The organism is Escherichia sp. WS1450 (genome assembly GCF_046487395.1).
GTDB lineage: Bacteria > Pseudomonadota > Gammaproteobacteria > Enterobacterales > Enterobacteriaceae > Escherichia > Escherichia coli.
Genome location: NZ_JBJQJO010000021.1, coordinates 1 through 94663 on the forward strand (window position 1 = coordinate 1; position 94663 = coordinate 94663).

87 protein-coding genes and 6 tRNA genes are annotated in these 94663 nt (G+C 52.3%); 29 read left to right on the top strand and 64 right to left on the bottom strand.

Annotated elements, in window-relative coordinates; all coding sequences use genetic code 11:
- Positions 1 to 122: 122 nt before the first annotated feature.
- Genes hemG through pepQ form a run of 4 tightly spaced genes read right to left on the bottom strand, consistent with a single transcriptional unit; the run spans position 123 to position 4115 of the window.
- The gene (gene hemG, locus ACJHYR_RS20240) at positions 123 to 668 is read right to left on the bottom strand and encodes a menaquinone-dependent protoporphyrinogen IX dehydrogenase (RefSeq protein ID WP_000853963.1); all 546 of its coding nucleotides are present in this window, start codon (positions 666 to 668) and stop codon (positions 123 to 125) included.
- 11 nt (positions 669 to 679) lie between these two features.
- Complete coding sequence (gene trkH / locus ACJHYR_RS20245; RefSeq protein ID WP_000545677.1) at positions 680 to 2131, bottom strand: Trk system potassium transporter TrkH; 1452 nt, start codon at positions 2129 to 2131, stop codon at positions 680 to 682.
- Between the two features lie 38 nt (positions 2132 to 2169).
- Positions 2170 to 2784 carry an IMPACT family protein gene (locus tag ACJHYR_RS20250; protein WP_001296979.1) on the bottom strand — a complete coding sequence of 205 codons (615 nt, stop codon included), beginning with the start codon at positions 2782 to 2784 and terminating at the stop codon, positions 2170 to 2172.
- Positions 2784 to 4115, bottom strand: coding sequence for a Xaa-Pro dipeptidase (gene pepQ / locus ACJHYR_RS20255; protein ID WP_000444560.1), 1332 nt, complete (start codon positions 4113 to 4115; stop codon positions 2784 to 2786). The genes ACJHYR_RS20250 and pepQ overlap by 1 nt, the downstream gene beginning before the upstream one ends.
- Before the next feature lie 189 nt (positions 4116 to 4304).
- Here pepQ and fadB point away from each other — a divergent pair, with 189 nt between their 5' ends.
- Both fadB and fadA read left to right on the top strand, forming a co-directional pair.
- A complete protein-coding gene (gene fadB, locus ACJHYR_RS20260; protein ID WP_410233136.1) occupies positions 4305 to 6494 on the top strand; it encodes a fatty acid oxidation complex subunit alpha FadB in 2190 nt (729 codons plus the stop codon).
- Between the two features lie 9 nt (positions 6495 to 6503).
- On the top strand, positions 6504 to 7667 hold the full coding sequence (gene fadA / locus ACJHYR_RS20265; protein WP_059327922.1) for an acetyl-CoA C-acyltransferase FadA: 1164 nt from the start codon (positions 6504 to 6506) through the stop codon (positions 7665 to 7667).
- 190 nt (positions 7668 to 7857) lie between these two features.
- Here fadA and fre read toward each other — a convergent pair whose 3' ends face one another.
- Positions 7858 to 8559, bottom strand: a complete 702-nt coding sequence (gene fre / locus ACJHYR_RS20270; RefSeq protein WP_001306785.1) for an NAD(P)H-flavin reductase — start codon at positions 8557 to 8559, stop codon at positions 7858 to 7860.
- A 45-nt stretch (positions 8560 to 8604) separates the two neighbouring features.
- The gene (gene ubiD, locus ACJHYR_RS20275; RefSeq protein WP_000339784.1) at positions 8605 to 10098 is read right to left on the bottom strand and encodes a 4-hydroxy-3-polyprenylbenzoate decarboxylase; all 1494 of its coding nucleotides are present in this window, start codon (positions 10096 to 10098) and stop codon (positions 8605 to 8607) included.
- 166 nt (positions 10099 to 10264) lie between these two features.
- On the opposite strand from ubiD, the gene rfaH reads away from it, so the two are divergent.
- Positions 10265 to 10753, top strand: a complete 489-nt coding sequence (gene rfaH / locus ACJHYR_RS20280; protein WP_001192406.1) for a transcription/translation regulatory transformer protein RfaH — start codon at positions 10265 to 10267, stop codon at positions 10751 to 10753.
- Here rfaH and tatD read toward each other — a convergent pair.
- The 9 genes from tatD to udp form a co-directional block, all read right to left on the bottom strand.
- Entirely contained in the window at positions 10750 to 11532 is a 783-nt protein-coding gene (tatD, locus tag ACJHYR_RS20285) for a 3'-5' ssDNA/RNA exonuclease TatD (protein WP_001586492.1), read from the bottom strand. The genes rfaH and tatD overlap by 4 nt on opposite strands.
- 41 nt (positions 11533 to 11573) lie before the next feature.
- Entirely contained in the window at positions 11574 to 12350 is a 777-nt protein-coding gene (tatC, locus tag ACJHYR_RS20290) for a Sec-independent protein translocase subunit TatC (RefSeq protein ID WP_000109944.1), read from the bottom strand.
- Positions 12351 to 12352: 2 nt separating this feature from the next.
- Positions 12353 to 12868 (bottom strand): Sec-independent protein translocase protein TatB, encoded by a 516-nt coding sequence (gene tatB / locus ACJHYR_RS20295; RefSeq protein ID WP_000459594.1) that lies wholly within the window; start codon positions 12866 to 12868, stop codon positions 12353 to 12355.
- Between the two features lie 3 nt (positions 12869 to 12871).
- Complete coding sequence (tatA, locus tag ACJHYR_RS20300; protein WP_001295260.1) at positions 12872 to 13141, bottom strand: Sec-independent protein translocase subunit TatA; 270 nt, start codon at positions 13139 to 13141, stop codon at positions 12872 to 12874.
- Between the two features lie 78 nt (positions 13142 to 13219).
- A complete protein-coding gene (gene ubiB / locus ACJHYR_RS20305) occupies positions 13220 to 14860 on the bottom strand; it encodes a ubiquinone biosynthesis regulatory protein kinase UbiB (RefSeq protein WP_000187543.1) in 1641 nt (546 codons plus the stop codon).
- Positions 14857 to 15462, bottom strand: coding sequence for a ubiquinone biosynthesis protein UbiJ (gene ubiJ, locus ACJHYR_RS20310; RefSeq protein ID WP_001309097.1), 606 nt, complete (start codon positions 15460 to 15462; stop codon positions 14857 to 14859). The genes ubiB and ubiJ overlap by 4 nt, the downstream gene beginning before the upstream one ends.
- 13 nt (positions 15463 to 15475) lie before the next feature.
- A complete protein-coding gene (gene ubiE / locus ACJHYR_RS20315) occupies positions 15476 to 16231 on the bottom strand; it encodes a bifunctional demethylmenaquinone methyltransferase/2-methoxy-6-polyprenyl-1,4-benzoquinol methylase UbiE (protein ID WP_000227958.1) in 756 nt (251 codons plus the stop codon).
- Between the two features lie 94 nt (positions 16232 to 16325).
- Positions 16326 to 17753 (bottom strand): DNA recombination protein RmuC, encoded by a 1428-nt coding sequence (gene rmuC / locus ACJHYR_RS20320; protein WP_077248699.1) that lies wholly within the window; start codon positions 17751 to 17753, stop codon positions 16326 to 16328.
- A gap of 140 nt (positions 17754 to 17893) precedes the next feature.
- On the bottom strand, positions 17894 to 18655 hold the full coding sequence (gene udp / locus ACJHYR_RS20325; RefSeq protein WP_000045180.1) for a uridine phosphorylase: 762 nt from the start codon (positions 18653 to 18655) through the stop codon (positions 17894 to 17896).
- A gap of 261 nt (positions 18656 to 18916) precedes the next feature.
- Here udp and ACJHYR_RS20330 point away from each other — a divergent pair, with 261 nt between their 5' ends.
- Positions 18917 to 19732, top strand: coding sequence for a dienelactone hydrolase family protein (locus ACJHYR_RS20330; protein WP_014639362.1), 816 nt, complete (start codon positions 18917 to 18919; stop codon positions 19730 to 19732).
- Positions 19733 to 19771: 39 nt separating this feature from the next.
- Here the strand turns inward: ACJHYR_RS20330 and metE are convergent, their stop codons facing one another.
- Entirely contained in the window at positions 19772 to 22033 is a 2262-nt protein-coding gene (metE, locus tag ACJHYR_RS20335; protein ID WP_001586488.1) for a 5-methyltetrahydropteroyltriglutamate--homocysteine S-methyltransferase, read from the bottom strand.
- Positions 22034 to 22268: 235 nt separating this feature from the next.
- Between metE and metR the strand changes: the two genes are divergently transcribed.
- A complete protein-coding gene (gene metR / locus ACJHYR_RS20340; RefSeq protein WP_000573618.1) occupies positions 22269 to 23222 on the top strand; it encodes an HTH-type transcriptional regulator MetR in 954 nt (317 codons plus the stop codon).
- Here the strand turns inward: metR and bioP are convergent.
- The 3 genes from bioP to pldB form a co-directional block, all read right to left on the bottom strand.
- Complete coding sequence (gene bioP / locus ACJHYR_RS20345; RefSeq protein WP_001196244.1) at positions 23110 to 24009, bottom strand: biotin transporter; 900 nt, start codon at positions 24007 to 24009, stop codon at positions 23110 to 23112. The genes metR and bioP overlap by 113 nt on opposite strands.
- Before the next feature lie 75 nt (positions 24010 to 24084).
- Positions 24085 to 24885, bottom strand: a complete 801-nt coding sequence (yigL, locus tag ACJHYR_RS20350; protein WP_000285355.1) for a sugar/pyridoxal phosphate phosphatase YigL — start codon at positions 24883 to 24885, stop codon at positions 24085 to 24087.
- A gap of 7 nt (positions 24886 to 24892) precedes the next feature.
- Complete coding sequence (gene pldB / locus ACJHYR_RS20355) at positions 24893 to 25915, bottom strand: lysophospholipase L2 (protein WP_000487664.1); 1023 nt, start codon at positions 25913 to 25915, stop codon at positions 24893 to 24895.
- Positions 25916 to 26025: 110 nt separating this feature from the next.
- On the opposite strand from pldB, the gene rhtB reads away from it, so the two are divergent.
- A complete protein-coding gene (gene rhtB / locus ACJHYR_RS20360; protein ID WP_000171710.1) occupies positions 26026 to 26646 on the top strand; it encodes a homoserine/homoserine lactone efflux protein in 621 nt (206 codons plus the stop codon).
- Positions 26647 to 26707: 61 nt separating this feature from the next.
- Here the strand turns inward: rhtB and rhtC are convergent, their stop codons facing one another.
- The 3 genes from rhtC to pldA all read right to left on the bottom strand — a co-directional run bounded on the left by rhtC (position 26708) and on the right by pldA (position 30223).
- A complete protein-coding gene (gene rhtC / locus ACJHYR_RS20365) occupies positions 26708 to 27328 on the bottom strand; it encodes a threonine export protein RhtC (protein ID WP_000928828.1) in 621 nt (206 codons plus the stop codon).
- 63 nt (positions 27329 to 27391) lie between these two features.
- Positions 27392 to 29221, bottom strand: a complete 1830-nt coding sequence (recQ, locus tag ACJHYR_RS20370) for an ATP-dependent DNA helicase RecQ (protein WP_000035581.1) — start codon at positions 29219 to 29221, stop codon at positions 27392 to 27394.
- A gap of 132 nt (positions 29222 to 29353) precedes the next feature.
- Positions 29354 to 30223, bottom strand: coding sequence for a phospholipase A (pldA, locus tag ACJHYR_RS20375; RefSeq protein ID WP_001259694.1), 870 nt, complete (start codon positions 30221 to 30223; stop codon positions 29354 to 29356).
- 164 nt (positions 30224 to 30387) lie between these two features.
- On the opposite strand from pldA, the gene yigI reads away from it, so the two are divergent.
- The 4 genes from yigI (at position 30388) to ACJHYR_RS20395 (ending at position 32666) form a co-directional block, all read left to right on the top strand.
- The gene (gene yigI / locus ACJHYR_RS20380) at positions 30388 to 30855 is read left to right on the top strand and encodes an acyl-CoA thioesterase YigI (protein ID WP_001277142.1); all 468 of its coding nucleotides are present in this window, start codon (positions 30388 to 30390) and stop codon (positions 30853 to 30855) included.
- A gap of 51 nt (positions 30856 to 30906) precedes the next feature.
- Entirely contained in the window at positions 30907 to 31797 is an 891-nt protein-coding gene (gene rarD / locus ACJHYR_RS20385) for an EamA family transporter RarD (protein ID WP_000339094.1), read from the top strand.
- A gap of 94 nt (positions 31798 to 31891) precedes the next feature.
- Positions 31892 to 32272 (top strand): protein YigG, encoded by a 381-nt coding sequence (yigG, locus tag ACJHYR_RS20390; protein WP_001309870.1) that lies wholly within the window; start codon positions 31892 to 31894, stop codon positions 32270 to 32272.
- Positions 32273 to 32285: 13 nt separating this feature from the next.
- Positions 32286 to 32666 (top strand): DUF2628 domain-containing protein, encoded by a 381-nt coding sequence (locus ACJHYR_RS20395; RefSeq protein WP_000032587.1) that lies wholly within the window; start codon positions 32286 to 32288, stop codon positions 32664 to 32666.
- Between the two features lie 42 nt (positions 32667 to 32708).
- Here ACJHYR_RS20395 and corA read toward each other — a convergent pair whose 3' ends face one another.
- Together corA and ysgD are read right to left on the bottom strand one after the other, a co-directional pair.
- The gene (corA, locus tag ACJHYR_RS20400; protein ID WP_000947159.1) at positions 32709 to 33659 is read right to left on the bottom strand and encodes a magnesium/cobalt transporter CorA; all 951 of its coding nucleotides are present in this window, start codon (positions 33657 to 33659) and stop codon (positions 32709 to 32711) included.
- 151 nt (positions 33660 to 33810) lie between these two features.
- On the bottom strand, positions 33811 to 33867 hold the full coding sequence (gene ysgD / locus ACJHYR_RS20405) for a protein YsgD (protein ID WP_211180520.1): 57 nt from the start codon (positions 33865 to 33867) through the stop codon (positions 33811 to 33813).
- 161 nt (positions 33868 to 34028) lie between these two features.
- Here ysgD and ACJHYR_RS20410 point away from each other — a divergent pair, with 161 nt between their 5' ends.
- Positions 34029 to 34793, top strand: coding sequence for a phosphodiester glycosidase family protein (locus ACJHYR_RS20410; protein ID WP_000951197.1), 765 nt, complete (start codon positions 34029 to 34031; stop codon positions 34791 to 34793).
- 82 nt (positions 34794 to 34875) lie between these two features.
- On the top strand, positions 34876 to 35778 hold the full coding sequence (locus ACJHYR_RS20415; protein ID WP_000751630.1) for an S-adenosyl-l-methionine hydroxide adenosyltransferase family protein: 903 nt from the start codon (positions 34876 to 34878) through the stop codon (positions 35776 to 35778).
- A 44-nt stretch (positions 35779 to 35822) separates the two neighbouring features.
- Here the strand turns inward: ACJHYR_RS20415 and uvrD are convergent, their stop codons facing one another.
- From uvrD to lptM, 6 genes are all read right to left on the bottom strand, one after another.
- Complete coding sequence (uvrD, locus tag ACJHYR_RS20420; RefSeq protein ID WP_000383420.1) at positions 35823 to 37985, bottom strand: DNA helicase II; 2163 nt, start codon at positions 37983 to 37985, stop codon at positions 35823 to 35825.
- Between the two features lie 83 nt (positions 37986 to 38068).
- Entirely contained in the window at positions 38069 to 38785 is a 717-nt protein-coding gene (yigB, locus tag ACJHYR_RS20425) for a 5-amino-6-(5-phospho-D-ribitylamino)uracil phosphatase YigB (RefSeq protein ID WP_001213584.1), read from the bottom strand.
- On the bottom strand, positions 38785 to 39681 hold the full coding sequence (gene xerC / locus ACJHYR_RS20430) for a tyrosine recombinase XerC (RefSeq protein ID WP_000130699.1): 897 nt from the start codon (positions 39679 to 39681) through the stop codon (positions 38785 to 38787). Before xerC ends, yigB begins: the two co-directional genes overlap by 1 nt.
- The gene (locus ACJHYR_RS20435; protein ID WP_000812796.1) at positions 39678 to 40385 is read right to left on the bottom strand and encodes a DUF484 domain-containing protein; all 708 of its coding nucleotides are present in this window, start codon (positions 40383 to 40385) and stop codon (positions 39678 to 39680) included. The genes xerC and ACJHYR_RS20435 overlap by 4 nt, the downstream gene beginning before the upstream one ends.
- Positions 40382 to 41206, bottom strand: coding sequence for a diaminopimelate epimerase (dapF, locus tag ACJHYR_RS20440; protein ID WP_001160654.1), 825 nt, complete (start codon positions 41204 to 41206; stop codon positions 40382 to 40384). Before dapF ends, ACJHYR_RS20435 begins: the two co-directional genes overlap by 4 nt.
- Positions 41207 to 41242: 36 nt before the next feature.
- Positions 41243 to 41446: an LPS translocon maturation chaperone LptM gene (gene lptM, locus ACJHYR_RS20445; RefSeq protein ID WP_000799889.1), complete on the bottom strand. Its 204-nt coding sequence runs from the start codon at positions 41444 to 41446 to the stop codon at positions 41243 to 41245.
- Positions 41447 to 41794: 348 nt separating this feature from the next.
- Between lptM and ACJHYR_RS20450 the strand changes: the two genes are divergently transcribed.
- The 5 genes from ACJHYR_RS20450 (at position 41795) to cyaY (ending at position 47926) form a co-directional block, all read left to right on the top strand.
- On the top strand, positions 41795 to 42349 hold the full coding sequence (locus tag ACJHYR_RS20450) for a DUF3304 domain-containing protein (RefSeq protein WP_000522548.1): 555 nt from the start codon (positions 41795 to 41797) through the stop codon (positions 42347 to 42349).
- Positions 42350 to 42720: 371 nt separating this feature from the next.
- Positions 42721 to 44163, top strand: coding sequence for a hypothetical protein (locus tag ACJHYR_RS20455; protein WP_001586485.1), 1443 nt, complete (start codon positions 42721 to 42723; stop codon positions 44161 to 44163).
- Positions 44160 to 45470 (top strand): DKNYY domain-containing protein, encoded by a 1311-nt coding sequence (locus tag ACJHYR_RS20460; RefSeq protein ID WP_000867004.1) that lies wholly within the window; start codon positions 44160 to 44162, stop codon positions 45468 to 45470. The genes ACJHYR_RS20455 and ACJHYR_RS20460 overlap by 4 nt, the downstream gene beginning before the upstream one ends.
- 60 nt (positions 45471 to 45530) lie before the next feature.
- Complete coding sequence (locus tag ACJHYR_RS20465; protein WP_410233138.1) at positions 45531 to 47558, top strand: hypothetical protein; 2028 nt, start codon at positions 45531 to 45533, stop codon at positions 47556 to 47558.
- A 47-nt stretch (positions 47559 to 47605) separates the two neighbouring features.
- Positions 47606 to 47926, top strand: coding sequence for an iron donor protein CyaY (gene cyaY, locus ACJHYR_RS20470; protein WP_000999950.1), 321 nt, complete (start codon positions 47606 to 47608; stop codon positions 47924 to 47926).
- A gap of 39 nt (positions 47927 to 47965) precedes the next feature.
- Here the strand turns inward: cyaY and cyaA are convergent, their stop codons facing one another.
- Positions 47966 to 50512 carry a class I adenylate cyclase gene (cyaA, locus tag ACJHYR_RS20475; RefSeq protein ID WP_000281696.1) on the bottom strand — a complete coding sequence of 849 codons (2547 nt, stop codon included), beginning with the start codon at positions 50510 to 50512 and terminating at the stop codon, positions 47966 to 47968.
- 386 nt (positions 50513 to 50898) lie between these two features.
- Here cyaA and hemC point away from each other — a divergent pair, with 386 nt between their 5' ends.
- The 5 genes from hemC (at position 50899) to aslA (ending at position 57361) form a co-directional block, all read left to right on the top strand.
- Positions 50899 to 51840 carry a hydroxymethylbilane synthase gene (gene hemC, locus ACJHYR_RS20480; RefSeq protein ID WP_001303155.1) on the top strand — a complete coding sequence of 314 codons (942 nt, stop codon included), beginning with the start codon at positions 50899 to 50901 and terminating at the stop codon, positions 51838 to 51840.
- Positions 51837 to 52577, top strand: a complete 741-nt coding sequence (hemD, locus tag ACJHYR_RS20485; protein ID WP_000026054.1) for a uroporphyrinogen-III synthase — start codon at positions 51837 to 51839, stop codon at positions 52575 to 52577. The genes hemC and hemD overlap by 4 nt, the downstream gene beginning before the upstream one ends.
- 21 nt (positions 52578 to 52598) lie before the next feature.
- A complete protein-coding gene (hemX, locus tag ACJHYR_RS20490; protein WP_000139072.1) occupies positions 52599 to 53828 on the top strand; it encodes a uroporphyrinogen-III C-methyltransferase in 1230 nt (409 codons plus the stop codon).
- 2 nt (positions 53829 to 53830) lie between these two features.
- Positions 53831 to 55027 carry a protoheme IX biogenesis protein HemY gene (gene hemY, locus ACJHYR_RS20495; protein ID WP_059328036.1) on the top strand — a complete coding sequence of 399 codons (1197 nt, stop codon included), beginning with the start codon at positions 53831 to 53833 and terminating at the stop codon, positions 55025 to 55027.
- A gap of 678 nt (positions 55028 to 55705) precedes the next feature.
- On the top strand, positions 55706 to 57361 hold the full coding sequence (aslA, locus tag ACJHYR_RS20500; protein WP_000395858.1) for an arylsulfatase AslA: 1656 nt from the start codon (positions 55706 to 55708) through the stop codon (positions 57359 to 57361).
- Positions 57362 to 57451: 90 nt separating this feature from the next.
- On the opposite strand, the gene ACJHYR_RS20505 is transcribed toward aslA, so the two are convergent.
- From ACJHYR_RS20505 to trxA, 21 genes are all read right to left on the bottom strand, one after another.
- Positions 57452 to 58687: an anaerobic sulfatase maturase gene (locus ACJHYR_RS20505; RefSeq protein ID WP_000941553.1), complete on the bottom strand. Its 1236-nt coding sequence runs from the start codon at positions 58685 to 58687 to the stop codon at positions 57452 to 57454.
- Positions 58688 to 58833: 146 nt separating this feature from the next.
- Positions 58834 to 58910: transfer RNA gene (locus ACJHYR_RS20510), tRNA-Pro, on the bottom strand.
- A gap of 42 nt (positions 58911 to 58952) precedes the next feature.
- Positions 58953 to 59039: transfer RNA gene (locus tag ACJHYR_RS20515), tRNA-Leu, on the bottom strand.
- Positions 59040 to 59059: 20 nt separating this feature from the next.
- Positions 59060 to 59135: transfer RNA gene (locus ACJHYR_RS20520), tRNA-His, on the bottom strand.
- A gap of 58 nt (positions 59136 to 59193) precedes the next feature.
- A tRNA-Arg gene (locus ACJHYR_RS20525) sits at positions 59194 to 59270 on the bottom strand.
- Positions 59271 to 59372: 102 nt separating this feature from the next.
- The gene (thrP, locus tag ACJHYR_RS20530) at positions 59373 to 60758 is read right to left on the bottom strand and encodes a bifunctional threonine/serine APC transporter ThrP (protein WP_000774739.1); all 1386 of its coding nucleotides are present in this window, start codon (positions 60756 to 60758) and stop codon (positions 59373 to 59375) included.
- 190 nt (positions 60759 to 60948) lie between these two features.
- Complete coding sequence (gene wecG, locus ACJHYR_RS20535; RefSeq protein ID WP_001064038.1) at positions 60949 to 61689, bottom strand: lipopolysaccharide N-acetylmannosaminouronosyltransferase; 741 nt, start codon at positions 61687 to 61689, stop codon at positions 60949 to 60951.
- Between the two features lie 2 nt (positions 61690 to 61691).
- Entirely contained in the window at positions 61692 to 63044 is a 1353-nt protein-coding gene (gene wzyE, locus ACJHYR_RS20540) for an ECA oligosaccharide polymerase (RefSeq protein WP_000055143.1), read from the bottom strand.
- A complete protein-coding gene (rffT, locus tag ACJHYR_RS20545; protein ID WP_000217257.1) occupies positions 63041 to 64120 on the bottom strand; it encodes a TDP-N-acetylfucosamine:lipid II N-acetylfucosaminyltransferase in 1080 nt (359 codons plus the stop codon). Before rffT ends, wzyE begins: the two co-directional genes overlap by 4 nt.
- On the bottom strand, positions 64117 to 65367 hold the full coding sequence (gene wzxE / locus ACJHYR_RS20550) for a lipid III flippase WzxE (RefSeq protein WP_000050247.1): 1251 nt from the start codon (positions 65365 to 65367) through the stop codon (positions 64117 to 64119). Before wzxE ends, rffT begins: the two co-directional genes overlap by 4 nt.
- A gap of 1 nt (position 65368) precedes the next feature.
- Positions 65369 to 66499: a dTDP-4-amino-4,6-dideoxygalactose transaminase gene (rffA, locus tag ACJHYR_RS20555; protein WP_059328035.1), complete on the bottom strand. Its 1131-nt coding sequence runs from the start codon at positions 66497 to 66499 to the stop codon at positions 65369 to 65371.
- Positions 66500 to 66503: 4 nt separating this feature from the next.
- On the bottom strand, positions 66504 to 67178 hold the full coding sequence (gene rffC, locus ACJHYR_RS20560) for a dTDP-4-amino-4,6-dideoxy-D-galactose acyltransferase (RefSeq protein WP_001145170.1): 675 nt from the start codon (positions 67176 to 67178) through the stop codon (positions 66504 to 66506).
- Complete coding sequence (rfbA, locus tag ACJHYR_RS20565) at positions 67156 to 68037, bottom strand: glucose-1-phosphate thymidylyltransferase RfbA (protein WP_000676063.1); 882 nt, start codon at positions 68035 to 68037, stop codon at positions 67156 to 67158. The genes rffC and rfbA overlap by 23 nt, the downstream gene beginning before the upstream one ends.
- A gap of 18 nt (positions 68038 to 68055) precedes the next feature.
- Positions 68056 to 69123, bottom strand: coding sequence for a dTDP-glucose 4,6-dehydratase (gene rffG, locus ACJHYR_RS20570; RefSeq protein ID WP_001226594.1), 1068 nt, complete (start codon positions 69121 to 69123; stop codon positions 68056 to 68058).
- Positions 69123 to 70385, bottom strand: coding sequence for a UDP-N-acetyl-D-mannosamine dehydrogenase (gene wecC / locus ACJHYR_RS20575; RefSeq protein WP_000006621.1), 1263 nt, complete (start codon positions 70383 to 70385; stop codon positions 69123 to 69125). Before wecC ends, rffG begins: the two co-directional genes overlap by 1 nt.
- Entirely contained in the window at positions 70382 to 71512 is a 1131-nt protein-coding gene (gene wecB, locus ACJHYR_RS20580) for a non-hydrolyzing UDP-N-acetylglucosamine 2-epimerase (RefSeq protein ID WP_072837558.1), read from the bottom strand. The genes wecC and wecB overlap by 4 nt, the downstream gene beginning before the upstream one ends.
- A gap of 55 nt (positions 71513 to 71567) precedes the next feature.
- A complete protein-coding gene (gene wzzE, locus ACJHYR_RS20585; RefSeq protein ID WP_001295256.1) occupies positions 71568 to 72614 on the bottom strand; it encodes an ECA polysaccharide chain length modulation protein in 1047 nt (348 codons plus the stop codon).
- A gap of 11 nt (positions 72615 to 72625) precedes the next feature.
- Entirely contained in the window at positions 72626 to 73729 is a 1104-nt protein-coding gene (gene wecA / locus ACJHYR_RS20590; RefSeq protein ID WP_001050971.1) for a UDP-N-acetylglucosamine--undecaprenyl-phosphate N-acetylglucosaminephosphotransferase, read from the bottom strand.
- Between the two features lie 239 nt (positions 73730 to 73968).
- Positions 73969 to 75228 (bottom strand): transcription termination factor Rho, encoded by a 1260-nt coding sequence (gene rho, locus ACJHYR_RS20595; protein ID WP_001054527.1) that lies wholly within the window; start codon positions 75226 to 75228, stop codon positions 73969 to 73971.
- An 84-nt stretch (positions 75229 to 75312) separates the two neighbouring features.
- Positions 75313 to 75414, bottom strand: a complete 102-nt coding sequence (rhoL, locus tag ACJHYR_RS20600; RefSeq protein WP_001295255.1) for a rho operon leader peptide RhoL — start codon at positions 75412 to 75414, stop codon at positions 75313 to 75315.
- A 140-nt stretch (positions 75415 to 75554) separates the two neighbouring features.
- Positions 75555 to 75884 (bottom strand): thioredoxin TrxA, encoded by a 330-nt coding sequence (gene trxA / locus ACJHYR_RS20605; RefSeq protein WP_001280776.1) that lies wholly within the window; start codon positions 75882 to 75884, stop codon positions 75555 to 75557.
- Between the two features lie 130 nt (positions 75885 to 76014).
- On the opposite strand from trxA, the gene rhlB reads away from it, so the two are divergent.
- Together rhlB and gppA are read left to right on the top strand one after the other, a co-directional pair.
- Positions 76015 to 77280: an ATP-dependent RNA helicase RhlB gene (rhlB, locus tag ACJHYR_RS20610; protein WP_000047499.1), complete on the top strand. Its 1266-nt coding sequence runs from the start codon at positions 76015 to 76017 to the stop codon at positions 77278 to 77280.
- A 135-nt stretch (positions 77281 to 77415) separates the two neighbouring features.
- The gene (gene gppA, locus ACJHYR_RS20615; protein ID WP_001315098.1) at positions 77416 to 78900 is read left to right on the top strand and encodes a guanosine-5'-triphosphate,3'-diphosphate diphosphatase; all 1485 of its coding nucleotides are present in this window, start codon (positions 77416 to 77418) and stop codon (positions 78898 to 78900) included.
- Between the two features lie 45 nt (positions 78901 to 78945).
- On the opposite strand, the gene rep is transcribed toward gppA, so the two are convergent.
- Positions 78946 to 80967 carry a DNA helicase Rep gene (gene rep / locus ACJHYR_RS20620; protein WP_072837557.1) on the bottom strand — a complete coding sequence of 674 codons (2022 nt, stop codon included), beginning with the start codon at positions 80965 to 80967 and terminating at the stop codon, positions 78946 to 78948.
- A 217-nt stretch (positions 80968 to 81184) separates the two neighbouring features.
- On the opposite strand from rep, the gene ACJHYR_RS20625 reads away from it, so the two are divergent.
- On the top strand, positions 81185 to 81634 hold the full coding sequence (locus tag ACJHYR_RS20625) for a type II toxin-antitoxin system PemK/MazF family toxin (RefSeq protein ID WP_000996698.1): 450 nt from the start codon (positions 81185 to 81187) through the stop codon (positions 81632 to 81634).
- Positions 81635 to 81785: 151 nt separating this feature from the next.
- The gene (gene ppiC, locus ACJHYR_RS20630; RefSeq protein ID WP_001140258.1) at positions 81786 to 82067 is read left to right on the top strand and encodes a peptidylprolyl isomerase PpiC; all 282 of its coding nucleotides are present in this window, start codon (positions 81786 to 81788) and stop codon (positions 82065 to 82067) included.
- Between the two features lie 45 nt (positions 82068 to 82112).
- Here the strand turns inward: ppiC and ilvC are convergent, their stop codons facing one another.
- A complete protein-coding gene (ilvC, locus tag ACJHYR_RS20635) occupies positions 82113 to 83588 on the bottom strand; it encodes a ketol-acid reductoisomerase (protein ID WP_000024951.1) in 1476 nt (491 codons plus the stop codon).
- Between the two features lie 149 nt (positions 83589 to 83737).
- Between ilvC and ilvY the strand changes: the two genes are divergently transcribed.
- A complete protein-coding gene (gene ilvY / locus ACJHYR_RS20640; protein WP_000365784.1) occupies positions 83738 to 84628 on the top strand; it encodes an HTH-type transcriptional activator IlvY in 891 nt (296 codons plus the stop codon).
- Here the strand turns inward: ilvY and ilvA are convergent.
- The 7 genes from ilvA to ilvL all read right to left on the bottom strand — a co-directional run bounded on the left by ilvA (position 84625) and on the right by ilvL (position 91180).
- Positions 84625 to 86169, bottom strand: coding sequence for a threonine ammonia-lyase, biosynthetic (gene ilvA / locus ACJHYR_RS20645; RefSeq protein WP_000785613.1), 1545 nt, complete (start codon positions 86167 to 86169; stop codon positions 84625 to 84627). The two genes, ilvY and ilvA, sit on opposite strands and share 4 nt — an antisense overlap.
- A gap of 2 nt (positions 86170 to 86171) precedes the next feature.
- Positions 86172 to 88022 carry a dihydroxy-acid dehydratase gene (ilvD, locus tag ACJHYR_RS20650; RefSeq protein WP_001127396.1) on the bottom strand — a complete coding sequence of 617 codons (1851 nt, stop codon included), beginning with the start codon at positions 88020 to 88022 and terminating at the stop codon, positions 86172 to 86174.
- Between the two features lie 64 nt (positions 88023 to 88086).
- Entirely contained in the window at positions 88087 to 89016 is a 930-nt protein-coding gene (ilvE, locus tag ACJHYR_RS20655) for a branched-chain-amino-acid transaminase (RefSeq protein ID WP_000208520.1), read from the bottom strand.
- Positions 89017 to 89035: 19 nt separating this feature from the next.
- A complete protein-coding gene (gene ilvM / locus ACJHYR_RS20660) occupies positions 89036 to 89299 on the bottom strand; it encodes an acetolactate synthase 2 small subunit (RefSeq protein WP_000983255.1) in 264 nt (87 codons plus the stop codon).
- Positions 89296 to 90942, bottom strand: coding sequence for an acetolactate synthase 2 catalytic subunit (gene ilvG, locus ACJHYR_RS20665; RefSeq protein ID WP_001012585.1), 1647 nt, complete (start codon positions 90940 to 90942; stop codon positions 89296 to 89298). Before ilvG ends, ilvM begins: the two co-directional genes overlap by 4 nt.
- A 2-nt stretch (positions 90943 to 90944) precedes the next feature.
- On the bottom strand, positions 90945 to 90995 hold the full coding sequence (ilvX, locus tag ACJHYR_RS20670; RefSeq protein WP_001387183.1) for a peptide IlvX: 51 nt from the start codon (positions 90993 to 90995) through the stop codon (positions 90945 to 90947).
- Between the two features lie 86 nt (positions 90996 to 91081).
- A complete protein-coding gene (ilvL, locus tag ACJHYR_RS20675) occupies positions 91082 to 91180 on the bottom strand; it encodes an ilv operon leader peptide (protein ID WP_001311244.1) in 99 nt (32 codons plus the stop codon).
- 352 nt (positions 91181 to 91532) lie between these two features.
- Between ilvL and ACJHYR_RS20680 the strand changes: the two genes are divergently transcribed.
- Positions 91533 to 93053 carry a YifB family Mg chelatase-like AAA ATPase gene (locus ACJHYR_RS20680; RefSeq protein WP_000058978.1) on the top strand — a complete coding sequence of 507 codons (1521 nt, stop codon included), beginning with the start codon at positions 91533 to 91535 and terminating at the stop codon, positions 93051 to 93053.
- A gap of 25 nt (positions 93054 to 93078) precedes the next feature.
- On the opposite strand, the gene maoP is transcribed toward ACJHYR_RS20680, so the two are convergent.
- Entirely contained in the window at positions 93079 to 93417 is a 339-nt protein-coding gene (maoP, locus tag ACJHYR_RS20685) for a macrodomain Ori organization protein MaoP (protein ID WP_000841001.1), read from the bottom strand.
- 118 nt (positions 93418 to 93535) lie between these two features.
- Between maoP and hdfR the strand changes: the two genes are divergently transcribed.
- Positions 93536 to 94375: an HTH-type transcriptional regulator HdfR gene (gene hdfR, locus ACJHYR_RS20690; RefSeq protein WP_000379230.1), complete on the top strand. Its 840-nt coding sequence runs from the start codon at positions 93536 to 93538 to the stop codon at positions 94373 to 94375.
- A 94-nt stretch (positions 94376 to 94469) separates the two neighbouring features.
- On the opposite strand, the gene ACJHYR_RS20695 is transcribed toward hdfR, so the two are convergent.
- Positions 94470 to 94545 (bottom strand) — tRNA-Trp (locus ACJHYR_RS20695).
- An 8-nt stretch (positions 94546 to 94553) separates the two neighbouring features.
- Positions 94554 to 94630, bottom strand: a tRNA-Asp gene (locus ACJHYR_RS20700).
- Between the last annotated feature and the right edge of the window lie 33 nt (positions 94631 to 94663).

The window sequence follows — 94663 nt, forward strand, 5'->3', positions numbered from 1 at the left end:
TGACCCGGCGGCGTGTTTGCCGTTGTTCCGTGTCAGTGGTGGCGCATTATAGGGAGTTATTCCGGCCTGACAAGAGGAAATTTAAAATAATTTTCTGACCGCGCATTTTTTATTCTTTATGCTTATTTCAGCGTCGGTTTGTCGGTTAAATGGGCGATTTCTCGGGCGAAATTCGCCACCTGCTCCCAATCGGTATAGACAACTTCTTTACGCGTATCCGTTTCACCGCCTGACATCTTCATAATTAGCTTGATCATAAAACGGTCGTACCAGCGGTAACGTGGATAACGCAGCGCCCCGGCAATGACGGCACAGCGATCGGGACGCCATTGTGAACTCATCAGAAACTTCCGCGCGTAGCTGTTGGTCTGTGGAGTACGCTTCTCCGGTTTACGCGCCACCAGGTTTACGGAGTAAAAGGCGCTCGGCATCGAATTCAGCCGCGTCGCATGCTTTTTAACAAATTCCTGGAACGCAGAGTGGTAGTGACCATAGCGAATAGAAGCACCAATGACCACACGGTCATAGTTTTCCCATTGTGGTTCTTCAATGCGGTGCACATTGGCGACATCCGCCTGGATCCCCAGTTCTTTCAGTTCCGAAGCCAGGTAGGAGGCAATCTCGCGCGTTTGTCCGTCCCTTGTTGAGAAAAGAATTAATGTTTTCACGTATTACTCCATCATTCACGCCAGAAAGTCGGGGTAAAGAGCACCAGCAATGTAAAGACCTCAAGACGACCAAACAGCATGTTGGCAATCAGGATCCATTTAGCCACCGGGTTCATACTGGTAAAGTTATCAGCAACCACGCCAAGCCCTGGCCCCAGGTTATTCAATGTCGCAACAACTGAGGCAAAGGCAGAAAAGTCATCCACGCCCGTGGCGATAATCGCCAGCATACTGACAATAAACACCAATGCATAGGCGGAGAAAAATCCCCAAACGGCTTCGAGGATACGTTCCGGCAGTGCGCGATTCCCCAGCTTAATGCTATAGACGGCGTTCGGATGCACCAGTCGTTTCAGCTCACGGTTCCCCTGCTTAAACAGCAGCAGGATGCGGATCACTTTCAGGCCACCGCCCGTTGACCCGGCGCAACCGCCGATAAAAGCTGAACATAAAAGCAGTACCGGCAAAAAGAGCGGCCAGCGGGCAATGCTGTCAGTCGTAAACCCGGCGGTTGTCGCCATCGATACCACCTGGAAAAACGCCTGGTTAATTGTCATCAGCGCCGAACTGTAGACATTATGAAACCACAGTACGAGGGTACAAATAACCACCAGCGTAAACTGTACGCCGATAAACATTCGAAATTCCGGATCGCGCCAATAAACCTTCAGACTACGCCCACTTAACAGTGAAAAGTGCAGACCGTAGTTACAGCCGGAGATCAGCAGGAAGATAGCAATGATAGTGTTAATAGTCGGGCTATCGAAATAACCGATACTGGCATCATGTGTCGAGAAGCCGCCAATAGCGATAGTCGCAAAGCTATGGCCGATGGCATCAAAGGCATCCATTCCGGCAAACCACAACGCCAGCGCACAGGCGACGGTCAGCAAGACATAAATCAACCACAGGGTTTTCGCCGTTTCCGCAATTCGCGGGCGCATTTTGTTATCTTTCAGCGGGCCGGGCATTTCTGCGCGATAGAGCTGCATCCCACCCACGCCGAGGATAGGCAGTATCGCAACCGCCAACACGATGATCCCCATCCCGCCAAACCATTGCAGCATCTGGCGATAAAAGAGGATGGCGTGAGGGAGCGAATCCAGCCCCACCAGCGTAGTGGCCCCGGTGGTGGTCAGGCCAGAGAAAGATTCAAAAAACGCATCGGTAATCGTGAGGTTCGGGCTTTCCGAGAAGATAAAAGGGAGCGCACCGACGCTACCCAGCACGGTCCAGAACAGCACCACTATCAGAAACCCCTCACGGGATTTCAGTTCGCCCTTCTCTTTGCGGTTCGGCCACCACAGCATAGAGCCAATGGCGAGGGCGACAAAAAAGGTCTGGGTAAAAGCGCGGCCCGCTCCATCCCGGTAGATGAGTGCTACCAGCCCAGGGATAATCATGGTCCCTGAAAATAAGATGACCAGTAGTCCAACGATTCGGGTAATGGCGCGAAAATGCATCTCTGCCGCTTCCTTAGTTCTGCAAAACGAAGTGGGGATTATTCTTCAATCGCTAACAATTGCAATGAACCACGGCTAAAATCCGCCAGCTTTGCGGAAAATTCAGCCACTTTCGCCGCCGGAAGCGCCACCCGCAGCAGAACGAATGCCTGATAATCACTGTTGATAATTTTGCCGTCACACTGCCCCAGCAACGCTTCAATGCCGGTTAACTGACTATATTCACATTGCAAAGTATATTCGGTTAATGGCGTCTTGCGTTGGGTCGTTAGCTGGCGCAGCGCCTGATTCACGCCGCCACCATACGCTTTCACTAACCCACCGGTGCCAAGCAATATGCCGCCGTAGTAGCGCACTACCACAGCGGTAATTTCCCCGACGCCGCTGCCCATTAGCTGGGCGAGCATCGGTTTACCTGCCGTTCCCGCCGGCTCCCCATCGTCAGAGAAACCCAGCTGTTGAGAATCATCCGGCGCACCCGCCACCCACGCCACGCAATGGTGGCGGGCATCGGGGTGTTCTGCTCGCACCGATTCAACAAACGCTTTCGCCGCCTCAACGCCATCGGTATGCGCCAACATCGTTATGAAGCGGCTCTTTTTGATCTCTTCAACGACCGTGACCGGTGCCGCAGGAATTAACCAGCTTTCCATCACGCCAGTTTCAGATCCCGGGTCATGTTTTCCACGTTGTTTTCGTGGATCACCACGTTGTCTTCGATACGAATGCCGCCGAACGGTTTCAGTGCTTCAATTTTCTGCCAGTTGAAGTGTTTGCTGAACTGCCCGTCACGCCACGGTGCCAGCAGCGATTCGATGAAGTAGATACCCGGTTCGATGGTTAACACCATGCCCGGCTGGAGAATACGGGTGCAGCGCAGGTACGGATATTTTGCCGGTGCCGCGAGGTGCGTACCGCTATCATCCTGCATAAAACCGGCTACGTCATGCACCTGCAGGCCCAGCGGATGGCCGATACCGTGCGGCATAAACGGTCCGGTGAGATCGTTTTCGACCATCGCTTCTTCACTCATATCGGTGATGATTTGATGTTTACGCAGCAATTTAGCGATGCGCTGATGGAACTGAATGTGGTAATCCACATAGCTGACGCCTGCTTTCATGGTGGCGATCAGCGCAAGTTGTTCATCATTTACGTCTTTCACCAGCTGTGCGTAGTCGTTGTCGCTTTTTGCCGACCAGGTACGGGTCAGGTCAGCCGCATAGCCGTTATATTCGGCCCCGGCATCCAGCAGGAAGCTGCGCATCTCTTCCGGTGCCTGGTGGTCCAGTTTGGTGTAATGCAACACCGCAGCGTGTTCGTTAAGCGCCACAATGTTGCTGTAAGGTACGTCGGTATCACGATGACCGGTCGCGGTCAGATAGGCAATATTGATATCGAACTCGCTCATGCCAGAACGGAACGCTTCTTCTGCCGCGCGATGACCGTTGACCGCCATTTTCTGCGCTTCACGCATACAGGCCAGTTCGTACTCGGTTTTGAAGGAGCGGTAGTAATGCAGGTAGTCGATCACCCCTTTCGGGTTGATATTGCTGGCCTCAATACCCAGTTGCAGCGCACGCTCCGGCACCGGACCGATATAACCGATATTCCCGCGCGCAGCAGGCAGCAGGCTACCAATGCCATCGGCTTTCGGCAGCGCGATCACTTCTACATCTTCAGTCCAGAAGGAGGTCGGCAGCGGTTCGACGTTGTGCCAGTAATCAACCGGCAGATAAAACCACAGTTTCGGCTTGTTCACGCCATCCACCAGCAGCCAGCAGTTTGGCACCTGAGTTACCGGCACCCACGCTTTGAATTGCGGGTTCACTTTAAACGGATAGGGATGATCGTCGAGAAAAACGTTGAACAGTTCGCCGGAGTGAATAAGTAACGCATCCAGTTTGAAGCGCGCCAGCGCATCGCGAGTCCGTTCTTGTAAGGTAGCTATATGATTTTTATAGAGCGAGGCCAGTGATTCCATTTTTTACCCTTCTGTTTTTTTGACCTTAAGTCTCCGCATCTTAGCACATCGTTCATCCAGAGCGTGATTTCTGCCGAGCGTGATCAGATCGGCATTTCTTTAATCTTTTATTTGCATATTTTTAACACAAAATACACACTTCGATGCATCTGGTACGACCAGATCACCTTGCGGATTCAGGAGACTGACATGCTTTACAAAGGCGACACCCTGTACCTTGACTGGCTGGAAGATGGCATTGCCGAACTGGTATTTGATGCCCCAGGTTCAGTTAATAAACTCGACACTGCGACCGTCGCCAGCCTCGGCGAGGCCATCGGCGTGCTGGAACAGCAATCAGATCTAAAAGGGCTGCTGCTGCGTTCGAACAAAGCAGCCTTTATCGTCGGTGCTGATATCACCGAATTTTTGTCCCTGTTCCTCGTTCCTGAAGAACAGTTAAGTCAGTGGCTGCACTTTGCCAATAGCGTGTTTAATCGCCTGGAAGATCTCCCGGTGCCGACCATTGCTGCCGTCAACGGCTATGCGCTGGGCGGTGGCTGCGAATGCGTGCTGGCGACCGATTATCGTCTGGCGACGCCGGATCTGCGCATCGGTCTGCCGGAAACCAAACTGGGCATCATGCCGGGCTTTGGCGGTTCTGTACGTATGCCACGTATGCTGGGCGCTGACAGTGCGCTGGAAATCATTGCCGCCGGTAAAGATGTCGGCGCGGATCAGGCGCTGAAAATCGGTCTGGTGGATGGTGTAGTCAAAGCAGAAAAACTGGTTGAAGGGGCGATGGCGATTTTACGCCAGGCCATTAACGGCGACCTCGACTGGAAAGCGAAACGTCAGCCGAAGCTGGAACCGCTAAAACTGAGCAAGATTGAAGCCACCATGAGTTTCACCATCGCTAAAGGGATGGTCGCACAAACGGCGGGGAAACATTATCCGGCCCCCATCACCGCAGTAAAAACCATTGAAGCGGCGGCCCGTTTTGGTCGTGAAGAAGCCTTAAATCTGGAAAACAAAAGTTTTGTCCCGCTGGCGCATACCAACGAAGCTCGCGCACTGGTCGGCATTTTCCTTAACGATCAATATGTAAAAGGCAAAGCGAAGAAACTCACCAAAGACGTTGAAACCCCGAAACAGGCCGCTGTGCTGGGCGCAGGCATTATGGGTGGCGGCATCGCTTACCAGTCTGCGTGGAAAGGCGTACCGGTTGTCATGAAAGATATCAACGACAAGTCGTTAACCCTCGGCATGACCGAAGCCGCGAAACTGCTGAACAAGCAGCTTGAGCGCGGCAAGATCGATGGTCTGAAACTGGCTGGCGTGATCTCCACGATCCACCCAACGCTCGACTACGCCGGATTTGACCGCGTGGATGTTGTGGTAGAAGCGGTTGTCGAAAACCCGAAAGTGAAAAAAGCCGTGCTGGCAGAAACCGAGCAAAAAGTACGCCCGGATACCGTGCTGGCGTCTAACACTTCAACCATTCCTATCAGCGAGCTGGCCAACGCGCTGGAACGTCCGGAAAACTTCTGCGGAATGCACTTTTTTAACCCGGTACACCGGATGCCGTTGGTAGAAATTATTCGCGGCGAGAAAAGCTCCGACGAAACCATCGCGAAAGTCGTCGCCTGGGCGAGCAAGATGGGCAAAACGCCGATTGTGGTTAACGACTGCCCCGGATTCTTCGTTAACCGCGTGCTGTTCCCCTACTTCGCGGGTTTCAGCCAGCTGCTGCGCGACGGCGCGGATTTCCGCAAGATCGACAAAGTGATGGAAAAACAGTTTGGCTGGCCTATGGGTCCGGCATATCTGCTGGACGTTGTGGGCATTGACACCGCGCATCATGCCCAGGCTGTCATGGCAGCAGGCTTCCCGCAGCGGATGCAGAAAGATTATCGCGATGCCATCGACGCGCTGTTTGATGCCAACCGCTTTGGTCAGAAGAACGGCCTCGGTTTCTGGCGTTATAAAGAAGACAGTAAAGGTAAGCCGAAGAAAGAAGAAGACGCCGCTGTTGACGACCTGCTGGCAGAAGTGAGCCAGCCGAAGCGCGATTTCAGCGAAGAAGAGATTATCGCCCGCATGATGATCCCGATGGTCAACGAAGTGGTGCGCTGTCTGGAAGAAGGCATTATCGCCACTCCGGCAGAAGCGGATATGACGCTGGTCTACGGCCTGGGCTTCCCTCCGTTCCACGGTGGTGCGTTCCGCTGGCTGGACACCCTCGGTAGCGCAAAATACCTCGATATGGCACAGCAATATCAGCACCTCGGCCCGCTGTATGAAGTGCCGGAAGGTCTGCGTAATAAAGCGCGTCATAACGAACCGTACTATCCCCCGGTTGAGCCAGCCCGTCCGGTTGGCGACCTGAAAACGGCTTAAGGAGTCACAATGGAACAGGTTGTCATTGTCGATGCAATTCGCACCCCGATGGGCCGTTCGAAGGGCGGTGCTTTTCGTCACGTGCGTGCAGAAGATCTCTCCGCTCATTTAATGCGTAGCCTGCTGGCGCGTAACCCGGCGCTGGAAGCGGCGGCCCTCGACGATATTTACTGGGGTTGTGTGCAGCAGACACTGGAGCAGGGTTTTAATATCGCCCGTAACGCGGCGCTGCTGGCAGAAGTACCACACTCTGTCCCGGCGGTTACCGTCAATCGCTTGTGTGGTTCATCCATGCAGGCACTGCATGATGCAGCACGAATGATCATGACCGGCGATGCGCAGGCATGTCTGGTTGGCGGCGTGGAGCATATGGGCCATGTGCCGATGAGTCACGGCGTCGATTTTCACCCCGGCCTGAGCCGCAATGTCGCCAAAGCGGCGGGCATGATGGGCTTAACGGCAGAAATGCTGGCGCGTATGCACGGTATCAACCGTGAAATGCAGGATGCCTTTGCCGCGCGGTCACACGCCCGCGCCTGGGCTGCCACGCAGTCGGGTGCATTTAAAAATGAAATTATCCCGACCGGTGGTCACGATGCCGACGGCGTCCTGAAGCAGTTTAATTACGACGAAGTGATTCGCCCGGAAACCACCGTGGAAGCCCTCGCCACGCTGCGTCCGGCGTTTGATCCCGTCAGCGGTACGGTAACGGCGGGTACATCTTCTGCGCTTTCCGATGGCGCAGCTGCCATGCTGGTGATGAGTGAAAGCCGCGCCCATGAATTAGGTCTTAAGCCGCGCGCCCGCGTGCGTTCGATGGCGGTCGTTGGTTGTGACCCATCGATTATGGGTTACGGCCCGGTTCCGGCCTCGAAGCTGGCGCTGAAAAAAGCGGGGCTTTCTGCCAGTGATATCGGCGTGTTTGAAATGAATGAAGCTTTTGCCGCGCAGATCCTGCCATGTATTAAAGATCTGGGGCTAATGGAGCAGATTGACGAGAAGATCAACCTCAACGGTGGCGCGATCGCGCTGGGTCATCCGCTGGGTTGTTCCGGTGCGCGTATCAGCACCACGCTGCTGAATCTGATGGAACACAAAGACGTTCAGTTTGGTCTGGCGACGATGTGTATCGGTCTGGGTCAGGGTATTGCAACGGTGTTTGAGCGGGTTTAACCACTTGCCGGATGCGGCGTGAACGCCTTATCCGGTCTACCGATCCTGCACCAATGTAGGCCTGATAAGACGCGCCAGCGTCGCATCAGGCATCGTGTGCCGAATGCCGGATGCGACATAGATCTAAATGCCACTGTATAAAGTTTTAGTTGCCGTTCTTCCCGCCTGTCAGGGGCGGGTTTTTTATATCTCAGATAAATGCAAACGCATCGCCAAACAGGCGATCTTCCCGCGCATTACGCTCACTGCAAAACAGGTCACGGGCAATTTTCGCCATCTCAAAACGTCCGGCAATATAGATATCATGCTCTGCCAGCGTACCGTGATCCTGCAATACCGCCGTTAACACGGTGCCAGTACGCCCACGCCAGCCCGCTTCCGGTTGTTCAACCACCGGCACCACTTGCAAACCTGGATGCTTAAGCGAAAGCGCCTCAAGCTCGGAGAGATCATAAAGATGCTGCTCTTCACGCCCGCCCCAGTAAATGGTGATATCACGGTTTGGGTTACGCGCCAGCGCCGTCAGCAAAATCGAGCGCGCATAAGAGAACCCGGTGCCACCCGCAATCAAAATCATCGGACGTTCTTCATCATCACGCAGCCACGCTTCTCCGTGGGGAATATCGACCACGATTTGATGATCTTTAAGAATGCGGTCCATGACTGCTTTCGCGTAAAGGTTGATTTCAGAAGCGCCAATATGCAGCTCGATGAAACCTTTTTCATCCGGCGTCGAAGCCATTGAGAACGGACGTTTGTCGCGCTCATCCATCACTACCATCAAATACTGACCAGCACGAAAAGAAAAGGCCGCGTCTGGTACGATTCGGACACGATATACGGTATCCGTGATAGCTTCTACCGAGGTCACTTTACAGCTTAAGGTTGTCATGCGCTTTCTCTGTCGGATCGATAAATAGGGCAAAACAAACGCGCATCAGGCGCTTTTACCGTTGTTAAAAATAGCCAGTTCATCCCAGATGGCGTCAATATGCGCGACAACATCCGGATCTTTTTTGATGGGACGTCCCCATTCACGCTGGGTTTCCCCTGGCCATTTATTCGTGGCATCCAGCCCCATTTTTGAACCCAGCCCGGACACAGGCGAGGCAAAATCCAGATAATCAATAGGCGTATTTTCGACCAACACCGTGTCCCGCACCGGGTCCATACGGGTGGTAATCGCCCAAATCACATCGTTCCAGTCGCGTGCGTTGACGTCATCATCGCAAACGATCACAAATTTAGTGTACATAAACTGGCGTAAGAACGACCAGACGCCCATCATGACGCGCTTCGCGTGTCCGGCGTACTGTTTTTTGATCGTCACTACCGCCAGGCGATAAGAGCAGCCTTCCGGCGGCAGGTAAAAATCGACAATTTCCGGGAACTGTTTTTGCAGAATCGGCACAAACACTTCGTTCAACGCCACGCCCAGTACCGCAGGCTCATCAGGCGGACGCCCGGTATAGGTGGAATGGTAAATCGCATCTTCACGCTGGGTAATATGCGTCACGGTGAATACCGGGAAACTATCAACTTCGTTATAGTAACCGGTGTGGTCGCCATACGGCCCTTCCGGCGCAGTTTCGCCTTGTTCGATATACCCTTCCAGCACAATCTCCGCACTGGCGGGCACTTCAAGGTCATTGGAGATACACTTCACCACTTCGGTCTTGGTGCCGCGCAGCAATCCGGCAAACGCATACTCTGAAAGCGTATCTGGAACGGGGGTGACTGCACCGAGAATTGTGGCGGGATCAGCACCCAGTGCCACAGAAACCGGGAAACGTTCGCCCGGATGCGCCGCACACCACTCCTGGAAATCCAGCGCGCCGCCGCGATGCGACAGCCAGCGCATAATCAATTTGTTTTTACCAATTAGCTGCTGGCGATAAATGCCCAGATTCTGCCGCTCTTTATGCGGGCCGCGCGTTACGGTCAGCCCCCAGGTAATCAGCGGCGCGGCATCTTCCGGCCAGCAGGTCATAATGGGGATACGGTGAAGATCGACGTCATCGCCGGAGATAATTTTTTGCTGACACGGCGCACCACGCAGTCGCTTTGTCGGCATGTTCAATACTTGCTTAAACTGCGGCAGTTTATCAAACAGGTCGCGGAAACCTTTTGGCGGCTCCGGCTCTTTCAGAAACGCCAATAATTTACCAACTTCACGCAGCGCCGAAACATCTTCCTGCCCCATGCCCATCGCCACGCGCTTTGGCGTACCGAACAGGTTGCACAGCACCGGCATTGAGTAGCCTTTAGGGTTTTCGAACAACAGCGCAGGCCCACCGGCACGCAAAGTACGGTCAGCAATTTCAGTGATTTCCAAATGCGGATCCACCGGGAGCGTGATACGTTTTAGCTCACCCTGCTGTTCAAGCAGCGTCAAGAAGTCGCGTAAATCGTTATATTTCATGGCGTCCATTGTAGCCTCTTAATCTGCGCCCATTATACGGCGTTCATCTTTGCGATGCTGTAAATTTGTTAAATTAGCGTGAACTCTGACGGTATAACGCAAACCGGGGAATATAATTAACTTAGCGTAAAGCTTTTGCTATCCTTGCGCCCCGATTAAACGGATAAGAGTCATTATGCAATCCTGGTATTTACTGTACTGCAAGCGCGGGCAACTTCAACGTGCCCAGGAACACCTCGAAAGACAGGCTGTGAATTGCCTGGCACCGATGATCACCCTGGAAAAAATGGTGCGTGGCAAACGTACTGCAGTCAGTGAGCCATTGTTCCCCAACTACCTGTTTGTGGAATTTGATCCAGAAGTGATTCATACCACGACTATCAACGCGACCCGCGGTGTCAGCCACTTCGTGCGCTTTGGCGCATCGCCAGCGATAGTCCCATCGGCGGTGATTCATCAGCTATCGGTATATAAACCGAAAGACATTGTCGATCCGGCAACCCCTTATCCGGGTGATAAGGTGATTATTACCGAAGGCGCGTTCGAAGGTTTTCAGGCCATTTTCACCGAACCCGACGGCGAGGCTCGCTCCATGCTGTTACTTAATCTTATCAATAAAGAGATTAAGCACAGTGTGAAGAACACCGAGTTCCGCAAACTCTAAAACGCAATCCCAAACAGTGTTTTAACATTGGCATCCGTGGTGGCAGCCAGCCATGCGGCATCTTCTCCACGCCAGTGCGCAATTCGTTGCAAAATATGGGGCAGATGGGCTGGCTCGTTGCGCCGGGATGATGGTTTCGGCGTGAGATCGCGCGGGAGCAGATACGGCGCATCAGTTTCGATCAGCAATTTCTCCGCCGGAATCAACGGCAACAGTTCCCGCAGCTCCAGTCCGCGTCGTTCATCGCAAACCCAACCAGTGATGCCGATATAAATTCCACGCGCCACGCACGCCTGCATCTCTTCGCGTGTGCCGGTAAAGCAATGAAGAACCGCACCAGGCACTTTATCCAGCCACGGCTCCAGCAATGTCATAAACCGCTCGTGAGCATCGCGACAGTGCATAAATACCGGCATGTTTAATTCTGCGGCAATGCGTAGCTGGGCAACAAAAGCGCGTTCCTGCTCTTCCGGCGTCGAAAAGTTGCGGTTAAAGTCGAGACCACATTCACCAATCGCCACCACTTCTGGCTGCGCGGCCAGCTCAATAATCGCTTCTTCAGTCGCAGCTTGCCACTGGCTGCTGTCGTGAGGATGTACGCCCGCCGTTGACCAACAGGACGAATACTGACGCGCCAGCTTTTGCGCCTGCTGGCTTTCACGCAGGTTAGTGCCGGTGATGAGTAGCCCATTAACTCCCGCGTCAAAAGCGCGCGCTACAACATCATCACGGTCTTTCGCAAATTGCGAACTGGTCAAATTAACGCCGATATCAAACATCCTGTACTCCATATGACAACCGCCCTGACGGGCGGTTGAGTTTATTCTTTAGTTTTTTCGCTTTCTGCTTCAGCGTCGTTTTCTTCTTCCCGGTTTCGGCCCTTACCAACGTAAAAGCGTGAGAAGAAGACACCGATTTCAAACAGACAGTACATCGGGATCGCCAACAGCGTTTGCGAGAAGACATCCGGCGGCGTCAGCAGCATCCCGACAACAAATGCGCCAACCAGCACATACGGACGTTTTTTGCGTAAGTCTTCTGGCGAGGTAATTCCCATCCAGCACAGCAGCACAATTGCCACCGGCACTTCAAAGGAGACACCAAACGCCATAAACAGCGCCATAACGAAGCTTAAATAGCTGGCGATGTCGGTGGATACCTGTACCCCTTCCGGCGCGGTATTGGCAAGGAAGCCAAATGCCAGCGGAAAGACCACAAAGTAGGCGAACGCCATGCCGATATAAAACAACAGAGAGCTGGAAACCAGCAGCGGCACCACCAGGCGACGTTCATGCTTATACAGCGCTGGGGCGATAAACGCCCACACCTGATAGAGAATTACCGGCGCTGACAGAATCAGCGACACCATAAAGGTCAGCTTGATCGGCGTAAAGAACGGCGAGGCCACGTCGGTGGCGATCATCGTTGAACCTTGCGGCAACTGCTTGATCAATGGCGCGGATACCAGGTGATAGATGTCATTGGCGAAATAGACCAGACACAGGAATATCACGATCACCGCGATAATGCAGTTCAGCAGACGCTTACGCAGCTCAATCAGATGCGTGATAAGCGGTTGAGTATCTTCTACAGACATGTTTACGGTTTATCACTCGACGAAGGGGAAGGTGCAGCGGTTTTCGGTTCAGCGTCCGCAGCAGGTTTTACCACCGGCTCTGGCGTGGTTTCTGGCTTCTGTTCCGGCGAACTGGCCTGCGTTTGTGCAGCAGCAGGCGTTACGCCTTCATGCGCAGCTTCATTGTCTTTCACCACCGGGTTGTGGATGGTGTGCGCTTCATCACTCGCCTTTTCAGGATCGTTTGCAACGTAGGAACGCTTCATCGACTCCGCGGCCTGGCGTAGTTCATCCATCGACGCTTTCAGTTCGGGCGTCAGGTTAGTGAGGCTCGCCTTTTCAACCTTTTTCAGACTGTCCTGAAACTCCTGGAGTTTTAACTCCTGGGTCAGTTCGTTCTGCACCGTTGTCGCCAGTGAACGCAACGCGCGAATCCAGCCCGCGACCGTTTTTACCGCCACAGGCAGTCGTTGCGGCCCCAGAACGACGAGGCCGATGATGAATACCAATAGCAGTTCGCTAAAACCGATATCAAACACGGATTACACCTGCTCTTTATCGTGGCGCTTCGCGTCTTCTGTTTTAGCCTGTTCCTGATTCGTATCCGCCTGCTTATCGGCGATAGTTTTCGCAGTAAAATCAGCATCCTGACTGGTTTTATCCTGCTTTGGTTCATCATCGCTCATTGCTTTTTTAAAGCCTTTGATCGACGCACCAAGATCGGAACCGATGGAGCCGAGCTTTTTGGTGCCAAAAAGCAGTACAACGATGACGGCAATAATCAATAACTGCCAAATACTGATACCACCCATACATGTTCCTCTGTGGTAGATGATGATTAAACAAGGCCGCATTATACGTTACACGGCCCGCCTTGAGCGATGAAAAAATCAGCGTGTTTTGCGCCAACCGACAAACCAGGCGATCAGACCACCTGCCATTAACCAGCCGGGCATCAGCCCCCATTCAGGTCGGCTGACCAACAAGAATGTGCCACTTAATACTAACGTAGCGCCAATTCCGAGAAAATAACGCGATTGTCCCTGACGTACATGATTTGACTGAAGCTCGCGGGCAATCTTATCAACACTGTGCTGTAAATACTTGCCCTGGCGCAAACTGTCGTAAACCAGTTCAGGCAGTTCTGGCATTTTTTCGACCCAGAACGGCGCTTTTTCTTTAAATGCTCTCACCAGCGCAGGAATACCGACCTGATCTTTAATCCACGACTCCAGGAAAGGCTTCGCCGTTTTCCATAAATCGAGTTGCGGATAAAGCTGGCGTCCTACCCCTTCGACGTAGAGCAGGGTTTTCTGGAGTAACACCAGTTGCGGCTGCACTTCCATATTGAAGCGACGCGCCGTATTAAACAGATTTAACAGTACATGTCCAAACGAAATTTCGGCCAGCGGTTTCTCAAAGATAGGTTCACAGACCGTACGAATGGCAAATTCGAACTCTTCAACGTTGGTATCTGGTGGCACCCAGCCAGAGTCGACGTGTAGCTCTGCCACTTTGCGATAGTCGCGATTAAAGAAGGCGATAAAGTTTTCTGCCAGATAGCGTTTATCTTCTTTGTTTAGCGAGCCAACAATCCCGCAATCAATGCCGATATATTTCGGGTTTTCCGGGTGTTCATAGCTTACGAAGATGTTGCCAGGGTGCATATCGGCATGGAAAAAGCTGTCGCGAAAGACCTGAGTGAAGAACACCTGCACGCCGCGTTCCGCCAGCAATTTCATGTTAGTGCCATTTTTCTCCAGCGCCGCAACATCAGACACCGGAATGCCGTAAATGCGCTCCATCACCATCATCCCTTCACTACAATAGTCAGGGTAAACTTCCGGGATGTAGAGCATCGGGCTGTCTTCAAAATTGCGCCGAAGCTGAATGGCGTTGGCAGATTCCCGCAGCAAATTCAGTTCATCAATCAATGTCTTTTCGTACTCGCGCACCACTTCGGTTGGGCGCAGACGGCGACCATCCGGCAGCAAACGCGGCACCCAGCGAGCCAGACGGTAGATAAGTTTCAGATCCGCTTTAATAACCGGCAAAATATCCGGGCGGATGACTTTAATCACCACCTCTTTACCATTCGATTTCAATCGCGCGGTATGAACCTGGGCGATAGAAGCAGAAGCCAGCGGCTTGATTTCAAAATCGTCAAACCACGCTTCTACCGGTAAGCCGCCCATTGCAGCTTCAATCTGCTGCTTCGCCAGCTTGCCATCAAACGGAGCGACTTTGTCCTGCAATAACGCCAGCTGATCGGCAATATGCGGCGGAAAAAGATCGCGGCGGGTTGATAACATTTGCCCGAACTTGATCCATACCGGCCCCAGTTCTTGCAGGGCCAGTCGTAGTCGCTCACCTAAAGGTTTGTCTTTATGCCGATTTGGCATCCAGAATAATGAGTATCGCCATAGCCGTAGCGGCAGGGTGATACGCATTTTGGGGATCAGTTCATCAAGTCCGTAGCTTAAAAAAGTTCGAATGATGAAATATAGGCGCCGTACTTCACCTGGCGTCATTTAGCCTCCAGTTTTTCCAGCCGTTTGGTCAGGGCATCAACAGCACGCTCGACAGCAGCCGTCTCTTCCGCAAACCAGGCCACTTCAAGCGGACCGGGTGCCATACGCCACTCTTCAGTAATGGCTTCCGCCACATAACGTTGCTGGCGCTTAATGCCGTGATGCAGGAACTTTGCGCCTCCGCGCATGGCTTTGCTGATTCCTTCAGCGGCGATATCACCGGTATAAGGGGCCAGCAGTTCCGCAGGGTCGAACTCTGCCAGATCTGCCAGCGCAACGAAGTTTTGCACCACCTGAATATCGCCCTGCACTTCCAGCTCACCACTGCGAATCAGGGCGGCAAGCTGCTGGCGATCGCGAAGTTTCGGCAACACACTGGCGTAAGCGATAACGGTGCAGTCAGCATCGCCTGCCCATTCGCCCAGTACATCAACCTGGCGTTCGCTGAACACCAGAATCAATGACGTCGAAAAGCCTTTTACCTCCACGCGCAGCACTTTGCCCAACAGACGCGAGCGGGCCGTTTTCAGCGCGGGTGAGCGATACAGGAAGGTGTTGAGCAGACTTTCAATTCCTGCCGTCACTAAAGGTTTAAAAGGCATTTCCGGTCTCCTGTCAGAACTTATAACCACGATGCAACGCCACAACCCCTGCCGTCAGATTGTAGTAGTCGACACTTTCGAATCCGGCATCCTGCATCATGGCTTTCAGAGTATCCTGATCGGGATGCATACGGATGGATTCTGCCAGATAACGGTAGCTGTCGGCGTCGTTCGCGACCAGTGAGCCAATACGCGGCAGCACATGGAAGGAGTATGCATCATAGGCTTTGCTCAGCGGCTCGATAATTGGCTTCGAGAACTCAAGCACCAGCAGGCGGCCGCCGGGTTTCAGCACGCGATACATTGAACGCAGTGCTTTATCTTTGTCGGTGACGTTACGCAGACCAAACGAAATGGTGATGCAATCAAAGGTGTTATCCGGGAACGGCAGCGCCTCAGCGTTCGCCTGAACATACTCAACGTTGCCAATCACACCGATATTACGCAGCTTCTCGCGCCCCATTTTGAGCATGGATTCATTGATATCAGCAAGGACCACTTTGCCAGTTTCTCCGACCAGGCGGGAGAATTTCGCTGTCAGGTCGCCGGTGCCACCAGCCAGATCCAGCACGGTCTGCCCACGGCGTACGCCGCTGCAATCAATCGTGAATCGCTTCCACAAACGATGAATACCGAATGACATCAAATCATTCATGACATCGTATTTTGATGCCACGGAATGGAAAACGTGGGCGACCATATCCGCTTTTTGTTCCTTCGCGACGGTCTGAAAACCAAAGTGCGTCGTTTCTTGTGACTTATCCACCATCTCAATGCCTGCTCATCAAAAAATTGTTCCAGAAGTGTAACAGATTGGGCGTCGATGCCCTAGATTTCTACCCGGCTTAACTACCCCCAATGGGCTAGCGCGACTGCTGATTATATTCATCATCGCGTTGATAAGCTTCATCATTCGGCTGCTCCGGAACCGACCGCAGTCGATACTCTTCATCCTGGCTCACCGCTTGTTCAGCCAAATCCGTATTAATCTCGCGTTTAATTTCTACCCCTAAACCGCGAAACGCTTCTGCCTGCGCCAGCACATTTCCGCGACCTGAAGAGAGTTTTTTCATTGCCTGGCGATAGTTATCCTGCGCTTTGTCGAGACTTTGACCAATCGCTGACATGTCATCAACGAACAAACGTATCTTGTCGTACAGCTTGCTGGCGCGATCGGCTATTTTCTGGGCGTTACGACTTTGATGCTCATAGCGCCAGAGGTTGGCGATAGTGCGCAGCGCCACCAGCAGCGTGGTCGGGCTAACCAGCATGATATTGTTTTTCAACGCTTCGGTGATCAGCTCCGGCTGGCGGTCAAGCGCCAGTAAAAAAGCGGGTTCAACGGGAATAAACATCAGCACGTAATCCAGGGTTCGCAGCCCCGGCAGCTGTTGATAATCTTTGCGTCCCAGCAAACGGATATGGTTACGCACCGACGCGATATGTTCCTGTAGCGCGCTTTCGCGGGTGTAGTCATCTTCGGCGTTGAAATAGCGTTCATAGGCGACCAGCGTCATTTTGGCGTCGATCACCACATCTTTTCCCTGCGGCAACCGCACGATGACATCCGGCTGCATCCGCGAGCGGGCGTCATTTTCGATGCTGACCTGGGTTTCATATTCATACCCTTCACGCAGACCGGAAGCCTCCAGCACCCGCGTCAATACTACCTCGCCCCAGTTGCCCTGGGTTTTATTGTCGCCTTTCAGCGCGCGCGTCAGGTTGATCGCTTCCTGGGCCATTTGCGCGTTGAGCTGCTGGAGATTGCGAATTTCGTGGGTCAGGGTATGGCGTTCTTGTGCTTCTTTACCAAAGCTGTCCTGAACCTGACGGCGGAAACCGTCCAGTTGTTCACGTAGCGGCGACAACAGGCTGTTCAGACTCTGACGGTTTTGCTCATCAACCCGGCGATTGCTGTGCTCAAAAATACGGTTGGCGAGGTTTTCAAACTGCTCACTGAGGCGCTGCTCGCTGTTAATCATCTGGCGAATTTTATCGTCAGCATGTTGCTGTGCGGCTTCCATCCGCGTGGTTACTTCACGCAGATCGGCCTCCAGAGAGGTGTTAATACTTTGCAGGCTGCGCACTTCGTTATTGAGTAACTCGCACTCAGCGCGCCAGTGCTCGCTTTGGGTAATTTGTTGTTTTGCCGCGCTTAACTCCGCGACCATCTCTTCACGTTCAGCTAATTGCTCGGCTTTTTGCTGCGCATGTTGATAACTGGCAAACAGCCAGCCAATTGCCACACCCACCAACGCAATAACTGCGTAAACCATGATTGAGAAATCCACAACGCCTCCTGACGCAACAACTTACCCGCACAAAATAGAATTGTGCTGTACAAACGTCCAGTTGGAAAGGCATTTCCTGCGAGGCGCTACGCAAAAATACAAAAGGCCGAACGCGTCGGCCTTCAGACAGGAGAAGAGGATTACAGCAGACGACGCGCCGCTTCCACCACGATTTTCACCGCTTGGCTTTCAGTTTGTTTCATCGTCTCAGCATTCGGGATCTCTTGCTGGGTGCGGTTAACGATAACGCCCGCCACCATACCCGCACGCAGGCCCTGACTTGCACACATGGTCAGCAGGGTTGCAGATTCCATTTCATAGTTCATTACGCCCATCGCCTGCCACTCTTCCATAGAACCTTTAAAGTGACGAACTACGCGACCAGAGTAAGTATCGTAACGTTCCTGGCCTGGGTAGAAGGTATCAGAAGAAGCCGTCACGCCAACGTGAGTCGTCGCGCCAATGGATTTCGCCGCTTCAACCAGCGCAGTCGTACATTCGAAATCAGCGACAGCCGGGAATTCCAGCGGTGCGAAGTGCAAGCTCGCGCCATCCAGACGAACAGACGCCGTGGTAACCAGAACATCGCCAACATTAATATGCGGCTGAATAGCGCCCGTTGTACCGATACGCAGGAAGGTGCGAATGCCCAGCTGTGCCAGCTCTTCAACAGCAATAGAGGTAGACGGGCCGCCGATACCGGTAGAGCAGACGATAACAGGTTTACCATCCAGCTCTGCACGCCAGGTGGTGAATTCGCGGTGAGATGCCAGCTTAACCGGCTTATCCATCAGCGCGGCGATCTTTTCCACACGATCCGGGTCGCCAGGGACGATGGCAAGCGTAGCCCCTTGTAAATCGTTTTTAGTGAGGCCGAGATGAAAAACATCAGACTTGGACATATACAACTCCTCTGTGAATCGGTTTAGTCAGAAGAAGCAAAAAGACACTTTACCGAAGGGTTTAACATTTTTTCGTGATACCCATCACCATGACGAAAATGCGTTGCATAAATTTACCCGCCAAAAGTGATGCAAATCACATAAATCACTCTTCATTCTGCAGGACTGCATAAAAGATGAGCCGATTCAGGCAATGTGATTTGTTGCATGCTGACTATAGTTAACATTGCGCAACATTTTTATAAGGGTACGGAGAATACCATGGCAACAACACAACAATCTGGATTTGCACCTGCTGCATCGCCTCTCGCTTCAACCATCGTTCAGACCCCGGACGACGCGATTGCGGCGGGCTTCACCTCTATCCCCTCACAAGGGGATAACATGCCTGCTTACCATGCCAGACCAAAGCAGAGCGATGGCCCACTGCCAGTGGTCATTGTAGTGCAGGAAATTTTTGGCGTGCATGAACATATCCGCGACATTTGTCGCCGTCTGGCGCTGGAGGGGTATCTGGCTATCGCACCTGAACTTTACTTCCGCGAAGGCGATCCGAATGATTTTGCCGATATCCCCACGTTGCTTAGCGGTCTGGTAGCAAAAGTGCCTGACTCGCAGGTGCTGGCCGATCTCGATCATGTCGCCAGTTGGGCTTCCCGCAACGGCGGCGATGTTCATCGTTTAATGATCACCGGATTCTGCTGGGGTGGACGTATCACCTGGCTGTATGCCGCGCATAATCCACAGCTAAAAGCCGCAGTGGCGTGGTACGGCAAACTGACGGGCGACAAGTCGCTGAATTCACCGAAACAACCTGTTGATATCGCAACCGATCTTAACGCGCCGGTTCTCGGCTTATATGGTGGTCAGGATAACAGCATTCCGCAGGAGAGCGTTGAAAACATGCGCCAGGCGCTGCGGGCTGCTAATGCGAAAGCAGAGATTATCGTCTACCCGGATGCCGGGCATGCATTCAACGCCGATTATCGCCCGAGCTATCATGCCGAATCTGCGAAAGATGGTTGGCAGCGAATGCTGGAGTGGTTTAAGCAGTATGGTGGGAAGAAGTCGCTGTAATGAGAAAAGACCGGGTGGTATTACCACCCGGTTTGGATTTTACCCCCGTCGCAAATTCTGCGCCGCCTGCACCATGTTCGCCAGTGCCGCGCGGGTTTCTGGCCAGCCGCGCGTTTTCAGGCCACAGTCCGGGTTTACCCACAGACGCTCTGCCGGAATGCGTTTTGCCGCTTTCTTCAGCAGGGCTTCAATCCATTCCACGCTCGGTACGTTTGGCGAGTGAATGTCATAGACGCCAGGACCGATTTCATTTGGATAATCAAACTCTTCGAACGACTCCAGCAACTCCATGTCGGAACGCGAGGTTTCGATGGTGATGACGTCTGCGTCCAGCGCCGCAATCGAATCCATGATGTCGTTGAACTCGCAGTAACACATGTGAGTGTGGATTTGTGTGTCATCTTTCGCCACGGCGGCGTTGATACGGAAAGCCTCCACGCCCCACTGGAGATAGGCATCCCAGTCGCTGCGACGCAGCGGTAAACCTTCGCGCAGCGCCGGTTCATCAATCTGGATGATGCCAATTCCTGCGGCTTCCAGGTCCGCCACTTCATCACGCAGCGCCAGCGCAATTTGTTTGGCGATGGTTTCACGGCTGACATCTTCACGCGGGAACGACCAGCAGAGAATGGTCACCGGGCCGGTCAGCATCCCTTTCACCGGTTTGTCAGTCAGCGATTGCGCATACTTCGCCCACTCAATGGTAATCGGTGCCGGGCGGCTAACGTCACCAATGACAATCGGCGGCTTCACGCAGCGGGAACCGTAGCTCTGTACCCAACCGTTTTGCGTAAAGACAAAACCGTCGAGATGCTCGCCAAAGTATTCCACCATGTCATTACGCTCGGCCTCGCCATGCACCAGCACATCCAGACCTAAACGTTCCTGCTCAACAATGGCCTGCTTGATATGTTCCGCAATGCCCGTGCGGTAGTTGTTGGCGTCGAGATTACCCTTTTTGAAATCCAGACGCAGGGTACGAATTTCCGTGGTTTGCGGGAAGGAACCAATCGTGGTGGTCGGCCACGCGGGCAGTTTAAAACGCGCACGCTGGGCTTCAGCACGCACTTCATAGACATTCGCACGCTGACTGTCCTGAGCGGTGATCGCCGCCAGACGCTTTTCTACTGCCGGATTATGTACGCGGGTTGAGTGACGACGCGCCTGAATCGGAGCGCTCCACTCTGCCAGAGCAGCCGTGTCACCACTGTTCAGCGCATCGCGCAGCAGTGCCAGTTCATGACATTTTTGCAGGGCGAAGGCAAACCAGCTTTTCACTTCTGCATCAAGACGCGTTTCCACGCTCAGGTCGATGGGGCTGTGCAGCAGTGAGCAGGAAGATGCCACCCACAAATCGCGTTTGCCGACAATGTCCTTAATTTGCGCATACTTCTCGGTAAGATCGGCGCGCCAGACGTTACGACCATTGATCAGACCCGCAGACAGCAGCCAGTCAGAAGGCAGACGCTTGTGCAGTTCAGCAACGTCATCTTTACCATGTACAAGATCGACATGCAGACCCTGAACAGGCAGCGCAGTAATCGTGTCGAGATTTGGCGTTACGCCTTCAAAATAGGTGGTCAGCAGCAGTTTCACCTGTCCCTGGAGCGCGTCGTAAGCGGGTTTGTATGCGTCCAGCCACGCCTGCGGTAGTTCCAGTACCAGCGCTGGTTCGTCGATCTGTACCCACTCAATACCGCGTTTTGCCAGTTCTGCCAGCACTTGCTGATAAATCGGAAGAATGTCGTTCAGCAGGCTCAGGCGATCAAACTGTTCACCTTTCACTTTACCCAGCCACAGGTAGGTAACCGGCCCCAGCAGCACAGGTTTCACCTTGTGGCCCAGCGCCAGCGCCTCGTCCACTTCCTCCAGCAGCTGCGTCCAGGTCAGTTTGAACTGTTGGCCTTTAACGAACTCCGGCACCATGTAGTGATAGTTGGTGTTAAACCATTTGGTCATTTCCGCTGCCGCCGCAGGTTCACCAGTCGGCGCACGTCCACGACCAATACGGAACAGGGTGTCGATATCTACCGAACCATCTTTGTTCTGATGACGTAGCGGAACATTACCCAGCAGCAGACTGGTGGTCAGTACATGATCGTACCAGGCAAAATCGCCCACCGGCAGCAGGTCGATACCCGCCTGCTTTTGTTGATCCCAGTGACGGGCACGTAATTCACGCCCAACCGCCAGCAGTTCTTCACGCGTGGAGTTCCCCGCCCAATAACTTTCTTGCGCTTTTTTCAGCTCGCGACGCAGGCCAACGCGAGGGAAACCGAGGGTGTGATTCAATATTGTCATTTTTCTTCCTCTAATTATATGTAAATCCTATGGATTTTGAATTTAGGGAAGGCGGCAAGTTTATTCATCCCCGGGAGCTTACTGAAGTAAGTGACCGGGGTGAAGAAACGCAGCCAACGCACCATAAATTTAAAAGACGAAGGATTTTAGCCGTCCAGATGTTTACACATCCATAATTGGCGGTTACTGTATATTCCTCAAGCGCAAATTATTCATGCCGAAGTGAAGGACTTTCATGATCGAAGTAAAACATCTGAAAACGCTACAAGCGTTGCGGAACTGCGGCTCGCTCGCAGCCGCTGCGGCGACGTTGCATCAGACGCAATCCGCCCTGTCTCACCAGTTTAGCGATCTGGAACAACGCCTTGGCTTCCGGCTATTTGTGCGTAAGAGCCAGCCGCTTCGCTTTACACCGCAGGGAGAAATCCTGTTGCAACTGGCAAATCAGGTGCTGCCGCAAATCAGCCAGGCACTGCAAGCCTGCAATGAACCGCAGCAGACGCGTCTGCGCATTGCCATCGAGTGCCATAGCTGTATTCAGTGGCTGACGCCCGCGTTAGAAAATTTCCATAAGAACTGGCCGCAGGTCGAGATGGACTTTAAATCGGGCGTGACGTTTGACCCGCAGCCTGCGTTGCAACAGGGCGAGCTGGATCTGGTGATGACGTCAGATATTCTGCCGCGCAGTGGCCTGCATTATTCGCCGATGTTCGATTATGAAGTGCGTCTGGTGTTGGCACCTGACCATCCGCTGGCGGCGAAAACGCGTATTACACCGGAAGATCTCGCCAGCGAGACGCTGTTGATTTATCCGGTGCAGCGTAGTCGACTGGATGTCTGGCGGCATTTTCTTCAGCCAGCAGGCGTCAGCCCGTCACTGAAAAGCGTCGATAACACCTTATTGTTGATTCAGATGGTTGCCGCGCGGATGGGTATTGCCGCACTACCGCATTGGGTGGTGGAGAGTTTTGAACGCCAGGGTCTGGTGGTGACCAAAACCCTGGGCGAAGGCTTGTGGAGCCGACTGTACGCCGCCGTGCGCGATGGCGAGCAGCGTCAGCCGATTACAGAAGCGTTTATTCGCTCAGCGCGCAATCACGCCTGCGATCATCTGCCGTTTGTGAAGAGCGCGGAGCGACCCACTTACGATGCACCCACAGTGAGGCCAGGATCACCAGCGCGCCTGTAATAAACGTTGGCCAGTGCGGCTGTTGGTGCCAGATAGCCAGGTTTACCAGCAGCCCTGCCGGAACGTGCATATTATTCATAATGCCCAGCGTTCCGGCGTCCACCTGCGTCGCGCCGTAGTTCCACATAAAGTAGCCAATCCCGGAAGCCACCACGCCAAGAAACACCAGAATGCCCCATTGCAACGTGGTTTGCGGCATTTTCTGCGCATTTCCCAGCAAGAACCATGCAATCACCGCCACCAGGAACGCGCCAAGATAGAACCACGCAAAGGCGTTATGCTGCGGCATCGGGCGAGTTTCCATCAGACGTTTGTAACCCACCATGCCGATGGCAAAAGTGATATTGGAGAGCTGCACCAGCAGCAGGCCAGTCCAGAAGTGGTCGGTGACCTGATCATAGCGAATAATCCCGGCACCAATCACCGCCAACAAGGCGCTAAAAGCATAGCCCCAGCGCAGACGGCGCTGACTCATGATGTCATAAATCAACGTGATGTAGAGCGGCGTCAGTACGGTGAACAGCAGCAGCTCGGAGACCGTCAGGTAGAGATAGGCGCGGAAACTCAGCATATACATCACGCCGAGCTGCATCGCGCCTACCAGCATATACAGGCCGACCGTTTTCAGGCTATTGCCACGGGTACGCAGAAACGGCAGAAAAACCAGTGCCGCCAGGCCAACGCGCACCAGCACTGCAAAATAGCTATCGACGTGCCCCGCAAGGTACTCGCCATAAAAGCTAAAGGAGAAGGCCCACAGAATCGTGGTGATGATAAGTAGCGCCACAATGGAAAACTCTTTGATTAACGAGTATCCATTGTAGCGAAGTATCAGGTTGACAACTGACCAAATAAAGAACGATTACGATAAATAGAGCTTACGCAGATAATGCGGCACTGCGTCCTCGGCGTTAGTACCAATCACTTCCAGTTCCGGATGCAGATCTTTCAGACGCTGGTGCGCACTGCCCATAATGCAGCCTTTCCCCGCCATCGACAGCATTTCGGCGTCGTTCATCCCGTCACCAAACGCAATACAATCTTGCAGGCTGTAGCCCAGTTTCTTCGCCACCGCTTCCAGCGCATGACCTTTCGACACGCCGCCCGCCATCACTTCCAGACAGGTTAAGGTAGAGAAACTGACGTTGACGCGATCGCCCCAGCGAGCGTTGATCGCCTGCTCCAGCGGCAGAAGTTGTTCATGGGAATCGCAGGTGAAGAACACTTTGCTGACGCCTTCCGGCTCCAGTAATCCCGGCTCATACAGCGCATATTTGAACACCGCTTCTTTAAAAAAGCGCATCTCTTCCGGGCGATGGCGATTCATAAACCATTCGTCGTCGCGATAAACGTTAGTAATGATGTCCGGATTGTCGTTGACTACGCCAAACAGATCGCTGGCAATGTCGCGATCCAGGTTATGAGCAAAAATCAGATTGCCATCCAGATCGTGAACGCGCGCGCCATTGGAGGTAATCATGTAAGACTTAATCTCCAGATTATCGCGAATTTGCCCCACATCAACGTGGTGACGACCGGTCGCAAACACAAAGTTGATGCCGCGCGCGGTGAGCAGCTTCAGAGTTTCTTTGGCGTAAGGGGATAACGTATGGTCGGGAGAAAGTAACGTGCCATCTAAATCAGACGCAACAACCTGGTACATAAGAAATTTAAACCTCTGTAGAGCGGTTTCCGCTGGGTGAGTTATGCCTGTTGAAAAAATCAACGATGGCGTGGAGCGCGACTGAGCGCATTGCGTCCTTTTCAAAAAGGATCTCATGGTACGCACCTTTAATTACCAACGGCCGTCCTCCTTCGACAGGATGGCCCGCGGCAGTGCGGAGTTCACAAAAACGGTCGTGCATGCGGTTATCCACCACGCGTTCCTCTTCAGCTTGTAAGAGAAGCGTTGGCGTGGTGTCATCACCCGCACCGGCTAACACCTGTTCGCCAGCCAGAATACTTTCGCGTACCCAATGGTAGGTCGGCCCACCGACGCGAATCGTTGGGTCATCAGCATAGAAGCGTAAGTTACGTCGATATCGCTGTCTGCTGTGGGTCAGTACGTTGATAGCAAACGGCAACGCGCGCCAGCGCCCGGTGCCTATTGCATAGCCATCACGGAAACGTGGATGCGCTTCGGCCCAGTTGAGGATCTGCCGTGCCATAAATGACGGCATACGAATCACGATCCCAAACATTGGCGCAGTTAGCGCAATGGCGTCACATACACCTGGATGGCGTTGCAGAAATAATGTGGAGATCGCACCGCCCATTGAATGTGCCAGTATATAGCGTTTACGCCACGGACCGGGCTGAACCTCCTGTTGCCAGAATGCCGCCAGATCATCAACATAATCATTAAAGCGATTAACATGCCCGAGATGCGGATCGGCTAACAGGCGACCGGAACGTCCCTGCCCGCGATGGTCGATGATTAAGACATCAAACCCCAAATGGAACAGGTCATAGGCCAGTTCCGCATATTTTACGTAGCTCTCAATACGCCCCGGGCAGATGACTACCACCCGGTCATGGTGCTGTGCGCGAAAACGGACAAAGCGCACCGGAATGTCATCCACACCAGTAAATTCTGCTTCATCACGCTGACGCCAGAAATCAGTCAGCGGTCCCATGGTAAAAGCAGCAAACGCGTTTTCTCTTGTTTCCCAGTCTTTTTGCTGCTGAAACATCGGGTAATCTGCCTCTTAAACCACGTAAAATCGTTTTTTTAAGCGTGCCTGACACAACGCTGCGACAGTAGCGTATTGTGGCACAAAAATAGACACACCGGGAGTTCATCATGACCTTAGAATGGTGGTTTGCCTACCTGCTGACATCGATCATTTTAAGCCTGTCGCCAGGCTCTGGCGCAATCAACACCATGACCACCTCGCTCAACCACGGTTATCGCGGCGCGGTGGCGTCTATTGCTGGGCTTCAGACCGGACTGGCGATTCATATTGTGCTGGTTGGCGTGGGGTTGGGGACGCTATTTTCCCGCTCAGTGATTGCGTTTGAAGTGTTGAAGTGGGCAGGCGCAGCTTACTTGATTTGGCTGGGAATACAGCAATGGCGCGCCGCTGGTGCAATTGACCTTAAATCGCTAGCCTCTACTCAATCGCGCCGACATTTGTTCCAGCGCGCAGTGTTTGTGAATCTTACCAATCCCAAAAGTATTGTGTTTCTGGCAGCGCTATTTCCGCAATTCATCATGCCGCAGCAACCACAACTGATGCAGTATATCGTGCTCGGCGTCACCACTATTGTGGTCGATATTATTGTGATGATCGGTTACGCCACCCTTGCTCAACGGATTGCTCTATGGATTAAAGGACCAAAGCAGATGAAGGCGCTGAATAAGATTTTCGGCTCGTTGTTTATGCTGGTGGGAGCGCTGTTAGCATCGGCGAGGCATGCGTGAAAAATAATGTCGGATGCGGCGTAAACGCCTTATCCGACTTACTCTGATGACGCGTCTGGCATCAACGCGAAATAATCAAATGAATGCCAAATCCGGCAAATAACGCCCCGGCAAAACCATCAATCCACTTCGCCAGACGCTGATAACCACGGCGCATTTGCGGCAAAGCAAACAGGCTGGCAACGACGGTAAACCACGCCAGTGTTTCGATAATAATCAACGCGAAAATGCCCCAGCGCTCAGTGGTGCCGACGTTATCGCCGACAAACAGCGAGAATACCGAACCAAAGTAGATAATCGCTTTCGGATTGGCGAGATTGGTCAGTAAGCCTTTCAGGAAACTGCGCCCGCTTTTTGCCAGCTCAACCTGTGGTGCAGGCGCAGAAACCGCCTCTTTTTTCAGTGCACCACGTAGCATCTGGTAACCCATCCAGCAGAGATACAGGCCACCGCCCACCATAATCAGCGTATGCAGCCAGGCCATTTTTTCGATAATCAAATGTAGGCCAAGCAACGCAATCCCAGCCCAAACCATTACGCCGCAGGTAATGCCCAGCACGCCCATCATCGCTTCTTTACGGGAACGACTAACAGCGGTCTGAGAGACAAAAAAGAAATCGGGACCGGGGCTCATAAGCGCCACAATGTGCACCATGGCGACGGTGAGGAATAACATCAACATACATTAGACTCGCGGGGGAAACGTTTACGGAGTCTTCATCCTGGCACTTTTTTATGCTGCTGACTACTCTTCGTCGTCACCATCGACATGCGCACGAATCAGCGCCATAAACGGTTTGCCAAAGCGTTCCAGCTTGCGCATACCAACGCCGTTAACGCTGAGCATTTCGCTGGCGGTGATCGGCATCTGTTCAGCCATCTCAATCAAGGTCGCGTCGTTAAATACCACGTACGGCGGGACATTGCTTTCATCGGCAATCGATTTACGCAGTTTGCGTAATTTGGCGAACAGTTTGCGATCGTAGTTGCCGCCGAAGGATTTCTGCATCGCTTTCGGTTTGAGCGCCACGATACGCGGCACGGCAAGTTGCAAAGAGGATTCGCCGCGCAGCACCGGACGCGCAGCCTCTGTCAGTTGTAGGGCAGAATGCTGGGCAATATTTTGCGTCACCAGGCCGAGGTGAATCAGCTGGCGGATCACGCTCACCCAATGTTCATGGCTTTTATCACGGCCCATGCCATAGACTTTCAGTTTGTCATGACCATAGTCGCGGATACGCTGGTTATTAGCGCCACGAATCACTTCCACCACATAACCCATCCCAAACCGCTGATTCACACGACCAATGGTGGAAAGGGCAATCTGAGCATCGGTTGAACCATCGTATTGTTTCGGCGGATCGAGGCAGATATCGCAGTTCCCGCACGGCTCCTGCCGCCCTTCGCCAAAGTAGTTCAGCAGCACCAGACGACGGCAAGTTTGCGCTTCGGCAAACGCGCCCATCGCATTGAGTTTATGACGTTCGATATCCTGTAACTGCCCCTGCGGTTTCTCTTCCAGACAACGACGCAGCCACGCCATATCCGCCGGATCGTAAAACAGCATCGCTTCCGCGGGCAGGCCATCACGCCCGGCGCGTCCGGTTTCCTGATAATAGGATTCAATGTTGCGCGGAATATCAAAATGCACCACGAAGCGAACGTTTGGTTTATTGATGCCCATGCCGAACGCCACCGTCGCCACCACAATTTGCAGGTCATCGCGCTGGAATTTCTCCTGCACATCAGCGCGAACATTATTTTCCAGCCCGGCATGATAGGCCGCCGCGCTAATTCCCTTGCTTTGCAGACGCGCAGCTGTGTCTTCTACTTTCGCACGACTATTACAGTAAATAATCCCCGACTTACCGCGTTGTTCCTGTACATAACGCATCAACTGATCGAGCGGTTTGAATTTCTCCATCAGCATGTAGCGAATGTTCGGGCGGTCAAAACTGCTGATTTGAATCAGCGGATCGTTCAGCCCCAACAGGCGGACAATATCCTGGCGTGTGGTGTCGTCGGCGGTGGCAGTCAGCGCCATAAACGGCAGCGTCGGAAAACGCTGACGCAGCTGACCGAGGGCAGCGTATTCCGGGCGGAAATCGTGGCCCCATTGGGAGATACAGTGCGCTTCATCAACGGCTAATAACACCGGATTCCAGTGCGCCAGATGCTCAAGAAAGTTATCCAGCATCAGGCGTTCCGGCGCGATATAAAGCAGGCGGATTTGCCCGGTGCGACAGCCTGTCATCACTTCAAGTTGCTGCTCGCGGGTTTGCGTCGAGTTAAGGCACGCCGCCGCCACGCCGTTGGCTTGCAGTTGATCCACCTGATCTTTCATCAACGAAATCAGCGGTGAAACAACCACGGTAAGGCCGTTTAGCAATAAGGCAGGAATTTGATAGCAAAGGGATTTTCCGCCACCAGTGGGCATGACGACGAGGCAATCGCGGCCGGAAAGCACAGTGTCGATAATTTCTTCCTGGCCGGGGCGAAACTGTTGGTAGCCAAAGGTTTCTTGTAAAACCTGTTTAGCTCCGGACTCCAGATTCAACACTTCCGCCTGCGCCACATTCACCCCGATTGCCTGAAATAAAAACAGGCGCTATTTTCAGCGCCTGCGCGAGAAACTGCAATGCTTTTAGTCTCTGAGAGGGTAATCCTGGATGCTGGATTCCAGATTTGCCAACCACTCAACCGTTCATCAAAACAAATCGTTTAGCATAACCCCCACACCGACACGGGTCTGGTTGAAGTTATAGTCGATGAGCGATTCGCCATAGCCGCTGTAAACCTGAGTATAAAGGCGCACATGTTTGGTGATCGGGTAACTTAAGCCTAACTCCGCGCCGCCGTAGCCGGTGTTCCAGTTGTACTGTCCTTTCGCACTCAACACCGCATCACCGAGGTGATAGCCGATTTTAAGCTGGTAGTAACCCATATATTTGGTGATATCCGGGTTATCGTCAGTATTACCCACCACATACCACGGCTTCACTTCTACCAGCCAGTTACCGTTTTCTGCCATCAGGCGGGTATAAAGGCGGTTCCAGCTACGGGAAGTCGGGTCTGAACGCCCGTTAGAGTCGTGGTTATACCCCATCTCCACATCGCGCAGCGTCCAACCTGCAAAACGGTAATCGGTGGCAAAACCGAGGAACAATTGCGGTTCGTAGTTGGTTTCACGAAACGGTGAAGACTCTTCGCTATTGGACAGTTGCCACCAGGATTTTTGCGTATAAGACGCACCCAATACCGAGTTCGGGCCTAAAATCCCACGCCACAGCGGAAACGCCAGGCTCAACTGAAACTTTACTTCATCCTTACGCGCATTTTCCGCCCAGTCGTAACTGGCAATCGCTTCTTTATTCAGATCGCTGGTTTGGGTATAGATGATGTAGTTGGTGTCATAAGGATAAAGGGTGAACGGATTGTCATGCTCCTGCAGCATATTGGCGATAATACTGCCACGCACCGCTGGCGCGTCATGCACCTCTTTCACCGTTGCCTCTTGTGCATATACTGCCATAGGCAACATAAACACCGGCAACAACCAGCCCTGCAGAGTCCGCATCGCTCGTGTTCTCCGTAACGAATTATTGATAAGGTGAATATTTTTCTGCGGGCTATTTTACATACTTAACTCCATAGCCGTTAGTTATCCCTTCCTAAAGTAGAAACCAACAACAAAGAAGCATAAAATCAACATTTCATTAACTAATGAAGTGTAAGGATGATATGTCTGCCGTACTGACCGCTGAACAAGCCCTGAAATTAGTGGGTGAGATGTTTGTTTATCACATGCCATTTAACCGCGCATTGGGGATGGAACTGGAGCGTTACGAAAAAGAGTTCGCACAGCTGGCCTTTAAAAATCAGCCAATGATGGTGGGTAACTGGGCGCAAAGCATTTTGCACGGCGGGGTCATTGCGTCGGCGCTGGATGTCGCCGCAGGTCTGGTGTGCGTGGGAAGTACCTTAACCCGCCACGAAACCATCAGTGAAGATGAACTACGCCAGCGGCTATCGCGGATGGGGACCATTGATCTTCGCGTCGATTATCTGCGCCCAGGCAGAGGCGAGCGTTTTACTGCTACCAGTAGCCTGTTACGTGCAGGCAATAAAGTCGCCGTCGCCCGCGTTGAATTACACAATGAAGAACAGCTTTATATTGCCAGTGCTACAGCCACCTATATGGTAGGTTGATAACGTAAAAGCAGGTAAACTGCTGTTACCAATTAAAAATGAGTATTCCCGATGGATGCAAAACAAACGCGGCAGGGCGTATTACTCGCTCTTGCCGCTTATTTTATTTGGGGTATTGCGCCAGCGTACTTCAAGCTAATTTACTACGTGCCCGCCGATGAGATCCTGACGCATCGCGTGATCTGGTCGTTTTTCTTTATGGTGGTGCTGATGAGCATTTGCCGCCAGTGGTCCTATTTAAAAACGCTGATTCAGACGCCACAGAAAATTTTTATGCTGGCAGTCTCTGCCGTGCTGATTGGTGGCAACTGGCTACTGTTTATCTGGGCGGTGAACAATCACCATATGCTGGAAGCGAGCCTTGGTTACTTTATTAACCCGCTGGTGAACATTGTGCTGGGGATGATTTTCCTCGGCGAGCGATTCCGCCGGATGCAATGGCTGGCGGTGATTCTGGCGATATGTGGCGTGTTGGTTCAGTTGTGGACTTTTGGTTCACTGCCGATTATCGCGCTGGGGCTGGCGTTTAGTTTTGCCTTCTACGGCCTGGTACGCAAGAAGATTGCTGTTGAAGCGCAAACCGGCATGTTAATCGAAACTATGTGGTTGCTGCCCGTGGCGGCGATTTACCTGTTTGCTATTGCCGACAGCGCAACCAGCCATATGGGGCAAAACCCGATGTCGCTGAATTTACTGCTGATCGCCGCCGGTATTGTCACTACCGTACCGCTGTTGTGTTTTACTGCGGCTGCGACACGCCTGCGTCTCTCAACGTTAGGCTTTTTTCAGTACATTGGCCCGACGCTGATGTTCCTGCTGGCTGTGACGTTTTATGGCGAAAAACCGGGTGCCGATAAGATGGTGACCTTCGCCTTTATTTGGGTGGCGCTGGCAATTTTTGTGATGGATGCGATTTATACGCAGCGTAGAACGTCCAAATAAAAAATAAATATATTCTGAAAAAATATGCCGACTCTTGCATGAGAGTGGGCATATTGCCATGCTGACAGGAGACTCACACAAGGATGTAAAATTTATGTTGCGTATATTTATCCCAACATCTAACGGTAAGATTTCCAGACGTCGTTATATATTTTCATTTATTTTAATAAATTTCATTTTTGCCTTTCTTATTATCTTTTTTAACGATGGGGACGCAGGTTTTCTTGTTATTGTCTCTACCATCGCACTCCATTATCTCGTCATCAACATAAATTGCCAACGACTCCGTGATAGTGGTTTCATATATATAAAAACTTATGTTTTTGGTACATTAGCAGTATATATCATCTCTATCATCACAATGATAGCCGAACATTTTGATTGTTCAGGCAATGGTTCGATGATTTTTTTGATTTGTTATTTTTCCACTTTCAGTATGCTAATGCTTGCACCTACTGATTCATCAAAACAATAGTTATGGAGTATTTATGAGTAAGGAGTATATGAACGATGGTTCATTAAGTGAAAAATGGAAATACCGATTTAACTTTTATGATCAACATGGCTTTCCTGGATTCTGGGGGGCAACACCAGAATATAAAGCAGCATTTAAAACATTAAAAGTAAGACAACGATTAACTATTCAAATGAATTTCATTGCTTTCTTCTGTTCCTGGATCTATTTATTTGTTCTGGGATTATGGAAAAAAGCAATTATAGTTCTATTACTTGGCATTCTATCTCTATTTGTTGGTGCACTAATTGGCGTTAACATTCTGGGAATTGCCGTAGCAGCCTATGTTGCTGTTAACACGAACAAATGGTTTTATGAGAAAGAGGTAAAAGGGTTAAATACCTGGAGCCTTTGAATAACAGGTGGCTTAGCCAGGCTAAGCCACCGCTCTCGTTTTTTACAACCAGTTCTTCCGCTTAAAGTACAAATACGGTGCCAGGCCCGCGAGGATCATAAAGATAATCGCGCCAGGGTAGCCGAAACTCCACTTCAGTTCCGGCATAAACTCAAAGTTCATCCCGTAGCTGGAAGCAACCAGTGTTGGCGGCAGGAACACGACGGATACCACCGAGAAGATTTTGATGATGCGGTTCTGCTCGATATTGATAAAGCCCATCGCCGCCTGCATCAGGAAGTTCACCTTCTGGAACAGAGATTCGTTATGCGGCAGCAGGGATTCGATATCTCGCAGGATTTCACGCGCCTGCTCCAGTTGACCACCCGGTAAACGCGCCTTGCGTACCAGGAAGTTGAGCGCGCGCTGGGTATCCATCAGACACAGGCGAACTTTCCAGCCGATATCTTCCAGTTCCGCCAGCGTGGAGAGCGCCTCGTCGTACTCATCGCCCTGATGCCCTTCCATAATTACCCGGCTCAACTGCTCCAGGTCGCTGTAGATATTTTCAATTTCATCTGCCAACTGTTCGATTTTGGTTTCGAACAGATCCAGCAGCAGCTCGTAGGCGTTACCGTCCACCATTGACTGGCTACGGGCACGCATACGATACAGACGGAATGCAGGCAGTTCACGCTCACGCAGAGTAAACAGACGACCATCACGGATGGTAAATGCCACAGTGGAGTTACCGGCGTGATCTTCCGCATCTTCAAAGAAGAAGAAGGAGTGAATATGCAGGCCGTCATCGTCTTCAAAGAAACGTGCCGATGCTTCGATGTCTTCCAGTTCCGGGCGGGTTGCCAGGCTCTGGCCAAGTTCAGATTGTACGCGCAGTCGCTCGTCGTCGTCCGGTTCGACAAGATCAATCCATACTGCATTTACAAGGGGTTGTGACTCTTCGACTTCCAGCCGGGTCAGTCGGTTATTTTCCAGTTGAAATGCGCTCAGCATGACCGGGACTCCCAATGCTTAAAATATCGGACAGTTCGGTGGGCACACAGAAACAAATTGGGTTTCAGACCATTAAACAGCCTGACTCAGCGCGACGGGAAAAATTGAGGTCGCTGACAACCGCTAAGGCTATCAGCAAAAAGGGATAGCCTTAGGAGTTGATCCTGGATGACAGGATAGTGAGCCAGTATCTACTGGGTGTGTCCAAGGCGAATGTCCTCTTAGAGTGATCGTGCGCGCATGTTACGCCAGCAAAATTTTGCCGTCAACACGCAACAGAACACCACAGAACAATAGTTGAACTTCGCGCTTTTTGGTACTCGTCAAGGTCGCTAACAGGATAAAAAAATCCCACATCCAGGACCTATAATGGCGCATCGGCTACTCATTGGTAAAGGAATGATCACCTTGAATCTCAAACGGATTTTTCTCGTCCTCACCTTACTTCCCTTGTTTGCTGTTGCCGCTGATGATTGCGCACTCTCAGATCCGACGCTGACCGTACAGGCGTATACCGTTAATCCTCAAACAGAGCGGGTGAAAATGTACTGGCAAAAAGCCAATGGCGAAGCGTGGGGAACGTTACATGCTCTGCTGGCGGATATGAATAGTCAGGGTCAGGTGCAGATGGCGATGAACGGCGGCATCTATGATGAAAGCTATGCGCCGCTCGGTTTGTACATCGAAAACGGTCAGCAGAAGGTGGCGTTAAATCTCGCTTCAGGTGAAGGGAATTTTTTTATCCGTCCTGGCGGCGTGTTTTATGTCGCGGGAGATAAAGTCGGCATCGTTCGTCTGGATGCCTTTAAAGCCAGTAAAGATATTCAGTTTGCGGTGCAGTCAGGGCCAATGTTGATGGAAAACGGTGTAATTAATCCGCGTATTCATCCCAACGTCGCCTCACGCAAAATTCGTAACGGTGTTGGGATTAATAAACAAGGGAACGCCGTGTTTTTGTTGAGCCAGCAGGCGACAAATTTTTATGATTTTGCCTGTTATGCCAAAGCGAAACTGAACGTTGAGCAGTTGCTTTATCTTGATGGCACAATTTCACATATTTATATGAAAGGCGGGGCAATCCCGTGGCAACGCTATCCTTTTGTCACCATGATTTCCGTCGAGTGGAAAGGTTAAGCATTGTACACTCGAGGAGGCCAGACAAACTGGGACTGGCTACACAGCTGGAAAATCATCAGATAAATGAAGGGAAACAAAAATGAAAAAAACGCTCGCAACGTTATTTTTATTAACGTGTCTGGGATCATCATCCGCCTATGCGGATAACGCTCTGATTTTACAAACTGATTTTAGCCTGAAAGATGGTGCCGTCTCGGCGATGAAAGGGGTCGCATTCGGCGTTGACCATAATCTTAAAATCTTTGATTTAACACACGAAATTCCACCGTATAACATCTGGGAAGGCGCTTATCGTCTGTATCAGACTGCCAGTTACTGGCCGCAAGGTTCGGTGTTTGTTAGCGTGGTCGATCCGGGCGTAGGCACTGACCGTAAATCGGTAGTGCTGAAAACCAAAAACGGTCAATACTTCGTTTCACCAGATAACGGTACGCTCACTTTGGTGGCACAAACTCTGGGTATTGATAGCGTCCGGGAAATCGACGAAAAAGCTAACCGCCTGAAAGGTTCTGAAAAGTCATATACCTTCCACGGTCGTGATGTGTATGCCTACACCGGTGCGCGTCTGGCTTCCGGGGCGATTACGTTCGAACAGGTGGGGCCAGAGCTTCCTGCAAAAGTTGTCGAACTTTCTTATCAGAAAGCCAAAGCAACAAAAGGTGAAGTGAAGGGCAATATCCCGATTCTCGATATTCAGTACGGCAACGTCTGGAGCAATATCAGCGACGAGTTGCTGAATCAGGCAGGAATCAAACTCAACGACACGTTGTGTGTGACCATTTCCGAAGGTTCCCAGCAAAAATACGCAGGGAAAATGCCGTATGTCGCAAGCTTCGGCGATGTGCCGGAAGGCCAGCCGATGGTGTATCTGAACAGCTTGTTGAATGTTTCCGTGGCGCTGAATATGGATAATTTCGCGCAGAAACATCAGGTTACGTCTGGTGCTGACTGGAATATTGATGTGAAGAAGTGCGCTAAGTAAGGTGCTGATGCGGGATGCGGTGTGGCGCACCGCATCCCGCAACGTCACACCGTCTCCAACCGGGCATAAGCCGCCACCAGCCATTTAATACCCTGGCCCTGAAATGCCACCTGCAAACGGCTATGCTCACCGCTGCCTTCCATATTGACGATGGTGCCTTCACCAAACTTAGCGTGGCGTACGCGCTGGCCGAGCTTGTAGCCGCTGTCGTTCTCGACCATCGGCGTACCCATCCGTTGATGGCTGACCGGGCGGCTTACCGTGGCGCGCAGGCGCACCTCTTCCACACACTCTTCCGGCAGCTCGCCGATAAAGCGCGACGGGCGATGGTAAACCTCTTTGCCATACAGACGGCGGGTTTCCGCGTAGGTCAGCGTCAGTTTCTGCATCGCGCGGGTTACGCCAACGTAGGCCAGACGGCGTTCTTCTTCCAGACGTCCGCCTTCATCCAGCGACATCTGGCTTGGGAACATGCCTTCTTCCATACCAACGATAAACACCTGCGGAAACTCCAGCCCTTTCGCCGAGTGTAGCGTCATCAACTGCACCGCATCCTGCCAGGTATCCGCCTGCCCCTCGCCCGCTTCCAGTGCCGCATGGGAGAGGAATGCCTGCAGCGGCATTAAATCTTCGTCTTCTTCGTTGTAGCTGAACTGGCGCGTCGCCGTTACCAGTTCCTCTAAGTTTTCGATACGCGTCTGGCCTTTTTCGCCTTTCTCCTGCTCGTACATGGTGCGCAGGCCGGAGTCTTTAATTACCCGGTCAGTCTGTACATGCAGCGGCATATCGGCAGTTTCCTGCGCTAAGGCGTCGATCAGTTCCATAAACCGCTGTAAGGCACTGGCAGCACGTCCGGCGAGGGCTTTTTCCTGCAACAGTTCACGACATGCCTGCCACAGCGTTAACTGGCGATCGCGCGATGTCTGACGTACCACGTCCAGCGTCCGGTCACCAATACCCCGCGTTGGTGTATTCACCACGCGCTCAAAGGCCGCGTCGTCATTACGGTTGGCAATCAGGCGCAGATACGAGAGCGCATCTTTGATTTCCTGGCGTTCGAAGAATCGCATCCCGCCGTAAATACGGTACGGCATACTTGCCTGTAACAGTGCTTCTTCCAGCACACGCGACTGGGCGTTGCTGCGGTAGAGAATGGCGCACTCGGCAAGCGCCCCGCCTTTGTCCTGCCAGGTTTTGATACGGTTAACCACAAAACGCGCTTCATCGAGTTCGTTAAAAGCGCAATAGAGGGAAATAGGCTCACCATCCGCGCCATCGGTCCACAGTTTTTTACCCAAACGCCCGTTGTTGTTTTCAATCAGGGCGTTCGCGGCGCTCAGAATATTGCTGGTAGAGCGGTAGTTCTGCTCCAGACGGATAGTTTCAGCACCGGGGAAATCATTGAGGAAACGCTGAATATTCTCCACCTGCGCTCCGCGCCAGCCGTAGATTGACTGATCGTCATCGCCAACGATCATCACTTTGCCGGTATCGCCCGCTAGCAGGCGGATCCACGCATACTGAATGTTGTTGGTATCCTGGAATTCGTCCACCAGGATATTGGTAAACCGTTCGCGATAGTGCTGAAGGATATACGGCTTGTTAAGCCACAACTCGTGAGCACGTAGCAGCAGCTCGGCGAAGTCCACCAGGCCCGCGCGGTCACACGCTTCCTGATACGCCTGATACACCTTCTGCCAGGTCTGCTCCACCGGATTACCGTAGCTTTGAATATGATGTGGACGCAGGCCTTCATCTTTCTGGCTGTTGATGTACCACATTGCCTGGCGCGGCGGCCACTGCTTCTCGTCGAGGTTCATCGCCTTGATTAGGCGTTTGAGCAGGCGTAGCTGGTCCTCGCTGTCGAGGATCTGAAAATCCTGCGGCAGATTGGCGTCCATATGGTGCGCACGCAGCAGACGGTGCGCCAGCCCGTGGAAGGTGCCGACCCACATGCCGCCCTGGCTGGTGCCCATCAGCTGCCCGATACGATGACGCATCTCCGCCGCCGCTTTGTTGGTAAACGTTACCGCCATAATCGAATATGGCGAGCAGTTTTCCACGCTCATCAGCCAGGCGATACGATGCACCAGTACGCGCGTCTTACCACTGCCCGCGCCCGCCAGCACCAGAAGGTTGCTGCGTGGCGCGGCCACCGCTTCGCGCTGTTTGTCATTAAGGCTGTCGAGCAGGTAAGAAACGTCCATTGGCACCGCCGCGTAAAAATAGGTTGGGCGGAGAAGCGCAACGCCCTCCGCCAAAAAGCTGGGTATATATACAGATTTGCTGATTATATCAGCGAGGTCAGAGATGCCAACCGGGAAATTTCCAGATGCGGCAGTAAACGGCTGTCCCAGGTTTGCATCAGATCGCCATTTTCCGGTCTGATCCAACAGGCCTGCATTCCGCTGCGAATTGCCCCACCCACGTCAGTGGTGAGATCATCCCCGACATGTAAGATCTCGCCGATCGGCACGTTGAGTTTTTCCGCCGCCAGGAAGTACATATCGCTGAACGGTTTTGAGCGCCCGTGCGGGCCAGCACGCAGCACAAACTCAAAATAATCCCCCAAACCAAACAGTTCCGGCTGGGCGTTACCGTTGGTGATCGCCACCAGCGGCCATTTCTTCGCCAGCTGTTTTAAGGTGTCGTGGGTTTGCTGCGGAACGTCGATCCGGCTACGCCATTTGGCAAAGTTGATCATTGCCGCGTGTGCGCCTGCACTGGCTTCTTCGGCACTCAGCCCGGCGTCGAGCATCGCTTGTTCAATCGAACGAAAACGCCAGCGCGTCACGTCGTGATAAATCTCGGGTTCCGCTTCCCGTACCGCCTGACGCAGACGTTGCAGATCTTCATTCTGGAAGCTGCGCAGCGCCGGATGGTAATTTTGCACAAAGGTAAGCGCCTCTCGCTCGGTGCGCAAAATCACCGGACGGTTATCGTAAAGGGTATCATCCAGGTCAAAGGTGAGCGCCGAGATGCGCCCCAAAGGCCGGTAAAAACGCATTATTTCCCCCGTTTGGCGCGTGGATGCGCCGCATCGTACACCGAGGCAAGGTGTTGAAAATCAAGATGAGTATAGATTTGCGTGGTGGAGAGGTTGGCATGACCCAGCAGCTCCTGCACACCACGAAGATCGCCGCTCGACTCCAGCATATGCGTAGCGAACGAGTGACGTAATTTATGCGGGTGAACGTGATTATTCAGCCCTTGTTTGATGCCCCATTCGGCAAAGCGTTTCTGCACATTACGCGCGGAGATACGCTTGCCCAGTTTCGACAGAAAAAGCGCGTCGTCTTCGCTACCAAACAGGTCGCGCAAATCAAGCCAGTGCTCAATCCACGCCACAGCGTTGCGACCAATCGGCAGGCGGCGCTCTTTGCTGCCTTTTCCCATCACCCACACTTCACCAGACTCCAGGTCGAGGTGTTTGATATCGAGCCCCACCAGTTCGGAAAGACGCAGACCCGCGCCGTACATCACTTCCAGCATTGCCCGATCGCGCACGGCGAGGGGATCGTTGATATCAATATCCAGCAGCCGATTCATATCATCGACGTCGATGTTTTTCGGCAGATGACGCGGCGCTTTCGGTACCGAAACACCTTTCGCCGGGTTGGCTTTGAGTTCGTTCTGGCTGACCAGCCAGTCAAAAAAGCTACGTAGCGCAGAAAGCCGTAACGCCAGACTTGCTGCTCCCAGCCCTTTACGGCGACTGCGTACAGCAAAATTGCGCACCATCGTCACATCACATTGCTGCCAGCTTTGCAGGCCGTTTTCGCTGGCAAAATTGATGATCGCCTCAAGCTGACGCTGGTAGTTAAGCAGGGTTATCGGGCTTAGCTGGCGCTCCACGCTCAGATAACGTAGGTAGCGTTCTACATCGGTGTGTAAATCGGTCATACGCGTTCAATCCAACGCTCCAGAAGCTCCGGCAACATCAGCGCAATTTCATGAAGTAACTGCGTTCCCTGCCCTTGTTGATAGTGACTGGCATCGCGACTGGTAAACAGCACAACACCCAAATCAGCATCGCTTCCCAGCATCGACATCGCCACCGATCCCACCGCTTTCGCTTCAGGTAGCACCACCAGCAACTCCGGCCCGTTAAGCGGCCCAAGATAGTGCTGTTCCTGCCCCAGACGCTGAATACGCAGCGGTTCGAAAGACTGACGGCTTAATGCCAGATGAGTGTGGTTCGACGGCGCACCTAAGCGCCAGCGATCTGGAAACAGGCGCAAACTCGCCCCTGCCAGGCCGAGATCGCGCGCCCAGCGGTGAAAGCGCATCAGCATATCATCGAGACTGCTGGCGGCGGTGAGACTACGCTGCAAGTAGAGTAAGCGATAAAACAGGCCTTCGTTGGCAATAGCCTGTTCCATCAACAGCGCCATGTTCTCTTCCAGAACATGAATATGATTACGTGCGCGGGCCATGTGCCATTCGACCAACGAAACGGTGCCGCGTACCGGATGCGGCACACGTATCGCTTCAACTGCGCGCGCATTGCGGATAAAAAACTCAGGATTTTTAATCAGATAATCGACAACCGCCCGGTCATCAAGCTCCGTGAGTGTTTCCTGCAGTTCTTCCCCTGGTTGCTTCATAGATGAATAAATCCGTCGTAGACATGTACCGCCGGGCCAGTCATATATAACGGGTGACCCGGACCTTTCCAGGCGATATCAAGACGACCGCCGGGGAGTTCCACGCGTACTTCTTCGGCCAGCAAACCTTGCTGAATCCCTACCGCCACCGCCGCACATGCGCCGCTGCCGCAGGCCTGGGTTTCTCCTGCCCCACGCTCATAAACGCGTAAACGAATATGCTCGCGCTTAACCACTTGCATAAAACCGATATTGGCGCGCTCCGGAAAACGCTCATGGCTTTCCAGAACAGGACCAAGCGTTTCTACCGCCGCGGTATCGACATCATCGACCTGAATCACGCAGTGCGGATTTCCCATCGACACCACGCCACATAAGATTGTCTGCTCGGCGGCGCGCATAATATAGGTCTTTTCCGCTTTGTTAGCGCGAAACGGCACAGCGGAAGGTTCGAAGTTGGGCTCGCCCATGTTTACGCGAACCAGATCATCATCGGTGACGGTCAGAACCATCCGCCCGTTGGCGGTGCTGACGCGGATATCGCGCTTATTGGTCAGCCCTTTCAGACGCACAAAACGGGCAAAGCAGCGCGCGCCGTTGCCGCACTGCGCCACTTCACTGCCATCGGCATTGAAAATGCGATAGTGAAAATCCAGTTCAGGATCATACGGTGGCTCAACCACCAGCAGTTGGTCAAACCCTACCCCCAGGTGCCGATCCGCCAGGCGACGAATCAGCTCCGGTGAAAAAAAGACATTCTGCGTTACCGCGTCGACGACCATAAAATCGTTGCCAAGGCCATGCATTTTCGAGAACTGCATCATTTACTCCAATCACGCGGGTACAGAAACTGACTTTTAGTAATTCACCTGGGATGGACCATCGCCAGTGGCGCGGTCGTTTTTATCCGGCACTGTGGATTGCGTTTGCGTCTCTACCGGTTTGGTCGGCGGTGGTGCGTTTTTATCTGCAGGCGGGAAATAGAGCGGACCTTTCAGACCGCAGCCCGTCAGGCTGAAGAGAGTAAGTAATACAGTGAGTGCCTTAAACACGTTTTTCATTATGGATTGCCTGTAAAGTTCATCGCTTTCTGCTTTCTATCATCGCAGGAGAAGGCGTAAAAGCAAGCGTTTAGCGACTCTTTATGAAGTCTGAAAAGTGAGGAAATGCTGCGAGTATAACGCTTACACGTGGCGATTTATGTTTTGCTGGTAGTTTCGTGATCAACACCTCGTGCCAGGATGGCTTTATGCACTATCGCAATGTGGTTTGTTTGTTGTCTTGTTCGTTGTTTTTATCGTCGGCATGGGGCTTTTAAAAGAGTGGCGCACCATGCAATTTCGTTGTCTGACCTTAGTCGCCAGTGACATACAGCTTTGCCAACCTGGTGATAAGAGGGAAAAAATCTGATGGGGCTATTTACCCAACTGGAAAAATTTGACCAAAAGCTTACGCGCGGTTATGCCCGCTGGGGGCGCTGGGTATGGCGGACGTTAATTGTCGTTCCAATACTGGTCGTATTGTGGAATATAGGGCAGGCAGTATGGGGAGGACCAAGAGGTGGAGTGATTCTGGAAATCCACAGTGAAATTGACCGCCCGATACTGGGATTCAGTGTTAACGGCGTGGCGGGCGCGAATGCTTTTGCGAATGGTGGCGGTTCAATCACCTGTTGCGGTGATGTCAGTGGGGATACGGCAGAGGTTATCTGGACATTAAGTACTACTCGTACACAGTATAATGCTGGAATGCGTCTGGAGAAACGCAATATGACGTTACCTCTCCCAAAAAGAGAATGGGGAGAAAATTATCTGCACGTGCATTTTATGCCTGGCGATAAAGTGTTGCTGGGGTGGAGTAAAGATTCTTTTTCTCCGTATGAAGATCTTCACAACGGGGGGTACAAGACCCGCGTTCGGCAGGATGTGAAAGATAAACTTTATGGCACAGGAAAAATGAATTGATAGATTTCTATAAAAATCACGTTCGGCAGAAAGCGTAATAATGTGGCGAATGTTAGATACCCGTGGTGGAACCTGGGTACAACTCGTGAAAGACAATAAAGAAGGCAACGGGGGGCGGAATCCCACCTTGCCTCCCTTCCAGGGGTCAATCCGGAATATTTTTATGCTATTAGCCGTACTATGGGGCAGTTCCGGGATTGTATTTATATCGTGAATGAAAACATCACCTTTATTCCAGCAACTATCAGAAAATAGCGATGACCTTTATGGATTCTGAAAAGTGACGATTTGCTGCGAGAGTTACGCTTACTTGTGAGGATTTATGTTCTGCTGGTAGTTTCGTGATCGGCACCTCACGCCAGGATGGCTTTATGCACTTTCGCAATGTGGTTTGTTTGTTGTCTTGTTCGTTGTTCTTATCGCCTGCCTGGGGATGTAAGCTTTCATCTGTGGATCCCAATGAGTATCAGCAACAGGGAAAAGGCGTGGTGTACCTGCGCCCTAATCAAAACACCAATCTTTCGCTACCGAACGTGAATTACAAGCGCCTGCGTCGGTTGGCGAATTTGTTAATTGACCCAGCGACACTGGAAGATTGGGAGGAAATACCGCCGTTAACCGATCTGTCTACTGATTATGATGTGAGGGGCGCAAATGCCTGGTATCCTCATTACTCCTGGCATAGCGATGGTCGCTATATTATTTACGCTGGCAAGATAGTGCAAAATCCTGCGGGTGCACCGCCGGTTGACGTCACGTCATTCAAGGCTTGGGGTGATTTTGCCGCTGATAAAAATAGCCTCTATTTCAGAGGCGAACGCACGGATGACAATGGTGGTGACAAGCCTTTAGATAGCAAAACACTGCATCAGATGAATTTACCGCCGCCATGGGAACCTGACGTCCTCGGGCTGATATTGCGTGATGCTAACTTCCTGTATATCAACGGGCATCGTATTGCTGAGACCAATAGTTTCCGCGTGCTGGCGCAAAAGTCCTGGGATAAGCACGGAAAATTTTCCATGAAGTTTAGCTGCATTCGCAAACCATTCGGCCCCTGGGATACGCTGGCTCGTACACAGACGAAGATTATGCTCAACGGCGAACAACTGGATGCCGACCCGGATACCTTCACCGTTGTGCGCTGGATACCTGAAGCATTAATAAGCTGGCGAGATAAAAACGGCTTTCACCGAAAGGTACTGGATCAATATGCCCTGGACAGCAATGAGGAATATAGCTGCGGTAGTTTCAATGTAAAGGAACACCGCGTCACCTGGCGTAGTAGCTTCCCGGGTAAGGGAGCAGAATGCCAACAAGAAGAGATTCCCGGCCTCGATCCTGAACAGTTTCACCCAATTAGCGATGCTGTCGCGCAGTATCAGGACAAGCTGTACGTCATCGAAACAACGCCATTTGACGAGCTCAAGCTGAATATTGTTACGCTTGATGACCCGAAACTGATTATTAATAAGCGCTTCAACGCCGGGAAGCGTCACGGTTACTTGCTCACAAGAAAGGGAGACGAGTTTGGGGATTCTGGTTTACAGGTGTTTGAATCCGCCGGGCCGCTCATTTTATTTGATAACCACATCCCCAGCGAACGGGAAGCGCATCAGGTTAGCAGCAACCCTTATATCCAAAAATGGTTAGCCCGCGACGACAAATATGTTTATCGCTTCGATGGCATGCAGCTCTGGCGCTATCACACCGCAGATCCCCGAGCCGTGCGCGTCGTGAACGATCAACTCGATGGCAAAATTAACGGTGATGGCGAGTTTATACCCACTCCGCGCGATGAGGCTAAAAAATGAAAGTGATGAAAAAAAGTATCTCACTGGCGCTCATCCTGTTGGGGTACACGGTGGCAATTCCGGCCGTCCAGGCTGAAGGGTACGAATACTACTCTAACCAGGGAGCCCTGGTTTACGGTTCAAACTTCGGGGGACAAAAGAAAATCATTGCCAAGTTTACGGGAATTAACAGACGCGATTTGTACCCTGTGGAAAATATCTCTGGCGAGCAGGAACGATATATTATCGAAGATGAAGTCACCACAATTAAAGAGGAGTACCACTGGATAACGGACGGTCACGTCATTCTCTGGCGAGGGAAAATCGTGAGTAATCCTCCCGGTACGCCAATGGTCGATGTTGCCAGCTTTAAGGCTCTGGGCCGCTTCGCCGTCGATAAATACAGTCTCTATTTTGACGGTCAGCGCACCGAAAGCAATAGCGGTGCTTCGAAGGTGGACCTGGCAACCCTAAAAGCTATCGAAGATAACAGCAGCACGCTGGTTGACCGACATAACCTTTATTTATTGGGACGCAGGCAGGCCAGTAGCGACGATTTCAGCGTACTACAAAGTAAATTGTGGGGGGATATCGAGCGGTTCCGCCCACGCAATGAAGGGGCTACCTCCCGCGACCTGCTTATTCGTCATCGCCAGGATGTGTTTCTCAATGGTCAGCGCATTGCAGACGTTGATGCTGACACCTTTCACATCATTCGATGGATCCCCAATTCATTATTGGTCTACCGCGACAAACATGGTGAGCACCGTTACGCCTATGGCAACCCGGCCGGAAAAATGGCAACGACCGATGATGCGAATTCGTTTGAAATCGGTGAAAAAACCGTCCGCTGGCGCAGGCAACTCGCGCGGGATGACGCCTGGCCCACGCAACTCTCGTGGGATGTCATATGGGGGGCCTGGCAGGATATTCCCAATGTTGATCCGGAACAGTTCCATCTGATCACTGACCGCATCGCGCAGTATCAGGATCGTCTGTATATCATCAAACTGTCGCCAGTTGGCGAAGACCAGCTTAACGTTATCACCCTGGATACCCCTGATTTAGTGGTTGATCACGTCTTCAATGGTGGGAAAAAGCACATTTATATTATCAAGGACAGAGCGTGGGTGCAGGATGTTCATGTGATTGCTACCCACGGTCCACTCACCATGGCTGAGAGTTTCGCCTGGGACGATCGCTATGTATATGCCTGGCGGGGCCAGCGACCTTCCAGAACTGAATCGCCATGTCCGGAGCAAACCGTTGAGCAGGATGATGGCATAGTCATTAAGACCGAAGCATCAGAGTGCCACCGCACGCCGTAAAATGGGTCATTATTTTTAACGGGTAGTTTCATGATCAACACCTCGCGCCAGGATGGCTTTATGCACTATCGCAATGTGGTTTGTTTGTTGTCTTGTTCATTGTTTTTATCGTCGGCATGGGGATGTCGGCTTTCCGCGCCTGAACATAATATTTACCAGAAACAGGGAAAAGGCGTGGTATACCTGCGCCCTTATAAAGAAACAAATCTTTCTCTTCCTGACGTGAATTACAAAAGTTTGCGCCGTTTACCCAATTTATTAATAGACCCGACAACACTAGACGAATGGGATAAAGAACCGCCTCTGACTGATTTGACAACCGACTACCTCTATGAGGGCGCACAGGCCTGGTATCCTCATTATTCCTGGCATAGCGATGGTCGCAATATCCTCTACGCGGGTGAAGTTGTGCAAAACCCTCCCGGCACACCTCCCGTCGATGTCGCCTCGTTCAAGGCATGGGGTGATTTTGCCGCAGATAAACACAGTCTCTATTTTGAAGGCAAGCGCACCGATGACAATGGCGGAGAAAATAGTCTAGATATCAAAACGCTGCATCAGGTGAAATTCCGTTCCCCCTGGAAACCTGACTTACTGGGGCTGATATTACGTGACGCTAATTTCTTGTATATCAATGGGCATCGCCTCGCTGACCCCGAGAGTTTCCGTGTGCTGGCGCAAAAGTCCTGGGATCGGCGAGGAAAGTTTTCCGCCGAGTTTAACCCCTGCGTTGCCGTACCATTTGGCCCCTGGGATACGTTAGCCCGTACACGGACCAAAATCATAATCAATGGCGAACAGCTTACAGCCGACCCAGAGACATTTACTGTCGTGCGCTGGATGCCCAGTTCGTTATTAACCTGGCGTGATAAAAACGGGCTGCAGCGTAAAGTGCTGAATCAGGGAAATCTGGACAAAGATAGGGCAAATAGCTGTGCAACGTTCAATTTACAGGAACACTTTGTTTCATGGCGCAAAGGGCCAGAATGTCAGCAAGAAGTCCTACCCGGCCTCGATCCAGAACAATTTCACCCTCTTAGTAATACCGTTGCTCAGTATCAGGACAAGCTGTACACCATCAAAAAAACGGAATTTGGCGAAAATAGGCTAGATATCGTCACACTGGATAATCCTGGTTTGGTGATAGATAAACGCTTTAACGCGGGAAGAACTCACGGCTATTTATTGACCAAATTACCAGCTGATGGTGAAGAAGAAGATGGCCTCCAGGTATTCGAGTCTTCCGGGCCGCTTATCCTGATGGATTATCGTGTTCCTGACGAGCATGAGGCTCACCTTAGCGATAGCCCCCATTACAAGAAATGGTATGCACACGACGATCGTTATGTTTACGCATTCGATGGCTCACAGCTTTGGCGCTACCCAACTCCCAATACCAAAGCCGTGCGGGTGAAATGGAAAACCAAAGATTCAGGATATGGCTATTGGGCAAACTACCGTAGTGGTGAGCTTGACGGCAGACTTCTTGAGGATGGTGCGTTTATTCCAACGGGAATCCCCTATAACTCATCCGTTAACATTGCTCAATATTCTGATGGCGAAGGCTCTTTTCTCGTCGGCGAAACCGATGTTAGCTGGCGTAAGCTTCGCTCTACAGACCAGCAATGGAGTCAATGGGAGAAACTCCCCGATATTGACCCGAAAGCATTTCATCCCATCACCGATCGTGTCGCGCAGTACAAAAATCATCTGTACATTGCGAAATTGTCTCCTTTTGGTGAAGACACCCTGGAAATAATAACGCTCGACTCTTCTGCACCTTTCCTGAAACAACGAATTAACGCCGGGAAAGGCCATGGTTACTTTATGCGCTCTTCCCGTTTACGCGATGATATTCAAATTTTTGCTATTGATGGACCATTGAAAACCACCGAACGTTTCGCTTATGACAATCGCTATGTTTATACCTGGATCGGTAGCCAACTTTATCGAACCGCATCGCCCTGTCCGGCCAGGACACGTAATCTGGATCAGAACATGTTTTCATCCAATGATGACATCATCATCCTGAAGACGGAGGAAGAGTGCTACAAAACACCAGACATTGAGCAAACTTTGAAGCCCTGACCCCATGCCGCTATACTGCCGCCATCACTTAAAAACAGGATACAACAATGAACGACAGTGAATTTCATCGCCTGGCTGATCAACTGTGGCTGACCATTGAAGAGCGTCTGGACGACTGGGATGGCGATAGCGATATCGACTGCGAAATCAACGGCGGTGTACTGACCATTACCTTTGAAAACGGGAGCAAAATCATTATCAACCGTCAGGAACCGCTGCACCAGGTGTGGCTGGCAACCAAACAGGGCGGCTACCATTTTGATATGAAAGGCGATGAGTGGATTTGCGATCGTAGCGGCGAAACCTTCTGGGATTTGCTGGAACAGGCGGCGACGCAGCAGGCGGGTGAAACAGTCAGTTTCCGCTAAGATTGCATGCCGGATAAGCCTCGCTTTCCGGCACGCTCATCACGAAAAATACTGCTGTAATAGCGGCGTGTCGTGATCCTGATTGGCAGGCGGCATGTTGCCGATAGATTTGGTGCGGAACGGAATCACCTGTTCACGACCATCAACCTTCACAATCTGATAGAACTGCGGCAGGTTGAAGTTGATGAAGCTTGAGCCGTAGGTAAAACGGTCGTGCGATGACGAGTAGAAGCGACTGACGTCACGCACCAGCTCCTCTTTGCTGCCTTCGCAGTGGTGATACACCTCAACCCGGTTGCTTTCGTCGAGAATGTAGATATTAAAGCCATTCTCGTCTTGCGTTTCTTCGAAAAAGAACTGGATGATCCCTTCGCTGGCAAAGCCGTCCACCACCGCCGGTAATTTGACGTGATTGGTTTCAACCTGCACTGACAGGCCGTGCAGTTTGTTATGCGAAATAGCGCCATAAAACTCGATGGCATTTTCTAGTTTCTGTACCGATACATTCAGGCGTTCGAAGAATAAGCCCCAGGTTTGACCAGAAACGCGCAGCGCCTTGAAGCGCCCGGTTTCCTGGCGGGTGCTGGAAAGACGCAGTTCAATGCACTCAGAAACCAGTTGCTGTACACGAGTACGGATTAATCCGCGCAGATGCTGGCTGTAGCAGAAGACTTCCACGCTATCTGGCGGTGCGGCGTCCTGATGCATTTTGCCGAGAATAGTTTTCAGGGCTTCGATCATCGACTGCTCGCCGTTGAAGTGCAGCGTACGCACTTCGTTCCACGAGTTGCGGTACAGCAGGTCAACGCTACCTACCAGGCAATTTTGATTCTCGCCAAAGCTGAAGACATCCAGCTTACGGAAATCAAAATGCACCACCTGATTGCGGAACGCAGCTGTCGGGTCATATTCCAGGTTAACGATAATCGCCAGATGGCGGATCTCACACGGGCTGTAGAGCGCCTTCGGTGTCGGTGCAGGTAAGCGCAGCGGGAAATGGTGCGACACGTCGGCGACCATCTCCTGCAACTTAGGCAAATCGACAATGCCGTTACCTTTAATATACAAACGGGTGCGCGAGGTCAGCAGGCCGTTAAACCACGCCCAGGCCACTAGCTTATTAAGATAACGGTTATATTCCAGCGGCTGATGGCTGATGATCGACTCAATATTTGGCGCGCGGTTATACAGATACCAACCTGAACGGTTAGCCCGGCCCGGCGGCACATAAATAAAGGTCAGATTCGGCTCCGAGAGATCGGGCGAAATCTGCGGGTTTACCAGCGTCACTTTACCTGGCAATGCTTCAAACGCGGCATACAGTTTACGCGTCAGTACGCCGATATCCTGCGGACTGGCGGAGACGCTAAGGTTATTGCGACGCGCAAAGCGGATCAGATTACGGTAGCTCTGCATCATTGCGTCGAGCAGCTCGTTGTGCGCCTCACGCACCTGATCAATCTTCCAGTTAGCGCGGTTATCGAGCATTGCCAGACGAGCATCGTCCCATTCCCACTCTTTCACTAACTGGGTTAGCACTTCACGACGCCAGCCTACGCAAGCGCGTTCACGGCTGAGTTTTTCGCACACTTTTAAATAGAAGCAGCGGCGTACTAAATCCAGACGGGTGAAATCTTCAATCGCCGTCAGGTACTCAGTAACACGCTCCAGCATCATGCAGTAAGGATCGAGGCCAAACGATACAATCTCGCCGTCGTGCAAACGCTGTTTGATATCTTTCGCCAGCAGTCGTGGGTTGGGGTATTCCCAGGAATAGGCTTCCAGTAGCAGTGTTTTCAGCACCGCTTTGTATGGGGAATCGATACTCTTATAGAGCTGCCAAAGGCTGGCACCAAAGTACTCTTCGGCAGAAAGTGAGCTTAAGCCGCCGAGATCCAGCCATTCATTTGGCGTCAGCACGCCCTGCGCGTAAAGCGTCATCACATAGTCATCGTAATGCTCTTCTTCGTCGCACGGCACCATATTCCACAGAATACGCTTACCGGCGAGACGCACGGCGGTACGATAAAATTCGTCAAGCAGCAGTATATGCTGGGTGGAGCCACAATCTTCGCCCCCCAGGCTGCCGCTTTCATTATGACGGAAGCGATTTTCATCAATCAGGAAGAAGCTAACTTCCACGCCCAGCGAGGCGGCCCAGCTTTCCAGCAGGCTGCATTTACGTTGTAGTAACTGGCGCTCTTCGCTATCAAGCCAGGATTGATGACAGACCCAGATATCCAGGTCAGAGGAACAACTTTGCCCTACGGACGAGGTGCTGCCCATGGTGTATACACCAGTAATTGGAAGCTCACCTTTCGGCGGATCCTGTACTGACATTCCACGATACAGTTCAAGCTCGTTCAGGTAGTGGCGTTGAGTTTCATCAGGCGTGTAAAGGCAAATGCCTTTGGGAACGTTACCATCAAGGTAACCCGGCATTAGCGGATGGTGATAGTGCAACAATGTCGGCAGTAGACTGTAGACCTGTTGGAATGCAGGCCCCATAGCAGCAAGCGCGCGATCCACACGCAATTGATTTATGGCATCCAGTCTCTGTTTCAGAGTCTCAATATAGAGGTACAAGACGTATCGCCTGATTTGCTACCCGTCATGACTGTGATTCCGCCAACATCAACGGTAACACGCGGCATTCGGGATATTTCGTATGTCAAAGGTAACCGTTACCACTTTTCGCGCCTGGTTTTTTTAGTTTCACGACGAAAAAATGGTCTAAAACGTGATCAATTTAACACCTTGCTGATTGACCGTAAAGAAAGATGCGCTACATACAAGTGTAGCACCGTTTATTCTCTGTAAATTCCTTATTACGACGGCGTGAAACGCCTGTCAGGATCCACTGCCAGACCTCATTTTACGGTTTGCGCAGGCGTCTACGTTTCACCACAACACTGACATCGCTCTGGCAAGGATGTTAGGATGGACCACGGATGATAATGACGGTAACAAGCATGTTAGACAATGTTTTAAGAATTGCCACACGCCAAAGCCCACTTGCACTCTGGCAGGCACACTATGTCAAAGACAAGTTGATGGCGAGCCATCCGGGCCTGGTCGTTGAACTGGTACCGATGGTGACGCGCGGCGATGTGATTCTTGATACGCCGCTGGCGAAAGTAGGCGGAAAAGGCTTATTTGTAAAAGAGCTGGAAGTCGCGCTCCTCGAAAATCGCGCCGATATCGCCGTACATTCAATGAAAGATGTGCCGGTTGAATTCCCGCAAGGTCTGGGACTGGTCACTATTTGTGAGCGTGAAGATCCTCGCGATGCCTTTGTGTCCAATAACTATGACAGTCTGGATGCGTTACCGGCAGGCAGTATCGTCGGGACGTCCAGTTTACGTCGCCAGTGCCAACTGGCTGAACGCCGCCCGGATCTGATTATCCGCTCCCTGCGCGGCAACGTCGGCACTCGCCTGAGCAAACTGGATAACGGCGAATACGATGCCATCATTCTTGCCGTAGCCGGACTAAAACGTTTAGGTCTGGAGTCACGCATTCGCGCCGCGTTGCCACCCGAGATTTCTCTTCCGGCGGTAGGACAAGGTGCGGTGGGCATTGAATGCCGCCTTGATGATACACGCACTCGCGAGCTGCTTGCCGCGCTGAATCACCACGAAACTGCACTGCGCGTTACCGCAGAACGCGCCATGAATACCCGTCTCGAAGGCGGATGTCAGGTACCAATTGGTAGCTACGCCGAGCTTATTGATGGCGAAATCTGGCTGCGTGCGCTGGTCGGCGCGCCGGACGGTTCGCAGATTATTCGCGGTGAACGCCGCGGTGCGCCGCAAGATGCCGAACAAATGGGGATTTCGCTGGCAGAAGAGCTACTGAATAACGGCGCGCGCGAGATCCTTGCTGAAGTCTATAACGGAGACGCCCCGGCATGAGTATCTTGGTCACCCGCCCGTCTCCCGCTGGAGAAGAGTTAGTGAGCCGTCTGCGCACACTGGGGCAGGTGGCCTGGCATTTTCCGCTGATTGAGTTTTCTCCGGGTCGACAATTACCGCAACTTGCTGATCAACTTGCAGCGCTGGGGGAGAGGGATCTGTTGTTTGCCCTCTCGCAACACGCGGTTGCTTTTGCCCAATCACAGCTGCATCAGCAAGATCGTAAATGGCCCCGACTACCTGATTATTTCGCCATTGGACGCACCACCGCACTGGCGCTACATACCGTAAGCGGACAGAAGATTCTCTACCCGCAGGATCGGGAAATCAGCGAAGTCTTGCTACAATTACCTGAATTACAAAATATTGCGGGCAAACGTGCGCTGATATTACGTGGCAATGGCGGTCGTGAGCTAATTGGGGATACCCTGACGGCGCGCGGTGCTGAGGTCACTTTTTGTGAATGTTATCAACGATGCGCAATCCATTACGATGGTGCAGAAGAAGCGATGCGCTGGCAATCCCGCGAGGTGACGACGGTCGTTGTTACCAGCGGTGAAATGTTGCAGCAACTCTGGTCGCTGATCCCACAATGGTATCGTGAGCACTGGTTACTACACTGTCGACTATTGGTCGTCAGTGAGCGTTTGGCGAAACTCGCCCGGGAACTGGGCTGGCAAGACATTAAGGTCGCCGATAACGCTGACAACGATGCGCTTTTACGGGCATTACAATAACTCTCATAACAGGAAGCCATAATGACGGAACAAGAAAAAACCTCCGCCGTGGTTGAAGAGACCAGGGAGGCCGTGGACACCACGTCACAACCTGTCGCAACAGAAAAAAAGAGTAAGAACAATACCGCATTGATTCTCAGCGCGGTGGCTATTGCTATTGCTCTGGCGGCGGGCGTCGGTTTGTATGGCTGGGGTAAACAACAGGCCGTCAATCAGACCGCCACCAGCGATGCCCTGGCTAACCAACTGACGGCATTGCAAAAAGCCCAGGAGAGCCAAAAAGCCGAGCTGGAAGGCATTATCAAGCAACAGGCTACGCAGCTTGAACAGGCGAATCGTCAGCAAGAAACGCTGGCAAAACAGTTGGATGAAGTCCAACAAAAGGTCGCCACCATTTCCGGCAGCGATGCTAAAACCTGGCTGCTGGCTCAGGCCGATTTTCTGGTGAAACTCGCAGGACGGAAGCTGTGGAGCGATCAAGACGTCACGACCGCTGCAGCGTTGCTGAAAAGTGCAGATGCCAGCCTGGCGGATATGAATGACCCGAGTCTGATTACCGTTCGTCGGGCAATTACCGATGATATCGCCAGCCTTTCTGCGGTATCGCAGGTGGATTATGACGGCATCATCCTTAAGCTTAATCAGCTTTCAAATCAGGTAGATAACCTGCGTCTGGCTGATAATGACAGCGATGGTTCGCCGATGGATTCCGACGGTGAAGAGCTTTCCAGTTCCATCAGCGAATGGCGTATCAATCTGCAAAAAAGCTGGCAGAACTTTATGGACAACTTCATTACGATTCGCCGTCGTGATGACACCGCCGTACCGCTGTTAGCGCCAAATCAGGATATCTATCTGCGCGAAAATATTCGCTCCCGCCTGCTGGTCGCGGCACAAGCCGTACCGCGTCATCAGGAAGAGACTTATCGCCAGGCGCTGGAGAACGTCTCCACCTGGGTACGTGCTTACTACGATACTGATGATGCCACCACCAAAGCGTTCCTCGACGAGGTGGACCAGTTAAGCCAGCAAAATATCTCGATGGATCTCCCGGAAACCCTGCAAAGCCAGGCGATGCTGGAAAAACTGATGCAGACTCGCGTGCGTAACCTGCTGGCACAACCGGCAGCGGGGACAACGGAAGCTAAACCTGCACCTGCACCTGCACCTGCACCTGCACCTGCACCTGCACCTGCACCTGCACCTGCACCGCAAGCTGATACTCCGGCAGCCGCGCCGCAAGGAGAATAACCATGCTAAAAGTGTTATTGCTCTTTGTTTTGCTGATTGCGGGGATAGTGGTTGGCCCGATGATTGCCGGTCATCAGGGTTACGTATTGATTCAGACCGACAACTACAATATTGAAACCAGCGTCACTGGCCTGGCGATTATTTTGATTCTGGCGATGGTAGTGCTGTTTGCCATTGAGTGGCTACTGCGGCGGATCTTCCGCACAGGCGCACACACCCGTGGGTGGTTTGTCGGACGTAAGCGTCGCCGTGCCCGTAAGCAGACCGAACAGGCGCTGCTGAAACTAGCGGAAGGCGATTATCAGCAAGTTGAAAAGCTGATGGCGAAAAATGCCGATCACGCTGAACAACCGGTGGTGAACTATCTACTGGCTGCCGAAGCCGCGCAACAACGTGGTGATGAAGCACGCGCCAACCAACATCTGGAACGCGCAGCGGAGCTGGCCGGCAATGACACCATTCCGGTAGAAATCACCCGTGTACGTCTTCAACTGGCCCGTAATAAAAACCATGCTGCACGCCACGGCGTGGATAAGCTGCTGGAAGTTACGCCACGCCATCCGGAAGTATTACGTCTGGCGGAACAGGCGTATATCCGCACTGGTGCATGGAGTTCGCTGCTGGATATCATCCCATCAATGGCGAAAACCCACGTTGGCGATGAAGAACATCGTGCAATGCTGGAACAACAGGCATGGATTGGCCTGATGGATCAGGCGCGTGCCGATAACGGTAGCGAAGGTTTGCGTAACTGGTGGAAAAACCAAAGCCGGAAAACGCGTCATCAGGTGGCGTTGCAGGTGGCAATGGCGGAACATCTTATTGAATGTGACGATCATGATACTGCCCAGCAAATTATCATCGACGGCCTGAAACGCCAGTATGACGATCGCCTACTGCTGCCGATCCCGCGTCTGAAAACCAATAACCCGGAACAGCTTGAAAAAGTGCTGCGCCAGCAAATCAAAAACGTCGGCGATCGCCCGCTGTTGTGGAGCACACTGGGTCAGTCGCTGATGAAGCACGGAGAATGGCAGGAAGCATCGCTCGCCTTCCGCGCAGCGCTGAAACAACGTCCGGACGCCTACGATTACGCATGGCTTGCCGACGCGCTGGACAGACTGCACAAACCAGAAGAAGCTGCAGCGATGCGCCGCGACGGTTTGATGTTAACGTTGCAGAACAACCCGCCACAGTAGTTCTTTCTCACCCGGAGGCAAGCACCTCCGGGACCTTTCTGATACATAAAAAAACGCCTGCTCTTATTACGGAGCAGGCGTTAAAACAGGTCTGTATGACAACAAGTGGGTGCTTCACTCAACGTTGTGTCCATGGTGTCTGATGAGGCATAAGCGACATCTGTCAGTGGACGATAAGCACCGTAAACGGCTCTGCGTCATTCCGGAGTTTATGAGGCACTAAGGCGAACATAAGAGATGGAATGAGCATCTACTCGTTTATTATGCCACAGAGAACCGGGAAATAACATCCCTTAACACTTGTTATGAGATAATTCTGTAATCCTCTTTGCTTCCTGAGTAATAACTTCCTGAGTGAATATTTCTCCTGCGCACGATTCTACACATATATATAATGAATAATAAAAGTCATTTAATTAATAACATATATATTAATTGCCGTTAAAACTAAAAACAGCATCAATAATCAACGCGATATAACATCACCGCCTTACATATCACCTGCGCCAGAGGTAGGATTGAAAACGCTCTCCTGATTTTCCAATTCATTTTCTGGATAAATAAATAATTTATTTTCATCACTATTATTTATGCAATCATCCTGTCAGGGAGAGGGATCTCAATTATCAATGCTTAATTACGTCATCATTTTGACGACATGAAACCGGAGCATTTTGCATGGAATTTTCGTTTTCACCCAAACTTCTTGTTGTGGCTGTCGCCGCCGCTCTTCCACTCATGGCCAGCGCAGCAGATACCCCATCAACCGCCACCGCACGCAAAGGCTTTGCCGGATACGATCACCCAAACCAGTATCTGGTTAAACCGGCGACCACTATTGCCGACAACATGATGCCGGTGATGCAGCATCCTGCACAAGACAAAGAAACCCAGCAGAAGCTGGCAGAACTTGAGAAAAAAACCGGTAAGAAACCGAACGTGGTTGTTTTCTTGCTGGATGATGTGGGCTGGATGGATGTTGGCTTTAACGGCGGTGGCGTGGCGGTGGGTAACCCTACACCAGATATCGATGCCGTTGCCAGCCAGGGGCTGATTTTAACTTCGGCGTATTCTCAACCGAGTTCTTCCCCAACCCGCGCCACGATTCTTACCGGACAATACTCCATCCACCACGGCATTCTGATGCCGCCAATGTACGGGCAACCGGGCGGTCTGCAAGGGTTAACCACTCTGCCGCAGTTGCTGCACGATCAGGGCTACGTCACTCAGGCCATCGGGAAATGGCATATGGGGGAAAACAAAGAGTCGCAGCCGCAGAACGTTGGCTTTGATGATTTCCGCGGCTTTAACTCGGTGTCCGATATGTATACCGAATGGCGTGATGTTCATGTCAACCCGGAAGTCGCCCTGAGCCCGGATCGTTCTGAATACATCCAAAAACTGCCGTTCAGCAAAGATGACGTTCATGCCGTGCGCGGCGGTGAACAGGAAGCCATTGCCGACATTACGCCGAAATATATGGAAGACCTGGATCAACGCTGGATGGAATATGGCGTTAAGTTCCTCGACAAGATGGCGAAGAGCGATAAGCCTTTCTTCCTCTACTACGGCACTCGCGGCTGTCACTTCGATAACTACCCAAATGCGAAATATGCGGGTAGCTCTCCGGCGCGCACCTCTTACGGCGACTGCATGGTGGAGATGAACGATATCTTCGCCAATCTGTATAAAGCACTGGAGAAAAACGGTCAGCTTGATAACACACTGATTGTGTTCACCTCTGATAACGGTCCGGAAGCCGAAGTTCCGCCGCACGGTCGCACGCCGTTCCGCGGTGCGAAAGGTTCTACATGGGAAGGCGGTGTTCGTGTGCCAACCTTCGTTTACTGGAAAGGCATGATCCAACCGCGTAAATCTGACGGCATTGTCGATCTGGCGGATCTCTTCCCTACGGCGCTGGATCTGGCGGGGCATCCTGGGGCGAAAGTAGCGAATTTAGTACCGAAAACCACCTTTATCGATGGTGTGGACCAGACATCTTTCTTCCTGGGAACAAATGGTCAGTCTAACCGTAAGGCCGAGCACTACTTCCTCAACGGTAAACTTTCTGCTGTGCGTATGGATGAGTTCAAGTATCACGTCCTGATCCAGCAACCGTACGCGTATACCCAGAGCGGGTATCAGGGTGGATTCACCGGCACAGTAATGCAAACGGCGGGATCGTCTGTGTTTAACCTGTACACCGATCCGCAGGAAAGCGACTCCATCGGCGTGCGCCATATCCCAATGGGTGTACCGCTACAGACCGAAATGCACGCGTATATGGAGATCCTGAAAAAATATCCACCACGCGCACAGATTAAATCTGATTAAGCCGGCGCTATCGCTGAGATCTACCTTTGCCGGATGCGATGCTGACGCATCCGACAATCAACCGCAGGCGGCCACAAAATGGCCGCTTTTTTACTTATTCACCACCATCAAATGCGCCTGCATAATGTCGCTGGCCGGACGACCGTGCGCCAGCAAATCAGCCATTGCTTTAAGATATGGCGGTAGATGGCGGAAATAACGCTGATACCCGGCACACAAATAATTCAGCCCCGGTTTGCCGCTGGCATCGAGCATAAAGCGGTGTTTCGGACAGCCTCCCCAGCACGCTTTTAACACGTTGCAACTGCGACACTGCGCCGGTAACTGCTTAAATTTATCTTCACCAAACACCTGCTGTTGCGGGGAATCTACCATTTCTGCAATTGTCTGCTGAAGCATATTCCCCAGTCGATATTGCGGATAAACATAGTGATCGCAGGCGTAAACGTCGCCGTTGTGTTCAACAATCACCGAGCGCCCACAGGTTGGCTGATGATGGCAAACCGCTCCTGGCGCACCGACAAAATTGGCAAACGCCCATTCGATATTCATCACGAAAATCTTGCCGACGTCGCGTTTGATCCAGTGGTCGAATATCGCCACCAAAAATTCACCGAACTCATCGGGGCGTACCGACCATTCCGTCAGTTCGCCCTGAATATCGCCGGGAGCATGTAGCTTAAGTCCAGCATGAGCAGCCGTTTCATCAGCCAGGCGCTCGACCACCGGAATAAACTGGATGAACTCAGCGCCTGCATCACACAGAAAATCATAGACTTGCAAAGGTTGTAACGCACTGGTGCGATTGACGCAGACCAGCACGTTATAGTCGACATGATGTTTTTGCAGGAGCGTCAGGGCACGCATCACCAGCTTATGCGTGGGTCTGCCACCTTTGGTCACGCGATATTGATTGTGGATCTCAGCCGGACCATCCAGCGATAACCCTACAAGAAAATGATTTTCTGCCAGAAATGCACACCATTCGTCATCAAGCAGAACGCCGTTAGTCTGGAAGCTGTTACTTATCTTCCTGCCAGCACCATATTTCGCCTGTAGCGCCACGGCACGGCGGTAAAAATCCAGCCCGAGTAACGTTGGTTCGCCGCCCTGCCAGGTAAAAGCCACTTCGTTTTGGGTTTCGCTGGCAGCGATATAGTGACGGACATACGCTTCCAGCGTGTCATCGTCCATATGCGTGACTGGCTTTTCGCGGTAAAGGGATTGTTTTTCGAGATAAAAACAGTAGTCACAGTTCAGATTACAATCGGAACCGCTCGGTTTCGCCATCACATGAAAAGCACGCGTTGGAACCTGTTGCAGCATGGTCGCTCCTTGCCTGAAGTCATCCTTCAATAAGTTAAGGGCGAAATCATACCGTGGCGCAATGAGTTATTACGGGCGTTTATTGCGAAGGGAAAGTGACGAAATGCACAGAAAACAAAAAACCCCGCCGAAGCGGGGTTCAAAATTGGTCGGCGAGAGAGGATTCGAACCTCCGACCCACTGGTCCCAAACCAGTTGCGCTACCAAGCTGCGCTACTCGCCGAAATACTGCTTTTTGAATTTTTAGTTCAATTCTTTAAAGTCGTGGTGCGAGGGGGGGGACTTGAACCCCCACGTCCGTAAGGACACTAACACCTGAAGCTAGCGCGTCTACCAATTCCGCCACCTTCGCATTGTCACAACTTCTAATAATGGGGTGGCTAATGGGATTCGAACCCACGACAACTGGAATCACAATCCAGGGCTCTACCAACTGAGCTATAGCCACCACTACAAATCTTGTTACGCGGTATTACTACCACCGCAGCTCAAGCGCCGGGACTAAATGGCGCGCCCGACAGGATTCGAACCTGAGACCTCTGCCTCCGGAGGGCAGCGCTCTATCCAGCTGAGCTACGGGCGCTTAGCGCCGTTGCGGGGGTGGATAATACGGACTTCCCACCCCTCTGTCTAGTCCCTTTTTAAATAAATTGCGCGTTTGGTTACGGTTTGTGCGTTTTGCTGCTTATTCCTCCAGTTTATGCGCTTTCCCGTGGCGATTAAGCCCAAAAATTTTATAAATCGCCGTCACCGCCAGCATAAAGATGATGCCGACAAACAGCGACATACGCGTATCTTCATTAAAGTACATGCCGATCAAAACGCAAATCAGGAATGCCATTGTTACGTAGTTGGCCCACGGGAACAGGATTGAGCGGAACGGATGGCTGGCAATCGCCGCTTTATGCGCACGACGAAAACGCAGCTGGCTTATCAATATCACAAACCATGGCACCATCCCCGGAAGCACGCTGGCACTGTAGACGTAGACAAACACACGCTGCGGATTGGGAATGATGTAGTTCAGGCATGAGCCAATTAACAGGATAGCAATAGATACTGCCACACCCGCAACCGGTACGCCGTGACGGGAAACTTTCGCCATCGCCGTCGGTAACTGACGGTTTTTCGCCAGTGCGTAGAGCATACGTCCGCAACTGTACATGCCGCTGTTACAGCCAGAGAGCGCAGCCGTCAGCACCACAAAGTTGATAATGCCCGCCGCTGCGGTAATGCCGATTTTGGCGAAAGTCAGTACGAACGGGCTACCGTTGCTGCCTATTTCATTCCACGGGAAGATGGTGACGATAACGAAAATCGCGCCTACGTAGAAAATCAGGATACGCCACAGCACTTTGCCTACGGCACTGCGCAGCGTCACCTGCGGATTCTTCGCTTCACCGGCAGTAATGCCAATCAGCTCCACGCCCTGGTAGGACGCCACCACAATACACAATGCGGTCAGGAACCCTTTCCAGCCACCCGCAAAGAAACCGCCATGCTCTGTGAGGTTGCTAAAACCAATCGACTGCCCGCCATTGCCAAAGCCAAAGAAAATCACGCCCAGGCCAATGACAATCATCACGATAATCGTGGTGACTTTGATCATCGCGAACCAGAACTCGATTTCGCCGTACAACCGCACCGCCGCCAGATTCGCCAACGCCACCAGCGCCACCGCGATCAATGCGGGTATCCACTGCGCCATCTCCGGGAACCAGAACTGGACATAAACGCCAATGGCGGTGATTTCTGAGATCCCCACCGCCATCCACATAAACCAGTAAGACCAGGCGGTGAGATAGCCAAAAAACGGGCTCATATAACGATGCGCATAAACGGCGAACGAACCGGTAACCGGTTCGAGGAACAACATTTCGCCCATTGAACGCATGATGAAAAAGACGAACAGCCCGGCGATGATATAGGCCAACAATACGGATGGCCCGGCCCATTTCAGGGTACTGGCGGCCCCCATAAACAGGCCGACGCCAATGGTGCCCCCCAGGGCGATGAGTTCGATATGTCGAGCTTCCAGCCCACGCTGTAGCTCTGGTTTGTTATCTGCCATAAATCCTCGTGTTGTGTTTGCATGCTTTCCGGTGTTACCGGTTATCGTTATGGGTACATCGAGTGTTGCGAATGTTTTCGTAATTCAGGAGAAATGGCAAATAAAGCATTAAAAATTTGAATGCTTTGTGTAATAAAAAAGCAGACAGGCGACGGAGTGACCACTCCGTCGCTTTACAAAGAGAGGAAAATCAGAGGTTGCCGGTGTAGTGCCAGCGTAAATAACGCAGCAAACGAAGCTGACGCTTAATGCGGCTCGGCTGCGAAAGCAGGCGGTAGAGCCACTCCAGCCCCAGCGTTTGCCAGATTTTCGGTGCGCGTTTTACGTGACCGGTGAAAACATCGTAAGTCCCGCCAACGCCCATATACAGCGCATCTGGATGCACCAGACGGCAGTCGCGCATGAAGATCTCCTGCTTTGGCGATCCCATCGCAACGGTGACGATTTGCGCTCCGCTGGCATGAATGCGTTCAAACAGCGCCTGACGCTGCTCGGGTTTAAAATAACCATCCTGGCTGCCAACGATATTCACATTCCACTGGTTGCGCAGTTTAGCTTCAGTTTGCGCCAGCACTTCAGGTTTACCGCCCACAAGAAATACCGGTGTCCCTTCTTTGCCTGCGCGCGCCATCAGCTCTTCCCAGAGATCGGCCCCGGCAACGCGGGAAACCTGCGCCTGCGGGTACTTTTTACGTACTGAACGTACAACGCTGATGCCATCCGCATATTTAAATTCGGCAGCGTTAATTAACTCCCTGACCTCGGCGTTATCTTCAATGGTCAGCATTTTTTCGGCATTAATGGCAACCAGCGTTCCCTGCTTAAGCTGCCCGTCAGCGAACAGATAATCGAGGGCGTGCTGCATATCACGCCAACCGATCAACTGTAAGCCACGCAGCGTATAGGTCGGTGCCGTGGTGTTGTTATTCATTGTTATCCTTCAACCTGCGTCCGGAGCGATGATTTTGTACGTTTATGAATGAGTCCGGCGCTTTCAAAAAGCCAGTACAACAGTTTTGCGATCATCAGACATGCGCCGAAGACCACGATAAAAAAGACCACGCGTGAGACAAACGAATCCAGCCCTTCACGCGCCAGCACGATCATATTGAAGATCGCCCCAAAGCAGAAACTGTGCAATATCGCAGCTTTATAGCGATTAGGCTCGCGGTTGCCCAGCTCATACAGCCAGTCGAACCATTTGATGATCAGTCCAACAACAATCGCCCCGAGCGGGATGAACAACGCGCCGCCCATCACCACCAGTGAGCCTATAAGCGTAGGCGAGATCGCCAGTCCGGAGTGGTTATTCAGCACTTCCCAGGTAAAGTAGTTGGCGGTGTTCAGTACCATACTCGGGCGACCCGGCCACAGCCAGGAAGGGATAAAGACATAGAAATCGCGGACAATGGGAGCCAGACCCTGGAAGTCGATGTTGTCGTAGTTCTGCAACAGCAATGCCAGATTCTCCCACGGCGAAAAGGTATCGCGGGTGAGATAGAGAAACGTATAGAACGCTTCATCACCGCTCACATTCATTCCATAGCGTTTTAGCGCCAGCCAGAACATGCCCACAATCCCCAGCACGCCCGCCGCCGCCAGCATCCACAACGAAATCCAGCCGCGAATAATGCCAATAAACAGGAAGATAGCGAATGCGATGATGATATTGGCGCGAGTGCCGCCGACAATCATATAAGTCAGCAAGCCAAAGGCGACCGTGCTGACGAGGAAAAACAGCCACGCTTTGCTGTCCTGGCGCAGAAAGTAGACCACCAGCATCGCCGGGATGAAAAAGTAAAAGAAGCGTTTTAACGCCACGCCGGAGACTTCACTGGAGAAGATCTGACTGTAGGAGTTAAGCCGGAACAGCAAAAAGCCGTTGTGCATGAAGAAGATGCCGACGCTTACCAGCGCGACGCCCATCAGGATCACCCACGTGAGATTGGTCTCCACGCGGTTCATGGTAAACAGCGGACGGCGCGGTACATCGGCAACGCGTTTGCGTAGGCGGGTTTTGTAGGTGACGTAGTAAACCGCGTAGAAGCAGCCCGCAGAAAGCAACGCCTGCAACAAGATTTCTGGCGGCGCGACACCAACATCAAAGCGAAATACCAGCACGCTGGTCAGCGGGAAGCCGAAGAAAAAGGTGAGCAAAAACAGCAATGAAAAGAAGACATTGAAGTTAAAACGCACACGGCGAAACTCAAACCAGGTCAGCGTGGCAATAAACAGCGTGCAGAGCAGCCAGACTACAAACAGGCCACTGAATTGCAGCAGACTCATGCAACCTCCCCGGCGGCAATCGCCAACGCCCGCTGCCAGCCTTGCAGATAGTTCGGGCTAAAGAAGGCAATGGTGTTTTTATCCACCGACGCCAACTGGCGCTGCGCTTCACGCACAATATCCTCGTTGAGATCGTCGGTAGTAAACAGCACCGGCAAATGCTGTTCCGTCATATCCTGCCAGAACGGATTTTCCCGGTTAAGCACACAAGGAATGCCCGCCTGAATTAGTAAGCACAGCGTACCAATGCCCTGCTGGCGGGCAAAAATAAAGTAACCAAGATCGCACTGACGAAGTAGCGCCAGATAGGCGTCAAATTCCAGTTTTTCGTTCAGAATTTGCAGATTTTCTTCGCTGAATAACGCCAGCCCCGCCTGACGAACTTCCTCGATGTACGCTTCGTTATTAGGCGGATATCCCATCGGCACCACCACTTTTACCGTATCGCCAAATTGCTGATGAACGGCGCGCAAGGCAGCAATATGCTCATTGCTGCGGTCGCCGGAGTTCCCCACCAGAATGGTCATTTTCCCTTTACGTTGCCGATCATTCGCCATCATATTGAGTGAAGGGTCCATCCGCGTCGGGAAGTACAGCAGTTCGCCCCGCACCTTTGGATGCGTTTTGGCAAAAAAGCTCAAATCGCCGCGGGTGGCAAATACACAGCCGACTCGCTTTTGCGCCAGGCGACGTAGTGGGTAAAAAAGCTTATATCTCAAGCCACTGGAAAGCTCGTACAGGTCTGCCCCCCAGATATGCCAGTAAAACTGGCTGGGCTTAATGCCACCACTCAGCAGAGCCAGCCACAGTGTGGGATTGAACTGACCGTGGAAGAAAAAACGCTGCTGACGGTTAGCTTTTGCTTTCGCGATGACCGCTTCCGCCAGCGATTTTTTCCCAGGGAAAAATTGCACAGAAAGCGCCGGACAGCTATCACTTAAGCCGTCGTCCTTGCCAACAACCATAAACTCGCGCGCGTGCTCGCTCGTCGCGGCCAGCGCGTCGTTGAAAAACCGCAGAACGGTTCGGTTATGGTGAGGGATATCCGATCCCAGTACGTGAATCAGTACAGTCATGCCCGCCTACGCCAGAGTAAAAACACGCCACAACAAAGAGAAAAATAGACGATATAGGTTGCCATATAGGCCTGCGCCGCGCCCAGTGCACCATGCGCAGGGATTAGCCAGTGGGCAAATACCATCAATAAAGTGAACTGGCTGACTTCCGCCAGAATATAAAACCGCAGTGACGCTTTGGCGATCACCAGATAACCAAAGACATAAGCGCCCACTTTTAACACATCACCCACTAACTGCCAGGCAAAGAGATCGCGCATAGCGGTAAATTTATTCGACAACAGCAGCCAGATAGCAAAATCACGCAGCAACCAGACGGTAAAACTCGCCGCCGCCACTGCCGGTAAGACGAATTTCAGCGATTTAACCACTTCCCGGGTGATATCGCGCTTTTCCGTTAGCCGCGACAACGTGGGCAGCAAATATACGCTGAACGATGCCGTAATAAATTGCAGGTAGGCATCGGAAATACTGCTCACCCCTTGCCAGATCCCCACCTCATCCCAGCTATACTGCGCCGCCAGCAGTTTACGCATCATGATGTAAGCAACAGGCAAGGTCACCGACGTAATCAACGCCATGAGCGTAAATTTGCTCAACTGCCCTGCCAGGCCGTTATCCCAGCTGGGTTTCAGATAGCTTAACGGGATTGCACCACGCTTAATTAGCATGATGACGGCAGGAATCACCACCAGCGCGGGAATCAGCGCCAGACCCAGCAACGCCCCTTCATAACCGCCCAAACGGTAACTGACGTAGTACGCAAAAACGCCAATCAAGCTGCCGACAATCAGGGATAACGCATTACCTGCGGCATCGCGAAAGCCTTTCATCAACGCCAGTAACAGGTTGCCCCAGGCAATCCCCATTTGCACCAGCGCCACTAAACGCACCAGTCCCTGATAGTCGGTATTACCAAACAATCCCTGGCTGATTGGCGCTGCTGCCAGCACAAAAACCAGCGCCATTAGCGTAGAGAAGCCAAGTACCATCGCTGATGAAGTGCCGACCACGCGGCGCAGCTGTTGGGGATTATCATGGTACTGAGCAACGTATTTGGTTACGCCATTAAAGATGCCAGCCCCGGCAAGCACGCCGAGCACGGTAATCAACTGGCGGAAATTTGCCGCCAGCCCAAGCCCCGCCGGACCAAATGACACCGCCAGCAACTTACCGACCAGTAACCCGGCACCAATCTTGACCAGTGTACTGGCCGCCGTCCACAAGGACGCTTTTGCCAACGACATATCAGGAGAAGTAGTTCAACAAAGTCGCAATTACCGTACGCTGATTGACGGGCGACAGGTTGTAGAACAGCGGCAGGCGCAGCAGGCGCTCACTCTCTTTGGTGGTGTAGCGATCTTCACCGTGGAACTCACCAAAGCGTTCCCCCGCAGGGCAACCGTGCAGCGGAATGTAATGGAACACCGCCATGATTTCCGCTTCTTTCAGAAAGTTAATCAACGCGCTCCGGTCATCAATATCCCGCAGTTTAATGTAGAACATATGCGCGTTCTGCACGCAGCCATCGGGAATCGACGGCAGCTCGATACGCCCGGCTTTCGCCAGAGGTGCTAACGCATCGTAGTAGTTTTGCCACAGCGCCAGACGTTGCTGATTGATACGATCTGCTGCTTCCAGTTGCGCCCACAGGTACGCAGCTTGCAGATCGGACATCAAATAGCTGGAGCCGATATCGCGCCAGGTATATTTATCGACCTGACCACGGAAGAACTGGCTGCGGTTTGTGCCTTTTTCACGGATGATCTCGGCTCGTTCGATCAACGCTTTATCGTTAATCAGCGTCGCGCCGCCTTCACCGCCCGCCGTGTAGTTTTTGGTTTCATGGAAGCTAAAGCAGCCAATATGACCAATGGTTCCCAGTGCACGCCCTTTGTAAGTGGACATCACGCCCTGAGCAGCATCTTCCACCACAAACAGATTATGCTTTTTCGCCAACGCCATAATGGTGTCCATTTCGCAGGCCACACCCGCGTAATGGACCGGCACGATAACGCGCGTTTTGTGGGTGATCGCTGCTTCAATCAACGTTTCGTCGATGTTCATGGTGTCCGGGCGAACATCCACAAAAACGATTTTTGCGCCACGCAGCACAAAGGCATTGGCAGTGGAGACAAAGGTGTAGCTCGGCATGATCACTTCATCGCCAGGCTGGATATCGAGCAGCAGCGCCGCCATCTCCAGCGAAGCGGTGCAGGACGGCGTCAGTAACACTTTGGCGCTGCCAAAACGTTGCTCCAGCCACTGCTGGCAGCGACGGGTAAAACCGCCATCGCCACACAGTTTGCCGCTACCCATTGCCGACTGCATATAGTCGAGTTCGGTTCCCACCACCGGCGGTGCGTTAAATGGAATCATGTGATCACCTGTATAACCAGTACGCGGTGCTTTCTACATTCGCACCACTTTGTATGTATCGTTTAAGCGCGGCGGTGTTGCCCATCTGGGTCGCCACCCGCAAAGTTATTTTACCGCGAGCATACGCCCAGTTTAGCGCCGTTTGCATAAGCTCAGCACCTGCACCGCGTCCAGCCAGCAGGCCAATTCGCGCATCTGTCGCATTGAGTTCCCGTAAAGAGACATAACCGCGAATATCGCCGGACGCCGCACGTAAAATCAGACATTGATGATCAAAGGTGCCGCGCACGGCATTTTCAATCCACTGTGCATAAAAGCGACCGCTGGCGTCAGGCGCATACCACGGCGCACGAAAACGGCTTTGCGCAAATGCGGCGCTGGCTAACTGACGTAATGCGGGAATATCGGTCTCTTGTGCCACTTCTGCGCCGCTATCACCGACATTGTTCACGGGTAGCGCCAAATCAACTTCACCTTCTACCAAGGAGAATCCCAGCTGTTGCAGGGCATCCAGTTCCCCCGTATTTGATGCCGCAATTTTGGCCTGCACCCGTGACCACGGCGCTAAAGCGTCTGACGTCAGGAGTGCCGCGTCAGGACTAATGCGCACAATGGCGCTGTTAACACCAAAGAAGGCGTTTTCCCAGGTTAGTGGCTCAATACTGGCGCGGACGGGCACGAAGTAACTCCAGCAGATATTGGCCGTAACCAGTTTTCGCCAGCGAGCTGGCGGCGCGCTTCACGCCTTCGTCATCAAGCCAGCCGTTACGCCAGGCGATCTCTTCCAGGCAGGCAATCTTAAAGCCCTGGCGTTTTTCCACCGTCTGTACAAAGGTGCTGGCTTCAATCAGGCTGTCGTGAGTGCCAGTGTCCAGCCAGGCAAATCCGCGCCCGAGCAGTTCAACGGTCAGGTTGCCCGCCTCGAGGTACATCTGGTTGATGGAGGTAATCTCCAGTTCACCACGCTCCGACGGCTTCACCTGCTTTGCGTACTCCACGACTTTACTGTCGTAGAAATAAAGTCCGGTCACCGCCCAGTTTGACTTCGGCTGTTTTGGCTTTTCTTCCAGCGAGATAGCGCGGAAATTGTCGTCAAACTCCACGACGCCAAAGCGTTCCGGATCCATCACCTGATAGCCAAATACCGTCGCGCCTTGCGTGCGCGCCGCAACATGACGCAGCTTCGGACTGAAGCCCTGACCGAAGAAGATGTTATCACCCAGCACCAGACAAGAAGGTTCACCGTTAAGGAAGGTTTCACCGATGATAAAGGCCTGCGCCAGACCGTCCGGACTGGGCTGTTCGGCGTATTCCAGCTGGATACCGAACTCACTACCATCGCCCAGCAGGCGCTGGAAATAACCTTTATCTTCCGGAGTAGTGATGATGAGAATTTCGCGGATACCGGCCAGCATCAGCACCGACAGCGGATAGTAAATCATTGGCTTATCGTAAATCGGCAACAGTTGCTTCGATACGCCGCGCGTAATCGGATGCAATCGGGTGCCGGAACCGCCCGCCAGGATAATACCTTTCATGTTTGCCTCCGCTGAAAATTAGCCTTTCAGACCTAAACGCTCGCCCTGATAGCTGCCGTCCTGCACCTGCTTCCACCAGCTTTCATTAGCCAGATACCACTGCACCGTTTTACGCATTCCACTTTCAAAGGTTTCCTGCGGCAGCCAGCCAAGTTCACGGGCAATTTTCGAAGCATCAATGGCATAACGCAGATCATGCCCCGGACGGTCAGCGACAAAGGTGATCAGGTCACGATAGTGCGCCACGCCGTGCGGCTTGTTCGGGGCAAGTTCTTCCAGCAACTCGCAAATGGTTTCCACAACATCGAGATTCTTACGCTCGTTGTGACCACCAATATTATAGGTTTCACCGACTTTCCCGGTGGTCGCCACGCAATACAGCGCGCGGGCGTGATCTTCAACATACAGCCAGTCACGGATTTGCTGCCCGTTGCCATATACCGGCAGCAGTTTACCCGCCAGCGCGTTGAGGATCATCAGCGGGATCAGTTTTTCCGGAAAGTGGTAAGGGCCGTAGTTATTCGAGCAATTGGTGATAAGCGTCGGCAGACCATAGGTCCGCAGCCAGGCGCGTACCAGATGGTCGCTGCTGGCTTTTGAAGCGGAATAAGGGCTGCTCGGCGCATACGGCGTGGTTTCGGTGAAGAAATCATCCGTCGAGTGCAGGTCACCATATACTTCGTCGGTAGAGATATGATGAAAACGGAACGCTGATTTTTTATCTTCCGTCAGCGCATTCCAGTAAGCCCGCGCCGCTTCAAGCAATGTATAAGTCCCGACAATGTTGGTTTCAATAAACGCTGCCGGGCCGTCAATAGAACGGTCAACATGGCTTTCGGCTGCCAGATGCATGACACAGTCTGGCTGATGCTCAGTGAATACGCGCGCCAGTTCTGCCCGATCGCAGATATCAACTTTCTCAAAGGCAAAGCGCTCGCTTTGCGCGACCGGTGCCAGCGACATCAGGTTTCCGGCGTAGGTCAGCTTATCGACCACTACCACCGCATCGCTCGTTTCGTTGATGATATAACGCACCAGCGCCGAGCCAATAAACCCGGCACCACCTGTTATCAGAATCTTTCTCATCAGCGCCAGACTCCTTTGGCATCGACGACATACTGCTGATGGACGTTGTCGCCATTGATAACTTTGAACTGACTATGATCGACCAGCATCACCAGCACATCTGCCGTTGCCAGCGCCTCGTCAAGCTGCGCCAGAGTACAAAGCCCGGTCAGTTTCTTCGGCAACTGGTGGATGTTAGGCTCAACAACCAGCGTTTCGCCGCTGTGCCACTGGGCGATCAGTTCAGCGATTTCCATCGCCGGGCTTTCGCGCAGGTCATCAATATTCGGTTTAAACGCCAGACCAAAGCAGGCGATTTTCAGTTCACTGGCGCGTTTATCGGTAGCCGCCAGGCAATCAGCCACCGCCGCTTTCACCTGATCGATAACCCAGAAAGGTTTGTGATCGTTCACTTCGCGCGCGGTACGGATAAGCCGCGCCTGCTGTGGGTTCTGTGCCACAATAAACCACGGATCAACAGCGATGCAGTGGCCGCCCACGCCAGGGCCAGGCTGAAGAATATTGACGCGAGGGTGACGATTCGCCAGGCGAATCAGTTCCCAGACGTTAATTCCCTGATCGGCACAAATCAGCGACAATTCATTAGCAAAAGCGATATTCACATCGCGGAAGCTGTTTTCGGTGAGCTTACACATTTCCGCCGTCCGCGAGTTAGTGACGACACACTCACCTTCGAGGAAAATCTTGTACAGTTCGCTGGCGCGGGCCGAGCAAACCGGCGTCATGCCGCCAATCACGCGATCGTTTTTAATCAGCTCGACCATTACCTGTCCCGGCAACACGCGTTCCGGGCAGTAGGCAATATTGACGTCAGCCTGCTCGCCCACCTGCTGTGGGAAAGTGAGATCTGGACGCATCTCTGCTAACCATTCTGCCATCTTCTCGGTTGACCCCACCGGCGAGGTGGATTCGAGGATCACCAACGCGCCTTTTTTCAGCACTGGCGCAATGGAGCGAGCAGCCGATTCAACGTAGGTCATATCTGGCTCATGATCGCCTTTAAACGGCGTGGGTACAGCAATCAGCCAGGCATCCGCTTCAACTGGCGTCGTGCTCGCTCGTAAAAAACCGCCTTCTACGGCAGTTTTTACTACGCTCGCCAAATCAGGTTCGACGATATGGATTTCGCCACGATTGATGGTATCAACCGCGTGTTGGTTGATATCGACACCAATCACCTGTTTTTGCCGTGAGGCAAACGCAGCTGCTGTAGGCAGCCCGATGTAACCCAGTCCGATAACAGAAATGGTCGCAAAACTCATAGTGATATCCGATTATTTTTTAACGCTTCCAGAATGCGAGAGCATGCCTGACCATCACCATACGGGTTATGGGCGCGGCTCATAGCTTGATATTCGTTTTCGTCTTTTAAAAGACGCGTCACTTCCTCAACAATTCGCTGCTTATCCGTGCCTACCAGACGCACCGTACCCGCCGTCACCGCTTCCGGACGCTCAGTGGTATCGCGCATCACCAGCACCGGTTTCCCCAGCGAAGGCGCTTCTTCCTGAATGCCGCCTGAGTCGGTCAAAATCAGCCAGGCGTGGTTCATCAGCCAGACAAACGGTAAATACTCCTGGGGATCGATCAGAATGACATTTTTCACATGCCCCAGAATGCGATTGACCGGCTCTCTGACGTTCGGGTTGAGATGCACCGGATAGACAATCTGGATGTCCTGGTGCGTGGTGGCGATGTCTGCCAGCGCATGGCAGATTTCTTCAAAGCCACGACCGAAGCTCTCACGCCTGTGACCGGTCACCAGAATCATTTTTTTATTGGGGTCGATAAACGGGTAATTTGCCGCCAGTTCTGAACGCAGCGTATCGCTGCTCATCACCTGGTCACGCACCCATAACAGTGCATCAATAACTGTATTACCGGTAATGAAGATTCGGCTGTCAGCAACATTTTCACGCAGCAAGTTTTGCCGGGAAGTTTCGGTTGGAGAGAAGTGATACATCGCCAGATGCCCGGTCAATGTACGGTTAGCCTCTTCCGGCCACGGCGAATAGAGATCGCCCGTGCGCAGACCAGCCTCAACGTGACCAACAGGAATACGCTGATAAAACGCCGCCAGGCTGGTTGCCAGCGTTGTAGTAGTATCGCCGTGAACCAGCACGACGTCTGGTTTGAACTCGGCAAGAATTGGTTTTAGCCCTTCCAGAATCCGACAGGTTATCTCTGTCAGGCCCTGTCCTGGCTGCATTATGTTGAGATCGTAGTCAGGTACAATGGAAAAGAGTTTCATCACCTGATCGAGCATCTCCCGATGCTGCGCAGTGACGCAAACTTTAGCCTCAAAAAAAGGATCTTTTGCCAACGCATGCACCAACGGAGCCATCTTGATGGCTTCCGGGCGCGTACCAAATACAGTCAGTACTTTCACATCGATTCTCTTCGAATAAGCGGCGAGCGCCTTTGCGCTCACCGCAGCAGTGTTGCTATTTCGAGCAACGGCGGGTTAATGCGACACCAGCCCCGATCAGCCCCCCGACAATGCCCCACATAATCATCAGGAAGGCACGACGTGGGCTATCGCGTTTTACCGGTTCTTCCGGCGTACGCAAATAGCGATAGGTCTGAAAACGCGGATCCAGGGTTGGACCAACATTCAGGGTGTTTAACATGGCCCGATTCTGATCATAGTCGAGATCAAAGGCCGGACCGACGGCCTGTAAATTTTCCAGTCGAGCCTGGAGCATTGGACGCCCAAGCAGGAACATTTCTGAATCAGGCAATTCCTCGGCAGGCACATCTGTCGCACTGCGCGAAATATTATGCTGCTCAGCAATTTTCAACGCCTGTTCAATACTGTTCATCCGGCGGTCGTAGATGGCTTTCGCCACCTCTTCCTGACGCTTTACCTGAGCTTTCATCTGGATGGTGCGCGCCGCCCATGCACCTTTCAGCTCATCATTCAGATGGCTGGCTGCACGCTGGCTGGCAAAAGCAACATACTGACGTAACAGGTTATTAGCGTCAGGCGCGGTTTCGGCAATCAGCTTCACGCTGTCATTGACCGCGCGGGTAAAGTCTCCGGGGATAAACTGGATGTTGTTAATCATTTCATCCAGCAACGCCGCATCGGCTTTGCTGTTGCCCACCATCCGCTGCTTGTAATAGTCGGTTTGCAGCCAGAACTCTCTGCGGGTATCCCACGAGGCCAGTTGCATAACAAACTCTTTATAGGCTTCGTCCATGACCGATGGTTGGTCGGCAGAAGCCATGTTTGAACGGACATCCAGGTTACGCAAAAATTGCTGCTGTGAGTAATATCCCCCCAGCATATTCACCGTTGGACGATCGGTAATCGCCGTCGAGCTCCACTCCTGACGAGCAAAAAAAGTATACGCCAGCGCGATTAACGCAAACGCCAGTCCCATGCCAATAATCCACAGCTTCCCAGCCCACAAGGTACGAAACAACCCACGAATATCCAGTTCATTTTCAGCGTCTTCGGCCGGTTTCCCAGGCATTGGTTGTGTCATCACATCCTCATTTATTTGGTTAAATTGGGGCTGCCACCACGATTTCTACGCAGTCTGCGTTTTACGCGCTTAATAAAGCGAGCAACTTTCCAGGCACGCTTAATGCAATATCCATAGAGGAAGAATGCTAGCAAAAAGAGCACCAGCATGACCCACTCCGGGACAAAATGAGAATATTCTGCCAGCACCCCAATGGAGGCGAGCAGAGCTGCGGCAAGGGTAATCAGCACAAACGCCTGGCGGGAAGTAAACCCGGCACGCATGATCAAATGGTGAATATGCTGGCGATCAGGAGAGAACGGACTCATGCCTTTACGCAGGCGACGGTACATAATCGCCACCATATCCATTAGCGGAATGGCGATTATCCACAAAGCGGTAACCGGGCTGATGGGATGGGTTTTGCCCTGGGTCGTTTCGAGCAGGATCCAGATAACGGTAAAACCAATCAGCGTACTGCCCGCATCACCCATAAAGACTTTGTAGCGGCGACCCAGGATACCAAGGTTAAGCATGATGTATGGCAGGATGGCGGCGATCATCGCAAAACACCAGATTGCAAGGCTGGTTTGCCCGTCGAACCACAAAATCATACCGATTGCTGCAAACGAGACGCAGGACAACCCGCCCAGCAAGCCATCAATGCCATCAACCATGTTGAACGCATTAATGGCCGCCCAGACGGCAAATAGCGTCAGGAAGTAACCAAACGGTCCGAGCACCATCTCCCAGGAGCCAAAGATATAACCCAGGCTACTGAGATAAAGGTTGCCAAACACCATCATAACAATGCCAACAGCAGCCTGTATGGTGGCACGGATTTTTACGCTGATATCAAAACGGTCATCCAGCGCACCGATAAACACCAGTACACCGGCACAAGCGAGATAGAGAGATGCATGCGGAATATAGTAATCGACAATTCCGAACGTGAAGCAAATCCCTGCGTAAACCGAAATACCCCCAACGAGTGGTATCAACCCCTGGTGACGTTTGCGGAAGTTAGGTTTATCCACTAAACCGACTTTTTTTGCCACCTTACGGGCAAAAAACAGAAACAGTGTCGTGAATAAAAAAATACTGATGAGATCAGTACTCACTGTCAGTAAATTCACAATGCATGCTCTCAGAGAAAATTATTAGCAGAAGTATAACCACGAAGACCTTTATTCAGAAGGGAAAGTCCGTTCCGAACCCACCAGTCCTGTGCAAAAATTAACCATTTGATATGCAAATTGCATAACACACCAGCAAAATCCAGGAATTTTCCTAACATTGCCAGCGCGGCATTAAGATTACAGATATAAAAGCAAAACGCCACGTAAACACGTGGCGTTTTTGGCATAAGACAAATTTATGAGCGTTTCATCATTTCGAAGAAATCGTCATTGGTCTTGGTCATTGCCAGTTTATTAATGAGGAATTCCATTGCATCGATTTCGCCCATCGGGTGAATGATTTTGCGCAGGATCCACATTTTCTGCAGTTCTTCCTGAGTAGTGAGCAGCTCTTCTTTACGGGTACCGGAACGGTTGTAGTCGATTGCCGGGAAGACGCGTTTTTCAGCGATCTTACGAGAGAGGTGCAGTTCCATGTTGCCTGTACCTTTAAACTCTTCGTAGATAACTTCGTCCATCTTGGAACCGGTATCGATAAGCGCGGTAGCGATGATGGTCAGGCTGCCGCCCTCTTCCACGTTACGCGCCGCACCGAAGAAGCGTTTCGGACGATGCAGGGCGTTGGCATCCACACCACCGGTCAGCACTTTACCTGACGCCGGAACAACGGTGTTGTAAGCGCGCGCCAGACGAGTGATGGAGTCGAGCAGGATGATAACGTCTTTCTTGTGCTCAACCAGGCGTTTCGCCTTCTCGATCACCATTTCCGCAACCTGAACGTGGCGAGATGCTGGTTCGTCAAAGGTAGAAGCAACAACTTCACCTTTTACCAGACGCTGCATCTCGGTTACTTCTTCCGGACGTTCGTCGATCAGCAGAACCATCAGCACACAATCCGGGTGGTTGTAAGCAATGCTCTGAGCAATGTTCTGCAGCAGCATGGTTTTACCGGCTTTCGGCGGTGCCACAATCAGACCTCGCTGACCACGACCGATAGGTGATGCCAGATCCAGTACGCGAGCGGTTAAATCTTCAGTAGAACCGTTACCACGTTCCATACGCAGACGAGAGTTTGCGTGCAGCGGGGTTAAGTTCTCAAAGAGGATTTTGTTGCGGGCGTTTTCAGGTTTGTCGAAGTTAACTTCGTTAACTTTCAGCAGCGCAAAATAGCGTTCACCTTCTTTCGGCGGGCGAATCTTACCAGAGATGGTATCACCAGTGCGGAGGTTGAAACGGCGGATTTGGCTAGGGGAAACGTAGATGTCATCAGGACCGGCGAGGTAGGAGCTGTCTGCGGAACGGAGGAAACCAAATCCATCCTGCAATATCTCCAGTACACCATCACCAAAGATATCTTCGCCACTCTTTGCGTGCTGCTTCAGGATGGCAAAAATAATGTCCTGCTTACGCATACGAGCCAGGTTTTCCAGCCCCATATTTTCGCCGAGAGTGATCAGCTCAGAAACCGGCGTATTCTTTAATTCGGTAAGATTCATAGTGGTGTGAGTTCTTAAACTTGGGGTAAATCTCGAACTTAATGTTGTGAATGGTATGGCAGGATCATCCATGCCTGTTTACGGTCATCGACTCATGTCTTTTCGCTGTCTGGTCACAGGAGAGTACGCAGAACTGAAACGACAAGACGGATTGAGTGACGAGCCAGAAATCTGTTCACTTCGCATTTAAGATAAAACGGGAAGCGTTGGAAATTACAAGATTCAAACTTAATAAGGTATGTTTAATACGAAGTCAACACTAAGTTAGCATGACTCACGCCGGGCGTCCAGTTTTTAGCGACGGGGCACCCGAACATGAAATTCCCTTACGCCAGGTTAGCGTCGAGGAACTCTTTCAACTGACCTTTAGACAGTGCGCCCACTTTGGTTGCCGCCACTTCACCGTTTTTGAACAGCAGCAGAGTCGGGATACCACGGATACCATATTTCGGCGCAGTGCCAGGGTTTTGATCGATGTTCAGTTTTGCAACGGTCAGTTTGCCCTGATATTCGTCAGCGATTTCATCCAGAATCGGGGCGATCATTTTGCACGGACCGCACCACTCTGCCCAGAAATCGACGAGGATCGCCCCGTCCGCTTTGAGTACATCCGTGTCAAAACTGTCGTCAGTCAGGTGAATAATTTTATCGCTCATATATAACTCCACAGGAATAAGCCTGGCGTGTTGGTTTCGTTGTTGGTGTAACATTAACCAACTAAAGGTTGACTTTATTTCACCGGATACGCTTTCGTAAAGCAATAGTAAGCTGATATTCTACCACACTATGAGCAAAACACATTTAACAGAACAGAAGTTTTCCGACTTCGCCCTGCATCCGAAGGTTGTAGAAGCCCTTGAAAAAAAAGGGTTTCATAACTGTACGCCCATTCAGGCACTGGCCCTTCCGCTGACGCTGGCGGGTCGTGACGTAGCCGGGCAGGCGCAAACCGGTACCGGGAAAACGATGGCGTTTCTTACGTCAACGTTTCATTATCTTCTCTCTCATCCCGCGATTGCCGATCGCAAGGTGAATCAACCGCGTGCCTTAATTATGGCACCGACGCGTGAACTTGCCGTGCAGATCCACGCCGACGCGGAACCGCTGGCGGAAGCTACCGGCCTGAAGCTGGGTCTGGCTTACGGTGGTGATGGCTACGACAAACAGCTGAAAGTGCTGGAAAGCGGCGTTGACATTCTGATTGGCACCACGGGGCGTTTAATTGACTACGCCAAGCAGAACCACATTAACCTCGGTGCCATTCAGGTAGTTGTACTGGACGAAGCCGATCGCATGTACGATCTGGGCTTTATTAAAGATATCCGCTGGCTGTTCCGCCGTATGCCGCCTGCAAACCAGCGCCTCAACATGCTGTTCTCCGCCACGCTTTCGTACCGGGTACGTGAACTGGCGTTCGAGCAGATGAACAATGCCGAATATATTGAAGTGGAACCGGAACAGAAAACGGGCCACCGTATTAAAGAAGAGCTTTTCTACCCTTCTAACGAAGAAAAAATGCGTTTGCTGCAAACGCTGATCGAAGAAGAGTGGCCAGACAGAGCGATTATTTTCGCCAACACCAAACACCGTTGTGAAGAGATCTGGGGCCACCTGGCGGCAGATGGTCATCGTGTCGGTTTGTTGACAGGCGATGTCGCGCAGAAAAAACGCCTGCGTATTCTTGATGAATTTACCCGTGGCGATCTGGATATTCTGGTTGCCACCGACGTTGCCGCGCGTGGTTTGCATATTCCGGCAGTGACGCACGTCTTTAACTACGATTTACCCGATGACTGTGAAGATTACGTTCACCGTATTGGTCGTACAGGTCGCGCAGGCGCAAGCGGTCACTCTATTAGCCTGGCGTGTGAAGAGTATGCATTGAATTTGCCTGCTATTGAGACCTATATTGGTCACTCAATTCCGGTAAGCAAATACAATCCGGACGCATTGATGACCGATCTGCCAAAACCGCTGCGCCTCACGCGCCCGCGCACAGGCAATGGTCCGCGTCGTACTGGCGCTCCGCGTAATCGTCGTCGTTCAGGTTAAATAAAAAATGTCATACTTAAAATCATTCAAACTGGATCAAGATGGCATGAGAATGAATCCCGATGAGCTTACTGTAGTAAGTGACTCAGGAGAAAGAATGCAGCCAACGCAGAGACAGATTGAAGGATGAAGAGTATGAGTTCCACCTCGTCGCTGTATGCAGCCATTGATCTCGGTTCGAATAGTTTTCATATGCTGGTTGTGCGCGAGGTGGCTGGAAGCATCCAGACGCTGACGCGAATTAAACGCAAAGTGCGTCTGGCTGCTGGCCTGAACAGCGAAAATGCCCTGTCTAATGAAGCAATGGAGCGCGGTTGGCAATGTCTGCGCCTGTTTGCTGAACGTCTGCAAGATATCCCTCCCTCGCAAATTCGCGTTGTCGCTACGGCGACATTACGACTTGCCGTCAATGCGGGTGATTTTATTGCCAAAGCGCAGGAAATCCTCGGTTGTCCGGTACAGGTGATCAGCGGTGAAGAGGAAGCGCGTCTGATTTATCAGGGCGTTGCTCACACCACTGGCGGTGCCGATCAGCGCCTGGTGGTGGATATAGGCGGTGCCAGTACTGAACTGGTAACCGGCACGGGTGCACAAACCACCTCTTTGTTCAGCCTGTCGATGGGCTGCGTCACCTGGCTGGAACGCTATTTTGCCGATCGTAATCTGGGGCAGGAAAATTTTGATGCTGCAGAAAAAGCGGCACGCGAAGTGTTACGTCCGGTTGCCGATGAATTACGGTATCACGGCTGGAAAGTGTGCGTTGGCGCTTCCGGCACCGTGCAGGCGTTACAGGAAATCATGATGGCACAGGGGATGGATGAACGCATTACCCTGGAAAAGTTGCAGCAACTGAAACAGCGAGCCATTCATTGCGGTCGGCTGGAGGAACTGGAGATTGACGGGCTGACGCTGGAACGTGCGTTAGTGTTCCCGAGTGGTCTGGCAATCCTGATCGCCATTTTTACCGAACTGAATATTCAGTGTATGACCCTGGCGGGCGGTGCGCTGCGTGAAGGCCTGGTCTACGGCATGTTGCATCTGACTGTCGAGCAGGATATTCGCAGCCGTACGCTGCGTAATATTCAGCGCCGCTTTATGATCGATATTGATCAGGCACAGCGCGTAGCCAAAGTTGCGGCTAACTTCTTCGATCAGGTGGAAAACGAATGGCATCTTGAAGCAATAAGCCGCGATTTGCTCATCAGCGCCTGCCAGCTTCATGAAATCGGCCTGAGCGTTGACTTCAAACAAGCGCCGCAACATGCTGCTTATCTGGTACGTAATCTGGATCTTCCCGGTTTTACCCCCGCACAGAAAAAATTGCTGGCGACGCTACTGCTCAACCAGACGAACCCGGTCGATCTCTCATCGCTGCATCAGCAAAATGCCGTACCGCCGCGCGTCGCAGAACAACTCTGCCGCTTACTTCGCCTGGCCATCATTTTTGCCAGCCGTCGTCGTGACGATCTCGTGCCAGAGATGACATTACAGGCTAACCATGAACTGTTGACCTTGACGCTTCCGCAAGGTTGGCTAACCCAACATCCGCTGGGTAAAGAGATTATTGATCAGGAAAGCCAGTGGCAGAGCTATGTCCACTGGCCGCTGGAAGTGCATTAATGAGTAAGTGCCGGATGCGATGCTGACGCATTTTTCCGGCCTTGATTATTTCCCTCGTTTTGCCGCCATCATCGCTTTCAGATTCGCCAGATGGCTTTGCCCTTTCTGCATCCGTTCTTCGGCGCTCACCACTTTGCGCTCCTGTTCCCAAATCAGATCATCCTGCGGCAGCTCCAGCAGGAAGCGGCTCGGCTCCGGGCGCACCAGTTCGCCGTACTGACGGCGTTCTTTACACAGCGTAAAGGTCAATTCCTTCTGGGCGCGGGTAATGCCGACATAGGCCAGCCGCCGCTCCTCATCGATATTATCTTCATCGATACTGCTCTGGTGCGGCAAAAACCCTTCTTCCATACCGACTATGTAGACATAAGGAAACTCCAGCCCTTTCGACGCGTGCAGAGTCATCAGTTGTACCTGATCCAGCTCTTCCTCGCTCTCGCCGCGCTCCATCATGTCGCGCAAAGTAAAGCGCGTCACCACCTGGGTGAGCGTCATCGGCTCATCCAGTTCGCTGCCTTCCAGCATCTCCGTCATCCAGCTAAACAGTTGGTTGACGTTCTTCATGCGCATTTCGGCGGCTTTCGGGCTGGGCGATGTTTCGTACAGCCAGGATTCATAATCCATGCCATGGATTAGATCACGCACCGCAGCAATCGGCTCCCGCTCCGCCAGGCGCTGGATTTCTGCCAACCAGTGAGTGAAGCGGGTCAATGCTTCATAACCACGTCCGCTAAGCGTCTGACTCAGGCCCATATCAAAGCTGGCGGTAAACATGCTTTTATTGCGCGTCATCGCCCACTCACCCAGCTTTTTCAGCGTAGCCGGGCCAATCTCTCGCTTCGGCGTGTTAACGATACGCAGAAATGCGCTGTCATCGTCCGGGTTAGTCAGCACGCGCAGATAAGCCAGCAAATCCTTGATTTCAGGACGAGAGAAAAACGACGTACCACCAGAAATTTTGTACGGGATGCGGTTTTGCATCAGGAATTTTTCAAACACCCGCGACTGATGGTTGCCGCGATAAAGAATGGCGTAATCTTTGTACTGCGTTTTATTGACGAAGTGATGCGCGATCAGCTCGCCGGTGACTCTCTCGGCTTCATGTTCTTCGTTATTCGCGCTTAAAACTTTTAGCTCCGCGCCATAGCCCAGTTCGGAGAACAGACGCTTTTCAAAGACGTGCGGGTTATTGGCAATGAGGATGTTCGCCGCTTTCAGAATACGTCCGGAAGAGCGGTAGTTCTGCTCAAGCTTAATCACCTTCAGTGCCGGGAAATCCTGACTCAGCAGCACCAGGTTTTGCGGACGTGCACCGCGCCAGGAGTAGATCGACTGGTCGTCATCGCCAACTACGGTAAAGCGCGCGCGGCTACCCACCAGCAGTTTCACCAGTTCATACTGGCTGGTGTTGGTGTCCTGATACTCATCCACCAGCAGGTAGCGAATTTTGTTCTGCCAGCGCTCGCGGACTTCTTCATTGCGTTGCAGCAGCAACGTCGGCAATAAAATCAGATCATCGAAGTCGAGAACGTTACAGGCTTTCAGGTGTGCATCATACAGCCCATAACAATGGGCAAAAATACGGTCCCGCTCGCCAATCGCACTGGCTGCCGCCTGGGACGGTGTTTTGAGATCGTTCTTCCAGTTAGAGATGGTCGAAATCAGCTGTTGCAGGAGGACTTTGTCATCTTCAATCAGCCCCTCGGTCAGCTCTTTAAGCAACGCCAGCTGATCGGTGTCATCAAACAGCGAAAAGTTCGCTTTCATCCCCAACGCCGCATACTCACGCTTGATGATATCCAGCCCCAGCGTGTGGAAGGTGGAAATCATCAGCCCGCGCGCCTCTTTGCGCCCCAGCGTCTGCCCGACACGCTCTTTCATCTCGCGCGCCGCCTTATTGGTAAAGGTCACCGCCGCGATATGTCGCGCCTGATAACCGCAACCGCGGATCAGATGGGCGATTTTATTGGTGATGACACGAGTTTTACCGGAACCCGCGCCTGCCAGCACCAGGCAGGGGCCGGTAACGAATTCGACAGCTTGTTGTTGGCCGGGGTTTAGACGCATAGGTGTATTGCTCAATCTTCGAACGGGGGGGAGGATTGTAGCAGAATCGCATTTGAATGTGACCGAGTGAAAACCGCTAACCGGATGGCTGCGGATGTTTAAATCAGAGAGGGTAGGCCGAAACCGGAGTTCATCATGAATCCATTAGACTTAGAAAATATCGGGTCGTAACGTTGTGTTATTACTTTTTCAGAGTTTACTAAGGAGAGGTTTACTCGTGGCGATTAATTTCAGCCCCAAGGTTGGTGAAATACTGGAATGCAACTTTGGTAACTATCCTGTTAGCCAGAATGGACAGTTCAGCACGACGTATTACGATGGCCGCATTCCACCTGAGATGATAAAAAATAGGTTGGTTGTCGTGCTCAACGGAAAAATTAATGGCAACGCATGTATCGTCGTTCCATTATCAACCACTCGCGACCATGACAAGTTAAATCGTGGAATGCATGTTGAAATAGCCAGTAATGTTATCAATGACCTGCAATTCTTTGATCAGCAGATACGTTGGGCTAAAGCCGACCTGGTACAACAAGTCAGTCGAAACCGATTAAACAGAGCAAGGACTTATCGGGGGTATCTTAATCAATGTTTGCCACATGAGTTGGTTGCAGACATACAGAGGGCAGTCATCAAGTCAATCAATGCCATATCGCTCATAAATTGACAATAAAATCACCATCCCCGATAATGACTCTGTAGCCCATAGAGGCCCTAAGTTTTCTCCCCTTGAGGGACCTGCGAAGCCCGGATTTTCCGGGCTTTTGCCATATATGTCCCCCCTCCCTGACTGACAATTTTTAATTCAAGGCACGATCATGGCAAAAACAGCAGCTGCACTGCATATCCTTGTAAAAGAAGAGAAACTGGCTCTGGAACTTCTCGAGCAGATTAAGAACGGTGCCGATTTCGGCAAGCTGGCGAAGAAACACTCCATTTGCCCGTCAGGCAAACGCGGCGGTGATTTGGGTGAATTCCGCCAGGGTCAAATGGTTCCGGCGTTCGATAAAGTGGTTTTCTCTTGTCCGGTACTGGAGCCGACTGGCCCGCTGCATACCCAGTTCGGGTATCACATCATTAAGGTGCTTTACCGTAACTAATAGCAAGGCCTTCTCCGGGAGAAGGCCTTGAACTCTGAATCGCACTTAACCCGCAACAGCAATGCGTTTCATATCTGTCATATAGCCGCGCAGTTTCTTACCTACCTGCTCAATCGCATGACTGCGAATCGCTTCGTTCACATCACGCAACTGCGCGTTATCTACCGCACCTTCCGGAATAGCTTTACCCAGGTCGCCCGGTTGCAGCTCTGCCATAAACGGTTTCAGCAGCGGCACACAAGCGTAAGAGAACAGATAGTTACCGTACTCGGCGGTATCAGAGATAACCACGTTCATTTCGTACAGACGCTTACGGGCGATGGTGTTAGCAATCAGCGGCAGTTCGTGCAGTGATTCATAGTAAGCAGACTCTTCAATAATGCCGGAATCCACCATGGTTTCAAACGCCAGCTCAACGCCCGCTTTTACCATCGCGATCATCAGTACGCCTTTATCGAAGTACTCCTGCTCGCCGATTTTGCCTTCATACTGCGGCGCGGTTTCGAACGCGGTTTTGCCGGTCTCTTCACGCCAGGTCAGCAGTTTCTTATCGTCGTTGGCCCAGTCTGCCATCATGCCGGAGGAGAATTCGCCGGAGATGATATCGTCCATATGTTTCTGGAACAGCGGTGCCATGATCTCTTTCAGCTGTTCAGAAAGCGCATAAGCACGCAGTTTCGCCGGGTTAGAAAGACGGTCCATCATCAGGGTGATGCCGCCCTGTTTCAGCGCTTCGGTGATGGTTTCCCAACCGAACTGAATCAGTTTTTCTGCGTATGCCGGATCGGTGCCTTCTTCCACCAGTTTGTCGAAGCACAGCAGAGAACCAGCCTGCAACATACCGCACAGGATGGTTTGCTCGCCCATCAGGTCAGATTTCACTTCCGCAACGAAGGAAGATTCCAGCACACCCGCACGGTGACCACCGGTTGCTGCCGCCCATGCTTTAGCGATCGCCATGCCTTCGCCTTTCGGATCGTTTTCCGGGTGAACGGCAATCAGCGTCGGTACGCCGAATCCACGTTTATACTCTTCACGCACTTCGGTGCCCGGGCATTTCGGCGCAACCATTACTACGGTGATGTCTTTACGGATCTGCTCGCCTACTTCGACGATGTTAAAACCGTGCGAGTAACCCAGCGCCGCGCCGTCTTTCATCAGTGGCTGTACGGTGCGCACTACATCAGAGTGCTGCTTGTCCGGCGTCAGGTTAACCACCAGATCCGCCTGCGGGATCAGTTCTTCGTAAGTACCAACTTTAAAACCATTTTCGGTCGCTTTACGCCAGGATGCGCGCTTCTCGGCAATCGCTTCTTTACGCAGAGCGTAAGAAATATCCAGACCAGAATCACGCATGTTCAGGCCCTGGTTCAGACCCTGTGCGCCACAGCCGACGATGACTACTTTTTTACCCTGAAGGTAGCTCGCGCCATCGGCGAATTCATCGCGCCCCATAAAGCGACATTTGCCCAGCTGTGCCAGCTGCTGGCGCAGATTCAGTGTATTGAAGTAGTTAGCCATGGTGATTCCTCGTGATGTTGTGCTTCTTATTGTTCGGTTCGCGTTTGCGAGAATGAATTCACTATATGACAGGAAATTCATTGCGGAAATTGATATATTCACAACATCACATTGCAATTTCTGCAACGCCAACATTGAGGGCTGCGCCATTGGATTTACGCGATCTGAAAACCTTCCTGCATCTGGCGGAAAGCCGCCATTTTGGCCGTAGCGCACGGGCAATGCACGTTAGCCCGTCTACGCTTTCGCGACAAATACAGCGCCTGGAAGAAGATCTCGGTCAGCCGCTGTTTGTGCGTGATAACCGCACGGTAACGCTGACGGAAGCGGGCGAAGAGCTGCGCGTTTTCGCCCAGCAAACGCTGTTGCAATATCAGCAATTGCGCCACACCATCGACCAGCAAGGGCCGTCGCTCTCTGGCGAATTACATATCTTCTGCTCGGTGACCGCTGCCTACAGCCATCTGCCGCCGATTCTCGATCGCTTCCGCGCGGAACACCCGTCGGTGGAGATCAAACTCACGACTGGTGATGCGGCAGATGCGATGGAAAAGGTCGTCACTGGCGAAGCGGATCTGGCGATTGCCGGGAAGCCGGAAACCTTGCCCGGCGCAGTGGCATTTTCGATGCTGGAGAATCTGGCAGTAGTGCTGATTGCCCCCGCGCTACCCTGCCCGGTGCGTAATCAGGTCTCGGTAGAGAAGCCAGACTGGTCAACGGTGCCGTTTATCATGGCCGATCAGGGGCCGGTACGCCGCCGCATTGAACTGTGGTTTCGACGCAATAAAATCAGCAACCCGATGATTTACGCCACGGTTGGCGGGCATGAAGCGATGGTATCGATGGTGGCGCTCGGCTGTGGCGTGGCATTGTTGCCGGAAGTGGTGCTGGATAACAGCCCGGAACCGGTGCGTAACCGCGTGATGATTTTAGAGCGCAGTGATGAAAAAACGCCGTTTGAGCTGGGCGTATGCGTACAAAAAAAGCGGCTTCATGAGCCGCTGATTGAGGCGTTCTGGAAGATTTTGCCGAACCACTAACCCGCCAAAAAGAACCTGAACGCCGGGTTATTGGTTTCGTCGTGGCAATCGTAGCCCAGTTCATTCAGCCGGGTTTCAAAATCCGGTTCATGATCGCCAAGCTCGAACGCCGCCAGTACGCGCCCGTAGTCGGTACCGTGGCTGCGATAATGGAACAGCGAGATGTTCCAGTGCGTACCCAGCGTGTTGAGGAAGCGCAGCAGCGCGCCCGGTGATTCCGGGAATTCGAAGCTGTAGAGGCGTTCCTGCAACGGATGCGATGGACGCCCGCCAACCATATAGCGCACATGTAGCTTCGCCATTTCGTCGTCGGAGAGATCAACCACGCTGTAGCCGCCGTCGTTGAGCATCTGCAAAATTTCTTTGCGCTCTTCAAGCCCGCGGCTCAGGCGCACACCGACAAAGATGCAGGCGTTTTTGGCATCAGCAAAGCGGTAGTTGAACTCGGTGACCGAGCGCCCACCAAGTAACTGGCAGAATTTGAGGAAGCTGCCCTTTTCTTCCGGAATGGTCACCGCCAGTAACGCTTCACGCTGTTCGCCCAGTTCGCAGCGTTCCGAGACGTAGCGCAGACCGTGAAAGTTCACGTTAGCACCGGAAAGAATATGCGCCAGCCGTTCACCGCGAATGTTGTGCTGGGCGATGTATTTTTTCATCCCCGCCAGCGCCAGCGCGCCGGAAGGTTCCGCCACCGCGCGCACATCTTCGAACAGATCTTTCATCGCCGCACAGATGGCATCGCTATCGACGGTGATGATGTCGTCAAGATACTCCTGGCACAAACGGAAGGTTTCATCGCCGATGCGTTTTACCGCGACGCCTTCAGCAAACAGCCCCACGCGGGGCAGATCAACGGGATGACCCGCATCCAGCGCTGCTTTCAGGCAGGCGGAATCTTCCGCTTCCACGGCGATCACTTTGATTTGCGGCATCAGTTGTTTGATCAGTACCGCGACGCCCGCCGCCAGACCGCCGCCGCCGACCGGTACAAATACGCGGTCGAGATGGGCGTCCTGCTGGAGCAGTTCCAGCGCCAGCGTGCCTTGCCCGGCGATCACCATCGGATGGTCGAACGGCGGTACCCAGGTGAAACCCTGCTGCTGTGACAGTTCGATCGCTTTCGCTTTCGCTTCATCGAAATTTGCGCCGTGAAGCAGCACTTCGCCGCCAAAGCCGCGCACCGCATCAACTTTGATATCGGCGGTGGCGGTTGGCATGACGATCAGCGCCTTCACGCCTAACCGTGCGGAAGAAAACGCGACGCCCTGCGCGTGGTTACCCGCAGAAGCGGTGATCACGCCGTGCGCTTTTTGTTCTTCCGTCAGGCCCGCCATCATGGCGTATGCGCCGCGCAGCTTAAAGCTGTGCACTGGCTGGCGATCTTCGCGCTTCACCAGAATCACGTTATCAAGACGCGACGACAGTTTTTCCATTTTCTGTAGCGGCGTGACCTGCGCCGCTTCGTAGACCGGCGCGCGCAGCACCGCTCTTAAATATTCGGCACCTTCCGGGGTACCGGACAGGGGTTGCGAGTCAGCCATTATTAACCCCCCAGTTTCGATTTATCGCGCACCGCACCTTTGTCGGCGCTGGTTGCCAGGCTAGCGTAGGCACGCAGCGCAAAGGAAACCTGGCGTTCACGGTTTTTCGGCGTCCAGGCTTTGTCGCCACGAGCTTCCTGCGCTTCACGACGCGCCGCCAGTTCAGCATCGCTTACCTGTAACTGAATGCCACGGTTCGGAATGTCGATGGCAATCATGTCGCCGTCTTCAATCAGACCAATGCTGCCGCCGCTTGCCGCTTCCGGCGAGACGTGGCCGATGGAAAGACCAGAGGTGCCGCCGGAGAAGCGTCCGTCGGTGATCAGCGCGCAGGCTTTACCGAGCCCCATTGATTTCAGGAAGCTGGTTGGGTAGAGCATTTCCTGCATCCCCGGACCGCCTTTCGGGCCTTCATAGCGAATTACTACCACATCGCCAGCGACAACTTTGCCGCCGAGAATCGCTTCTACCGCGTCGTCCTGGCTTTCGTACACTTTCGCCGGACCGGTGAATTTGAGGATGCTGTCATCGACGCCCGCGGTTTTAACGATGCAGCCGTTTTCTGCGAAATTACCGTACAGCACCGCAAGGCCGCCGTCTTTGCTATAGGCGTGTTCCAGCGAACGGATGCAGCCATTTGCGCGATCGTCATCGAGAGAATCCCAACGGCAATCCTGCGAGAATGCCTGTGTGGTACGGATACCCGCAGGGCCGGCGCGGAACATATTTTTTACCGCGTCATCCTGGGTCAGCATAACGTCGTATTGTTCCAGCGTTTGCGGCAACGTCAGGCCAAGTACGTTTTTCACATCACGGTTCAGTAATCCCGCACGATCCAGCTCGCCGAGAATACCGATAACACCACCAGCACGATGAACATCTTCCATATGGTATTTCTGGGTGCTTGGCGCAACTTTACACAGCTGTGGAACCTTGCGGGAGAGCTTATCAATATCACTCATGGTGAAGTCGATTTCCGCTTCCTGCGCCGCCGCCAGCAGGTGAAGTACGGTGTTGGTAGAGCCGCCCATCGCGATATCCAGCGTCATGGCATTTTCAAACGCCGCTTTGCTAGCAATATTGCGCGGCAGTGCACTTTCGTCGTTTTGCTCGTAGTAACGTTTGGTCAATTCAACAATGCGCTTACCAGCATTAAGGAACAGCTGCTTACGGTCCGCGTGGGTTGCCAGCAACGAGCCGTTGCCCGGCTGCGACAGGCCCAGTGCTTCGGTCAGGCAGTTCATTGAGTTAGCAGTAAACATCCCGGAGCAGGAACCGCAGGTTGGGCAGGCGGATCGTTCAACCTGATCGCTCTGGGAGTCAGAAACTTTCGGGTCTGCGCCCTGGATCATCGCATCAACCAGATCGAGCTTAATGATCTGATCGGACAGTTTGGTTTTCCCGGCCTCCATCGGACCGCCGGAAACAAAGATCACCGGAATATTCAGGCGCAGGGAAGCCATCAGCATCCCCGGGGTGATTTTGTCGCAGTTAGAGATGCAGACCATGGCGTCGGCGCAGTGGGCGTTGACCATATATTCAACGGAATCAGCGATCAGTTCGCGAGATGGCAGTGAATAAAGCATGCCCCCGTGGCCCATAGCGATCCCATCATCCACCGCAATGGTGTTGAACTCTTTGGCAACGCCGCCAGCAGCTTCAATTTGTTCGGCGACCAGTTTACCGAGATCGCGCAGATGGACGTGACCCGGTACAAATTGGGTGAACGAGTTCACAACCGCGATAATCGGCTTACCGAAATCGGCGTCGGTCATTCCGGTGGCGCGCCACAGCGCACGAGCACCCGCCATATTACGACCATGGGTGGTGGTGGCGGAACGGTACTTAGGCATACTTTATTTACTCCCAGTGTCTGTCTCGTAAATGGGACGGTGCGTGCCGTCCCATTTTTTGTATTTATTGATTAACTTGATCTAACCAGCCCCATTTATCTTCGGTTTCGCCAGTGAAGAGGCCGAAGAAGGCTTGCTGAATGCGTTTGGTAACCGGGCCACAACGGCCTTCACCAACCTGAATACCGTCTACACTTCGCACTGGCGTGATTTCTGCCGCAGTACCGGACATAAACACTTCATCCGCCAGGTACAGTGATTCGCGCGACAGCACCTGCTCACGCACTTCAATTCCCAGCTCTTTCGCCAGTTTGATGATGGCATCACGGGTAATACCCGGCAGCGCGGAGGAGGTGAACGGTGGGGTGAACAGCACACCGTCTTTCACTTCAAACAGGTTTTCGCCTGCGCCTTCAGAGATATAACCATTCACATCCAACGCGATACCTTCCTGATAACCGTGGCGGCGTGCTTCGCTACCCACCAGCAGGGAAGAGAGGTAGTTACCACCGGCTTTCGCCGCGGTTGGGATGGTGTTTGGCGCTGCGCGGTTCCAGGAAGAAACCATCGCATCGATCCCCTGCTCCAGCGCTTCTGCGCCTAGATACGCTCCCCACGGGAAAGCGGCGATAATCACGTCGGTTGAGTATCCCGCTGGCGGGTTTACGCCCATGCCAACATCACCAACGAAGATCAGCGGACGGATATAGGCGCTGGTGAGATTGTTTTTGCGGATCACGTCACGACAAGCTTCCATCAGCTCATCAATGCTCTGCGAAACCGGGAAGCGATAGATTTTGGCGGAGTCATGCAGACGCTGCATATGCTCACGATGGCGGAATACAACCGGTCCTTTGTGCGAGTCGTAGCAACGGATGCCTTCAAAAACCGAGGTGCCATAGTGCAGCGCGTGCGACATCACATGCACCTTCGCGTCTTCCCAACGAACCATCTCCCCATTGAACCAAATGTAATCAGCTTTCTTCGTGGTCATTTTTATATTCCTTTTGCGCTCAGGCGCGGATTTGTTGTGATGTGGTTGTGCTCTGGCAGATGGCAACGTGTGCGACGTCCACCAGTTTATTTAACTGACTAAACAGTAAGTCGACCGACCGTGGGCTGGCAACGGTCAATTCGATATTTATATTTTGTGCATCGCTGGCGGCGGCCATATTCATTGAGCAGACGTGGAAACCACGATGACGCACCACGCGTAAAACACGTTCTAAGGTTTCCGGATTGAAGCGAGCCGATACATTGACCTGATGTTGCATCATGATAATTTCTCCAACATTTCTGAATTACTGGCACCTGGCGGCACCAGCGGCCAGACGTTCTCAAGTTCGTCGATTGAGACATGAAGCAGGTATGGCCCATCACTGTTCAGCATGGTGTCGAGTGCCGCTTCAACCTGGTCTTTACGGGTGATGTGTTGGCCAGGGATGCCGAAGGCGCTGGCTAACATGAGGAAATCGGGGTTATCAGTAAGGGTTGTTTCGCTGTATCGTTCCTGGAAAAACAGTTGCTGCCATTGTCGAACCATCCCTAACCGTTGGTTATCGAGTAAGACGATTTTCAACGGTAACTGCTTGCGTTTTACGGTGCCCAGCTCTTGCACATTCATCATGAAAGAGCCGTCACCGGAGATACAGACGACGGTATCGTTCGGTCGCGCGACTTGTGCGCCAACCGCCGCCGGTAAACCAAAACCCATGGTGCCTAATCCGCTGGAGGTGATGAAGTTTTCCGGGCGAGTGTGGACGATGTGCTGGGCAGCCCACATCTGGTGCTGCCCCACATCTGTGGTCACGACGCAATCCGCAGGTTTACGATCCGACAGTTGTTTTAACAACAACGGCGCGTAGATAGCGTCACCGGGATGGTCGTAACGCCAGGTATGTTCATCACGCAGCTGCGCGCAGTATTGCTGCCAGTCATTGATATTTAACGGCTGCTGTAATGCTGGTAACAGAGCATTTAAATCACCCTGTAATGCCACATGTGCCTGACGCAGCTTGTTCATTTCTGCCGGGTCGATATCCATATGGATAACACTGGCGAGTGGTGCGAAGGTGTTCAGTTTGCCGGTCACCCGGTCATCAAAACGTGCACCCACGGCGATCAGCAAGTCGCACTCCTGAACCGCGAAGTTCGCCGCTTTGGTGCCGTGCATTCCCAGCATGCCCAGATAGTACGGATAATCTGCTTCAACTGCGCCCAGCCCTTTCAGCGTGCAGGTGACAGGCATTTTTGTAGCAGCGAGAAATTCACGCAGAGCGGGAACTGCCTGCGCCATGCCCACGCCACCGCCAACGTACAGCATCGGTTTTTGCGCCTTTGCCAGCATCTGGCGCGCTTGCTCGACTTCGGCATGTGGGAAATTCACTTCGTTTTCAACGGTGGTGAACCATGGTTCCAGATCGCCGCTGGCTAACTGGATATCTTTTGGGATATCGACCAGAACCGGACCAGGACGACCTGAGCTGGCAACGTCGAATGCTTCAGCCATGATGCGCGGCAACTCTTCCAGCGACTGCACCAGAAAGCTGTGCTTGGTGCAGGCTAACGACAACCCCAGAATATCCACTTCCTGAAATGCGTCAGTGCCGATAAACGGTGCGGATACCTGACCGGTGATGGCAACAACAGGGATGGAATCTAACAGCGCGTCCGCAAGCCCGGTTATCAGGTTGGTTGCACCTGGACCAGACGTGGCGATACATACGCCAGTTTTGCCGGTAGCACGGGCATAACCGATAGCCGCCATTGCTGCACCTTGCTCGTGTCGGCACAGCAAGTGTTCCACGCCACCGTCATACAATGCATCGTAAACCGGCATAATTGCGCCACCCGGATAACCGAAAACGGTGTTCACACCCTGTGCCCGCAACGCATGTACCACCCACTGTGCGCCATTCATAGTTAGTTCCCCGTCCTGAATCTTGAGAAACAGAATTTTGTGCTGTTATTCATTGTCTGCTCCTCGGTTATGTTTTTAAGGTCAAAAAAAACCCCCGTACCTTTCGGTGCGGGGGTCTTAGTTCGTTAAGGCTTGATCTCTAAGCCTTTCCTCGTCCAAGTGCAGCCCCGCACGGTGGGATAATAATCACCACCACGCTAATCACGACCAGGCTAATCACTCGTAGAAGGGCTGTCATTTTGTCTTTTCTTGCATCTTGTTCGAAGGAATGCCTAAAGAGTTACCATAGATTTTGCGAATAGCACAAGATATTTTTTGGCCTATTTTTATGATGTCTTTAATAATTTCAAGAGAAATTGTTGTTTTTTAAAAAGAAAATAGTGAGTGAAAAAAATTCAATTTCAGTATGAATGTTGTTCCCTTCCTCGTAGTTCATCCTTTGCCCGCTGCATTTTTGCGAGCATCATTCCACCGCCAGAACAACTCAACTTCACTTGCACAAATAAACCGGAATCAGCCACTAAAATTCACGAATTAGCGGGCTACAGCAGCGATATCTTATGTACATAATGGTGACTCAAGGAGGGCTTATGTCACTGTCAATTGTTCATACCCGCGCAGCCCTGGGAGTAAATGCGCCCCCAATCACTGTTGAGGTACATATCAGTAAAGGTCTACCCGGCTTAACGATGGTGGGCTTACCAGAAACAACGGTAAAAGAAGCTCGCGATCGCGTGCGCAGCGCCATTATCAATAGCGGATATGAATATCCGGCGAAAAAAATCACCATCAACCTTGCTCCAGCCGATCTGCCAAAAGAAGGGGGACGATATGATTTGCCTATCGCTATTGCGTTGCTGGCGGCCTCAGAACAGCTTACAGCCAATAAGTTAGATGAATATGAATTAGTCGGAGAACTGGCGCTTACAGGCGCTCTGCGTGGCGTTCCCGGCGCAATCTCCAGTGCAACTGAAGCCATTAAGTCGGGCAGAAAAATTATCGTCGCGAAAGATAACGAGGATGAAGTGGGGCTAATTAACGGTGAAGGATGCCTGATAGCCGATCATCTGCAGGCTGTCTGTGCGTTTCTGGAGGGTAAGCACGCTCTCGAACGCCCGAAACCAACTGATGCAGTATCCCGGGCGCTACAACATGATCTCAGTGATGTTGTCGGTCAGGAGCAAGGAAAGCGAGGGCTGGAAATTACCGCCGCTGGCGGGCACAACCTTTTACTGATTGGGCCGCCGGGAACAGGTAAAACAATGCTCGCCAGCCGTATTAATGGCCTGTTGCCAGATTTAAGCAATGAAGAGGCACTGGAGAGCGCTGCGATATTAAGTCTGGTAAATGCTGAATCAGTACAAAAACAATGGCGGCAGCGCCCGTTCCGCTCACCTCATCACAGTGCGTCGTTAACTGCGATGGTGGGCGGTGGTGCAATTCCAGGGCCAGGTGAAATTTCGCTGGCGCATAACGGCGTGCTTTTTCTTGATGAGCTACCTGAATTTGAACGGCGTACACTGGATGCCTTGCGAGAGCCGATTGAATCCGGGCAGATCCATCTTTCACGCACACGAGCAAAAATAACCTATCCAGCCCGTTTCCAGCTTGTCGCGGCGATGAATCCCAGCCCTACCGGACATTATCAGGGAAACCATAACCGCTGCACACCAGAACAGACATTACGTTATCTCAACCGGCTCTCGGGGCCCTTTCTCGACCGCTTCGATCTCTCACTGGAGATCCCATTACCGCCCCCCGGCATTTTGAGTAAAACGGTAGTGCCGGGAGAAAGCAGCACCACCGTTAAACAACGTGTAATGGCCGCCAGAGAGCGCCAATTTAAGCGGCAGAATAAGTTGAACGCCTGGCTGGATAGTCCGGAAATACGCCAATTCTGCAAGCTTGAGAGCGAAGATGCGCAGTGGCTGGAAGAAACGCTGATCCATCTGGGGTTATCGATTCGTGCCTGGCAGCGGTTATTGAAAGTTGCACGAACAATTGCTGATATTGATCAGTCTGACATTATCACACGTCAGCATTTGCAGGAGGCAGTTAGCTATCGTGCGATTGACCGTTTGCTCATCCATCTGCAAAAACTACTGACATAAAAAAAAGGGCATTTCGCCCTTTTTATTAATCGTCAGAATCGGTGTAGTCTTCAGCACCTTCAACCTGCGGTTTGCCGCCGGAAAGGGTGTGAAAACGTTTTGGACGCTTGATACGCGTCATATACTTGGACCACACGCGTTCTGCTTCTGTCACTGGCTCACGTTCGCCACGGCATACTGCTACGAAGAGTTTCTCTTCCTCGGTAACCGGCTCGCGTTTGCCAAGATCCAACTCATTGAAGGCATAACCATGACGCTCAAGCAGTTGTGCCTCTTTGATGGTGAAGTCACCATGACGAGAGAATCCACGTGGATAATGTTTATTGTCGAAATATCGATTAGTCGTCGTAAAGCTTTCCGCCATCCTGCACGCTCCTAATTCTTTGACCGAGCTAGTTATGGCGCGGAGTATTAGTTACGCTTGACAGAGTGTAAAACAAAACATTTAAATCATAACGACAAATAATTTTGCGGAGAGCACTGTGGATACGGAATTGTTAAAAACTTTCCTGGAAGTTAGCCGAACGCGTCACTTTGGTCGAGCGGCTGAATCGCTCTATCTGACCCAGTCAGCAGTGAGCTTTCGAATCAGACAACTGGAAAATCAACTGGGTGTGAATCTTTTCACCCGCCACAGAAACAATATCCGTTTAACCGCTGCTGGTGAAAAACTACTGCCTTATGCAGAAACGCTCATGAGCACCTGGCAGGCCGCCCGTAAGGAGGTGGCGCATACCTCACGACATAACGAGTTTTCTATCGGTGCCAGCGCCTCGTTGTGGGAATGTATGCTTAATCAGTGGCTGGGACGCTTGTATAAAAATCAGGATGCCCATACAGGCTTACAGTTCGAAGCGCGAATTGCCCAACGGCAGTCTCTGGTAAAACAGCTGCATGAACGCCAGCTTGATCTTCTTATTACTACTGAAGCGCCCAAAATGGACGAATTTAGCAGTCAGTTGCTCGGGTATTTCACTTTAGCGCTTTATACCAGTGCCCCTTCCAAACTAAAGGGAGATCTTAACTATCTGCGACTGGAATGGGGGCCAGATTTTCAACAGCATGAGGCAGGTTTGATCGGTGCTGACGAAGTTCCCATTCTGACAACCAGTTCTGCTGAACTGGCACAGCAACAGATTGCGACGCTTAATGGTTGCACCTGGCTACCCGTCAGTTGGGCGCGTAAAAAGGGCGGCCTGCATACCGTTGTCGATAGCACAACACTTTCACGGCCGCTTTATGCCATATGGCTGCAAAATAGCGATAAAAATGCGTTGATTCGCGATCTATTGAAAATTAACGTGCTGGATGAAGTGTATTAATCTGAATGGCTGGCAAGGATGCCGGTAGAAGGATTTACTTCGGAGAGGTTATTTCAGATAAAAAAAATCCTTAGCTTTCGCTAAGGATGATTTCTGGCAGGGGCGGAGAGACTCGAACTCCCAACACCCGGTTTTGGAGACCGGTGCTCTACCAATTGAACTACGCCCCTAATTAGGGTGGCGGAACGGACGGGACTCGAACCCGCGACCCCCTGCGTGACAGGCAGGTATTCTAACCGACTGAACTACCGCTCCACCGAATTCTTTTACAACCACCGGTTTTATGAC

Bases quoted from the DNA above. Each gene is read 5' to 3' on its own strand.
- trkH (WP_000545677.1), bottom strand. From the start codon at position 2,131: ATGCATTTTCGCGCCATTACCCGAATCGTTGGACTACTGGTCATCTTA.
- ACJHYR_RS20250 (WP_001296979.1), bottom strand. From the start codon at position 2,784: ATGGAAAGCTGGTTAATTCCTGCGGCACCGGTCACGGTCGTTGAAGAG.
- pepQ (WP_000444560.1), bottom strand. From the start codon at position 4,115: ATGGAATCACTGGCCTCGCTCTATAAAAATCATATAGCTACCTTACAA.
- fadB (WP_410233136.1), top strand. From the start codon at position 4,305: ATGCTTTACAAAGGCGACACCCTGTACCTTGACTGGCTGGAAGATGGC.
- fadA (WP_059327922.1), top strand. From the start codon at position 6,504: ATGGAACAGGTTGTCATTGTCGATGCAATTCGCACCCCGATGGGCCGT.
- fre (WP_001306785.1), bottom strand. From the start codon at position 8,559: ATGACAACCTTAAGCTGTAAAGTGACCTCGGTAGAAGCTATCACGGAT.
- ubiD (WP_000339784.1), bottom strand. From the start codon at position 10,098: ATGGACGCCATGAAATATAACGATTTACGCGACTTCTTGACGCTGCTT.
- rfaH (WP_001192406.1), top strand. From the start codon at position 10,265: ATGCAATCCTGGTATTTACTGTACTGCAAGCGCGGGCAACTTCAACGT.
- tatD (WP_001586492.1), bottom strand. From the start codon at position 11,532: ATGTTTGATATCGGCGTTAATTTGACCAGTTCGCAATTTGCGAAAGAC.
- tatC (WP_000109944.1), bottom strand. From the start codon at position 12,350: ATGTCTGTAGAAGATACTCAACCGCTTATCACGCATCTGATTGAGCTG.
- tatA (WP_001295260.1), bottom strand. From the start codon at position 13,141: ATGGGTGGTATCAGTATTTGGCAGTTATTGATTATTGCCGTCATCGTT.
- ubiB (WP_000187543.1), bottom strand. From the start codon at position 14,860: ATGACGCCAGGTGAAGTACGGCGCCTATATTTCATCATTCGAACTTTT.
- ubiJ (WP_001309097.1), bottom strand. From the start codon at position 15,462: ATGCCTTTTAAACCTTTAGTGACGGCAGGAATTGAAAGTCTGCTCAAC.
- ubiE (WP_000227958.1), bottom strand. From the start codon at position 16,231: ATGGTGGATAAGTCACAAGAAACGACGCACTTTGGTTTTCAGACCGTC.
- udp (WP_000045180.1), bottom strand. From the start codon at position 18,655: ATGTCCAAGTCTGATGTTTTTCATCTCGGCCTCACTAAAAACGATTTA.
- ACJHYR_RS20330 (WP_014639362.1), top strand. From the start codon at position 18,917: ATGGCAACAACACAACAATCTGGATTTGCACCTGCTGCATCGCCTCTC.
- metE (WP_001586488.1), bottom strand. From the start codon at position 22,033: ATGACAATATTGAATCACACCCTCGGTTTCCCTCGCGTTGGCCTGCGT.
- metR (WP_000573618.1), top strand. From the start codon at position 22,269: ATGATCGAAGTAAAACATCTGAAAACGCTACAAGCGTTGCGGAACTGC.
- yigL (WP_000285355.1), bottom strand. From the start codon at position 24,885: ATGTACCAGGTTGTTGCGTCTGATTTAGATGGCACGTTACTTTCTCCC.
- pldB (WP_000487664.1), bottom strand. From the start codon at position 25,915: ATGTTTCAGCAGCAAAAAGACTGGGAAACAAGAGAAAACGCGTTTGCT.
- rhtB (WP_000171710.1), top strand. From the start codon at position 26,026: ATGACCTTAGAATGGTGGTTTGCCTACCTGCTGACATCGATCATTTTA.
- rhtC (WP_000928828.1), bottom strand. From the start codon at position 27,328: ATGTTGATGTTATTCCTCACCGTCGCCATGGTGCACATTGTGGCGCTT.
- pldA (WP_001259694.1), bottom strand. From the start codon at position 30,223: ATGCGGACTCTGCAGGGCTGGTTGTTGCCGGTGTTTATGTTGCCTATG.
- yigI (WP_001277142.1), top strand. From the start codon at position 30,388: ATGTCTGCCGTACTGACCGCTGAACAAGCCCTGAAATTAGTGGGTGAG.
- rarD (WP_000339094.1), top strand. From the start codon at position 30,907: ATGGATGCAAAACAAACGCGGCAGGGCGTATTACTCGCTCTTGCCGCT.
- yigG (WP_001309870.1), top strand. From the start codon at position 31,892: ATGTTGCGTATATTTATCCCAACATCTAACGGTAAGATTTCCAGACGT.
- ACJHYR_RS20395 (WP_000032587.1), top strand. From the start codon at position 32,286: ATGAGTAAGGAGTATATGAACGATGGTTCATTAAGTGAAAAATGGAAA.
- corA (WP_000947159.1), bottom strand. From the start codon at position 33,659: ATGCTGAGCGCATTTCAACTGGAAAATAACCGACTGACCCGGCTGGAA.
- ACJHYR_RS20410 (WP_000951197.1), top strand. From the start codon at position 34,029: ATGGCGCATCGGCTACTCATTGGTAAAGGAATGATCACCTTGAATCTC.
- ACJHYR_RS20415 (WP_000751630.1), top strand. From the start codon at position 34,876: ATGAAAAAAACGCTCGCAACGTTATTTTTATTAACGTGTCTGGGATCA.
- uvrD (WP_000383420.1), bottom strand. From the start codon at position 37,985: ATGGACGTTTCTTACCTGCTCGACAGCCTTAATGACAAACAGCGCGAA.
- yigB (WP_001213584.1), bottom strand. From the start codon at position 38,785: ATGCGTTTTTACCGGCCTTTGGGGCGCATCTCGGCGCTCACCTTTGAC.
- xerC (WP_000130699.1), bottom strand. From the start codon at position 39,681: ATGACCGATTTACACACCGATGTAGAACGCTACCTACGTTATCTGAGC.
- ACJHYR_RS20435 (WP_000812796.1), bottom strand. From the start codon at position 40,385: ATGAAGCAACCAGGGGAAGAACTGCAGGAAACACTCACGGAGCTTGAT.
- dapF (WP_001160654.1), bottom strand. From the start codon at position 41,206: ATGCAGTTCTCGAAAATGCATGGCCTTGGCAACGATTTTATGGTCGTC.
- lptM (WP_000799889.1), bottom strand. From the start codon at position 41,446: ATGAAAAACGTGTTTAAGGCACTCACTGTATTACTTACTCTCTTCAGC.
- ACJHYR_RS20450 (WP_000522548.1), top strand. From the start codon at position 41,795: ATGGGGCTATTTACCCAACTGGAAAAATTTGACCAAAAGCTTACGCGC.
- ACJHYR_RS20455 (WP_001586485.1), top strand. From the start codon at position 42,721: ATGCACTTTCGCAATGTGGTTTGTTTGTTGTCTTGTTCGTTGTTCTTA.
- ACJHYR_RS20460 (WP_000867004.1), top strand. From the start codon at position 44,160: ATGAAAGTGATGAAAAAAAGTATCTCACTGGCGCTCATCCTGTTGGGG.
- ACJHYR_RS20465 (WP_410233138.1), top strand. From the start codon at position 45,531: ATGCACTATCGCAATGTGGTTTGTTTGTTGTCTTGTTCATTGTTTTTA.
- cyaY (WP_000999950.1), top strand. From the start codon at position 47,606: ATGAACGACAGTGAATTTCATCGCCTGGCTGATCAACTGTGGCTGACC.
- hemC (WP_001303155.1), top strand. From the start codon at position 50,899: ATGTTAGACAATGTTTTAAGAATTGCCACACGCCAAAGCCCACTTGCA.
- hemD (WP_000026054.1), top strand. From the start codon at position 51,837: ATGAGTATCTTGGTCACCCGCCCGTCTCCCGCTGGAGAAGAGTTAGTG.
- hemX (WP_000139072.1), top strand. From the start codon at position 52,599: ATGACGGAACAAGAAAAAACCTCCGCCGTGGTTGAAGAGACCAGGGAG.
- hemY (WP_059328036.1), top strand. From the start codon at position 53,831: ATGCTAAAAGTGTTATTGCTCTTTGTTTTGCTGATTGCGGGGATAGTG.
- aslA (WP_000395858.1), top strand. From the start codon at position 55,706: ATGGAATTTTCGTTTTCACCCAAACTTCTTGTTGTGGCTGTCGCCGCC.
- ACJHYR_RS20505 (WP_000941553.1), bottom strand. From the start codon at position 58,687: ATGCTGCAACAGGTTCCAACGCGTGCTTTTCATGTGATGGCGAAACCG.
- thrP (WP_000774739.1), bottom strand. From the start codon at position 60,758: ATGGCAGATAACAAACCAGAGCTACAGCGTGGGCTGGAAGCTCGACAT.
- wecG (WP_001064038.1), bottom strand. From the start codon at position 61,689: ATGAATAACAACACCACGGCACCGACCTATACGCTGCGTGGCTTACAG.
- wzyE (WP_000055143.1), bottom strand. From the start codon at position 63,044: ATGAGTCTGCTGCAATTCAGTGGCCTGTTTGTAGTCTGGCTGCTCTGC.
- rffT (WP_000217257.1), bottom strand. From the start codon at position 64,120: ATGACTGTACTGATTCACGTACTGGGATCGGATATCCCTCACCATAAC.
- wzxE (WP_000050247.1), bottom strand. From the start codon at position 65,367: ATGTCGTTGGCAAAAGCGTCCTTGTGGACGGCGGCCAGTACACTGGTC.
- rffA (WP_059328035.1), bottom strand. From the start codon at position 66,499: ATGATTCCATTTAACGCACCGCCGGTGGTGGGAACCGAACTCGACTAT.
- rfbA (WP_000676063.1), bottom strand. From the start codon at position 68,037: ATGAAAGGTATTATCCTGGCGGGCGGTTCCGGCACCCGATTGCATCCG.
- rffG (WP_001226594.1), bottom strand. From the start codon at position 69,123: ATGAGAAAGATTCTGATAACAGGTGGTGCCGGGTTTATTGGCTCGGCG.
- wecC (WP_000006621.1), bottom strand. From the start codon at position 70,385: ATGAGTTTTGCGACCATTTCTGTTATCGGACTGGGTTACATCGGGCTG.
- wzzE (WP_001295256.1), bottom strand. From the start codon at position 72,614: ATGACACAACCAATGCCTGGGAAACCGGCCGAAGACGCTGAAAATGAA.
- rho (WP_001054527.1), bottom strand. From the start codon at position 75,228: ATGAATCTTACCGAATTAAAGAATACGCCGGTTTCTGAGCTGATCACT.
- rhoL (WP_001295255.1), bottom strand. From the start codon at position 75,414: ATGCGAAGTGAACAGATTTCTGGCTCGTCACTCAATCCGTCTTGTCGT.
- trxA (WP_001280776.1), bottom strand. From the start codon at position 75,884: ATGAGCGATAAAATTATTCACCTGACTGACGACAGTTTTGACACGGAT.
- rhlB (WP_000047499.1), top strand. From the start codon at position 76,015: ATGAGCAAAACACATTTAACAGAACAGAAGTTTTCCGACTTCGCCCTG.
- gppA (WP_001315098.1), top strand. From the start codon at position 77,416: ATGAGTTCCACCTCGTCGCTGTATGCAGCCATTGATCTCGGTTCGAAT.
- rep (WP_072837557.1), bottom strand. From the start codon at position 80,967: ATGCGTCTAAACCCCGGCCAACAACAAGCTGTCGAATTCGTTACCGGC.
- ppiC (WP_001140258.1), top strand. From the start codon at position 81,786: ATGGCAAAAACAGCAGCTGCACTGCATATCCTTGTAAAAGAAGAGAAA.
- ilvC (WP_000024951.1), bottom strand. From the start codon at position 83,588: ATGGCTAACTACTTCAATACACTGAATCTGCGCCAGCAGCTGGCACAG.
- ilvA (WP_000785613.1), bottom strand. From the start codon at position 86,169: ATGGCTGACTCGCAACCCCTGTCCGGTACCCCGGAAGGTGCCGAATAT.
- ilvD (WP_001127396.1), bottom strand. From the start codon at position 88,022: ATGCCTAAGTACCGTTCCGCCACCACCACCCATGGTCGTAATATGGCG.
- ilvE (WP_000208520.1), bottom strand. From the start codon at position 89,016: ATGACCACGAAGAAAGCTGATTACATTTGGTTCAATGGGGAGATGGTT.
- ilvM (WP_000983255.1), bottom strand. From the start codon at position 89,299: ATGATGCAACATCAGGTCAATGTATCGGCTCGCTTCAATCCGGAAACC.
- ilvG (WP_001012585.1), bottom strand. From the start codon at position 90,942: ATGAATGGCGCACAGTGGGTGGTACATGCGTTGCGGGCACAGGGTGTG.
- ilvL (WP_001311244.1), bottom strand. From the start codon at position 91,180: ATGACAGCCCTTCTACGAGTGATTAGCCTGGTCGTGATTAGCGTGGTG.
- ACJHYR_RS20680 (WP_000058978.1), top strand. From the start codon at position 91,533: ATGTCACTGTCAATTGTTCATACCCGCGCAGCCCTGGGAGTAAATGCG.
- maoP (WP_000841001.1), bottom strand. From the start codon at position 93,417: ATGGCGGAAAGCTTTACGACGACTAATCGATATTTCGACAATAAACAT.